The sequence below is a fragment of the Halobellus inordinatus genome, assembly GCF_024498335.1.
Taxonomy (GTDB): Archaea; Halobacteriota; Halobacteria; order Halobacteriales; family Haloferacaceae; genus Haloquadratum; species Haloquadratum inordinatus.
The window spans coordinates 2,408,641-2,519,391 of sequence record NZ_CP101825.1 but is presented as its reverse complement, the minus strand read 5'-3'; the positions used below and the strand labels follow the sequence as shown (position 1 = coordinate 2,519,391).

Genomic DNA, 110,751 nt, shown 5'->3' with positions numbered 1-110,751 from the left:
CTTCGATCTGGGACATCTTCGCCTGCTTCTTCTCTAGGGCCTGTCGAGCGAGGTCGTCGCGGCCCTGCCGGACGGCCTCGCGGGCCTGGTCGTTGTGCTTTTCGACGTTCTCTTCGAGCCGGCGCTTTTGAATCTCTAGGCGCTTCTTCTGGGTCGTCAGGTCGGCGATGCCTTGCTTTACGTCCTGCAGTTCGTCACGCATCTGCTCGTAGGAGTAATCGAGCGTTTCCGTCGGATCCTCTGCGCGGTTGAGGAGGGCGTTGAGCTTCGAGCGGACGACGTAGGACGCGCGTGAGAGGATTCCCATACGTCCCACGTTGGGCACGCTGGAGTTAAAACCTCACGTGCCGAACGCCGCACGTTCGATGAGCGAGACGATTCTGCTGCCCGGCGGCCGCGACGCTCGCGGGACGCTCGACGTCGCTGCAGACTCTGATGGCGCCGCCGCGGACACCGGGACCGACGACGCGGCGACTGCGGCCGACGCGTGCGTCGTCGCGTGCCCACCACACCCCCAACACGGCGGCCGCCGCGGTGACCAGCGCCTCCGGGCGGTGAGCGACGAACTCCGAGAGCGAGGGATCGACTGTCTGCGGTTCGACTACGGCCCCTGGGACGGCGGCCGGGGCGAACGAACCGACGCGCTGAACGCCGTCGCGTGGGCGAACGAGCGGTACGATCGCGTCGCGCTGTTCGGCTTCAGTTTCGGCGCGTCGGTCGCTCTCTCGGCCGCCGCCCACGGTGCTGACGTCGTCGCTGTCTCCGCCCTCGCGCCGGACGCGCGGCTCGGAGCGACACGAGCGGACCCCGAGACACCGGACGACGGCAGCATCGGCGGTATCGACGTCGTCGCGGACCTCCCGAAGATCCCGGAGCAGATCGGCGTACAAGTGCTGTACGGCACGCGCGACGACGTCGTCGACGTCGGGGCAGTCGTCGACGTCGCACGCACACGCGGTCACTCGATTGTCGAGTTCGCCGCGGATCACTTCTTCATCGGGCAAGCCGGAAAAGTCGCAACAGCCGTCGCGGAGTTCCTGGAGCCAGCGCTTCAGGCGGACGTCCCGCGGTAGCCCGCGGCGAAGGAGACGGCGACCGCGACGACGCCGGCGACGACCGCGAAGGTCCAGAAGCCGCCCCACGCGGCCGCGCCGAGATCCGTCGTGACCGCGTACGTGACCACGACGCCCGCGAGGCCGCTCCCCACCGGGACGAGAAACGCGAGGTCGCTCCACTGGCCGCCCGCGTTGGCGTACTCGACGGCGTAGCCCCAGAGGTTGCCGAGGGTGAACCGGAGGACGACGACCGCGAGGAGGCCGGAAACGATGGCCGTGACGAGCGCGAATAACGGGGGAGCGGTCTCGAATCCGGAACTGTTGCGCCAGAGCGATCCTCCGGCGCCGAATATGAACGCGGCGAGGTCGAGGAGGTACCACGGGCGGAGTCGGTCGCGGAAGCGTTGGTGGAGGGACATATCACGCCGTTCGGTGCCCGTTGGTAATGGTGTACCGTGCCGTGCAGAGGCGGAGCTGTCGCGGAGGCAGTGCGGATGCGGAGCTGTGGCGGATGCAGAGCTGTGGCGGATGCGGAGCTGTGGCGGAGGCGGTGCTGTAGCGGAGGCGGTGCTGTGGCGGATGCGGTACCTACGAGTAGTACCGCGAGGCGAGCGAACGCGAGCCTCGCGGCTTTTTCCCTCCAGGTTTTTGTGCGGTGGGTTCCCACAGCGGCGCGAAGCGCCGCGAGGAAACCCACCGTGGAAAAAGGTGGGTTAGTTGTACCCCCGCCACCGATGGCCGCACTCGGTGCACTTGAAGAACCGCGTCGGCGGTTCGTCGGCCGAGCCGGTCTGTTTGATCGTGTACCACGCCTCTTGATTGCCGCACTCGTCGCAGACCACGTCGGTGGCCGTCGGTTTGCCCTCGAAGTTCGCGTCTTCGGTGGTTTCGATCACGTCGTCGTCGGTCTGGGCCTCCGTCGAGACGAACTGCTCGGCCAACTCCTCGTCCTGTTCGGCCTGCGCGCCGCAGTCCTCGTTGGTGCAGACCATCGCGCCGTCCCGAGAGACCATCATCGAACCGCACTCGTCGCAGAACTGCATTTACCCCTCGTATCGGTCCCGGACACAAGTGTCTCTCGGGAAAATGTCGTCAGGCGTGTCCGCCGCGCATATGAGGAGCCCCCCGGCCTCATACTGTCGGACAGCAGTTCGTGAATGATGTCGGCACCCACGGGGTGCTGATAATCTTCACATCGTTCTGTCCGACAGTATCACTCCCGCTCGTCGGCCGCGGCGGTGCGCCCCCTGCCGTTCACTGTCTCGTGGATCCCGATCACGAGCGCCGGGACGACGAGCATAAACAGGTGTTCTTCGACCGGAATGCCAAGGAGTTCGACGCCGGTCCGCAGCGGAATCGCGAACACCCCGACTTCGAGCGTGTACCAGTCCCAGACGTACGCGAGTGGATAGAGCGACAGGATCGTCACCGCGGCGCGGCGGAGGGCGTCGGCGTACACCAGGAGGGCGAGCGCGAGTGTGCCGAAGGCGATTTCGGTCGCGAGATAGGTGTACGGGCCGAGCAGGCCGATATCCGGAAGCGGTACGCCCGCGAGCGGGCGATACCAAACGGCGACGACCAAGAGCGCGAGGAAGACGTACGCGCCGCGGACGAGCAGCATCGTCGCCACCGTCGCGTCTGCCCGGGTCGCGACGAGCGCGACCATTCCGAAGGCGACGGCAGCCAGCGGTGCGGACGCCGGGAACGGCCCGCCGACGGCGAACAGGACGACGAACACGAAGCCGAGATACAGCAGCGCGTACGCCAAGCGTCGCGCGCGTTCGAGGCCGAGCGCGACGGCGACCGTCCGCTTGCCGATGGAGCGGTCGTACTGGTAATCTGTGGAATCGTCGACGATCTTCACGCCGGCGAGCGTCGTGAGAAAGACGAGCGCGAATCCGAGCGGTTCAGCGCCGAACTGCCCTGCTTGGGCGTAGTGCCCGCCGACGATGGCGAGCGCGATGCCGAGTGGATATCCGAGCGTCGTCGTCACCGGGTTCGTGTCGAACTGCGGGGCGTGGAAGAATCCCAGCAGCCACATCGGGACCGTGACGGCGGCGGCGACGACGTCGACGCGCGTGCCGAGCAACACGGTGACGATGCCGAACCCGAGCGTCGCGCAGGCGAGCGCCCGTCGACAGCCCGCTTCGCTCATCGGGTGGTCGTCGTCCTCGCCGCGACGGTAGAAGTCCACGTAGCCGTCTTTGACGTGCGCCGTGTAGACCGCGAAGAACGTGGCCATCGCGTGGAGGACGAGCGGTGCGGGCGTCGCCGACCCGGCGAGGACGGCACCGAACCCACTCGCGGCGAGGGGCGGCAACATAAACACCGGGTGGACCTGCGAGAGGAGCGCACCGAGGTCGGTTCGCTCCTCGCTCCCCTGGCGAGCGAACGCCATATGGTACCGTTTGTCTATGTAAGCAAAAGCGTTCGGCAGGATTCTCGATCACCCGCGGACGGGTTCACTCGTCGACCATCGGACACTCTCGCACCCGGAAGTGATCGGCGTCGACGACAGCGACGATCTCCGTTCCGTCGTGAGCGCAGGCCAGCTCCGGCGGTTCAGTCAGGTACGGACACTTCTGGCAGTACTTCGTCTTCGAGACGACGTGTTCCGTAGCCCGCGACGACGTCCGCGTCGTCGTGCCTGCTTCGGAGACGCTGCTGGCGGTCTCACCGAGCCCGACCTGCTCGGCTGAATCGTCGCTTTCGAGCGACGACCAGAGCGTCTCCGCTTCGATATCGCCGACGGACATCTCCTCGAAGAGGTCGTCCGCGTCAACGCTCTCGCCACGACCTGTCCCGTGGTTCTCGCCTGCGGCGTCACCCTCGGCGTCCGGCTTGCTCGCATCGCTGCCGCGGACGCTGTCACTCTGCGTCGTCGACGCGGTCTCGGGGTCCCGTGCACCACGGCGCTCGGACACCCGACGCGCTAGATCCGACAGCGGAGCCCGTTCCTCCTCGGGGCTGGCTTCCGGTTCGGGAGTCCCGTCCCGCTCGTCCGCTGTTCCCGCAGAGCGTTCGTCGTCGTCGACCCAGTCGATGTCGGTCGCCTCATTCGCATCCCGCTCTGGCGAGGTCCCAGGGTCAGCCGAGCGATCGGCGTCAGGGTCTGTGTCTTCGTCGGTCACTTCTCGATCACTCGTTTACCTGCGCTGTGTTCGCAGTTCGGTCAGTGTCGCGCTCGGAGACGTCCTCTGCTGCGGCACTCTTTTCTTGCTCTTCTCCTGCGGTATCGTGAGACGTGGACCCATCCGCGCGCGCACCGGACGTATCTTCTGCACCCCGACTTTCGTCGTCGAAGAGGCCATCGCGTTCGGCGCCGGCGCTCGCGGATTCGGTCGGTGCCTCCAATGCCGGCCGCTGGCCCACCGTGAGCCGGTGTGAGCCGAAGAATCCGCGCTTGGGCTCGACGCCGTCGAAAGTCGATTCACAGTGCGGGCAGAACGGGCTGTCGAGCAGGCCGAGGTGGACCGACTCGCCGCAGGACTCACAGACGGCCTCGGCGACGCCCTGTCGGTTCGCCTCCCGACGGAGGTCGGCCGCCGCAGCGCGCTCGTTCGAGTCCCGTTCGAGGGTCGCGATGCGCCCTCTGAGGTCGACGATGGCGCTGGCGACAGTATCCAGTTTCGCGTCGTGGTCGTCGGTCGTCTCGGTGAGGTACTCTAAGATCTCCTCGTAGTTCTCGAAGCCCTGACGTAGCCGGCGTTCGATGTCGGGGTGGTCGTGGTCCTCGGGCGCTTTGGCGTCGGTTTCGCGCTTGACCTGGATGACGCGCTCGCGGACGTCGGTGATCTTCTCGTCGAGGTCGTCCTCCAGCGCGTTGATCCGCGCGACCATCTCGGCGACGTCGGCCGTGAGAGCGTCGACCTCCGCTGAAACCGCAGTATCGTCGTCGGAGTCCGGCGCGCTCCCGAGTAGTTCGGCGACGTCGATCGATTCGGGGTCCTCGAGAGCTTCCGGATGCTCGTCGAGCAGACGGTGGGCCGCGAGGAGCCGACGGAGGACGTCCGCTCGCGAGGTATCTGTGGCTGCGGCTCTGTCGGCCACCCACGAGTCGAGCTCTTCCGGCAGCCCGTCGACGCCCTCGCTCCCCATCTACCGCACCCTTTGGGATCCACATCTTAAGTATTCCCTTGGTCCCACAGAATATTCGCTGGCCTCACAGAAGCATCCAACTTCCGGGGCGACGAAAGCAACGTATGGACGTCACGGTGTACGGACCGCTTCGGAGCGCGACCGGCGACAAGCACGTACAGATCGAGTTCGAGGGTGGAACGGTTCGAGACGCGATCGAGGCACTGGTCGCCGCATATCCGCGGGCGAAAGCCCAGATGTATCGGAACGACGGCCGGGTCGCCCCGAGCGTTCGCATCTCGGTCGACGGCGACTCGGCAGACGTAGACGACCCGTGCCCGGCCGACGCGTCGCTCGCTGTGCACCCGGCAGTTCAGGGCGGGTGAGCGTCCGCGCGGTCGCCGGCCACCGTCTGCGCGCGACTCACCGTCCGCCGGCGCTCGGGGCTCACAGTCCGTCGTTCGCGGCTCACAACCCGTACTGATCGCGCACGAGGTGGTCCAGTCCGCGGTCCGCGAGCGTCTCCATCGGCGCGAGCATCGTCAGCTGGACGACGCCGGGGAGACGACCGATTTCGACGCCGCCGGTGAACGTACAGCGGGTCCGGACCTCGCCCTCGCTCATTCCCAGCAGGTCGCCGGCGCGATCGAAGGCGTTGTCGGTGGCGTCGTTGACCGTCGCTCCGGATCCGATCACCTGAATCGGCCCCATATCGGTTTCGACGTCGACGCCGTACTCCGCGCCGAGTTCGCGTCCACGCTCGATGTCCGATTCGCTGTACGGTTTGCTGATGTGCGGGAGGTCCTCCTCGTTGGGCAGAAGGAGCGGTCCACCGATGTCGAGACCTTTGATGACCTCGACCTCGAACTCGGTGTGGCCGCTGACGTCCGTCGTGTGGAGTGCGAGTTCGCCGTCGCCCTGATTGGCGTGCATATCGCCGACGTAGATGCCGCCGCCGTCGACTTTCACTGGACAGATCAGGACTGCGCCCTCGCGGACCGCGTTGATGTCCATATGCCCGTCCGTTCGGGCGTCCAGTTCCGATTCGTCTTCGAGGCCCCACTCGTGGCTGGCACCGATGAGGAACTGGCCGAAGTCGCCGGCGTTGTGCGAGTCCGGCAGTTCGACCGGCGGCGTCGTCCCGATGTTGCCGAGGAACGGCCGGAGATGTCCGAGCGTCCCCGGCATCTCCGATGGTTCGTACAGCAGAATCGGATGTTGTCTGGAGTTCTCCGGCAGCGCACTCGCCTCCGCGGCGCGCTCGGCGAGGTCGTGGGCGGCCGCCTCGTCGACGGTCAGGCCGACCTCGTAGTCGTCATCGAAGACCGTCGTGATGCCGTACTCGAACGCGAACGAGGAGGCGTTCGCACCGCACTCGGCACACCTGATGGCGTCCTCGCCGGTCCCCTCGACGACGCTTTCGGGCCACTCGGCACCGCACTCCGGACAGCGGTGATCCACGAAGGGGTCGTCGCCGAAGGCGTCCTCGCGTTCTGCCATCGACCCGGTGCTCGTGGCGACACTCGTCACTTCGATGTCCTTGATGTGAATCGCGATCGCGTCGCCGACCTCCGCACCGTCGACGGCGATCGGCTTCGTGACCTCGTGACCGCCCCGGAACTTCGGTGTGATCATCGGTCCCCAGCAGGCCGGCGGCGTGTGCGTCCGGACCGTACCGCCGTCGGCGACCGTCCCGGCCCACTCCTGATCGGGACCGACCAGCCCGAGCGTGTACTCGTCGACCTCGAGTTCGGTGACTACCTGTTGAGACATATACATTGTAAACGATCGTGAGAGAATCTATTAAGCGTTGGTGCGGAACGAACCGAACGCGAGATACAGTGGCTAAGAGCCGGTGAAACGGGCAGGTCTACTCCAGGTACTCCTCTTCGCGCTCCTCGTCGTCGCGGCCGGGTTCGTCGGTCCGGCGCGTGACGTCGACCTGGTAGTGCTCGAGGATGTCGCGACCGAGGAGCAGGGGGTAGTCCATGTGCGAGCGGTCCTCGACGCTCGCAGTGACTGTGTGCTGGGTGCCGCCGATCCCGATGACGAGGTCGACGACCGGGCGGGCCTTCCCCGACTTCAGCGAACCGGACTTCACGCGCGTCATACTCTTGATCGGCCCGGCACCGATCTCGGCGGCCAGCGAGGTGTCGATGCTCGTCCGCGTCGCCCCGGTGTCGGACTTGGCTTTCGCCTGCGTCGACCCGCTGGTACCGGAGACGACGACCTCCTCGATGTAGCCGATTGTCGGACGGTCGCCGACCGGGCCCGAACTGACGCGTGGCATCCCCGCGGGCCGGGAGTCGTCGAGCGTCGCCGACAGTTCCTCGACGCGCTCGTCGTCGACTTCGCCGCCGACACGCTCGATCGCGAGCTTTGCGATGTACGGCGCGGGACTGCGGCCGGTCGCTTTGTGCAGCCCTTTGAATCCGGCCGTCGGGTTGACTTCGAGGACGAACCAGCCGTCGTCACCTTCGATGAGGTCGACGCCGACGTAATCCAATTCCATCACTTCTGCGGCGTACAGCGCGGTCTCCCGCGCTTCCTGCGGCATATCGTCGGTCGCGTCGACGACGTCGCCGCCGAGTGCGACGTTCGTCCGCCACTCGCCTTCGGGCGCGTAGCGGTACATCGCGCCGACGACCTCGTCGTCGACGATGTAGACGCGGAGGTCGCGGTGTCGCGTCTCGTCGCGGTCGATGAGGTCCTGCAGGAACGCCTGACGGTTGCCGACCTTGGGGTTCACGGGTTCGGTGAGATCGACCTTCCAGGTGCCGCCGCCGTGCGTTCCGATGGCGGACTTGTAGACCCCGACCTCGCCGAACCGATCCCGACCCTGGTTCAGGCGGTTGTTCGAGAGCGCGAGCAGGGCGTCGGGGACCTTGATGTTCCAGTTCGCGAGCGTCGCCGCAGTCGCGAACTTGTGGATGGCGGTGAGGACCGACGCCGGCTCGTTCAGCATCGGACGGATCCGCTCGAACGTCGTCGCCAGCCCGAGTAGTTCGGCCGGCTCTTCGGTGTTCGAGAGCAGCAGGCGGTTGGCAACGACGTCGACTTCCGGTTCGATCGCGACGTCGCCGTCTTCGATGGAGATCGCGGAGTTCTCACGGCGTAACCAGATCCCGTCGTGGCCGAGATCGTCGACTGCGTTGAGAATAGCCTTCGTCTCCTTGCTGTTGTGTAACGAGAGGACGCCTACGCGAACTTGATCTCCGTCGGAAGACATATTGTTCCGTACTCAACCACACAATCAAAGAGGTGCCGATCCAGCACTCAGAACGGCTGGTGTGACCGTTTCACACTTCGCTGATGTGACCGTTTCACGCTTCGGGGGTCGACACGAGCGCGAGCGGAGTCGGTGCGAGCGTTTATCCCCCCGGCCCGTCCACGGCGAGTATGAGCACCGACGGGACCTTCACGTACAACGGCGGGAAGGTCGAACCCGGAGAGCGGCAGAATCTCCGCTACGGGATCAGCGAGACGTATCTCGGGGACCCGGTCCGCATTCCGGTCACCATCATCAACGGCGAGCAGGATGGGCCGACCGTGTTCCTGTCTGCAGCCGCGCACGGCGACGAGCTCAACGGCATCGAGGTCGTCCGCGAGGTCGCCCACGAATGGGACCTCTCGGACCTCGCCGGCACGCTCGTCTGTCTCCCGGTGCTGAACGTCCCCGGGTTCCTCGCCCAGCAGCGCTATCTCCCCATCTACGACCGCGACCTGAACCGATCGTTCCCCGGCCACGAGGACTCGACGAGCGCGAAGCGGATGGCCGCGCGCATCTTCGACAACTTCGTCGCCCCCTGTGATTTCGGGCTCGACTTCCACACGTCCACGCGCGGGCGGACGAATATGCTCCACGTCAGGGCCGATATGTCCGACGACGACGTCGCCCGGCTGGCCCGGTCGTTCGGCACGAACGTGATCATCGACTCCGAAGGGAGCGACGGCGTCCTCCGCACGGAGGCGACGCGGGTCGGCATTCCGACCGTCACGATCGAGATGGGCGAAGCCCACCGATTCCAGCGCGGGCTCATCGACGACGCGCTCGCGGGCGTCAAGAGCGTCTTCGCCGAGTACGAACTCCGGGAGGCCGGCTCAGTCCGCTGGCCCGGCTGGCGCACCGTCATCGACAGCGCGAGCGAGAAGACGTGGATCCGTGCCGACGCCGGTGGCATCGTCGATATGCACTACGACCGCGGCTCGCTGGTCCACGAGGGCGAACGCATCTGCACGCTCACCGATCCGTTCAAGAGTGACAACATCGCCGTCGAAGCCCCCTTCACCGGCCTGCTCGTCGGCGTGCTGGAGAACCCCGTGGTCTACCCCGGCAATCCGCTCTGTCACCTCGTCGAACTCGACGAGGACGTTCGCCGGGTCGTCGAACGGGAACAGTCGGCCGGTTCGCGGTAGCTTCGAGGCGGTCTCGACCCGCCAATTTCGCCGCTGAACACGCGCTGGCAAATAGTTCCAGCGAATGGCTCTCGACCCGTACACGTAAGTTCTATAGTGGGTCCGTCCTGAATCTCACAAGAGTATGAGTCAGTCTTACAATCGGGGCCTCATCGAGGACTTCGGCCGCTGGCGGGAGTTCTCAGCGGGAATGTGGGCCTGGGTGTTCCACAAGTTCACGGGTTGGGTGCTCGTGGGGTACCTATTTACCCACATCGCCGTCCTCTCGACGGCACTGCAGAGCCCGGATGCGTACACGACGACGATCCAGACGCTCGAGGGATTGCTGGTCGTCCGCATCCTGGAGGTCGGATTGCTCGCAGTGGCCGTCTTCCACATCCTCAACGGTCTCCGGCTACTGTTCGTCGACCTCGGCGTCGGCCTGGAATCTCAGGACAAGAGCTTCTACGCGTCGCTGCTCCTGACGGGTGCGATCGTCGTCGCGAGCGTTCCGACGTTCCTCGCGGGGGTGTTCGGCTGATGGCCGAGCGCTACTCCTCGTTCCAGGCCGGTGGACGCCGGTGGCTCTGGCAGCGCATCACGGCCGCGTTCCTCGTGGTCGTCCTCGCGTTCCACTTCTTCCTCCTGCACTTCGTCCACCACGCCGACGAAGTCACCTTCGCGATGTCGCAGGGTCGGATGCAGGAGCTGACGTACTTCTCGCTCATGATCTTGTTCCTCCTGACGGCGACGTTCCACGGCGTCAACGGCGTCTACAACGCCCTCATCAATCAGGGCCTCACCGGGACCCGCAAGACCGCCGCGAAACTGGTCCTCGGCGTCGCGAGCGCCGTCGTGATCGTGCAGGGCGTCCGAACCGCACTCGCGTGGGCCGGAGGCGTCCCACTCTAAGCGTCACAGTACAATGAGCACGCAACTTCCCGAACAGGTCGAAGAAGAATCGTCCGCCGCCGAGGCCGAACCGACGTCTGCAGCCCAGGAACGCCGGCTGGAGAAGAAGCGACAGCGCGCCGAAGAGAAAGAGCGCCAGCGCCAGGCCGAAGAGGCGGAGAAAGCGCTCGACGAAGAGGACACCTACCATCTGAAGGTGTTCCGCTACGATCCCGAGATCGCGGGCAAGAAAGAGCCGCGCTTCGACGACTTCCACGTCCCCTACCACAAGGGGATGACCGTCCTCGACGCGCTGATGTACGCGCGCGACACGTACGATTCGAGCCTCACGTTCCGGCACTCCTGCCGACAGGCGATCTGTGGTTCGGACGCGATGTTCGTCAACGGTTCCCAGCGTCTCTGCTGTAAGACGCAGCTCTCGGACCTCGAAGAGCCGGTCCGCATCGAACCGCTCCCGCACGCGGAGGTCGTCAAGGACCTCGTCGTAGATATGGAGCACTTTTACGACCAGATGGAGGCCGTCGAGCCGTACTTCCAGACGAACGAGCTTCCGGAGGGCGAACTCGAAGAGCAGCATCAGACGCGTGAGAACCGCGAGAAGGTGAAGATGTCCACGCGCTGTATCTGGTGTGGCGCGTGTATGTCCTCGTGTAACATCGCCGCGGGCGACAACCAGTATCTCGGCCCGGCAGCGCTCAACAAGGCGTATCGCTTCACGATGGACGAGCGCGAGGGCGAGGATATGAAGCAACAACGGCTCGAAATCCTCGAACAGGAACACGGCGTCTGGCGGTGTCAGACCCAGTTCTCCTGTACGGAGGTCTGTCCGAAGGACATCCCGCTGACCGAGCACATCCAGGAACTCAAGCGCGAAGCGGTCAAGAACAACCTCAAGTTCTGGTAGACCTGAGGAGTACGTAACCGCAATTCACGCGACGAACACGAGACCAACGCAATTCAGCAATCATACATTATGCACGAACACGACGTCATCGTGGTGGGCGCGGGAGGCGCGGGCCTTCGCGCGGCCATCGCGGCACAGGAAGAAGGGGCCGACGTGGCCATCGTCTCGAAACTGCACCCGGTTCGAAGCCACACCGGGGCCGCCGAGGGCGGCATCAACGCGGCGCTCCGCGAGGCCGACTCCTGGGAGGACCACGCCTACGACACGATGAAGGGGTCGGACTACCTCGGCGACGCGCCGGCGATCGAGACCCTTGCGCAGGACAGTCCCGAGGAGGTCATCCAACTCGAACACTGGGGGATGGCCTTCTCCCGAGAGGAGGACGGTCGCGTCTCCCAGCGTCCGTTCGGCGGCCTCTCGTTCCCGCGGACGACCTACGCCGGTGCGGAGACGGGACATCAGCTCCTGCACACGATGTACGAACAGCTCGTCAAGCGCGGCATCGAGGTCTACGACGAGTGGTACGTCCTCGATCTGGCCGTCAGCGACGAGGACGACCCCGAAGACCGGACCTGCCACGGCGTCGTCGGCTACGACATCCAGTCCGGAAACATCGAGGGCTTCCGCGCCCGCGACGGCGTCATCCTCGCGACCGGCGGTCTCGGCCAGGTATTCGATCACACCACCAATGCCGTCGCGAACACCGGCGACGGCGTCGCGATGGCCTACCGCGCCGGCGTCCCGATCGAGGACATGGAGTTCATCCAGTTCCACCCGACGAGTCTGCCCAGCACGGGCGTGCTCATCTCCGAGGGGGTTCGCGGCGAGGGTGGAATCCTCTACAACTCCGAGGGCGAGCGCTTCATGTTCGAGTACGGGTACGCCAGCAACGACGGCGAACTCGCCTCACGCGACGTCGTCGCTCGCGCCGAACTGAGCGAAGTGAACGCGGGGCGCGGCATCGAGGACGAGTACGTCCACCTCGATATGCGCCACCTCGGCGAGGAGCGTATCACCGACCGCCTCGAGAACATCCTCCACTTGGCCAAGGACTTCGAGGGCGTCGACGCGCTCGAAGAACCGATGCCAGTCAAGCCCGGCCAGCACTACGCGATGGGCGGCATCGAGACCGACGAGAACGGTGAGACGTGTATCGGGGGGCTCTACGCCGCCGGCGAGTGTGCGTGTGCGTCCGTCCACGGTTCGAACCGTCTGGGCGGGAACGCGCTGCCGGAACTCATCGTCTTCGGTGCGCGCGCGGGCCACCACGCCGCGGGTCGCGATCTCGGAGAGGCCGAGATCACCACCGGCAAGCGCGGTGAGTGGGAGTCCGGCGACGTCGAGACGCCAGTCGCTCCCGGCGAGGCTGGTATCTCCAGCGCCGACGCCGTCGCGGACGGCGGTGCGGCCGCCGAGGGCTCTGATCTCTCGCCTGACGAACTCGTCGCGCGCGCGACCGAGCGCACGGACCGGCGCGTCGACGCGCTCTTGGAGAACGACGGCCGCAACCACTCGGAGATCCGTTCGGACGTCCAGGAGTCGATGACCCAGCACGTCAACGTGTTCCGAGAGGAGGACGGCCTCAAGCAGGCGCTCCGCGACATCCGTGACGCTCGCGAAGCGTACCAGAACGTCGGCGTCGCGGACCAATCGCGGACGTTCAACACGGACCTGCTGCACACCATCGAGACGCGGAACATCATCGACATCGCCGAAGCCATCACGCTCGGCGCGCTGGCTCGCGACGAGTTCCGCGGGGCGCACTGGCGGAAGGAGTACCAGGAGCGCGACGACGAGAACTGGCTGAAGCACACGATGCTCTCGTGGAACGACGGGTCGCCTGAACTGTGGTACAAGCCGGTGATCCTCGAAGGCGAAGAGAAGCGCTACGAGCCGAAGATCCGGAGCTACTGAACGCCGTTCCACCGTCGTTTTTTCTGCTCGGACGGAGGTGCCGTCATCCATATACGACAGCGTCGCGTAGGTTTCGATCGGAAGGGTGGCTCAGTGGTAGAGCAATCCGGCAGTGACCGTCATACGGTCGCGCCGGCTTACGGCTTCGCGTGGTTCGACTCCCGCCCCTTCCACTGTATCGAGACGCGCCCCGGCCGCTCGGCCGCGTCGATATCGTCACCAGTCGAAAAAAACGGCGACGATCGCCGGCGAAAAAGAAATGAACATTCGTCCACATTTCGCAGAGCGGGTCTGAGAGGCGCTCTATCGCTATTTCTCAAATCGAGGTTGTTCGACAATCGTCGTGGATGGGTTTTATTATCGTCGAATCCAAGGAGTAGACAACAACGATGCAGGGCACGATGCACACACGACCGACAGCAGGGCTCGAAGCGCCGACGATTCCGTCCGAACTCGAATCGCCGCGCGCGAAACTCGTCTATCTATTCCTGTCGACGTATGGGGAAGCGACGATTTCCGAACTCGAATCCAGTCTGGAGATGAAGAAGATTTCGCTGTACAGTATTCTTTCGACGCTGTGTGAACGCGGCCTGATCGACCAGGACGCCGAGCGCTACCGCCTCTGTTAGATCCGCGAACTTGCCGTAGTCGCTGCTCGCCGATCGACCACGAGCGCTGCCGCCAGCAGTAACGCGAAGAAGAACCCGGAGAGTGGGGTCGAGGCTGCGACGACAGCCGACTGAGGCGGAGATCAGATTTCGTCGCCGGTACGGAACAGCGTCAGTTCCTCGGCTTCGTAGATGTTGATGAGTTCGGTGACGATTTCGTCGTAGTCTTCGTCTTCCTGACGGAGCGAGTCCAGTCGCGCAACCGTCTCCTCGTCGAGGTGCACCTGTGGCATACCCGGGACCACGCCGTGGGGAAACTTAAGCGCCCGGTCACTGTCCGGTCGTGTCCAACGTCTCACTCGTCAGCGACGGCGACAGGCCAGCTCACAGGCCGACGAGTAGGATCGAGGCCACGACAGCGGCGGCCGACCAGCCGACGCCGATCCAGGTCAGCACGGCGAACGCCTGTCGGGCCCCGCCCTGGTTCCACCCCGACTCGCCGCCGAGGTGATCCTGCACCGCCGCCATCGACTCGCCGAAGCCGACCGTTCCGGCCCACGTCGCGACCCCGAATCCGAGCACCAGCGTACCGAGTGCGAAGGAAGCGTCAGTCGCGGCTTTGGCTCCGACAACCGAGAGAAGCGCGGCCGCGACGACAGCGCCGACGAACGCGCCGACGCCGACCCACCGCGTGACCGCGCGACCGAACGGTCGGACGTCGATCTCAGTCAACGGTCTCTCGCATCCGCGGGTCGAGCGCGTCGCGCATCCCGTCGCCGAGGAGGTTGAACCCGAGCACCGTCAGCGCGAGCAGCAGGCCGGGGAAGAACGACCACCACCACGCCCCGGAGAACAGCCCGAATTCGACGCCGTTCGAGAGCATCATCCCCCAGGTCGGCTCGCCGGGACTGGCGCCGAAGCCGAGGAACGAGAGCGCGGCGATGTCGATGATGGCGAGGCCGTAGTTGAGCGTCGACTGGACGGTGATCGGCGCGAGGCAGTTCGGCAGAATGTGCCGGACGAGCAGTCGCGGGTCGGTCGCGCCGAGCGCCTTCGTCGCGTCCGTATACTCGTCTTCGAGTACTTTCAGCGCTGCGCCACGAACGACGCGGGCGAACCGGGGGGTGTAGACGAGCGTCAGCGCGCCGACTGCACGCCACAGGCCCAGCTCCTCGGGGAAGATCGTGACGAGCGCGAGCGCCAGCAGGAGCGACGGGAACGACAGTAGGACATCCATCGTCCGCATAATGACGTTGTCCGTGAGGTCGCCGTAGTACGCCGCGACGATGCCCAGGCCGACCCCGAGGAACGTTGAGGCTGCGACGGTGACGGTTCCGTAGAGGACGGCGTACCACGCGCCGTACAGCACCCGCGGGAAGATGTCACGAGCCTGTCCGTCCGTGCCGAACGGGTACTCGATACTGGGAGCGGCCTCCGAGGGGTTGGTGCCGAACTGCGTCGCCATCAGATTGCTGAGGTCGTAGGTGAACCGCGCGTAGATCGCGACCACGACGACGACGGCGATGATGACGAGCCCGGTGACTGCGAGCCGGTTCGAGACGAGTTGCGAGAGGAACGGACTCGCGCGCAGGCGCTCGACGATGCTTCGATCGACGGTTCCGGTCTGTGTTTCTGTGCTCATTGTTCGATGCGGGGATCGAGGACCGAGTACGTGATGTCGACCGCCAGGTTGACCAGCGTGTACAGCACGGCGAAGACTAAGACGGTGCCCTGCACGACGGGGTAGTCGCTGCGGCTGATCGCGTCCACCAGTAGCGTGCCGATGCCGTTGATCTCGAAGACGGTCTCGGTGAGGACGGCGCCGCCGAGGAGCGAGCCGAACTGGATCCCGATGACGGTGATAACGGGGATGAACGCGTTACGGAGGCCGTGTTTCATCACGGTGATCTTCGACCCTTGGCCCTTCGCCCGGGCAGTCCGTATGTAGTCTTGGCGGATCACCTCGACCATCGACGAGCGCATCATCCGCGAGAGCAGGGCCATCTGGTAGATCCCCAGCACAACCACCGGCAGGAGCAGGTGAACGACCGCAGACTGGAACGCCGGGACGTTCCCGGCTAACAGCGTGTCGACGAGGATCAACCCCGTGGCTGGTTCGATGAAGTACTCCGAGCCGATCCGGCCACTGGTCGGCAAGATCCCGAGGAACTGCGCGAAGAGCAGGATCAAAAGCGGGCCGCTCCAGTAGATCGGTACGCTGATCCCGCTGAGCGCGCCGACACGGGTGAGGTGGTCGGTCCAGGTGTCCTGCTTGACGGCGCTGAGGATGCCCAGCGGAAGTCCGAACAGGAGCCCCGCAAACTGCCCGAGCAGCGCGAGTTCGATCGTGATCGGAAGCCGGTCGACGAGGATCTGGCTCACCTGCGTGCCGCGGTTCACCTGGTAGGACTGACCGAAGTCGAACGTCGCGACGTCGCCGAGGAACCGGACGTACTGCTGCCACAGCGGGTCGTCGAGTCCGAGATCCGAGCGGATCTGCTCGACGAACTCCTGGCTCGCTCTGTCGCCGGCGATGACCACGGCCGGATCGCCGGGCGAGAGATGAAGGATGGCGAAGACGACGGTCGCGACCCCGAACAGCACGGGGAACAAGAGGAGCAGCCGTTTCAGGACGAATCGATTCGAGACCATTCTGGGGCGCAGTGAGTGAGATACTGAATGAGACGGTACTCGTTACTCGACTTCGACAACTTCGAGGAATGGCCCGCCGATCGCAGCGACGGTGTAGTTGCTCACGGTGTTAGCGACGCCGCGGACCTCGTCGGCGTAGTCGATGAACACCCAGGGGGCTTCGTCGTGTGCGAGTTGTGCGGCCTCGCGGTACAACTGTGCCCGCTCGTCCTGATTCGTGGTCCGCTGGGCCTGCTCGACGAGGTCCATATACTCGGTGTTCGCCCACGCGGCGTTGTTCGAGGTGTTGTAGCCCTCGGTGTCCCAAGAGACCCAGTCCTGTCCGTCGGGCACCTCGACTTGCGGGTGCAAGAGGACGTAACAGAAGTTGTCCGGGTCGGCGTTGTCGGTGTACCAGCCCGCGAGCGTCGCGTCGTGGCGCCCCTGACTGGTGTAGGTGAGGTAATCCGAGAACTGTCGGTCGTCGATCGACATCTCGATACCGATCTCCGCGAGGTTCGTTCTGATCGTCTGTGCGGTCGGGAGCGGTGCGGGGTTGTAGCCACGGGGGTTCTGGAAGGTCGTCAGCGTAAAGGAGAACCCGTCGCCGTAGCCGGCCTCGTCGAGGAGGCTCTGGGCCTGTTCGGGGTCGTGTTCGTAGGGGCTGATGTCGTCGTTGTGGCCGAACAGTGCGGGTGGGATCGGCTGGTCGGCCTGCGTGGCGATTCCCGAGTAGATGTTCTCGACGATCGCCTGCGTGTCGATCGCGTAACTGATCGCCCGGCGGACGCGCCGGTCGCGGAACGCCTCGACCCGCGAGAGGTTGAACGCCATATACCCGATGTTGATCCCGGTCGCCGTCCGGTTCTCGGCGGTGTCGGACCCTTCGACGATCTGCATACTGTCGGGGTCGAGACCGTCGATGATGTCGAGTTCCTGTTCGACGAGCGCCTGCGCCCGCGTGGAGTTCTGTCCGCGGGTCAGGAACAGAACCTCGTCGACGTTCGGACCGTCGCCCCAGTAGTCGTCGAAGGCAGTGAGGCGGATGCGGTTGTTGGCGTCGTCGAGCGTCTCCAACTGGAACGGTCCGGTGCCGACCATCTCCTCGCCGAGGTTGGTGTCGCCTTCGATCGCCTCCTGGGAGATGACGACGGCCGCGAACATCGCGAGGTTGCGGAGGAACGGCGCGTACGTCTGGGTCAGGGTGATCGAGAGTTCGTAGTCGCCCGCTGCTTCGACGCTCTCGATCCAGTTCCCCAGCGTGAACGGACCGTACACCGAGGCGTCCTCGAAGTAGTACTCGTAGTCCTCGTCGACGAACCGGCGGTACGTGGCGATGAAGTCGTCGGCGGTGAAGTCCGATCCGTCGTGGAACGTCACTCCCTCACGCAGCGTGAGCGTCACCGATTCGCCGTCCATCGACCAGTCGGTTGCGAGCCCCTCGGTGAGAGACGCCTCGCCGACCTGGAAACTGATCAGCCCATCGTAGGCCTGATTCGTCACCTTCGCGACCTCGCCGCTCGTGGTGTTCTGGGGGTCCAGGGTACTCGAGTGGGCACCGCGGCCATACCGGAGCCTGGTCGTCTCCTCACCCTCGCCATCGCCGGTGTCACCCTCTGTTTCGGTGTCGCCGTCGCCGGTGTCGCCATCGGCGTCCGTTTCGGTCTCGGTGTCGTCGTTCCCGCCGCCGCACCCGGCGAGCGTGGTGATCGACGCCGTTGCGACCGTCGCGCCGCCGGCCCGCTTCAGGAAATCCCGTCTCGAGGAGTCCTTGGTGTTTGAGGCCATACCTCAGGGAATATGTTGCTAGATTAATAATACTGGCGGAAAAACAGAAAATTACTCCGGTTCTTCGTCGTGCAAGTGACAGGCAGCCGGGTGGTCGCTCTCCCCGAGTTTCGGGTGTTTTCGTTCACAAACACTCTCGAAGGTGTCCCGGAGCGTCGCTTCGGCCTGCTCCCAGCGGTCGTTCTCGAGGTGCTCGAAGGACTCCGCGACCGCCGCTTCGGCCTCTCCCGAGAGCGGACCGTCGAAGAAGTACTCGAACAGGGCCGCGTGTGCACCACCGTCTGCGACGGCGGTGGGTGTCGTCTCGGCTTCGATGCGGACCTCCGACTCGATGGCGTCGAGGTCGACGTCGCCGGCTTCGAGCCGCTGCCGGTAGAACATCACTTCGCGATACCGCTCCTGCTCGATGTCTAAGTCGTCCGGCGGGATGATCGACGGACAACGGGTCCGGAACCGGCAGTTCGAGGGCGGGTTGATCGGCGAGGGGACGTCCCCCTTGAGGATCGTGCGATCGCCGGTGTCTGCGAGCGGATCCGGTTCCGGAATCGCCGACAACAGCGCCCTCGTGTAGGGGTGCTTCGGCGTCTCGAATAGGTCGTCCGTCTCGGCCACCTCGACGATCTCGCCGAGGTACATCACGGCCACTCGGTCGGAGATGTGCCTGACGACGCTCAGGTCGTGGGCGATGAACAGGTACGTGAGCCCGAACTCCTCTTGGAGATCTTCGAGGAGGTTGATGATCTGCGCCTGGACCGAGACGTCCAGGGCCGACACCGGCTCGTCGGCGACGATGAAGTCGGGATCGACAGCGAGCGCCCGCGCGATCCCGACCCGCTGGCGCTGGCCGCCGGAGAGTTCGTGCGGGTACCGTCCGTACTGTCCGCGTTCGAGTCCGACCGCCTCCATCAACTCGAACACCCGCTCGCGGCGGCGACCCTCGGCGAGGCCGTGGATCTTCAGCGGTTCCATAATCGTCTGGCCCGCCGTCATCCGCGGATCCAGACTCGACATCGGATCCTGGAACACCATCTGCATATCCTTCCGGCGCTTCCGGAGCTCGGACTTCGAGAGCGTCCCGAGGTCGTCGCCCGCGAACACGACGGTGCCGTCCGTCGGCGGGTCCAGGTAGAGGATCGCCCGCCCCGCAGTGGACTTTCCGCAGCCGGATTCGCCGACGAGTCCGAGGGTCTCCCGCTCGCGGACGTTCAGGTCGACGCCGTCGACCGCCTTGACGCTCGGGCCGCCGCTCCCCAACACGCGATCGAGGGGACTGTCCTCCTGTTCGTAGTACTTGCGCATTCCCGTCACCTCGACGAGCGTCTCGCCGATGTCGGACTCGGTCCCGGCCTCGACGCCCTCCGTTCCGTACGCTGCCTTGTCGAACGCCTCGTGGACGCACTTCGATCGGTGATCGACGTCGGCCGGCCCGTGCTGGAGATAGGGTATTTCGCCTTCGAGACACTGGTCTTCGGCCCACGGGCAGCGAGGCGCGAAGTGACAGCCTTCAGGCATATCGATCAGGTCGGGGACGTTCCCCTCGATCGGGGTCAGCCGCTCTTTTTCCTCGGTCGGGACGGACTCCAGCAGGGTGTAGGTGTAGGGATGGCTCGGATTGTGGAAGATTTCCTCGACGGGGCCCTCCTCGACGATCTCGCCGGCGTACATCACGGCGACGCGATCGCAGGTCTCGGCCACGACGCCGAGGTCGTGGGTGATCATCAGGACGGACATCCCGAAGTCCGTCTGGAGGTCGTCGATGAGATCGAGGATCTGCGCCTGGATCGTCACGTCAAGGGCGGTCGTGGGTTCGTCGGCGATGAGGAGGTTCGGCCGGCAGGCGAGCGCGATAGCGACGAGCACCCGCTGGCGCATCCCGCCGGAGAACTCGTGTGGATAGTCGTTCAGTCGCTGTTTCGCCTCCGGGATTCCGACCGCCTGGAGCATTCTGAGGACCTCCTCCATCACCTCGTTGTCGCCGTCACGCCCCCCGACCTTCGGGAGGATCTCGCGGATGCCGTTGAGCCAGGAGTCTCGCTTTTGGCCGCCGTACCGGTGGAGTCGTAGCGACTCGGCGATCTGCTCGCCGACGGGAATCGCCGGGTTCAGCGAGGTCATCGGGTCCTGGAAGATCATCCCCATCTCGCCGCCGCGGATGCGCCGGACGGCCGCCTCGGGGGCGGCCGTCACGTCGACGACGCCATCTGAGATTTCGACGTCGTTCGGGTCCGCGCCGTCGCGGATTCGGGCCCGGGCGTCGTCGTCGACGTAGACGAACCCGTCGGCGGCGTCGTCGAGCGCCGCGGCGAGTTCGTCACCGACGGCTTCGGCAGCGGTCCGGTCATCGAGCCGATCGGCGGCCGTTCGGAGGTCGGACGCGAGGTCCGCCGGGTCCGCTACGCCGGCGAGGTCGTCGGCTATCGCCCGGAGTTCTGCCGACGTGTCGCGGACGTGCGTGCCGGCGCGGAGGTCGCTACTGATGGCCGCGACCGCATCGATCAGTTCGGAGGGGTACGGGACGAGCGCGTTGCCGAACTCGTCGAGGAGCCTGGTGGCCAGGGCCGTATCGCGGAGGGTGATGCGACCGCCGACGATCTCGCCCGGGTCGTCGACGAGGTCCATCGCGGACAGGGCGGTGACGCTCTTGCCGGACCCTGACTCGCCGACGAGGCCGACGGTCTCGCCGGCCTCGATCGTGAGGTCGATCCCGTCGACGGCCTTGACCGCACCCCGTTCTGTTCTGAACTGGGTCCGGAGGTTCGAGAGCGAGAGGAGGTTTGTCACTTTCTCTCATAGTGCACTTCCAGGAGAAATATCTTGGGGAGCGGGGAACGATTTATGGCGCTACCGGAACGCGTGCCCGTATGACCGAACCGCCCGCAGACGACGCCCCTCCGAACGTACACGCACAGGAAGGCTGGCCGGCAGTGATCGAGGATATGGAGTCGACCGCGGCCGAATACCGGGACCGCGGGTGGACGACGCTCGAACTCCACCCCGGTGACTCGGTCCTCGTCGACTCCGAGCGCCGGACGGGCATCGACGTTCTCCTCTCTGGCCCCGAGTTCGAGGAACTCGAACGCCTCGTCGAACGCCAGTCGTTCCGTGACGTCGAGGTGTTCCGCGCTGCGGGCGACGGGCTGATGTATCTGCTCGTCGCCGAGCGAGACCCCGAAACCGAGACTGCCGTCTTCGTCCCCGCTTACTACGATCCGAGCGGGGCCACCGACACCGTCGAATCGATCCGGGAGACGGGGACGATGCGGCTCTTCTGCCGTCGGCTGAACGACGACACCGTGACGTTCGTCCACGACGACCCCGAGCCGTTCCTCCCGGAACCCGTCGGCTGATCGAATAGCGAACGAACAGGGCGTGACCTCGGAGCAGCGGCATCCGTACCGGCGCACAGCGACCGGATCAGGAGAACAGCTTCTTGATCCGTGCCAAGAGACCTTGCCCGCGGTCGCCACCGCGGCGACCCGAATCGTCCTCGGTGGCGTCGCTCGCTGTACCTGCCGTCGCTCCGTTCGCGCCGGCACCCGCATCCGACTCGCCCCCGCTGCCACCACCGACTTCGATGGTTCTGGTCTCGCCCGCCTCCACGAGGTCGACCGCGCGCTCGAAGAGGCCCTCGGGATCGTCGACGCCGTCTTTCACCGATGCCCCCACGAGCGGTTTGCCCTCGAAGCGGTCGCGACTGACTGCCGTGTCGGCGGCGATGATGACCGCGTCCGCGTCGTCGATCTCGGCGGCTGTGAGCTCGTTCTGTGTGCCAACCGCGCCCTGGACTTCGACTTTGATCTCGTGGCCGAGCCGCTCGCCCGTCCGTTCGAGGTTCTCGGCCGCCATCTGGCAGTGAGCGATCCCGGTCGGACAGGACGTGACTGCGACGACGTTCATCGTGTGGTCTCCGTTAGCAGACAGTCGACTTCACGTTTCGTGCTGGCCGCGAGCGCGCGCGCTGCGAGTTCGCGCGCGTCTGCGACGGTCGTCTCGCTCACGGCTCGCTTGACTTGTGGCACTGCGACCGCGCTCATACTCAGTTCGTCGAGCCCGAGGCCGACGAGCAGTTCCGTCACGTCGGGGTCGCCGGCCATCTCGCCGCACATCCCGACCCAGACGTCGGTCCCCTGGGCCGCCGCGACTGTCGTGTGGATCGCACGGAGCACCGCGGGCTGGCGGTAATCGCCCAGCGCTGCCACGCGGTCGTTGCCGCGCTCTGCGGCCATCACGTACTGCACGAGGTCGTTCGTGCCGATGCTGAAGAAGTCCACGTGATCGACGAATGCGTCGGCGAGAAACGCCGTCGCGGGCGTCTCGATCATCACGCCGAACTCCGGGAGCGCGCCGGAGACGCCCTCGGATTCGAGGTCGGCCGCGACTGACTCCATCGTCTCGCGCGCCTGGCGGACTTCGTCGACGGTGGCGACGAGCGGGAGCATCACCGAAAGCTCTCCGCCCGCCTCCTCGCCCGCCGCACGCAGGAGTGCGCGCAGTTGCGTCTCGAAGAGATCTGCGTCGGGACCGAGCGACCGTCGGATACCGCGCTCGCCGAGGAACGGGTTCTCCTCGTCGGGCAGATCCAGGTACGCGACGGGCTTGTCGCCGCCGATGTCGAGCGTCCGCACGACGACGCGTCCGTCGGGGAACGTCTCCAGCGCCTCACGGTAGGTCTCGTACTGCTCGTCTTCGCCCGGCGGCGAATCCCGGTCGAGAAAGAGGAACTCCGTTCGGAACAGCCCGATCCCGTCGGCGCCGCGCTTGACCGCCGAGGCCAGGTCCGCTTCCGTGCCGACATTCGCGGCGACCTCGATGGGCGCTCCGTCCGCCGTCTCGACAGTACCGTTGCGGACCTCGACGGCTTCCTCGCCCGCGGTCTCCCCGCGGGTCTCCTCGTCGGGGTCGACCAGGAGGGTGCCGTCGCGGCCGTCGACGACGACGTCGGCCCCGTCCGCGACGTTCCGTAGCGCTGTGCCGACGCCGACGATCGCCGGCAGGGCGAGCGAGCGCGCAAATATCGCGGCGTGGGACGTCCGCCCGCCGGTGACGGTGGCGAAGCCGGCGACGCGCTCGGGATCGAGCTGTGTGGTGTCGCTCGGCGTCAAGCGCTCTGCGAGTACGATGCTGCCCTCCGGCAGCGACCCGAGGTCGGAGCGTTCGCCGCCGCCGAGCGCGCGCACGAGCCGATCCCGGACGTCGCGGAGGTCGTCTGCGCGCTCGGCCATTCGCCCCTCCATCCCCTCGAACTGCTCGATGAACTGCTCGAAGGTACGATCGACCGCGTGCCCGGCCGGGAGTCCGTCGTCGATCGCGGCTTCGACGCCCTCGGTGATCTGCGGATCGTCGAGGAACTGAACGTGGGCGTCGAACACTTCGGCTTCCGCCTCGCCCAGGCGCGCTGCGGTGCGCTCGCGTTCGGCGCGGATCTCCTCGCGCGCCGCGTCGCGCGCCGTCTCGAACCGCTCGCGCTCGACGTCAGCGTCGATCGTCTCCGGGTCCGGCGGAGACCCGAGTTCGGCGTCGGGCGCGTACCAGACGGCGGTGCCGACGCCCGACAGCGGGGTGGCGCCGACGCCGGAGAGTCGACGCTCGGTCATCGACTCAGCCTTCGCCTTCCGGCGTCGAGAGGATGCGTTCGAGTTCGTCGAGCGCAGCCTCGGCCTCTTGGCCCTCCGCGACCAGTCGCACGTCCTCGCCCGCGGTGACGCCGAGTCCCGTGATTGCGAGCATACTCGCCGCGTTCACCAAGTCGCCGTCGACGTGACCCACCTGGATCTCGATATCGTACTCGCTCGCCGCCTCGACGAAGTTCGAGGCGGGCCGCGCGTGGAGGCCGTCTTCGGGCACGACGGTGACGACGCGCTCGGGCATCAGTCCATCGCCTCCCGAACGGTGTTCTGGACGGTCTCTGCGTCGTCGGCCCCGAACAGCGTCTCTCGAACGTCTTCGTGCATCAGTGCTCGCGAAAGGGAACTCAAGATGTGTAAGTGTTCCTCGGCTCCCACCTCGGGCACGAGGATCAGAAACAGCAAGCGCACGGGCTCGTCGTCCACCGCGTCGAAATCGAGGCCCGAGCGGGAGCGGGCGAACGCGACCGACGGCTCCGCGACGGCCGCCGTCCTGGCGTGTGGGATCCCGATTCCCATTCCGACGCCGGTTGGGGCCACATTCTCGCGCTCACACAACGCGTCGAACGCGGCCCCTCGGTCGGAGACGCGGTCGTTGGCCGCGAGGAGACCCAGAAGGAACTCGATCGCGGCCTGTTTACTCGCCGGCGGGTCCGAAAGCGCGATGTGCGCTCGCGGAAACAGCCGGTCGATGTCGTCTTCGAGCATACCTGAGCAGATGGGTGTTCGCGAAACTCACGAGAAAACGAAACGACGCGACAGCGCCGTTATTCGAGTCGATCGATGATCGCGTTCGTGACGTCTTCGGTCCCGGCGTCGCCGCCGAGGTCGGCCGTCCGCGGACCGTCTTCGAGCACGGATTCGACCGCGTTCCGGACGTTCGCGGCCTCGTCGTCGTAGCCGAGGTGTTCGAGCATCATCGCCGCCGAGAGGATCGCCGCCGACGGGTTGGCGACGCCCTCGCCCGCGATGTCCGGGGCGGTCCCGTGGACCGGTTCGAACAGCGCGTTGTCGGGGCCGACGTTCGCCGACGGCAGTAGCCCGAGGCCGCCGACGAGGCCGGCCGCGAGGTCCGAGAGGACGTCGCCCGCGAGGTTCGGACAGACGACCACGTCGAACTGCGTCGGGTCCAGACAGACGCGCGTCGCGAACGCGTCCATCAGCACTTCTTCGGTCTCGACGCCCTCGGACTCGGCGACGTCGACGACGGCGTCGCGGAACCGGCCGTCGGTCTCGCGCATCACGTTCGCCTTGTGGACGACCTGGAAACCGTCCTCCTCGCGTTCGTCGACGTACTCGCAGGCGAACTCGGCCAGTCGCTCGGACGCGGAGGTCGTGACGACGCGCGTCAGCGTCGAGAGATCCTCCGAGAGTTCGTCCTCGTGGCCCGCGTAGACGCCTTCGGTGTTCTCACGCAGGAAGACCAGATCGGTCTCCGGGCGCACCGCGTCGACGCCGGGGTACGCTCGCGCCGGGCGGATGTTGACGAACGATCCGACGGCCTCCCGAAGCGGGAGGATGACGTCGGCGGCCGTCTCGCCGGCCGCGCCGAACAGCGTCGCGTCGGCCTCGGCGACGGTGTCGTAGGTCTCCTGGGGGAGCGCCTCGCCGGTCGCTTCCTTGACGGCGTCGCCAGCCTCGGCCTCGACGAAGTCGAAGTCGCCGACGGCTTCGAGCACGGAGACGGCCGCGGGAACGACCTCTCCGCCGATGCCGTCGCCTTCGATGACGACGATCTCCTCAGACATCGACGTAGGGGAGTTCGGCGGCTTTCTCGGCGACTGCGTCGGCGTTGGACTTCATCAGCGCCGTCGTGTCCCAGACGCCCTCGGTGAGCGCCCGTCGCTGGGCGTCGTCGACCGTCGCTTCGATCGTCGTTTCTCCGTAGGTGACGGTCTCGGCTTCGACGTCGACGTCGATCTCGCCGTCGGGGTTCTCGTCGATCCACTCTTGCAGGGCGACGATCTCCTCGTGATCGGCCGTGACCGTCGGGATACCTAACGCGAGGCAGTTGCCGGCGAAGATCTCGGCGAAGGACTCGCCGACGATGGCGTCGATCCCCCAGCGCATCAGCGCCTGCGGCGCGTGCTCGCGAGAGGAGCCACAGCCGAAGTTGGCGTTGACGGCGAGCACCGAGGCGTCCTGGAACTGCGGTTCGTTGAAGGGGTGGTCCTTCGGGTTGTCGTCCTCGTCGAACCGGAGGTCGAAGAACGCGAACTCGCCGAGGCCGTCGAACGTGACGACCTTCATAAAGCGAGCCGGGATGATCTGGTCGGTGTCGATGTCGTTCCCGCGGATGGGGACGCCCGTCCCCGTCACGGAGTCGATTTCTGGGATTTCGTCGGTCATGCCAGCGTCACCTCCTTCAGTTTGCGCACGTCAGTTACCTCGCCTTTGATCGCCGCCGCGGCGACCATTCGCGGGTTCATCAGGACGGTACGGCCGTCTTTCGAGCCCTGCCGTCCGATGAAGTTCCGGTTCGAGGAGGAAGCGGACGCCTCGTCGCCCTCCAGTTGATCCTCGTTCATCCCGAGGCACATCGAACAGCCCGCGTTCCGCCACTCGAAGCCGGCGTCCTCGAAAATCTCGTCGAGGCCTTCGGCTTCGGCGGCAGCCTTCACGCGCTGGCTCCCGGGGACGACCATCGCGCGGACGTCCTCGTGGACCTGTCGGCCTTCGACGACGTTCGCGGCCCGACGGAGGTCGGGCAGGCGTGCGTTCGTACACGAGCCGAGGAAGGCGACGTCGATCTGATAGCCCTCCATCGTCTCACCAGGGGTGACACGCATATGCTCCTGTGCGCGTCGCGCGGTGTCCTGTTTGTCCTCCGGCAGCGACTCGGGCTCGGGGATCGGCTCGGAGATGCCGACGCCCTGCCCGGGCGTGGTACCCCACGTGACGACGGGTTCCAGTTCGGAGCCGTCGATCGTGACGACGTCGTCGTACTCGGCGTCGTCGTCGGAGCGGATCGACTCCCAGTAGGGCTTGAGTTCGTCGAACTTCTCGGGGTTCTCCTGGAAGTAGTCGGTGTTTTCGAGCCACTCGTAGGTGGTCTCGTCGGGGTTGACGTAGCCCGCGCGGGCGCCGCCCTCGATGGACATATTACAGATGCTCATCCGACCTTCCATATCGAGGTTCTCGATGGCTTCGCCGGCGTACTCGTAGACGTAGCCGACGCCGCCCTCGGTACCGAGACGACGGATCACTTCGAGGATGACGTCTTTCGCCTCGACGCCCGGGCCGAGTTCGCCCGTGACCTCGATCTTCCGGACGTCTTTCTTCTCCATCGCGACGGTCTGGGTCGCGAGTACGTCGCGGATCTGGCTCGTCCCGATCCCGAACGCCAACGCGCCGAACGCGCCGTGCGTCGAGGTGTGAGAGTCGCCGCAGACGATCGTCTTACCGGGCTGGGTGAGTCCCTGCTCGGGCCCGATGACGTGGACGATCCCCTGATCGCCCGAGTTCGGGTCCGAGAACTGGATGCCCGACTCGCGGACGTTCTGTTCGAGTTCGGACATCATCTCCTCGGCGGCGTCGTCGCGGTACGGACGCGACTGATCCGACGTCGGCACGATGTGATCGACCGTCGCGTGCGTCAGTTCGGGATAGGCGACTTCCAGATCGCGCTCCTGCAGCATCCCGAACGCCTGCGGACTCGTCACCTCGTGGATGAGGTGGAGGCCGACGAACAGTTGCGTCTGTCCGGTCGGCAGTTTGGAGACCGTGTGCTCCTCCCAGACTTTGTCGTACAGCGTTCCCTCACTCATCTACATCACCGCGGGTTGCCGTGTATACCTGTGTCACTGTCATTTCCGTCGTTCAGTCGTCAGCGGCCGCTTCGGCGGCTTCGGCTTCGTCGCCCTCGTCGGCCCACGAGAACAGGTCGCGCAGCGGTGCGCCGACCTCTTCGACCTCGTGGGTCTCCTCGGCGTGCTTCAGCTGGGTGTAGGACGGTCGGCCGGCCTGGTTCTCCGCGATCCACTCGCGGGCGAACGTGCCGTCCTGGACCTCTTCGAGGACCTCCTCCATCTGCTCGCGCGCGTGCTCGTCGATGATGCGGTCGCCACGCGTCAGGCCGCCGTACTCGGCGGTGTCGGAGACGGAGTCCCACATATTGGAGAGGCCGCCTTCGTACATCAGATCGACGATGAGCTTCAGTTCGTTCAGACACTCGAAGTAGGCCATCTCCGGGGAGTAGCCGGCGTCGACGAGCGTCTCGAATCCCTCGCGGACGAGCGCGGTCATCCCACCGCAGAGGACGGCCTGCTCCCCGAAGAGGTCGGTCTCGGTCTCCTCGCGGAACGTCGTCTCGATGACGCCGGCGCGAGTACAGCCGATCGCGTGCGCGTACGCGAACGCCTCGTCTCTCGCCTCGCCCGTCTCGTCCTGGTAGACGGCGACGAGACCGGGCGTGCCCTGACCGGCCTCGTAGTTCCGGCGGACGAGGTGGCCCGGCGACTTCGGCGCGACCATCGTCACGTCGACGTCTTCGGGCGGGCGGATCTGGTTGTAGTGGATGTTGAATCCGTGTGCGAACTGGAGCGTGTCGCCCGCGTCGAGTCCGTCCTTGATCTCCTCGAAGACAGCCGGCTGGACGGTGTCGGGGACGAGCACGGAGACGATGTCCGCCTCGGCGGCTGCGTCGGCGGGCGTCTCGACGCGCAGGCCGTCCGCTTCGGCGGCGGCGCGCGAGGAGGAGTCCTCGCGCAGGCCGACGATCACGTCGACGCCGCTGTCTGCGAGGTTCTGAGAGTGCGCGTGACCCTGGCTGCCGTATCCGAGTACGGCTACGGTCTTGTCGTCGATGTATGAGCGATCCGCGTCGTCGTCGTAGTATACTGTCGTGTTCAGGTCTGTCATTGTGCGTTTGTGGGTTGTGTGGGTTCGTCTGCTGTGCCTGGCTTCTCGCCCGGCACGGTCGCCTGATCGCCGCGCGCCAGCGCCGTGTATCCCGTTCGGGCGATCTCGATGATGCCGAACTGGCGGAACGCGTCGATCGCGTCGTCGATCTTCTGTTCGTCGCCGGTGAGTTGGACCGTGATGGTCCGCGGTCCGGCGTCGAGCGTCTGTCCGTCGTACATCTCCGTGACGGCGTGGACCTTGTCGGGGTCGTCGCCCTCGACTTTCAGGAGGACGAGCTCGGTCCGCACGGCGTCGGCGTCGAGTTCACCGACGGAGATGACGGGCTTGAGTTTGGCGAGTTGCTTCTCGATCTGGTCGATCCCCGGATCGGGCTCTTCGACGACCATCGTGATCCGCGAGTGGTTCTCGACGGTGGTCGGCCCGACGGTGAGGCTCTCGATGTTGAACTGCCGGCGGGAGAACAGCCCGGAGACGCGCGAGAGCACGCCCGGGTCGTCCTCGACGAGCGCCGAAATGACCGCACGCCGCGGTTCGTGTTCGGCTTCCGCCTCGGGGTCGATACGGATCCCCTGGGAGTTACGTCGCCCTTCGGGGTGCGGGCGCTCTTCGGGGGCCGGTCCTTGCAGTCCGTGCTTGGGCAGGTCGTCGTCAGAACTCATAGCTGATCATCCGTCAGAGCGAATTGTCCGTTCGCGCCGCCAGAGGGAACCATCGGGTAGACGTTCTCCGCCGGGTCGATGTGGAAGTCGATGACGGACGGACCGTCGTATTCGAGGGCCTCCTCGACGGTGTCTGCGACTTCGTCGTAGTCGTCGACGCGGAAACCGCGCGCGCCGAACGCCTCTGCGAGTTTGTCGAACTCGGGACACCAGTTGTACTCGGCGGCCATCCGACGCCCCTCGAAGAAGGCGTCCTGCCACTGGCGGACCATCCCGATGTACTCGTTGTTGAGCACTGCGACGGTGATGTCCAGTTCCTCGCGGACCGCGACCGAAAGCTCCTGAATCGTCATCAGGAACGAGCCGTCGCCGTCGACGCAGACGACTTCCTGGTCGTCGTCGGCCGCGATTCGTGCACCGATCGCCGCTGGCAGTCCGTAACCCATCGTCCCGAGCCCGTGGCTCGACACCCAGGTGCGCGGCTCGCGGTACGTCCAGTACTGGGCGGCCCACATCTGGTGCTGACCGACGCCGGTCGTGACGATGGCCTCGTCGGAGGTGGCCTCGTCGAGGACCTCGACGACGAACTGCGGCTTCAGCGGTTCGTCGTCGGGCGTCGCGTAGTCCATCGGGTACTCGTCTTTCCACGTCTGGACCTGTTCGCGCCACTCGTCGGCCTCGGGGGCCGTGTTGATGGCGTCGTCCAGTTGGTCGATGACGATCCCCGCGTCGCCGACGAGCGGGTAGTCCGCGTAGACGTTCTTCGAGATCTCCGCGGGGTCGATGTCGACGTGGATGACCTCCGCTTCCGGCGCGAACGTGTCGATGCCGCCGGTCAAGCGGTCGTCGAAGCGCGTCCCGACCGCGATGAGGAGATCGGTGTGGGTGATCGCCATATTGGCGTAGCCCGTGCCGTGCATCCCCGCCCACGAGAGACAGAGATCGTCGTCCTCGGGGAACGAGCCGATGCCCGGCATCGTCGTGACGACCGGGATCTCGTAGTCGCGTGCGAACGCGCGGGCCTCGTCGGTCGCGTCGGCCTTGATGACGCCGCCACCGAAGAGCAGCAGCGGCCGTTCGGCCGCCTCGATCGCGTCGGCCGCGGTCTGGACGTCGCCCTCGTCGGCGACGTACTGCGGGCGCGTCGTCTCCGGCGGCGCTGCCGGACCGGGCTCTGCGTCGGTCTCGCCAAGCGTGACGTCCTTCGGGAGGTCGACGAGCGTCGGCCCCGGACGGCCCTCGTCGGCCAGCGCGAGCGCTTCACCGACGGTGTCGCCGACGGTGTCGGCGTCGCTCGCGAAGTAGTTGTGCTTCGTGATCGGCGCGGTGACGCCTGTGGTGTCTGTCTCCTGGAACGCGTCGGAGCCGACCATATCCGAGGGAACCTGGCCGGTGAGCGCCAGCAGTCCGTCGGAGTCCATATTCGCGTCGGCGATGCCGGTGACGAGGTTGGTCGCTCCCGGCCCCGACGTCGCCAGGCAGACGCCTGGTTCGTTGCGGACGACGCTGAACGCGTCGGCGGCGTGGGCTGCACCCTGCTCGTGCGCCATCGTGACGTGGCGGATGTCGGAGTGATACAGCGCGTCGTAGACGGGCATAATCGCCCCGCCCTGGACGCCGAACGCGGCCTCGACGCCCTCGTTCTCCAAGGCGCGAATGACGGACTCGGAGCCGGTCGTCACGGGCGACTGCGTCGTCTCGGGCTCGTCTGCTTCCTCCGCGTCCGGTGGTGCCTGCTTACTCATCGTGCATCACCGCCGTCTGCGGGCGCGTTCGCGGGTGTCGTTCGTGGTCGATACGTCGATGGTCGTGTGGGTCGAGCGTGGTGCTCCATTGGCCTTGTGTAACGGTCGCTGGTGGGTTAGTTGGCGGGCGCGTACGGGAACCGAAAATCGAAAATTGGGTGTGAGGGGCTAGGCGGCCCCTACAATACGCACGTCGACGTCGAGCATCTCGACGTCGGCCGACTGGAGCACACGCGCGACCTGCGCCGCCGCTGCAGCGGCAGCCGTCGCGTCGGTGGTCCGTCGTCGCATCGTATCCCACAGATTCGTCTCGCCCGTAATGAACGTTTCGCGCCGCGGGTCCGTTTCGGGAGGTCGGTCGGCGGCGCACCCGTGGCTCGTCGATTCGAGCAAACGGGGCGCGCGCCATCAGGCGCGGACCTCCTCCTGTTCTTCGTCCTCGCCTTCCTCGGCGCGTTCGACGCCCGACTCGCGGGCGAAGCGCGTCAGCACGTCGACGGTGACGCGCTCTTTCTCGGCGCCGTAGTCTTTGACGCGGCGGGTGATGTCGCGCACTTCCGCGTCGGTCGGCGTGAAGCCCGACTCCTCCAGTCGCTTGCGGACGGAGTGAGTCCCGGTGTGCTTCCCGAGGACGAACTCGCGCTGGGCCCCGACCATATCGGGCGTCATCACACCCGGCTCGAACGTGTCCGTGTTCTCGATGACGCCCGCGGCGTGGATGCCGCTCTCGTGTGAGAAGGCGTTCCGTCCCACGACCGGCTTGTTGGCCGGAACCGGGATGTCGCTCGCCTCCTCGACCATCCGCGACAGTTCGGTGATTCGTGTGGTGTCGATCCCCGTGTCGACGTCGTACAGCGACTCCGCCGCCATCACGACCTCCTCGAAGGCGGCGTTGCCGGCGCGCTCGCCGATGCCGTTGACGGACACCTGCGCCTGCGCGGCCCCGGCCTCGAAGCCGGCCATCGCGTTCGCGGTGGCCAGCCCGAAGTCGTCGTGAGCGTGGACGTCGATCTGCGCTTCGGTGTGTTTTCTGATCTCGCGGATCAGACTCGCAAAGCGCGTCGGCGTCGCGACGCCGGTGGTGTCGGGGACGTTGACCCAGTCGACGCCCGCCTCGTCGACGGCGCTCAGGATCTCGGCTAAGAAGTCGACGTCGGTCCGGGTGGCGTCCATCGGCGAGAACATCGCCTGGGCACCTGCCTCTTTGACTCGTTCGACGCTCTCGACCGCGCGCTCGACGGCCTCCTCGCGGGAGGCGTGCATCGAGTCGGCCAGCTGGACGTCGCTCGTGCTGACGAAGACGTGGACCAACTCGACGCCGGAGTCGAGTGCGGCCTCTACGTCTTTGTCGACGACGCGAGCCAGCCCGCAGACGGTCGTGTCCGTCGCGGCGGCGATGTCGCTGACGGATTCGAACTCGGCTTCGGAGTTCACCGGGAATCCCGCCTCGATGACGTGCGTCCCCATCTCGTCCAGCGTCGCCGCGATGTCGCGCTTCTCGTCGTAGCTGAACGAAGTGCGTGGCGACTGTTCGCCGTCGCGGAGCGTCGTGTCGAAAATCCGTACGTTCTCGATCTCGGATTCAGTTATTTGGGCTAATGTGCCCTGGAAGAACTCGACCAGCCGGGGTGTCCGACTGAGCCTCCATGTCGTCGTTAGACATTGTGTCTGTTCACTACCCGGAAAGACATTAAAAGGTTTCGCTGTCAGGGATCTGATCCCGGGACAGCGCATCCGAGCATCGCCGATCTCTGAGTTGCCGAGCGGGCTCCGTACCTGCTTCTCGCGGTGGTTTCGCGGACAGACGCGGCTACAATCGAACGCGGCCGTCGTCCACGACCCGGACCGTGTGAGGAGTGGCCGTTTGGTGCAAATTCCGCCGCGAGTGCGGCCAATTGCCCACCTGAACTACTCGCGCGCGGCGTTGGGTGGACGAACGTTCAGGTGCGCGCGTTGCGGGAGGGCCGCTCGAACAGCCACGTCTGTGTGGCCCATCAGATGAGGGACGCCGAGACGAGAGAGAATAATAACTTTTCTTACAAACCCCGGGAGAACGCGTCCGAATCCTTTTCGTGCCGGTCTGCGTGGCCCCTGGTATGAGCGACTTCAACCTGAACCTCTCGGAGGCCGAAGAACACCTCGACGAAGAGGGAACCGGCAACGTCGTGCTCGGCGTCCTCGACGGCTCTACGGACCCTGACGAGTGGGTCCGGTCAGTCGAGGCGGGTAACGTCCTCGTTCTCGCCGTCGAGGGCGACCTCAACGAACTCGCGAAGGGCTTCGCCCGCCCGGTCAGAGACATGGACGGCACGCTCACGCACTTCCGGGATTTTCTGATCGTCTCCCCGTCTGGCGTCGACATCAACACCGACCGACTCTAATCGACGCTGAACGGTCTCGCCTTCGCGTCGGGTCTCACGATCCTACAATCACTCACCTGACTGCGGTGGCACGAACGTCAACACGTGCCCGTCGTCGTCGACGACGCGGACGCCCTCCTCGACGTCCGTCGGCCCGACCGCCCAGGGCGCGCCGGCTTCGACGGCGGCCGCTGCGTCTCCTGTCGTGAATGCGAGATCGACGTGGAGGCCGCCGCGAGCGTCCGCGATGCCGAGTTGTGGCTCCCAGAGTTCGAGGTCGACGGGTCCCGTCAGCCGGACGCGGCGTCGCGTCTCGCCGCGGTCGACGACCTCGAAGCCGAGCCGTCGGTAGCGTGCCTCCGCCCGCGACAGATCGGTCACTTCCAAGACGACCTCGAAGACGCCCGTGAGCGGCGGCACGTCGTCGGTGTCGTTCTCGACGGCCGCTGCCTCGGTGTTGTCCTCGGCGGCCGCTGTATCGTGAATGCCGCCGATCTCGACGCAGTGACCCGCGGGGTCGTAGACGTACAGCGAGTCGCTGGAGCCGAACGAGAACTCGACGGGGTCGAGATCGGCGAGTCGGCGTCGCCAGCGAGGATACGCCGCTCGCGTCGTGGCAAACGCGTAGTGCGTGTGAACCCCCCCGCGCGGCTGCGCTGTGGGTCGGCGGAGCACGAGGCTCGTGGGGTCGGCGTCGGCTCCCTCCACGGCCGCCCCGCTGGCAGACGCGCCCACGTCGTAGAGGACGTGCGACTCCGACGCGGATCCGGGCGCTGCCTGGAGACCCAGCCGGTCTTCGTAGAACGCGCGCGTCGCGTCGAGATCCTTCACTTCGAGGCCGAGTCGACGGAGGCCGCTGAGCATATCTGCCACTCGGGCGGCAACCGTGAAAGGGCTACTGTCGACCCGGGTAGACGGACGTTCGAGTTCACAGTCCGCACACGGCACGTAGCTTACACGCCTCGATGGCGTGCAAACATATTTGATCCTGGTGTCAGTACGCCAGTGTATGTCCGGGCCACCGAGCGAGTATCCGATCGGCGAGTCCCCGGAAGAAATTCGCATCCTCCACGTGGACGACGACTCCGAGTTCGTCGACCTCACCGCGTCGTTTCTGACCCGGCAGAACGACACGTTCTCCGTGTCCACCTCCACCAACCCCGACCGGGCGCTCGACCGCATCGAGGACGGCACCCTCGACTGCGTCGTCAGCGACTACGAGATGCCCGAGATGTCCGGACTCGAACTGCTCGAACGGGTCAGAGAGCGCGACTCCGAGGTGCCGTTCATCCTGTTCACCGGGAAGGGGAGCGAGGAGATCGCGAGCCGGGCGATCTCCGCCGGCGTTACCGACTACCTCCAGAAGGAGATGGGCACCGACCAGTACGCCGTCCTCGCGAACCGGATCGAAAACGCCGTCGAACAGACCCGGTCCCGGCAGGCGTTGGCCGCGAGTCAACGGCGGCTCTCCCGCTTTATCGAACAATCCCCGCTGGGGACGATCGAGTACGACGAGACGTTCACGATCGTCAAGACCAACGACGCCGCGACCGAGATCACTGGCTACGAGGACTCCGAGCTCGTCGGTGGCACGTGGTTCCCGATCGTCCCAGACGAGGAGAAGCGACACGTCGCCGAGATCGAACGGCAACTGCTCGACGATCGCGGCGGCTACCAGAGCGTCAACGAGATCGTGACGAAAGACGGTGAACGGCGGCTCTGTACGTGGTACAACCGAGTCGTCACCGACGAAGACGACAGCGTCATCACGATCTTCTCGCAGTTCGAGGACGTCACCGCAGAGCGCGCCCAGCGGCGGGGACTGGAGCGTGCGAACGCCGTCCTCTCGACGCTCTTCGAGACGCTTCCGATCGGCGTGCTCGCCGAGGACGCAGACAGAGAGGTGCTCACGGCCAACGACCGGCTGTTCGACCTGTTCGAGCTACCGGGATCGCCCGAAGACGTCGTCGGCGCGGACTGTGCGGCGTTCGCCGAGGACGTCAGCGAGATGTTCGTCGATCCCGACGGGTTCGTCTCCCGGATCGATACGCTCGTCGACGAGCGCGAACCGGCGTGGAACGACGAACTGCTCCTCGAAGACGGGCGAGCGCTGGAGCGGAGCTACCGGCCGATCGAACTGCCGGACGGCCAGGGCCACCTCTGGGTGTACTACGACGTCACCGACCGGAAGGTTCGCGAGCGACGGCTGGAAGCGCTGAACGAGACGGCGCGGGAGTTGATGACCGCGGCGAGTCGCGAGGAGGTCGCATCGATCGGCGTCGACGCGGCGGCAGAGGTACTCGATCTGGACGCGAGCGCGATCCACCTCTACGAGGAGGATGCCGGACTGGTTCCAGTCGCCTCCAGTGACGCCGCTCGCGAACTCGTCGGCTCGCCGCCGACGTTCACCGACGGCGACGGGATCGCCTGGCGGTCCTTCGCGCAGGGCGAGGTGTACTCGATCGACGACGTTCGCGAGGACCCCGACGTGTACAACCCGGAGACGCCGATTCGCAGCGAGATCCACCTGCCGCTCGGCCGCTATGGCCACTTCATCGCTGGCTCGCCGACCCCGGGGGCCTTCGACGACGAGGACGTCGTTCTCGGTGAACTCCTCGCCGTCAACATCGTCAGGGCGCTCGAACAGGTCCGGCGTAACGAGCGCCTCCACGAGCGCGAACGGGAACTCACGCGACAGAACGCCCGACTCGAAGAGTTCGCGAGCGTCGTCTCACACGACCTCCGCAATCCGCTCAACGTGGCCGAGGGTCGGCTCGAACTCGCGATGGAGTTCTGTGAGGACGAGCAGGCCAGAGACCAGTTGACGCAGGTCGCAGGCGCCCACGAGCGGATGGCGGATCTGATCGAGGACCTGCTGACGCTCGCTCGCGACCGCGAGACGACGCTCGATCCGACGCCCATCCAGTTTGAGCCCTTCGTCCGGGCGTCGTGGCGGAACGTCGACACCGGTGCGGCCGCGCTCGTCGTCGATGATGACGGCACGATCACCGGCGACGAGTCACAGTTGCGACAACTGTTCGAGAACCTGTTTCGGAACGCAGTCGAGCACGGCGGACCGGACGTCACCGTCCGCGTGGGCACCTGCAAGAACGGCTTCTACGTCGCCGACGACGGCGACGGTGTCCCCGAAGACGAGCGCGATCACGTCTTCGAGTACGGCTACTCGACGTCACAGAGCGGCACGGGATTCGGCCTCGCGATCGTCTCCGAGATCGTCGACGCGCACGGCTGGGAGATCCGCGCGACCGAGGGGACCGACGGCGGGGCTCGCTTCGAGATCAGCGGCGTCGACGCCGCACTCGATGGAGACGACGCCCCCGACGTCTGATAGTGATTACTCTCACTGTGTACCGCCGAGCGCCACTCCCGGTGGCGATGGCCGGCGGTAAGAGACGAGAGTAATCATTATACGCTGAACAGGCGCAATACCACGGCGTTCACGCCGTGGATACGCGCCGTCACTTGGGAGAGCATCAACGTTCGACAGCACTCTGAGTTTCGGAATAGTGATGTTCAAGTGACAGGAAACCGTGTTAATGGATAGGAATCGGTCGGAACGGAGCGGATTCCGAACCGTCCTTCGGAGGTGGCCTGTCCACCCATCTAATGAGACAGTATCCGAAAGAGCAGACGGTGAACGTCACATCCTCGAAGGGTGTGCCTATGTGCCGACTGCCCAAAGCGAGTCAGACGATACCCCCGAGTCTGCTGACGCCTGCTGGCGTCCCCGTGGCCAAAACAACACCGGGACGCCGAACACGGTCGAGGATAGGGGTACCGGCGGCTTGGCACCGCCAGCAGTCTACCAGTCCGATACTGTGGGACTACCCGCGCCCGAAAGGGCTGGTAGTCCGGTGATTGGGCTGCGAACCTGAAACTCCCACCGCTCGGGATTCCTCCGCGTTTACGCGGAGGAGGATGTCAAGACTGCTGTCGCTCTTCAGCCTCACCGGATCTTCCGCACGTCGCTCACGTCGAAGCCCCCCTCGTGAATCTCGGTTTCGAACCGGACGATGTCCTCGCTCTCGATCTGTGAGAGGACGCCGCGGAACTCCTGGACGACCATCGTCCGCGCACGCTTGGACCCGCCGGACTCCCACTCGAACTGAAGCGTCCCGTCGGCGGCGTCCATCAGGTGCCCGAGTTCGGTCCGTTCGAGCGTCTCCCGGCTCGCGTACGCGAGCACGAGGCCGCCCCAACGGTGTGCGGCCTTGCCGAGGCCGCGAATCAGCATCGCGATGTCGTTCCACGCCATCTCGTCGGAGATGGCCGCGACGAGATCGGTGATCGAGTCGATGATGACGAGGTTGTCCGCGGCGTTGTCGTTGAGGTACTGGCCGAGCGCCGTCAGCACGTCGGCGCGCTCCTCGCGACCGCCGAGGTCTTGCAGCGTCGTCGTCTCACCGAGGTACCACTCCCGCGGGACCGGACTCAGCTGGAAGTACTCCGGCGAGAAGTCGCGGACGTCGATGTGCTCTGTCGCCGCGCTCACGATGTCGTCGTCCAACACGTACGACATCTCGCGGCGCACGTTCGACTCGTCGGCGGTGAACGACAGATAGTGCACCTCCGGTGGGAGCGTGGCGTCGGCGTGGAGGTCGCCGTAGTGCAACTCGAATAAGTCCCGGTCGGTGTGAGCGACGGCGTTCATCGTCGCGCTCGTGTACATAAACTCCCGGGCGCCGGCCCCGGGTTCGCCGACGAGCAGGACGACCGTCCCAAGCGGCGCGCCGCCGTCGACGACGCGGTCGAAGCGAGACACCCCGAACGGGATGCGGTCCATACCCGTCCGTCTCGGGCGGTGCCGTTAATCGTTTCGGGCGACGGCGCGGCCGATGCGAGAGCGCGGTCGGCCTATCCACTCACGGAGCGACGCCTACGCGACGACGTCGTCGACGGTCTCGGTCTCTGCCCCATCGTTCCGCCCGGCCACGATTCGCACGTCGCCGTCGACACCGGCAGCGTCGAGCGCCTCGGCCCCGGCGTTCCGGGCCGCATCGGCGTGTGCAGCGTCGGTGACGCCGTAGACGCACGGCCCCCACGACGACTGGCCCGCCCCATAGCACGCCGGGTCGCTGTCCAGCGCGGTGACCAACTCGCCAACCGGAGGGCGGTAGACGCCGCCCTGCTCGTCGGCGTACCACGTCCCGTTCAATCGGCCGAGAGACTCGACCGCGCCCCCGAAACGCTTCGCGTCGCCCTCGGCGACCGCCGGGAGGAGCCGTCGCGTCACGACGCCGGCGATGCGGTCTGCGACGCCCGGATCGGCCCGTTCGACGACCGATCGCATACTCTCCTCTTCGGCGTCGCCGTTCCGCCCCGGTTCGACGTCCGGGAGGACGAGCAGGAACCGCCAGTCGTCGGGGACTGATCGCCGGACGGTGACCGAGGGCACAGTCCAGTCGCCGTCGGCCGGGCGTTCGGTCGTGAACTGGGCGGTCGGGTGGCCGCTGTCGACCACGAATCCGCCGTGCTCGAACGTCCCGACACCGACGCCGGAGCGACCGCCGCGGCCGAGCTCCGGTGCCAACGACCGGACGTCGGGGGCGCGGTCGTGTGCCCGTCCGACGGCTGTGAGGACGGCCAGCGCCAGTTGGGTCCCGCTTCCGAGCCCCGAGTGCCGTGGGAGTGCGGATTCGACGGTGACGGCTGCGCCGGGTACGTCGAGCAGGTCGACGGCGCGCTCGGCGTACTGGCAGGCGACGGGGTCGTCGCAGTCGACGCTCGCGGCCGGTTCGGCGGTCACGACTGTCTTCGGTTCGTCGACGGCGACGCCGATACCGCCGTACAGTCGATCGAGCGCCAGGCTGAGGTTCAAGAACCCGAAGTGAATGCGGGCGCTGGTCGCGACGCGAGCGCGTCTCATCGACTCCTACTACTGGGGGCACCTCGTTGTGGGTTTCGACGTGGGCAAGCCGGCCCGGTGTCGGAACTCCCGCGCCGACGCCGAGTCGCTCGTCGTCTTTCAGGGCATGGGGCAGAGACTCGCCGTAAAGACGGCGACGTCGTCGGTCTCGTTGCGTGCGCCGTGGACGGCACCGCGGTCGTGGCGCACGACGCCCGGCGCGTCGACGGTCTCCTCGTCACCGTCGCGAACGACTACCACGCTGCCTTCCAGAACGTGAAAGACGTTCGTGCTGTCGGGATGCTCGTGAGGGTCCAGTTCCGCACCCGGGCCGAGCGCGAACCCCTTCACGAGTACGTCGTCGGTGACGACCAGTTCCGTCGTCTCGATTTCGCCGTCGTCGGGGTCGAGCGCGGCTCGCGCTTCGTCGTACAGATCGAGTGAAGCCATCAGCATGGACTGCGTCGGGATCGCATATATACTATCGGTCGCCCGAACGCGATACGCCCGGTTCTCGGCGGCGCGCTATTCGGTTCGAATCTCGAACCGCGCGCCGCCCGCGTCCCCCTCGGTCGCGCGGATCTCCCAGTCGTGCGCGTCGACGATCTCGGAGACGATCGCGAGGCCGAACCCGGTCCCGTCGGCAGCCGTCGTGAACCCTGCGTCGAAGACGTCCTCGCGTTCGTCCTCGGGGATTCCGTCGCCGTCGTCCGCGACGTAGAACCCGTCCGCGATCGCGCCCACAGAGATGACGACGTCGTCGCCACCGTGTTCGATCGCGTTCCGAAACAGGTTCTCGACCAGTTGTTGCAGTCGTTCGGGGTCCGCAGAGACCGTACACTCCAGGTCGTCTTCGATTGAGAGCGTGGCCTGGTCGGCGGCGATCATCCGCCACGCCTGTTCTGCGAGTGCGGCGATGTCGACGCGCTCTGTGTCGTCGATCGACATTCCCTCACGCGCCAGTGTCAACATCTCCTCGATCAACTGCTCCATCCGTTCGTGGGCCCGGACGACGGGCTCGAGGTGGTCTATGTCTCCCGATTCCAGCGCGAGTTCCGTCCGTCCCTTCGCGACCTGAAGCGGGTTCCGGAGGTCGTGGGAGACGATGCTCGCGAACTGTTCGAGCTTCTCGTTCTTCGCTTCGAGTTCCTGCCGGTACTGCTCGCGCTCGGTCACGTCTGTCAGGACGACGGAGTGACCCATCTCTGCGCTCCCCATCGTGAACGGGTTCGACGTGACGTTGTAGTAGCGATTCGTTCCGTCGACCTCGACTTCGATGATCGGATCGGACTCCTCCATCGTGTCCGCGAGCGCCGGAACGGAGTCCGAGAGCGGTTTCCCGATGGCCCCCGAAAGCGACGGAAATAGGTCGCCCGCGCGAGTGTTGAAGTCCCTGATTTCTCTCCCGTCGTCGACGACGAGGATCGGGTCGGTGCTCTCGCCGGTGACGCGGACGTACTGGAACCGATCGAAGTACGTCGAGAACACGCCGACTGCGAAGACGGCGACGCCGATCGACGAGTAGGTGATATCCAGGATGCCGGGGGCGATGGCGCCCAGAACGTCGAAGACCACCGGGATTCCGGTGAGCGAGAGGAGCGCGAACAGCGGGCGGGTGTTGGAGTTGACCCGGATGAACAGCTCGAAGAGCATAAAGAAGCCAACGAACGCGAGCGCGTACGCCAGCCCCATCGCGATCCAGTGCAACGGGCGGTGGCTGACCTGCAGGTAGACGAACGGCGTGTTCGCTTCCTCGGCGACGAAGTACCAGTTGTGGATCGGGTTCGTCACCTTCACCGCGACGAACGCGAGAAAGACCACGAGCAGCCCCTTCCGCGCGGCCGAGTTATGGTGGACCTGTCGACCGGTGTACGCCGCACAGAAGTACAGCCACGGCCCGACGGAGGCTAAGCCGACGACGAGCCCGGTCAGGTAGAACACGTACTGGAGGTCGGGCGTCGGCATCGTGAGATACCCGACGTGGGCGGCCGCCCAGCCGCCGCTTGTGACGAGAAGCCAGAAGACCCCCCGGCGCGTGTCCTCGTGTTCGATCCGCCGCGTCCGGCGGAGCATCCCGAAACAGAGCACGGCGGCAGCGGCAAATGCGAACACGTATGCGCCGTATAACGCGCTCGAAGAGAGTGGCGGCAACATCTGAATCGGTTGTAATCCGGGATTAACGGGGAGCATCATCAACCCACCGACCACAGGGTGTGACGGTATCGGCCAGAAAGGGGTGTCGATCTTCCCGTCGGAGGCGAACCCTCCATTGGGGTGCCTCTGCATCGGTCGGTCGTCGGATGTCGGCGACGACCTGGAGATGCGCCAACTACGGGCGGGTGGTCACCCCGGCCGCAGCGGTGCCGACGCCGCCGTGACGGGAGGTCGGCGGCGTCGGTACGTGAATCCGACAGTCGCGTTCGCGACTGTAGCCAGCACCACTGTCAGCGCGGCGGGACGCGGGTGGGGGCAGCGTCCCGGAGTGCGGGCTGTGTCGTAGCGGCGTCCCCGTCCATCCAGCGGGGTGGCCGCACTGCGACGTCGAACTATCTGTACGACGTCGCAACCATCCCTTACTCGGGGACCCACTTCAACTGGGGCGACGGTCAACTCGGATTCGGGGCCACGCGCCGAATGAAATCCGGCTAAATTCGGCTAAACTGTCCTCGAAATAGTCGGCTTGAGGCGCTCAAATCGCTGTTTTCCACAACACCGTTGTTTTCGCCGTTCCAGCGTTCAGTCGATTTCGACACGTCTCACGGGTGAGGTCGTAGCGTGTGGCTAGCACCGAGAGGAGCCGTCGGCGGCCGACGCTTTTTGTACGATGCCGCGCAACCCGACGTATGGCGACGATCAAAGACAGCGTCCACGACCACATCGAGGTCGAAGGCGTTGCGGCGGCCCTCCTCGACACCGAGCCGGTGCAGCGGCTCCGCCACATCAAGCAGTTGGGGACGGTCCAGTTGGTCTATCCGTCGGCGAACCACACCCGGTTCGAGCACTCGCTCGGGGTCTATCACCTCGCCGACCGCGCGCTCGAGCACCTCGGCATCGACGGGATCCAGGCCGAGCGACTCCGCGCAGCGGCGCTCCTCCACGACGTCGGTCACGGCCCGTACAGTCACAACGTCGAAGACGTCACCCACCGTCACACGGGCAAGTACCACGACGACGTGCACGAACTCCTCGACGAGGGGACGGTGGGCGCGGTGCTCCGCGATCACGACCTCGATCCCGCGCACATCGCCGACCTCGTCGCCGGCGACGCCAAGTACGGACAGCTCGTCTCGGGCGAGCTGGACGTCGACCGAATGGACTACCTCGTGCGCGACGCCCACCACACGGGCGTCCCCTACGGCACGATCGACCACGAGCGCCTGATCCGGGAACTCACCTTCGTCGACGGCGAACTCGTCCTCGCGGAGGGGAACGTCCAGACCGCCGAGTCGCTGCTGCTCGCGCGCGCGTTGATGAATCCCACCGTCTACCAGCACCACGTCGCCCGCATCTCGAAGGCGATGCTCCGACGGGGCGCCGAACGGCTGCTCGAACAGCCGAACGTCACTCCCCGACGGCTTCGCCGGATGGACGACCACGACCTCCTGGTCGCGCTCCGGACGACGCCGGCGACGAGCGAGTTCGCCCGTCGGCTCCGGACTCGGGACCTGTACAAACGCGCGGTGTGGGCCGAACTGGAGGCCGTCCCCGAAAGCGTCGTCGACGCCGACTACGAGACGCTGCGCGACCTCGAAACGGAGATCGCAGACCGCGCCGGACTGCCGGCCGAGCAGGTCGTCGTCGACGTCCCGGAACGGCCGTCGATGACCGAATCGACGTCGCGGGTGATGGTGAGCGGCGAGATGCGTCGGCTGGGCAAACAGTCGCCCCTGGTGTCGGCGCTGCGGACCGCCCAGAAGCAACAGTGGCGGCTCGGCGTCTACGTTCCTGCCGACGAGACCGATCGTGCGGGGCGGCTCGCCGTGGAAACGCTCGGTCTCGACGTCGACGGCGCGCTCGTCTCGGACGTACGGCCGGGTGTGACGGCGACGCTGGACGAGTTCACGGAATCGTGATGGTATCTCTATTCGCCGCGCACGACGAGATCGTTCCGCTTCGGGAGTTTCAAGCCGCTGCGCTGGCGACACTCGCGCAATGATCGTCGAGGGGACCGTACTCAGAGGGCCCGAACTCGAACCCATCCGGGGCCGCGTCGTCGTCGAGGACGGCGTGATCACGGCCGTCGAGGAAGCCGACGTCTACGCCGACGACATCGTGCTCCCGGCGTTCGTCAACGCGCACACACACATCGGCGACTCGATCGCCAAGGAAGCGGGTGCGGGCCTCTCGCTGGACGAACTGGTCGCGCCGCCGGACGGACTGAAACACCAACTCCTCAGAGCGGCGAGCCGCGAGGAGACCGTCGACGCGATGCGTCGCTCGCTCCGGTTGATGAGCGAGACCGGGACGGCCGCCTGCATCGAGTTCCGCGAGGGCGGCGTCGAGGGCGTCGAATACATCCGTGATGCAGCCGCCAGTCTCCCGATCGACCCGGTCGTCCTCGGCCGCGAATCCGAGGACGCGATGCACGAATCCGACGGGTTCGGTGCCTCAGGCGCGCGCGACGCCGACTTCGACCGCTTGCGGAACGCCACCCGCGAGGCCGAGAAGTTGTTCGGGATCCACGCTGGCGAGCGCGACCCGCACGACATCAACACCGCGCTCGACCTCGATCCGGACTTTCTCGTCCATATGGTCCACCCCGAACCGCTCCACTACGAACGGCTGGCCGACAACGACATCCCGGTGGTCGTCTGTCCGCGGTCGAACCTCGTCACCGGCGTCGGCGTGCCGCCGATCCGCGAATTGACCGAACGGACTACGGTCGCGCTCGGCACCGACAACGTGATGTTGAACTCGCCGTCGATGTTCCGCGAGATGGAGTTCGCCGCCAAACTCGCGGACGTGTCGGCGAGCGAGGTGCTGCAGATGGCGACTGTCAACGGCGCGGCGATTGCAGGGTTGAACTACGGCGTCATCGAGCCCGGTCGCGAGGCGAAACTCCTCGTCCTCGACGGCGACTCCGACAACCTCGGGGGAGCGCAAGACGTAGTCCGTGCGGTCGTCCGCCGTGCGGGCGCAGCGGACGTGAAAGACGTCATCGTCTGAATCGCAAATCAGACGCCAACCGCCGGACGCCGAGTGGCCACCGTCCGGCAGTACCGTCGTGGCGAGGACTTTTCTGCGCTCCGAACGGTTCGGGCATATGCACCTTCCACGCCCGGCCCTCGGCCGCGTGACCCCGCGGATGCAGATTACGCGCCGCGGCACAGACGGCGACGATCTGCTTTTCGTCCTCGGCTGGGGGAACAAGCCGACGCACGAACACGTCGCGTGGCTCCTGACGCGGCTGATCGAAGCCGACTACCGCGTCCACGCGGTCACGATTCCGACGAACGTCTGGGACTTCGACGACCAGTACCTCGCGCCGCTCGGCGAGTACGTGCGCGAGCACGACTTCGACGTCGTCTTGAGTCACAGCACCGGCGGACTGATCGCCGAACACCTCGCGAGCAACCACGACGTTCGAAACGTCTTCCTCAGTCCGTGGTGGGGCGTCGAAACCGACGGCCTGCTCGATCGCGCAGTTCTCGCCGTCTTCGAGCGACTCCCGACCACGAGACGGCTCTACGATCCGGAACTGGACGTCGACGCGATCGGCGCGTTGAAGTCGCCCGCGGAGGCTGAGACCGGTCCGAGCGGGCTCTCGCCGGCGTTCCTGGCGACGATTCGGGACGCACAATCGCGACTTGGCCCCTTCGACGACGAAGACGCCGTGTTCTACACACCGGACGACCAGGTCGTCGACCCGGCGGCAATCGAAGCGCGCGCCCCGCCGCCGAACCGTCGCCAGTACGACGGCGGCCACGAGTTCTTCGCGTCACCGGGGCGCGAGCCGGTCCTCGAAGACGTGCTCGGGGCACTCGATTCGGGGCCGGAAGTGATCTGAGCGGACGCAATTATCTAATTGGACCAGTCGGTCGTCGCCGTCTCCGCCCCGGCCGGCTCGAGGCGGCTGACGTGCGCTTCAATATAAATCCTACTACCTGACAGGCAACCACACAGGAAAATCGCAGTACAGCGGAGGCGAGCGATTCACCCCCGGCTGCCACCGTCTAGTAACCTTTAACCGATTTAGACCAGTAGTTGGCGGCAAGATGGCGAGCAACAAGATCCTCGGTATCGACCTCGGCACCACGAACAGCGCGTTCGCGGTGATGGAAGGGGGCGACCCGGAGATCATCGTGAACTCCGAGGGCGACCGCACCACGCCCTCTGTGGTGGCGTTCACCGACGACGACGAGCGACTCGTGGGCAAGCCCGCGAAGAACCAAGCGATCCAGAACCCAGAGCACACGATCGGCTCGATCAAGCGGCATATGGGGGAGGACGACTACACCGTCGAGATCGACGACGACGAGTACACGCCCGAGCAGATCTCGGCGATGATCCTCCAGAAGATCAAGCGCGACGCCGAAGACTACCTCGGCGACGAGATCGAGAAGGCCGTCATTACGGTCCCGGCGTACTTCAACGACCGCCAGCGCCAGGCGACCAAGGACGCCGGCGAGATCGCCGGCTTCGAGGTCGAGCGCATCGTCAACGAACCGACTGCGGCGTCGATGGCGTACGGTCTCGACGACGACTCCGATCAGACGATTCTCGTCTACGACCTCGGTGGCGGGACGTTCGACGTGAGCGTGCTCGACCTCGGCGGCGGCGTCTACGAGGTCGTCGCGACGAACGGTGACAACGACCTCGGCGGCGACGACTGGGACGAGGCCATCATCGACTGGCTCGCCGAGCAGTTCAAAAACGAGCACAACATCGACCTCCGCGAGGACCGGCAGGCGCTCCAGCGACTGAAGGACGCCGCCGAGGAAGCGAAGATCGAACTCTCCTCGCGAAAGGAGACGACGATCAACCTCCCGTTCATCACGGCGACCGACACCGGCCCGGTCCACCTCGAAGAGACGCTCTCGCGCGCGAAGTTCGAGTCGCTCACCGAGGATCTGATCGAGCGCACCGTCGGCCCGACCGAACAGGCGCTCGCAGACGCCGGCTACGATAAGGGCGACATCGACGAAGTCATCCTCGTCGGCGGCTCCACCCGGATGCCGCAGGTCCACGAGAATGTCGAGGAGATGCTCGGCATCGAGCCGAAGAAGAACGTCAACCCCGACGAGGCCGTCGCGCTCGGCGCGGCGATCCAGGGTGGCGTCCTCGGCGGCGAGGTCGACGACATCGTCCTGCTCGACGTGACGCCGCTGAGCCTCGGTATCGAGGTCAAGGGCGGCCTCTTCGAGCGACTCATCGACAAGAACACGACGATCCCGACCGAGGAATCGAAGATCTTCACGACGGCCGCGGACAATCAGACGTCCGTGAACGTTCGGGTCTTCCAGGGAGAACGTGAGATCGCAGACGAAAACGAACTGCTCGGCGAGTTTCAGCTCACCGGCATCCCGCCGGCCCCGGCCGGAACGCCCCAGATCGAGGTCTCGTTCAACATCGACGAGAACGGAATCGTGAACGTCGAAGCCGAGGACAAAGGCTCCGGCAACGCCGAGTCCATCACCATCGAGGGCGGCGCTGGCCTCTCCGACGAGGAGATCGAGCGGATGCAGGACGAAGCCGAGGCGCACGCCGAAGAGGACGAACAGCGTCGCGAGCGCATCGAGGCCCGCAACGAGGCCGAGAGCACGGTCCAGCGCGCGGAGACGCTTCTCGAAGAGAACGAAGAGAACGTCGACGACGACCTCCGCGAGTCGATCGAAGCGAAGATCGAAGACGTCGAGGCGACCCTCGAAGACGAGGACGCGACGAAAGAGGACCTCGAAGAGGTCACCGAAGCGCTCACCACCGAACTGCAGGAGATCGGCAAGCAGATGTACGAAGCCCAGCAGGCGGCCGGTGCAGGCGGCGCCGGCGCGGGTGCCGCAGGAGCAGGTCCTGGCGGCGCTGCCGGTGCTGGCCCCGGCGGAATGGGTGATATGGGCGGCGCTGCCGGCGATGGTGACGAGTACGTCGACGCTGACTTCGAGGACGTCGACGAAGACGACGAGGAGTAGTTCGCGTCTACGCCCTCTGGGAGCTTTTTTGTAATCACGGCCGTCGACACGGTAGAACAGTGCGTCGACCTCACAGGCCCGCAGTGAGCGCCGGCCGGACCGAGTCCAATCTGGCAAAATACTTTTTCCGGTGCCGTTCGACCGGCGCGTATGCCTATCAGTGACGACGAGTGGGAGTCCGGTAAGCAGTGGACCGAAGTCGAACGTTCGGTCGCAGAGTTCCTCGACGCCGTCGAACCGCGAGCCTACACCGTCCCCGAACTCCACGACCTCCTCGCAGACGGTGGCACCGTCGTCACGCCCGAAACTGACACGTGGAGCGACTGCGAGGACGACGATGACGACGAGGTCGACGTCGCACCGATGGATGTGACTGAGCGCCAGGTCCGCGAAGCCGTGATAAACCTGCGCGACGCAGAGTACCTCGCGTCGAAACGGATCGAAACCGACGGGGGAACGACCACCTACTACCGACGATCGAACGGCGCCTTCCTCGGTTGATAACGGCCACCCGGGTATACACGTGTGTGTACATTCTGCCCCGGATTATCGGACGAAGGTAGCATATGGACGGGTTTTTAGCCCCCGGCATCCGTATCCTCGCATATGCCTGACGGGCGGGACCCTTCGAACCCCACTCCCGGACGCGAGACGACGAACGCGGGACCGACACACGGGACACCGACGAGCGCGGACCTCTCCGGTCCGACCGAGAAGTGCGGTGTCGTCGGTGTCGCGCTCGACGAGCGGGCGGCCGCACGTCCGCTGTACTACTCGCTGTATGCGCTCCAGCACCGCGGGCAGGAGTCCGCGGGAATCGTCACTCACGACGGCTTCCAACAGCACAGCCACGTCGAGATGGGCCTCGTCGGGGACGCCTTCGACGAGTCCGACCTCGACTCGCTGGCGGGACAGACTGGAATCGGTCACGTCCGCTACCCCACCTCGGGCGGCGTCAACGCCTCCTGTGCCCAGCCGTTTTCGGTCTCGTTCAAGTCCGGGTCGCTCGGGCTCTCACACAACGGCAATCTCGTCAACGCCGACGAGATCCGCGAGGAACTCGCCGATCTGGGCCACGCGTTCACGTCCGACGGCGACACGGAGGTCATCGCTCACGACCTCGCGCGGAATCTTCTGGAAGCCGACCTCGTCCGCGCCGTCAAGCGGACGATGGATCGAATTCACGGCTCGTACGCGCTGACGATTATGCACGACGAGACCGTCCTCGCCGTCCGCGACCCGCAGGGGAATCGTCCACTCTGCATCGGCGAACTGGAGGACGGCTACGTCGTCGCCTCCGAGTCCGCCGCGATCGACACGCTCGGCGGCGAACTCGTCCGGGACGTTCGACCGGGCGAACTCGTCGTCCTCGAACCGGACGGTTCCGGATACGACACCTATCAACTCGTCGAGAACGACGACACCGCCCACTGCTTCTTCGAACACGTCTACTTCGCCCGCCCGGACTCAGTCATCGACGACACGCTCGTCTACGAGGCCCGTCGCGACCTCGGGCGAAAGCTCTGGGAGGAGTCCGGCGTCGAGACGGACGTCGTGTTGCCCGTCCCAGACTCCGGCCGCGCGTTCGCTTCCGGCTACGCCGAGGCGGCCAACGAGACGACCGCCGACGGGACAGCGCGCGACGAAGGAGAAGACGCCGTCGAGTTCGCAGAGGGGCTGATGAAGAACCGCTACGTCGGCCGGACGTTCATTATGCCGACGCAGGACGAGCGCGAGCGCGCGGTCCGACTGAAGCTCAACCCCATCAAGAGCACCATCGAGGGACGCTCGGTCACGATTATCGACGACAGCATCGTCCGCGGAACGACGTCCCGACAGCTCGTCTCGCTGCTCCGGGACGCCGGCGCAGAGGAGGTCCACGTCCGCATCGGTGCGCCGCCGATCGTCGCGCCGTGTTATATGGGGATCGATATGGCTTCCCGTGAGGAACTCATCGCGGCCGATCGCTCGATCGAGGAGATCTGCGAGGAGATCGGCGCCGACAGTCTCGGCTACCTCTCGGTCGACTCCGTCGCCGACGTTCTCGGAGCGTCGAAACTCGATCTCTGTCTCGGCTGCGTCACCGGCGAGTATCCTTACGACATCGAGGGCGAGGAGACCGACCGCGACGTCCAGCGGCCGGTCATCGGCGAGGGTGAGCCCGCCCACGCCGACGACTAACGTTCTGCAGTCCCGTCGACGGCAACGTTCTGCGGTCCCCTTACAGTACTGTCAGACAGCGACGGGCTACAGACAGAAGAGGAACGGATAGACGAGCGCGACTCTGTCGCCGTCTTGTAGTTCCGTATCGAACCCGTCGAGATTCTCGTTGAACTGCCCGTTGATCAGGATTCGCGCGTAAGCGCGCGTTCGTTCGCCGTCCGGATTCTTTCGGAGATGCCCGGGGACGTCGGCCGCGTCGATGGGCGCCCAGCCCCGAGTGGTCGAGTCAGCCTCGGTTTCGGCGATCACGAGGTCGCGGACGTCGTACTCCGCGAAGAACTCCTCGACGAACTCGCGTAGCGTGTCGCCCTCGAAGGTGTACGTGAGCTGTGACTTACCGAGCGCGTCGCGGACGTGGCCCGTCGCGCGCACGTCGACGGTCGTCTCCGTCGTCGACCGAGCCTGAGGCTGCGCCATACTCTTTGTAGACCGCCGATCCATATGTCGATGCCGCCGAATATGTTCGGAGCCTCGTACTGCCGGATAGACGTTCGAGAAGTAGTGTGACACCCCGGGGGTGCCGACAATATTCACATCGTAGGTCCGACGGTATCAGTACACGACGTACAGCATCACGTAGACGACGTCGCCGAGGAAAAACGAGATCAGCCACAGTGAGGCGGCGATGCGACCGATTCGTCTGTGCGCGGAGTCGTAGATCTCGGGGATCGAACGTGTGACCGCGAGCAACAGCACGTAGTACAACAGCGGGATGCAGACGATCGCGAGCAGGATGTGGACCGCGAGCGTCGGCAGATAGACGAACTGGTAGACGGTCTCCGGTCCGGGAAAGTCGGCGGTGCCCACGAGAATGAGCCGGTAGAGGTAGAGCACGAGGAACGCGACGAACAGCCCGAGCGTCGTGAGCATCATCGCGCGGTGTCGACCGACATCGCCCTGCCGGATGAAGCGCACGCCGAGGAGGATCGTCACGATCGCGGCCGTGCTGAGTGCAGCGTTGATATGCGGAATCGCCTCGAGTAGCGTTGCAGGCGCCTCAGGGACGACAGACGGAGGGATCGCACCGAGCACGGCTCCGAACACCGCGGCGAGCGAAACCGCCGTGAGTGCCGTCGTGAGTTCGAGAACGTGATCGCGGGCACGCAGTTCCATACCTGATGGCCGGACGGAGCGGTAAAAACGGTGCCGGCTGCGAGAAGCGACTCCCGCCGTCGAAAGGAAACTCATTTAAATTACCCCGGACAACCAGTGATTGCACGATACGACACTGCGAGCGTGGGTAGCCAAGCTAGGCCAACGGCGCAGCGTTGAGGGCGCTGTCCCATAGGGGTCCGCCGGTTCAAATCCGGTCCCACGCATCGCACGGCGGACAAATCCGCCACTCGATGCAGGTGCTCATCCCTTCGGGGACACAGCACCCACGCACAATCCTTCCGAAGCTACACTCGATAGCCACGGCCGTCGCGCTCGGTTCCGAAAGTCGCCGACGGCTGTCAGCCCCGGCAACAGGCGGCGCAGGCGGCGCGGCGTCGACGGGGCTACGTTTTAAACTGTGGAGCCAGTACGGAGTGCTATGCCCAAATACTCCACCGGAAGCGGAAGCGGCGGTGGCGACGGCGACAGCTGCGAACTCTGCGGTCGCTCGACCGGCAATCTCCGCCGGGCCAACGTCGCCGGCGCGGAACTCCTCGTCTGTGAGGACTGTGCGCCACACGACGACTCGCAAAAGACGACCAGCGCGTCCTCGGGAGCGGACTCCGGGGCCGGCTACGACGACTCCGAGACGTCCCGCAGCAAGCGCGCGGCCCAGAAACAGGCGCGGATGTACGACCAGGCGAAAGGCGATGCGAGCCACTGGGAGAAAGAGGGGACCGACTACGAGCAGGACCGGCTCCCCTACCTCGTCACCGGCTACGGGGATCGCGTCGAAGCGGCACGACAGGACGCGGGACTGACGACCGAGGAGTTGGCGGCCGAACTCGACGTCGAAGAGGCCGATGTCGTCGCCGTCGAGCAGGGGCGTGCGACGCGTGCTGGCGTCGGCGGGTCACTCGTCCGAGCGCTCGAAGAGCGGCTCGGCGTCGAACTGGTCGACGAGTAGTCGGCCCTCGACGCGACGGCGCATCGGGCGGGTGAACTGCCACCATTTTTGTCTCCCGACACCCTCAGCGGCTCGTATGCGAACACGTGCCCCGGCAGATCCCGAGGTTCGCGAGTTCACCGCCGAGGTCGTCGCTCTCGACGACCGGACGGTGACGCTCGACACCACGTACTTCTACGCCGAGAGCGGCGGACAGCCTGCGGACAGAGGAACGATCGACGGCATCCGGGTCGTCGACGTACAAGACGACGGCGACGCCGTGCACCACACGCTTGCGTCCTCGCCCGACTTCGAGGTCGGCGACACAGTCTCCGGTGTGATCGACGACGACTTCCGCACCTACTGTATGCGCGCTCACACGGCGAGCCACGTGCTCTACGGGGCGGGACGTCGCCTCCTCGAGGATCTCGGCTACGGCGGCTTCGACATCGCCGAGGAGAAGGTTCGCGTGGACTTCACCACGCCGACCGACATCGACGACGAGACGCTCGTCGAGCTCGAACGATTGACCAACCGAGCTGTGTGGGACTCCCTGGACGTGAGCTGGGAGGAAGTCCCGACCGAGGAAGCGACGGCTCGCGAGGACGTCGCGTTCAACACCAAGACCGAAGAAGGTGTGATGGATGACGCCGACACGGTCCGAATCGTCGACATCGACGGCTGGGACGTCGCCGCCTGTGGAGGCACCCACGTCGGGAACACGCGAGAGATCGGCCCGGTCACGGTCCTCGATCGGTCGAATCCGGGCGAGGGACTCACTCGCGTCGAGTTCGCTGTCGGACCGGGTGGTATCGGCCGTAGCGCAGAGCGGCATCGCGCGCTCCGGCAGACCGCGGCGGCGCTCGAAACGAACGTCGACGACCTCGCGGAGACGGCAGTCGCGGTCCGGTCCGAGCGCGACGATCTCCAGGACCGCGTTCGCGAACTCGAACAGGCGGCCGTCGCTGACGCGATCGACGGCTTCGAAGCCGTCGAGAAGCAGGGTGCGACGTGGCGACTCGGCGTGCTCGACGGCGTCGATCCCAACGACGCTGGCGAGGCGGCGAAAGAAGCGGTCGACGACGCGGGCGTCGTCGGTGCTGTCGGTGGCGACGAGCGACCCTACGTCGTCGTCGCGGCCGGATCCGAGAGCGGTGTCCACGCCGGCGACGTCGTCGATGCCGTCACCGACGAGTATGGGGGCGGCGGCGGTGGCGGGCCGCCGTTCGCACAGGGTGGCGGTCTCGACGCCGACCCCGCAGACGTCCGTGACGCGCTTCGCGAGTGGGAATCGACGGAGTAGGCCTTCCGAAGCGTCAGGTCTTCCGAAGCGCCTTTTCACCTCGCGCTCCTACGACCACTAATGACGAACCACCCGATACAGGTGCCGCCACTCGAGGAGTTCGATGCCGTCGTCTGGGATCTGGACGGGACCCTCGTACACCTCCCTGTGGACTGGGAGATCGTCACCGGTGACGTCGCCACGGTGTTCGAAAACGCCGGGATCGACGCCGCCGGGATCGATCTCTGGGAACTCCTGGAGCTCGCCGACGAGTCAGGGCTCCGCGACGACGTTGAGACCGTCATCGCGAGTCACGAGCGCGACGGCGCACAGCGTTCCGAACGGCTTCCGCACGCTGACGCAGTCGGCCAGTTCCAAGCAGAGGGCGTCTGCTCGCTGAACTGCGAAGACGCCTGTCGGACCGCGCTCGACGTTCACGGACTCGATCCCCACGTCGACGCCGTCGTCGGACGCGACACCGTGGCGACGCGGAAACCCGATCCGGAGCCGCTGCTCGAAACGCTCCGTCAGATCGATGTGGACCCAGCGGACGCCGTGTTCGTCGGCGACTCCCAGCGAGACGAGGAGGCGGCCCGACGCGCGGGCGTCGCGTTCCGCTACGTCGACGAGCGGTCCGCTACATCGACCGTCTCAGAGTAGCTGGCGAACAGGCGGCACCCGCGTTCCGGCGAGACGCCGTGCCGCACTCCCGCGTCACGTCTCCCGGCCGTTGTCAACGCACGCGGTCGCTGGTCCCCCGATCGTATTTGAACTCTATGGTAGCATTTGCAACTGATTGCTCATCTGATCGCACGATAGCGTACGATCCGATGAGTGAGGACTTGCAAATGCCACTATAGGTATCCGATTTCGAGCGTTCGATGCGGCGTAAATCCCTGTCGGCGCGGGCGTTAAGTCCATTCGAGCCCGTTACCTGCGTAATGAGCTATCCGGTCACGTACTACTGTCCACACTGCGGTGCCGTCGTCGAACTGGAACGGGAGGGCTACCTCGCTGATAAGTCGGTCACACCCTACCCGCTCGCCGGGTGGGAGTATGTCGAGCCCGACGAGGATTTCGAGGCGACCGACGGCGTCCGCTTCGTCTGTGGCGAGGGTGGCGACGACGTCGACGCTCTGCGGTGGACGGGTGAACGGAGCGACGCGGACGACGTCGAAGATCCGACTGCGGAGAGTCCGTGCGGACGACCGTTTTACCTCTCGTTCGTCCGATTCGTGGACGGCGAAGAAGTCGAACCACGGCCGGAAGCCACTCACACGACGATCGCGGGTGGCGGACCGTCCCAACCACGGGGTACAGACGGCCCGAGCGGCCCGGGGGGACCGAGCGGTTTCGGTGGCTGAAAAGCGGGACGACGACGTCGTAACAGGGAGTCGCCCGCGGCCTACGGCAGGTCGACCTCGATCCCGGCCACGTCGCCTGCGGCCTTGACCGTGTTCCACAGGAGCATCGCGCGCGTCATCGGCCCGACGCCGCCCGGGACGGGCGTGATCGCGCTCGCCTTCTCTTTCGCACTCTCGTAGTCGACGTCACCGACGAGTTCGGAGCCCTCGTCGGTCTCGACGCGGTTGATTCCGACGTCGATCACGACGGTCCCCTCCGAGAGCATCTCGCCGGTGATCATCTCGGGGACGCCAGCCGCGGCGATGACGATGTCGGCCGCACGCGTCTTTTCGGCGAGGTCATCAGTTCGGGAGTGACAGACAGTGACGGTCGCGTTGCCGCCCTCGGCCTTCTGGATCAGGAGGTTCGCCATCGGTTTGCCGACGATGTTCGATCGACCGACGACGACGGCGTCTGCGCCCTCGGTTTCGACGTCCGCGGCGGCGAGGAGTTTCTGGACGCCGTGGGGCGTGCAGGGCTTGTATCGAGCGTTGCCGGCGACGAGCCGACCGACGTTTTCGGGGTGGAAACCGTCGACGTCCTTCGCGGGGTCGATACGCCGCAGGACCTCCCGCTCGTCGACGTGGTCCGGAAGCGGCATCTGGACGAGGATGCCGTGTACCTCGGGGTCGGCGTTCAGCTCGTCGACCGTCTCGAAGAGTTCGTCTGCGGGGGCTTCGGGGTCGATCTCGATATCACGCGTCGCGATTCCGACTTCCTCGCAGTCTTTGTGCTTCATCGAGACGTACGTCTGGCTCGCAGGGTCGTCGTTCATCAGGACGGTGGCGAGACAGGGCGTCGTCTCTGCGTCGGTCAGCGTCTCGATGCTGTCGAGGAGGCCGTTCCGGATGTCCTCGGCGACGGCGTTGCCGTCGATGATCTCGGTCATACGCTATAGGGATCGGTAGCACACTTCAAACGTGTGGGTTTCCGCGCTGAAAACGAGGCAGATGCGTCGAAAAAACGGCGTGTCGTATGTTTCGGAGCGTTACTCGTAGAGCGGGAACTCCTCGCAGAGTTCCTGTACGCGGTCTGCGACGTCTGCCACGACGTCCTCGTCGTCGTAGTTGTCGACCACGCGGACCACGAGTTCGCCGACCTCGCGGGTGGCCTCCTCGTCGAAGCCACGCGTCGTGAGCGCCGGCGTCCCGAGGCGGATCCCGCTCGGGTTGAACGCCGAGCGCGTCTCGCCGGGGACCGTATTCGCGTTCATCACGATCCCGGCCTCTTCGAGTGCCGACTCGACGTCTTTACCCGTCGTGTCGGGATGCGAGGATCGGAGGTCGACCAACACGAGGTGGTTGTCCGTGCCACCGGAGACAACTTCGAGACCGTGTTCGGTGAACGTCTCGGCGAGCGCTTTGGCGTTCGTGACCGTCTGTTCGGCGTAAGCGTCGAACTCCTCGGAGAGCGCTTCTTTGAACCCGACGGCCTTGCCCGCGATGTTGTGCATCAGGGGGCCGCCCTGAGCGCCGGGAAAGACCGCGTTGTCGATCGCATCGGCGTGTTCCTCGTCGCACATAATGATCCCGCCGCGACCTGCGCGGATCGTCTTGTGCGTCGAGCCAGTCACGAAGTCCGCGACGCCGACCGGCGACTCGTGGACGCCCGCAGCGACCAGGCCCGTGATGTGTGCGATGTCCGCGAGATGGTACGCGTCGGTGTCGTCTGCGACTTCCTGCACGCGCTCGAAGTCGACCTCGCGGGGGTACGCGGAGTACCCCGAAACGATGATGTCGGGGTCGAACTCCTCGGCGATATCGGCGAGACCCTCGTAGTCGACGTAGCCCGTCTCGGCGTCGACCTCGTACTGTTCGACCTCGTAGGTCTGCCCCGCGAAATTCGCCGGGTGACCGTGCGAGAGGTGTCCGCCGTGCGTGAGGTCAAGCGAGAGGATCTTATCGCCCGGCTCCAACATCGCGAGGTACACGCCCATATTCGCCTGCGTGCCGGAGTGGGGCTGGACGTTGACGTGCTCTGCGCCCCACAGTTCCTTCGCTCGCTCGATCGCCAGGTTCTCGACCTCGTCGGCGTACTCACAGCCCGCGTAGTACCGCTCGCCCGGGTACCCCTCGGCGTACTTGTTCGTGAGCGCACTCCCCTGCGCTTCGAGGACCGCCTCACTCGCGTGGTTCTCGCTCGCGATCATCGCCAGCGTGTCCCGCTGTCGCTGTACTTCGCCGGAGAGCGCGTCTGCGACGTCCGGGTCGACGTCGCGGACGTGGCTGTAGTCCATACGTCATAGGGGGCCCGTCCACCCAATAAGTGTGTTCACTTTGGATCCAACTGGCGGTGAAATCGTCACAAACGTGCATTAGAATGGCGGGACGGCTCTCTCACCCGCCCGTCTGTCTTCCGGCAAACGTTACTCCAGAACGTCGCGCGCGGCGGCCACGAGTTCGTCGGGATCCGCATCGTGGAGCCGGTCGTCGCCGAGTCGTAACCGCAGGCGCGGTCGACCGACGTCGATTGGTACCTTCTCCGTCTCGATCAGGCCCAGATCCTCCAGTTCGGTCTTCGTCCGCGAGAACGTCGCCTTGCTGGCGATGCCCACGTCCTCGCCCCACTTCGAGACGTCGTACAGGAGTACGTCGTTCTTCGCGGCGACGAGCAAACTGATCGTTACTTCGTCGAGTCCCGGTCCGTCGCTTCGGACCGTTTCGAGCAGCCCGAGAACCGCGTCGAAGTCCGAACGGACCGCTTCGCCGAGGTCCTCTTCGAGGGACGTGCGGACTGCCGAAATCGCGGGTGTTCGAAGTCTGAATTCCTCGGCTTCCTGGAACTGCTCACTGTAGGCGTCGTTTGCGCCCTCGACGAACGCCTCGTCGTCGGTTTGCAACCCGGCCACTTGGTCACCGGCGCTGACGACGGCGACGACCGACGAGTCGGTCACGAGCAGGGTGTTTTCGACCGGCTCCGCCGTAACGCGGAGTTCGAGGATTCCGGAAACAACGAGGTCGGCGGCGTTGCTCGCGACGAGGAAATCGTCCATCACGTCCTTCAACAACTGCTTGTCAGCGAGCACACGAATCGTGGGCGGGGACGCTGACTCGGCGGCGACCTCGACGAGCGATACTACGATCTCCGGAGTCGGATCGAGTACGTACACGACGTCCGAAGCCGACTGGAGGGCCGACGAAATGACGTGCTCGACGTCGGATTCGAGCACGTTCGATTCAGAGGACATACGTTGTATAATTTACCAGTGTGTATTTAATTTTAACGCAGTATAGTCTGTATATTCTCTGATCACGGTGGAGACGCCCCGAGCACGGGCCATCGAGTCAGACCCCGCTGCTTTTTCTTCGTCACGGCCGACGGCGGATCTGTGACATACGAGATCGAACTCGTCGGAAGCGGTCCCGCTGCAGCGGCCGCGGCGGCCGCCTTCGAGGACATCGACGCACGCGTAGTGGAGGCTGCCGACGACCCGGCACTGACGCTCGTCGTCGTCCCGGCGGGAAGCGACGTCGAGGACGCTGTCGGCCCACGCGAGCGTCTTGTCGTGGTCGAAATCGGCGGCGTCGGTGGGCACGTGGTCGGATCAGTCGACGCCAGCGTCTCCGTGTTCGGCGCCGCGGGAGTCAGTTTCGCCGACCTGCGTGCGCGTGTTGCTGCGACGACCGACTCCACCGGAACGCCGTCTGGGGAGCGCAGCGCGGTTCGACTCGCCGGTGCGATCGCTGGTCGACGGGCTATCGCACTTCTCACGGGCGATGACGACGTTTCCGGAACCGTCGTCGAAGTCTCCGGCACGGGGATAACCGCAGAGCGGCCGATTCTCCCGGTACCTGAGCCGACGTCGCGTGATCGCAGCGTTCGGCGGGAGTACCGAGCAGTCGACCTCGACGACTCACTGGCCCGCGCGGAACGGGCCCTCGACGAGCGGACGGGAATCGTCGCGCAGGTCGGCGAGCGCGAGTCGTTTCCGGTCCCGTACTACCTCGCACAGACGTCCGACACCGAAGGGTTCAGCGACGCTCGCGCGGCCGAGTTCGCGGCCGGCGTCGATTCCGACTGGGACGCCGCGTTTATGAAGGCACTCGGGGAGGCGCTGGAACGCTACTGCGCCGGCGTCTACCGCGGCTCGGAGTTCACCGTCGCTCCCGAGCGGACGCGGGCGCGTCCGGTTTCGCCGTCGCGCTTCGTCCGGCCCGACGACTATCAGGCCCCGGACCCCGAAACGCCGATTCCCTGGGTCTCGGGCGTCGACCTCGGAACCGACGAGACGGTGTCGCTGCCGGCGGAGTTCGTCCACTACCCGCCACCAGTCGAGCAGTACAAGCCGGCGATCACGACGGGATTGGGGCTCGGAAATTCGGGGGCCGAAGCCTTGCTCTCGGGCCTCTACGAGGTCGTCGAGCGAGACGCCACGATGCTCGCGTGGTACTCGACGTTCGAACCGCTGGAACTCAGAGTCTCGGACCCCGGCTACGGCGAACTCTGCAAGCGAGCGCGGGCGGAAGACCTGTCGGTGACGGCGCTGCTCGTGACCCAGGACGTCGACGTTCCGGTGGTGGCCGCGGCCGTCCACAGAGACGGGGAGTGGCCGCGGTTCGCCGTCGGGTCGGGGGCGTCGCTCGATCCCACCGACGCCGCGAGGTCGGCACTGGCGGAGGCGCTGCAGAACTGGATGGAACTGCGGTCGATGGGACCGAAGCAGGCTTCCGCAGAGGGCGGCGCGATCGGCGAGTACGCCGACTTCCCCGAGGCCGCTCGCGACTTCGTCGACGCCGACGCAAGCGTCCCGGCCGAACGCGTCGGCCCCGAGGAGCCCCCGAGTGGCACCACAGAACTCACAGCGGCGGTCGAGCGGGTCGCTGACGCCGGACTCGACGCCTACGCCGCGCGGACGACGACGGCCGACGTCGCCTCGCTCGGCTTCGAGGCTGTCCGGGTGCTCGTGCCCGAAGCCCAACCGCTGTTCCAGGGGAGCCCGTTCTTCGGAGAGCGCGCGCGGTCCGTCCCGTCAGACCTCGGATTCGAACCGGAGCCCGATCGGCCCTACCACCCGTTCCCGTGACTCGGTCTCCCTCGTGACGGCGTGAGCTGGCGTGCGGAGCTGACAGCCGACACCGACGGCGCGGCTCGCGCGACGGGGTGTCGGACTCCCGCAAATCGTCGCGCGGTACGCTAGTGAGTGATGCGGGCACTGGCCGCGTCTTAGTATAAAAGCGTCCGTCGCGAAGTTCTGTCCGGATACGAACAGTCGACCGCCTACACACCGAACGTCGCGCGGAGCATATCTCGGGTGCCCGGACCGAGCCCGACCGCGAGGACGGCCACGAGCAGCAACATCGTGTAGCGCGGACTCTCCTCGAATATTTCGTCTTCGAACACCCAGAGCACGAACGTCGCAGCGACGAGTTTCACGAGGAGGAACGGCCACGTGTCGCCGGTCACCGCCAGCACCGACGCCGGGAGGAGCGAGCCGGTGACGTCGACGACGAACTGATTGACCGGGTGTTTCGGGATCAGATTCGGCCCCGCTCCGAGCGCGGTCATCCAGTCGAGGCCGATGACGTTCGCGACGCCGTCGATGGCGTGCCCCCAGAGGATAACGAAGCCGATTCGCCCGGTCCCCTCGTTCACGGCCGGCGCAAACCGCTCGATGAGCCACCACGTCACGCCCGCGGTAATCGTCGCGCCGACGAGCACGGTCCCGAGGACCTGCGGATAGAACTCGACGCCCTCCGCGCCCGTGAGAAAGAGCGAGAAGAGGTAACCGAGCGTGACGACCAACACGACGGAGCCGACCCCGAACAGGAGGCGGTCGTACCGCTCGACGAGGCCGGCACGCGACGCCCAGATGGTGGCGACGACCGCGACGAGCGTGAGCGCGAAGACGGTGAAGTAGATGATCGGGCTGATAAACAGCGTGTTGAGCGGGTAGGTGATGAGGGCGTCCGCGGCGGGGACGGCGTCGTTGGCGTCCTCGACGACGCGGAGCGCCCCCCCGAAGAAGACGAACGGGAGCAGCGCGTAGAAGAACTCCCTGTCGGTGCCGAGGTCGAGTCGCCGCAGCAGGAAGACGACGCCGGTGAGCGCGACGAGCAGCGTCACCATATAGCCGACTTCCGAGACGAGTGTGTAGCCGGGGTACGCAACGGGCTCAGCCGCGCTCGCACACGCCTGTGAGCTGTACAGATACTCGACGGTGCTTCCGGGGCGGATAGCACAGACGGCGGAGTTCGCGTCCGCCTGCACGGGACCCCAGAAGTAGTGCCAGATGAAGCCGTCGTAGACGGTCTCGGGGAGGACGAGCGATCCGACCACGAGCGCGACGAGCGCGGTCGCCACGCCCCCGGCCCAGAGCCGCTCGGGATCGACGCCGACGCGTTCGGCGACTGTTGACATACGCGAAAAGCCGACGGCGGGCGTGTTGAGGATTCCGGTCTGTGGTGCGCCCTCCGCGTGACCGCGTGTAGATCGAGCGATCCCGGCTATCAGATCGGCAGCGGCCGCTCTTCGAGGTCAGTCGCGAGGATCACCATCGTCTGCGATCGGGAGAACCCCTCGACTTTCGCGATGTTGTCGAACATCAGTTCGCGGAGGCTGTCGGTGTCTTCGGCGTAGACGCGGAGCACGACGTCCCACTCGCCCGTCGTGAGATGAATTTCTTGGACCCCTTCGATCTCCCGTAGCCGTTCGAGCGCGTCGTTCTCGTTCCCCTGCTCGATTCGGAGACCGACGAGCGCCGACGTTCCGAGACCGATCGCCCGCGGATCGATCTTCGCGTGGTATCCCTCGATGACGCCGGCGTCCTCCATCCGACTCACACGATCGTGGACGGTCGCACTCGACATCTCGATCTGCCTTGCGACCTCGCTGAACGGCGTCCGCGCGTCAGACTGGAGGATCCGCAGAATCGCCCTGTCCGTCTCGTCCAGTTCCATAGTAACCGGTGATACCCCCAGCGACTTGCCGCTTTGGATGTGGTGGGGCTACATACGCCGAACGACGGAGGCGGCCGCCGAATACCGGTTCATTCGATCCGGCCGATCTCTCGGGCGGCGTCCAACATCGTCTCGTGGACGTGCCCGTTCGAGGCGACCAGGCCGACCGAATCGTGTCGCCAGCGCTCGCCATCGAGGTCGGTGACGGTCCCACCAGCCGCGCGAATCATCGCGACGCCGGCGACTGTGTCCCAGGGGTTGGCTCGCAGATTCGTCACGACGCCGTCGAGCGACCCGTCGGCGACGCTCGCGAGAGCGGCCTGCGCGCAACCGACGCGCCGGAGGTCACCGAAGCGGTCGACGATGGCCTGACAGGCCCGCCCGTACTGATCGCGGGCGTCGAAGTCCCACCACAGCGTCGGCGCGACGACGCCGGCCTCCGGGTCGTCGGTGGTCGAGGCGGTGACGGGATCACCGTTCCGGTACGTTTGCTCACCGTCCGTCCAGTAGACGTCGTCGAGCGCAGGGAAGTGCGTCGCGCCCGCCAGCGGCTCCTCGTCCCGGACCGAAGCGACCGCGGTCCCCCACACGCGAGTGCCGCGGACGTAGTTGTTCGTCCCATCGATTGGGTCGATCACCCACGCCGCGCCGGAGTCAGGGATCACTTTCAGTTCGTCCTCTTCCTCGCCGACGATCGCGTCTTCGGGGTACGATTCCCTGATGGCGTCGATGACGGCCACCTGCGCGTCGCGATCGGCCTGCGTCACGACGTCTGTCTTTCCCTCTTTCTGCTCGACGTCGATCTCGGTCCGAAAGCGCTCGACTGCGACGGCTGCGCCCGCCTCGGCCGCCTGCCGTGCGACCGCCGTCCGGTCTTCGTTCGCCATACTTGAGCACGATTCGCTGCCGTCCTAAACGTCTCGGGTTGGTGCGTGCCATATCAGAGCCGCGCCGTGTCTCGGAGGGTGAATAACCGAGAGACAGCGCCGCTACAGCACTATTAACTCGATTTCGAGTCTGAGTACATTTTAGTATCCAGATCCCGTTATAACAGGTATGAACCCGTCCGACGCGGCACGACAGCTTCGGTACGCAGTCGCTTCGAAGACCGACACCTACGACTACGAGATCAGCCACTGGGAAACGCACGCGTACGAGGACGTATTCGCCGAGGTTGCCCAAGAGGGCGACCTCTCCGACGTGATGGACGTCGTCGAGGAACTCGGCTCGCGCTTCGTCGACGGCACCCGCCCGTCACCGGCCGAAGCCCGCCAGATCGCCGACGGCGTTCTCACCGCCGGCGGCCGCCCGCTCACGGACGGCGGCGACGGGAACTGATACTGTCGTCTATCCGGCTGTGAAGGGTGTCGCGACTCCGGGGTCGCGAATCTCGTAGGCAGTCACACCAGACACCACGACGCTGTCTGCCGCGGACGCGGATCACGTTCGACTCGGTTTTTTCTGCAGGCCGCCGTTCGAAGATCGAGCGTTAGCTGGGCCGCAAGTGTTCGCAGTCGCCCGCGTGGACGACTTCCTCGCCGTCGTCAGTCTGTACGACGAGACTTCCGGGGAAGCGGATGTCGACAGCTTCCCCTTCGATCGTTCCACGCGGGGTTTCGACCCGGACCCGTCGGCCGAGCGTCGCGGCGTGCTCGCGCCAGGCATCGAGTACTGCGTCGAGATCGGCGTCTTCGGCCGTCAGGTCGTAAAACGTCTCCAGCATCCGCTGGAGGAACACGCGTCGATCCACGTCGCCGACTTCCGCGCGGAGGCTCGTCGCTCCCGGCGGGAGGTCCTCCCGGTCGATGTTCGCGTTCACGCCACAGCCCGCGACGAGCCACGAGACGCGGTCGGCCTCGCCCTCCATTTCGGTCAGAATCCCGGCGAGCTTTCGCTCCGTCTGCGTGGATTCGGCCGTCTCCCCGCTCCCGGCCACGAGCACGTCGTTTGGCCACTTGATCTGCGCGTCGACGCCGACCGCTCGCGCTGCACTGGCGATGGCGACGGCGGCCGCGAGCGTGTACATCGGGGCCTCGCTGGGCGGGCGTTGCGGGCGGACGAGCACGCTCGCCCAGATGCCGCCCGACGGCGCGGTCCACTCGCGCTCTAAGCGTCCGCGGCTCCCAGTCTGTTCGTCGGCGACGACGACGACGTCGGCTTCCCCCTCGTCGGCGAGTTCACGGGCGCGATGGTTCGTGTTCCCGATTTCGTCGTGATACTCGATCCGGTAGGGTGCCGCAAGTCCGAACTCGATCGCCGCGGCCCCGTACGCCGGAACGTCGACGATGCGATAGCCGTCGTCGCCGCTTTCGACCGCGAAGCCCTCCTCGCGGAGCGCCTCGACCTGCTTCCAGACGGCCGCTCGCGAGACGCCCAGTTGCTCGGCGAGCACCGGCCCCGAGACGGGGCCGTCGGCGAGTGCGGCCAAGAGCGCGCGTCGGGTCTCGTTCATCTGCTTTCTCCTACTCTAAGACGACGAGCACGTCGCCCATATCCGCGCTGTCGCCCTCCTCGACGAGGACCTGCGTGACGGTGCCGCCGCGTTCGGTGACGATGTCGTTCTCCATCTTCATAGCCTCCAGGACGCAGACGACGTCGCCGGCGGCGACCTCCTCGCCCTCCTCGACTTCGACAGAGAGGATCGTGCCCTGCATCTCGGCGGCGACCTGCTCGCCCTCGCCCTCGATGACGACTTCGTCGTCTTCCGACGTCGCTGCTTCGGGTCGCGAGCGCGTCGCCTGTGCGCCCTGGCCGCCAGCCCCGCCACCGTTGCTGATCGCTTCGACGTCCGGCATCGGAGGGGCACCGCGCTCTTCGAGGTTGACCTCGAAGCGCTTGCCGTTGACCTCGACGGTGAACTCGCGCTCGGTCACTTCTTCGGCGTCTGTCTCGTCGCTCTCGCCGTCCGCGTCGGCGGTGGCAACCGTGTCGGCCGACCCCCACTTCTCGACTGCCTGGTCGATCCGCTCGCGGTCCAGTTCCTCGTCGAGGTACTTCGTCGTGTGCTCGCCCGCGCGGAACGCCTCGTCGGTCAGCATCAGGCGGTGGAACGGAACGATCGTCTGGATCCCCTCGATCTCGAACTCCGAGAGCGCCCGTTCCGAGCGTGCGAGACACTCCTCGCGGTCGCCTGCGGAGACGATCAGTTTCGCGATCATCGAGTCGTAGTCGCCGCCGATCTCGTCGCCCTGCCGGACGGCGTCGTCGACGCGGACGCCGATGCCGCCCGGCGGATCGTACGTCTCCAGGGACCCTGTGGCGGGCGCGAAGTCGTTCGCGGCGTCCTCGGCGTTGATTCGGTACTCGATCGCGTGGCCGTCGATCTCGACGTCCTCCTGTGCGAAGTCGAGTTCGTCGCCGGCGGCGACGCGCAGTTGCCACTTCACCACGTCGATCCCGGTGACCTCCTCGGTGGCGGTGTGTTCGACCTGGATCCGCGTGTTGACCTCCATAAAGTAGAACTCCCCGTCCTCGACGAGGAACTCGACCGTCCCGGCGTTGGTGTAGTCGGCCTCGCGGACGCCGCGGCGGGCCGCCTCGCCGATCCGCTCGCGGAGGTCGGCGTCGAGCGCCGGCGACGGCGCTTCTTCGATCACCTTCTGGTGGCGTCGCTGGAGCGAGCAGTCGCGCTCGCCGAGGTGGCGGACGTTCCCGTGCTCGTCGGCGAGGATCTGCACCTCGACGTGCCGCGGCGCTTCGAGGTACTTCTCGACGTAGACGGAGGCGTTGTCGAAGTACGCCTCGCCCTCGCGCTGGGCCGTCTCGAACTGTTCTTCGACCTCGTCTTCGGAGCGGACGACCTTCAGCCCGCGCCCGCCGCCGCCGCCCTCGGCTTTGATCGCGACCGGATAGCCGTACTCCTCGGCGATCTGCTTTACTTCCTCGGCTGATTCGACCGGCTCTGTCGTCCCCGGGACGACCGGCACGTCCGCCTCCTGCATCAGCGCGCGGGCTTTCGTCTTCTCGCCGAGGCGCTCCATCGCGTCAGCGGACGGGCCGACCCAGGTCAGTTCGCTCTCCTCGACCTTTCGGGCGAACTCGGCGTTCTCCGCGAGGAAGCCGTAGCCCGGGTGGACCGCGTCAGCGCCCGCCTTGCGTCCGGCCTCGATGATGGCCTCGTGGTCGAGATACGAGTCCGCGGCGCGCGCGGGACCGACGTTGTACGCCTCGTCGGCGTACCGGACGTGCCCGGCGTGCTTGTCGGCGTCGCTGTAGACCGCGACGGTGCGGACACCGAGATCGCGGCACGCCCGCATCACTCGCAGGGCGATCTCTCCGCGATTGGCGACGAGAACCTTGCTGAACATTTGTCGAAACGTTCTGAAACGCGGCACGTCTATCTGTCGGTTCTGCACGAAGGGGTATTCGACGATCGTCGATATGTCCGCGGCCTGTCAGACTCGAAAAAAGCGCCGACATCGAGGGGCAGACGCAATTTTGGTGAAAAATCTGACTCAAGTGCCTCGGATACCGTATATTACTCAATTTCTCTCCCGATGTTAGCGACGTATCTGAACGTTCGTGAAATACGCGGGAAATCCAAACCGCCTTATGTGTGTGTCTCCCACGCCCACGGTAATGACAGTACGTGTCGGTATCCTCGGCGCAACGGGCGCAGTAGGACAGCGGTTCATCCAACTCCTCGACGACCACCCGACGTTCGAGCTCGCGGCGCTCACCGCCTCCGAAGACAGCGCGGGCAAGACCTACCGCGAGGCGGCGAAGTGGCGCGTGAATACCCCGATTCCGGACGACGTCGCAGAGATGACCGTCGGCGCGACGACGCCGGGAGACGTTCCGGACGACGTCGACCTGCTTTTCTCGTCGCTCCCGTCCGGCGTCGCGGCCGAAGTCGAACCCGAGTTCCTCGACGCGGGCTACGTGGTCTCTTCGAACTCCTCGAACGACCGGATGGCCCCGGACGTCCCGCTCACGATCCCCGAGATCAACGCCGAGCACCTCGACCTCATCGAGGTGCAGCGCGACGAACGCGGCTGGGACGGCGCGCTCGTGAAGAACCCGAACTGCTCGACGATCACGATGGTCCCGACGCTCGCGGCGCTCGATCAGTTCGGTCTCGAAGCGGTACAGGTCTCGACGCTGCAGGCGGTCTCCGGCGCGGGCTACTCCGGCGTCACGTCGATGGAGATCATCGACAACGCCATCCCGCACATCAACGGCGAGGACGAGAAGATGGAAACCGAGTCACGAAAGCTCCTCGGCGAGTTCGACGGCGCGGAGATCGACCTCCACGGGATGGAGGTCGCCGCCTCCTGTAACCGCATTCCGACGCTCGACGGCCACCTCGAAAACGTCTTCGCCGAAACGGCCGAGGACGTCTCGACCGAGGACGTCGCCGAAGCGATGCGGGAGTTCCCGAGCGTGGATCTCCCCTCTTCGCCCGACCCGCTCATTCACGTCTTCGAGGACTTCGATCGGCCCCAGCCCCGCCTCGACCGCGAGCGCGGCGACGGGATGCAGATCTCCGCCGGTGGGATCCAGACGACCGAGAACGGCGTGAAGTACAACTGCCTCGCGCACAACACGATCCGCGGCGCAGCGGGTGCCTCGCTGCTCAACGGCGAACTCCTCGTCGAAGAAGGCTGGGTCTAAGCGGCCCGGAGACTGCCAGAATCGTCTCTCATACTTCGGATAGAGCGACGTGAAAATTATCAGCACGTGTGGGTGCCAACACAATTCACGAACTTCTGTCCGACAGTGTTAGCTGGATAAAGGCGCTAAGCCCCCGTCCTCAACGAGCAACGCAGGGCGAAGCCCGAGTAGCACAGTAGGGCGGGGATACAGCGCCGTCATCGTTTTCCATACACTGTTCTGTTGCAGACTCACAGGCCTATGTCTACCGTAGCTATTACACGTGTGACGTGCACACCGTGTATTACGGTGAAACGGAAGACAATCACCATCCGGGAGGACCAAGATGAGTGGATTGAGGACCAACACCTCAATCTCTCCTCGTTCGTCCGTGAACAGTTGGACGAGTTAATCGAGAAACGAGAGTAACGGATGTACTACGCCTACAAGTACCGTCTCAAGCCGTCCGACGCCCACCGCGAGGAGTTGGACCGCCACCGAGACATTTGTAGGCAACTGTACAACCACACGCTCTACCGCCTCAACGAGTACCAAGACGAACACGGCGAACTGCCGTCTATGACCACGCTTCGGGCGGAGCTCCCCGACCTGAAAACGTGGTGGGACGACCTCTCTGACGTGTACTCGAAGGTTCTCCAAACCGTCGTCGAACGCCTGTTCGACAACCTCAAAGGCCTCTCCAAGCTCAAGGAGAACGGCTACGGCGTCGGCCAACTCAAGTGGAAGCCACCACGGGAGTTCCGCAGTTTCACGTACAGTCAGTCTGGCTTCAAGCTCGACAAGAAGGGCGGTCAGACTGTACTGTCACTCTCGAAACTTGCGGACGTACCGATTCGGCTTCACCGCGCCATCCCCGACGACGCGACGATTAAACAGGTCACGGTCAAGAAGGAACCGACGGGCGAATGGTTCGCCACCTTCGGCGTCCAAATGGACCACGAACCGCCCGGACCGCCCGAGAACCCCGAGAAGTGTGTTGGTATCGACGTAGGGATTCTCAAGTACGCACACGACACCGACGGAACCGCAGTGGGGTCGCTCGACCTCTCCGCCGAGCGGGAGCGACTGGAACGCGAGCAACGGAAGCTCTCGCGGAAGCAACACGGTTCTGCGAACTACGAGAAGCAACGGCGACGGGTCGCGGAGTGTCACGCCGATCTCCGACGGAAGCGCCGCGACTTCCTCCACAAGCTCTCGAACTACTACGCTCGGGAGTACGACCTCGTGGCGGTCGAAGACCTGAACGTGAAGGGGATGATGGAGTCGCCATCGAACAGCCGCAATACCGCCTCCGCCGCGTGGCGGACGTTCCTCTCGTTACTCGAATACAAGTGCGAGCGTGAAGGAACACACTTCGCCGCGGTCAACCCGAGAGGGACGACCAAGGAGTGCGCGTCCTGCGGGGTTTCGACCGACAAGCCGCTGTGGGTACGCGAACACTCTTGCCCGGCGTGTGGGTTCGAGGCGGATAGGGACGCGAATGCGGCGTGGAACATTCTTTCTCGCGGTCTCGGAGACGTAGGAGTGGGACACTCCGAATCAACGTCCCCAGAAATCGAAGATTTCTGGTGTGCGAACGAATCGCGCAGCGATTCGTTAACGCCTGTGGAGACTGCGCTCCCTACGGACACCACTCTGGTGTCTGCAAAGCGCGTCGTGGAAGCAGGAAGCCCTACCCTCAAGGAGCGAACGGCGTCAGCCGTGAGCGAGTAGGGTAGGGTAGTTCACCAGTTGGACACTACATTTTGGTCGCTCGCGTCCGATATGGTGAGTGACGATGTCACAGACCCCCACTATCGGCGACGACGCACCGACGTTCTCCGTAACCCAGGCTGACGGCGACGTGTCGGCGTTCTATCTGGACGACGTGATCGGTCACGGCCCCGTGGTTCTCGCGTTCTTCCCGGGCGCGTTCACGCCACCGTGTACGAACGAGATGGTCGCGCTGCAGGAACACAGCGAGGAGTTCGAGGCCGCCGGCGCGAGCGTGTACGGCGTGAGCGCCGACTCGGCGTTCTCCCAGAACGCCTTCCGCGAGGAACACGGCATCGAGTTCCCGCTACTCAGCGATATGGCACGGAGTGCCATCGACAAGTACGGTGTCGAGATCGACATCGACGACCTCGGCCTCTTCGGCGTCGCGAACCGCTCGGTGTTCATCATCGACGACGACGGCACGATCGCTTACGACTGGGTCGCCGAGGACCCGACGAACGAACCCGACTACGAGGAACTGCTCTCGGAAGTGCAGGACCTCTGAGTTCACCCCGAGTCGCCGGCGACGGTGAGTTGCAGTCGATCTGCCGGGATCGACTCCCCGTCGTCGTTCGTCGCGGTGGAGACGTTCAGAGAGAGTGCGTCCGGGTCCACGTCCGCACCGAACGTCAGCGTAAATAGCGTCCGCGTTTCCTCGAAAGACCCGACAGACTCCGAGAGATCCGCCGCTCGGACGACGACGGACGCGCTCTTGACGCCGCCGTTGACCACCTGAAACTCCTCCCCGCCCACGAGGACAGGTTTGACCTCGGTGATCGGCGCGTCGCCGTCCTGTTCGACCAGACACTGATACTTCTGCAGTCCGCTCGGCGCGCCGGCGAGGACGACGTCGACGGCTGAGCCGTCCGAGCCGGAGCCGCTCGAAAGCGCGCTCCCACAGCCCGCGAGACCAGCAGTGAGCCCCGCTGCTGCGGTACCGAGGAACCGCCGCCGTGTCCGTCCAGCGAGCAGATCTGAGGACGACGTCTCGGCGCTGTCGACCGTCGGCTCGTCTGCATCGGACGTCGAGGCGGCCGTCGCTCTCGCTGCGCCGTCCCTGTCGTCGGAGTCGTCCGCGTCGGACTGATCAGGAGCGGTACTGCGGCGGGCGTTCGCTGTGCGAGAGTCGTCAAACATCATTCGAAGGCGAGTGTGACTGCATCGTCCGTATCGAGATCGCCGTCCTCGTCGAAGTCGAGGGCGGTGACCTGCTCGCTGCGCAACTCCGTGGCCTGGACGAACGAGAGCGCGACCGCGTCGCCGAACGTGACGGCACCGTCACCGTCAATGTCCTCGAAGCGGCCGTCGTTGTCAGGGTCGGTCGGGGCTTTCTGGGCGTCTGCGCCCGGAAGCGGGTCCGTGAAGAGCGACCCGGCGCGAACCGAGACTGAGATGCGATCGCCCGAGACCGCGGATCCCTGATCGTTCAGGAGATTTTCGACCGAGATCTCGACGTCCTCGGCGTCGAGCGCCCGGTCGTATGTCAGCCGCGCGAGCGTCTGCTGTCCGTCGATAGCGTCGACGTTGCCGGCAAGGTCGACCGCCTGCACCGTCGTCGACTGCGGCCCGTCGGAGACGACACGCAGTTGGCTCTCGGAGACGAGTCCGGCCTGCGATTCAATCACGGACGCCTCGGCGCCCGTCCGAACGGTCACGCTCGCCTTCTCGAACCCCTTCGGGAGGTCCGAAACCGAGAGGACGACCATCGAGCTCCCGGACCCGCTTCCGCTGCCGTCCCCGCCTGATCCGACGGTGAGCGTCGTCGACTGCGCGGGGGCGACCTCGTAGGTGTTCCCCTGCTCGTCGCCGAGGTCGTCGGTCTCGACGGTTACCGGCGTCGTGCCGGCGGCGACGCCTTCGAGCGTCACGGTCGCGACGTGCGCCGTCCCGGCGTCGTTCGTGTCCATCATCGCGCCGCGGACGACGGCGACGGTCCCGTCGTTCCTCACTTCGGTCTGTGCGACCCCCGCGTCGCCGGCGAGTTCGACGCCGGCGATCTGCGCCGCGTCTCCGGAGCCGACCGAGATCCGGGCCTCGATGGCCCCGACACCGCCGTCGACGCCGGTCGCGACGACGCGGAGTTTCGATAGCCCACCGACGCCGACCGACGGGCTCGCGGATTCGAGCGTCACGCGAGGGCCGTCGCCGGGTGCCGGCGTCTCTGTCCCGTCGGGCGTGTCTGTCCCGTCGGACGTGTCCGTACTGCCGGACGTTTCGGTCTCCTCGGGCCCGACGTTCAGCGTCACCGAGTCGTTCTGGAAGGTCTCCTTCGCAGTCGACTCCTTCGAGGCGACGGCCGTCACGGTCTCGGCATCGCTCGCCATCGACTCGGTGATCTCTACCGTCGCGACGCCGTCGAGACCAGTCTCGTAGACCTCGCCGCCGAGGTGGACTGTCGCCGACACCAGCGCGTCGCTGTCGGCGCGTTTCACCTCGAAGTCGACCTCGTCGCCGGCTTCGACGGCCGACGCGTCGGCGGTGATCTCAAGGTCGACGGCATCGGCGGTCCCCGAGACGGTGAGCGAACCCCCCGGCGTCGTGCCGACGTCGTAGGGGTCGCCAGACTCGTCGCCGAGCGATTCGACCGACAGGTCGACGTCACTCGACCCCTCGCCGGTACCCTCGACTGTGACGGTCCCGATGGTCACCGTTCCGGTATCCTCTGTATCCATCAGCGCCGCGCGAACGAACACCTCGGAGCCGTCTGACTCGACGTCGATCGTCTCGGCACCCGGATCGCCTCGCAGTTCCATCTCGTCGATCGAGGCGACGTCCGCGTCACCGACGGAGATAGTCGCCGTCACGGCTCCGACGCCACCGTCGGCGTCGGAGACTACGAGATCGAACGTCTGCGTCCGGCTCTCGTTGATCGCTGCTGTCGTCGGCGACAGTCGAACCGACGTCGACCCGGCGGTTGCGGCCCGGACGTCGCTGTCGGCCGTTAGTGACGCGTCGTCGGCCTCGCTCTGCGGGGCGTCCACTGCGACGGCGCTGCCTGCGCCCGCGACGAGCCCGCCGGTGACGACGAGCGTCACGAGCAGGACGGCGAGTCGGGTGCCTCGAACGGCGTCCCTGCTCATCGTTCCCCTTTGAGGATCTTGAACAGCGCTTGCACGTCGGTGATGTCCACTTGTCCGTCGCCGTTGAAGTCGAACAGCTCGGGGTTCTCTTGGACGGCGTCGCTGTCGAGGTTCGCGAAGAGCGCCTGCACGTCGGTCGCGGTGAACGCCCCGTCGCCGTTGACATCCTCGTAACGACCGTCCCCGTCGAGGTCTCCCGCAGGGCTCCCGCTACCGGTGACGTCGGGCGCGGCGATGCCCGATCCCTCACCGAGTGCGTAGAGGATGCCGTCGGTGCTCGCCGCGTACACGCGGCCGTCGACGACGACCGGGGGTGCGACCACGGAGCCGCCGGTCTGGAAGCTCCAGAGTTCGGTTCCGTCGCTGGCGTCGAACGCGTAGACGTAGTTGTCCTGCGCACCCAGATACAGCACCCCGTCGGCGTACACCGGTGAGGTGGGCGTCCCGTTGATCGAGACCTGCCACTGTCGCGTCCCGATCGCCGGATCGAGCGCGTGGAGGGTGTTGTCGCCGGTCGATGCCACGTAGAGCGTTCCGTCAGCGAGCACAGGAATGGTCGACACCGACGCGATGTTTTCGAATTCCCAGTCGATGCTCCCCGACGCTGCGTCGATCGCGTAGACGATGCCCTCGTTAGTGCCGGCGTACAGCGTCCCGTCGGCATACGTGATCCCCCACGTCTTGCTGCCTCCGTTCGCTAACGTCTGCTGCCACTCCTGTGATCCGTCCGAAGCCGCGAGCGCGGTCGCGACTGCCTCGTCGTAGTAGTCGTCTTCGCGGTGGGTTACGTACACCGTCTCGCCATCGACGACTGGTGTACCGATGGGCCCGAGATACGTGAGGTCGGATTCCCATTCGACCGCTCCGTCGTTCGGATTGAGCCGGTACGCCTGCCGGAAGTCGTGTTCACCGCCGGCGACGAACAGATCCCCGCCGACGAGCGTCGGGCTCTTGACGTGCCGTGTCGGAACCGAAGACGCCCAGAGACCGTTACCCGTCGCCGCGCTGTATGCGAGCACACGTCCCCGAGGCGTCGGCTGGTACACCACGCCGTCCCCGACTGCGGGCGACGCTGGCAGCGACCCGTTCGTCCCGGCGGACCACACCTCACTCCCGTCGCTCGTCGAGATCGCGTAGAGTTCGCTGTCGTGACTCGCCTGGAACACCCGCCCGTTCGCCACGATCGGCTGGGCGGTCAGTTTGCCACCGGTTTCGAACGTCCAGATGTCGTCGACGTCCTCTTTCGGTCCGCTCGCGGGTGCGACGCCGCTGTTGTGGGCGTCGTATCTAAACATCGGTACAGTGCTCGAATCGGCGGTCTGTCCGCTGACGTTCTCGCCCGTTCCAGCGAACGCGAACGTCCCCCCAACGACCGCCGCGAGTCGGATCGCATCCCGTCGCGACAGATTATGAATCATTGGTCCCCACTGTCACGTTTATCTGATGTGTCCCCGTACAAGTATGTTTGCGCTTAGTCACTAGTTGCGCGGCTGTGGCAGTTCCCGGACACAGCGACACGGGTGTGCGAAGAGGGAAACCCTGAAGTGTAAAATAAAAGAGACCGAACTACGTTGGAGTTATTACCGCTTCGCGCCGGGGTTCGTCACCGCGCCGTTCGCGGCCGAGCCGAAGTCGTTGCCGTACTTCGCGAGCACGCCGGTCGTGTACTGCGGATCCTTGGGCTCCCACTCCTCGCGGCGCTCGTCCAGTTCGTCTTCCGAGAGGTCGACGGAGAGTTCGCGCTCGGGAATGTCGACGGTGACCTCGTCGCCGTCCTCTAGCAGCGCGATCGGGCCGCCGACCGCGGCTTCGGGGGCGACGTGGCCGACCATCGGGCCGCGGGTCGCGCCGGAGAAGCGACCGTCGGTCAGGAGTGCGACGTCGTCCTCGTGGCCCTGACCGACGACGGCGGCAGTGACGCCGAGCATCTCGCGCATTCCGGGGCCGCCCTGCGGACCCTCGTTACGGATGACGATGACGTCGCCGGACTCGATGTGGCCCTCCTGGACGTAGCGCATCGCCTCCTCCTCGCTCTCGAAGAGGCGGGCGGGGCCGGAGTGGTGGAACTTGTCGTCGCCGGTGACCTTCAGAACCGCGCCGTCGGGCGCGAGGTTCCCGGTGAGGATCTTGATCGCACCTTCCTCCTGGTAGGGGTCGTCGACGGTGTAGATGAACTCGTCTGAGATCTCCTCTTCGTCGGGGAGGTCCATCTCCTCGAGTTCCTCGGCGATCGTCCGCCCGGTGACGGTCATCGCGTCGCCGTGGAACAGGCCGGCGTCGAGGAGACGACGGATCACGACCGGGACGCCGCCCTCCTCGTGGAGGTCGTTCATCGTCTTCGTGCCGCCGGGCTGGAGGTTCGCGATCTTCGGCGTCCGCTTCGAGATCTCGTCGAACTCCTCGATCGTGAGGTCGATGCCAGCCTCCGCGGCGAGTGCGAGCAGGTGCAGCACGGCGTTGGTCGAACCGCCGATCGCGACCTGCAGGGCGATGGCGTTCTCGAAGGACTTCTTCGAGAGGATGTCGGAGGGACGAAGGTCTTCCTCGACGGCCTGCAGGACCGCTTCGCCGGAGCGTCGCGCGACGTCGTAGCGCTCGTCGGATTCGGCCGGCGCGTCGGCCGTGCCGAGCGGAGCCATTCCGAGCGCCTCGGAGATCGACGCCATCGTGTTCGCGGTGAACATCCCGCCGCAGGAGCCCGCGCCGGGGCAGGCGTGCCGTTCGAGGTCGTCGAGTTCCTCGGCGCTCATATCGCCCTGCGCGTAGGTGCCGACGCCCTCGAAGACGTTCTGGACGGTCACGTCGCGGCCCTCGTGCTGGCCGGGCATAATCGACCCACCGTAGAGGAAGACCGAGGGCAGGTCCGTCCGGATCGAGGCCATCATCATTCCGGGGAGGTTCTTGTCACAGCCCGCGACCGTGACGAGTGCGTCCATCCGCTCGCCGAAAGCGACGAGCTCGACGGAGTCGGCGATGACCTCTCGGGAGATCAGCGACGCCTTCATTCCCTCGGTACCCATCGAGATGGCGTCCGAGATGGTGATCGTGCCGAACTCGATCGGCATCCCGCCGGCGTCCTCGATGCCCTTGATCGCCGCGTCGGCGACGTCGTCGAGGTGAACGTTACACGGGGTGATGTCCGCGGCCGGGTTCGCGACGCCGACCATCGGGGAGCCGAGGTCCTCGTCGTCGAAGCCCATCGCGCGGAACATCGCCCGGTGTGGGGCCTTGTCCGGCCCCTCAGTGACGTCCGTGCTGGGGAGGTCGGGGTCCTTCCCACTGGAGAACGGTTCGCCGTCCTCCTCGCGTTCGGGGGGTTCCTGCTTGCTCATACACGAGTCGTTGTCGCAGTGGCATTAAAAGGCCACGCATACCCTCTCGCTCGCCGGTTACGCGTCGTTGCGGCCGCCCCCTTGCCGGTACCGTTCTCGGAGCCTCACGAGGCGTCTTGTGCGTCCTCGTCTTCGTCCGTTGCTTCGGTTTCGTCTTCCTGCTCCGCTTCTTCCTGCTCTGCTTCCTCCTCCTCTTCCTCGCGCGTCGCCAACCCCGCGAGGTGGGGTGCCTCGGGGACGATGATCTCCTCGCTGCCGAGGCGGGCCGCGTTCTCGCTGCCGGGCAGACAGAACACCGGCACGCCCTGGACGATTCCCGCCGTCGCACGGGTCCCGACGACGCGCGTGCCGATCTCGGACTCCGAGCGCCGACGGAACAATTCGCCGAAGCCCGGGAGGTCCTTCTGGAATAGGTCGCCGACGGCTTCGACGGTCACGTCGTCGGGCGTGACGCCCGTGCCGCCCGTCGTCACCAGTACGTCGACGTCGTCGCGATCGACGAGGCGATCGACGGTCGACTGCACACCGTCGAAATCGTCGGCGACGACGTCTCGGACGGTGACGTCGTGGCCGCTATCGTCGAACGCAGCAGCGATCGCGTCGCCCGCCGCGTCGTCGTCGATCGTTCGCGACGTGGAGACCGTGACGACGGCCGCAGACAGCGACGCGACGTCGTGGGCGTGGTGGTGGTCGTGATGGTGGTCGTCGTCGCCGTGATGGTGATGTCCGTGGTCGTCGTCGCCGTGCTCGTGGCCGCGATCCTCGTGCTGGTGGTCGGTATCGTGCGTGTCCGCTCCAGAGTGGGACTGCTCGTCGTGGGTCACACCACGCGGTTTGGCGCCCCGTGACAAAATGTCACCCGATACCGGGCGCTCGCGGGTGTCGAGTTCGAGAGCCCCCTGTCGGTCGTCCGACGGCGACTCGGGAGAACGTAGCGAGAAGAGACGTAGTGTCAGACCGCCAGTTCAGTTGTCGCCGGCCTTCGACGTCCACTCGTAGTCGCGACGTTTCGCCGATTTGCCGAAGCCACAGGACGAGCAGACCTTCTTTTTGACGTGGTAGGACTTCTCGCCGCAGCGGCGGCACTTGACGTGCGTCGTCTTGTTCTTCTTTCCTTGGCTAGGGGTTCCAGCACCCGTCATGTTTGTATCGTGACGACGTTGTCGCCGCGTATAATCGTTGTGTCTTCGACCGCCGTGACGTCCAGTTCCCCGAGGACGGTCGCGTCCGCGTCCGTCGCCGGTTCGAGAACGGCGTTCATGTGTTGGTCGTACCCGGCGAGAGTTCCGTAGTACGCGGTGCCGTCCTTCAGAGTGACCGTGACGACGTCTTCGAGTGCGGCTTCGAGAACGTCGAGGGGTCGTCCGCTCATACCCCAAGCGCCTCCCGTTTCGGTATTAAATGTGCCGGACCACCGCCGAATCGTCGGCGTACGGCGGCGAACGTTCTCACTGGGCGACATACGTGGCGGTTCCGAACCTCTGCGTGTGCATCCCCCGACGCTGTGCGTCCCTGAGGGCTGTCGTACAGGGGAAGACCGCCGCTGCTGCGTCTGTTCGGCGTGCGTTGCCGCACTCGCGCGCAGAGATTCGCCGCGCGTATCCAACCCGGATAGTTTTTAGTACCCGGCCGAGAACCATCTTCGTACCAAGACTCCCGCGGGTAAGTGCTTCGGCCGTTCCGGGGCACGCGGGACCGACGACCGACGCGCTGTAAGACGCCGGGGCCGATCGGTCCCGAGACGCGTCGCTCACGAGTTGTGGGCGGCCGTCGAACACGACGGGACGTTTGAGTGAGCACCCTCGCCACGTCAGTGGCTTTCGATGCTCGGATTCAACTATGGAAATCGAAATCGCGACAATTGGCGGATACGAAGAGGTCGGTCGACAGATGACGGCCGTTCGCGCGGGCGACGACGTCGTCATCTTCGACATGGGCCTGAACCTCAGTCAGGTCCTCATCCACGACAACGTGGAGACCGAAAAGATGCACAGCCTCGATCTGATCGATATGGGCGCCATCCCGGACGACCGGGTGATGTCCGACCTCGAGGGCGACGTGCAGGCCATCGTGCCCACGCACGGTCACCTCGACCACATCGGCGCAATCTCGAAGCTCGCCCACCGGTACAACGCGCCGGTCGTGGCCTCGCCGTTCACCATCGAACTGGTGAAACAGCAGGTCGAAGGCGAGACCAAGTTCAGCGAGAGTTTCGACAACGACCTCGTCAAGATGCAGGCCGGCGAGACGATGTCGATCGGCGACTCCGGCAACGTCGAACTCGAGTTCGTCCACGTCACGCACTCGATCATCGACGCGATCAACCCGGTCGTGCACACGCCCGAGGGCGCGATCGTCTACGGCCTCGACAAGCGGATGGACCACTCGCCGGTGCTGGAAGATCCGATCGATATGCAGCGCTTCCGTGAGATCGGCCGCGAGGGCAACGGCGTCCTCTGTTACATCGAAGACTGTACGAACGCGGGCCGCAAGGGCCGGACGCCCTCGGAGTCGCACGCCCGTTCGCACCTCGAAGACACGATCCGATCGATCGAAGACTACGACGGCGGAATCGTCGCCACGACGTTCTCCTCGCACGTCTCGCGTGTCTCCTCGATCGTCGAGTTCGCGAAGGACATCGGTCGCCAGCCCGTCCTGCTCGGCCGCTCGATGGAGAAATACTCCGGCACCGCAGAACGCCTCGGCTTCGTCGACTTCCCCGACGACGTCGGGATGTACGGCCACCGGAAGTCCGTCGACCGGACGTTCAAGCGGATTATGAAGGAAGGCAAGGAGAAGTACCTCCCCATCGTGACGGGGCACCAGGGCGAACCGCGCGCGATGCTCACCCGGATGGGCCGCGGCGAGACTCCCTACGAAATCGAGGACGGCGACAAGGTCATCTTCTCGGCACGGGTCATCCCCGAGCCGACGAACGAGGGCCAGCGCTACCAGTCCGAGCGCCTCCTGCGGATGCAGGGCGCGCGCATCTACGACGAGATCCACGTCTCGGGCCACCTGCGCGAGGAGGGCCACTACCAGATGCTCGATGCGCTCCAGCCGCAGCACGTCATCCCCGCCCACCAGGACCTCGAAGGCTTCGCGCCGTACGTCGACCTCGCGGAGTCGCAGGGCTACGCGATGGGCCGGGATCTGCACGTCACGCGGAACGGGAATATGATCCAGCTGGTGGAGTGAGATGAGTTCGGAAGCGGCGGAGGAACGGGTACTCGAAGCGGTCACGAAGCGACGCGAACTCGTCAACGAGGCGCTCGACGAGGACGTCCCGATGAAGTCCCCCGAGCGGCTTTACGAGGCGACCCGCTACCTGCTGAAGGCCGGCGGCAAGCGGCTTCGGCCGACGGTGTCGCTCCTGACCGCGGAAGCGCTCGCGGACGTCGAACCGCTCTCGGTCGACTACCACGCGTTCCCGGCGCTCGACGGCTCGGAGATCGACGTGATGTCGGCGGCGACGAGCATCGAGGTCATCCAGTCGTTCACGCTGATCCACGACGACATTATGGACGACGACGACCTCCGTCGCGGCGTCCCCGCGGTCCACAAAGAGTACGACACCGAGACGGCGATCCTCGCGGGCGACACGCTCTACGCGAAGGCCTTCGAGCTGCTGTCTGAAACCGGCGCAGACCCCGCGAACGGTCTCGAAGCCGTCCGGCGGCTCGCGACGACCTGCACGCAGATCTGTGAGGGGCAGGCGCTGGACGTCGAGTTCGAGCACCGCACCGAGGTCCTCCCCGAGGAGTATCTCGAGATGATCGAACTCAAGACCGCCGTGCTGTACGGCGCGGCGGCGGCGACGGCGGCGACCCTGATGGACGCCGACGACGAGACCGTCGAGGCGCTCTATCGGTACGGGATCGACTCCGGACGCGCATTCCAGATCCAAGACGACGTCCTCGATCTGACAGTTCCCTCGGAGAAACTCGGCAAACAGCGCGGTTCGGACCTCGTCGAGAACAAGGAGACGCTCATCACGCTGCACGCACGGCAGCAGGGCGTCGACGTCGACGACCTCGTCGATGCCAACGACGTCGAGTCCGTCTCCGAAGCCGAGATCGATCAGGCGGTCGCCGAACTCGACGCCGCCGGGTCGATCGAGTACGCGGAGCAGAAGGCCCAAGAGCTCACGGCGAACGCGAAGGACCACCTCGACGTCCTCCCGGACAACGAGGCGCGCGCGCTGCTGTGTGACATCGCCGACTACCTGATCTCGCGCGGATACTAGCGTCCGCCGATCAGCGGTCGGCTCGCGTGGACAGCTGCGCCGTCCACCCACCCAATCCGGGTCTGTTTTTACCGGGGAGGACGCACTGCCGCGTAATGGACGACGATCTACGCGAGCAGGTCGAGCGCGAAGCCGAGAAGCACGCGCTGCTCAACGCAGTCAAGTACGAGAGCGACGCCGACGTCGGCGCGGTGATGGGGCCGTTGATGGGCGAGAATCCCGACTTCCGCCCGCACGGCGACGAGATCCCCGGCGTCGTCGGCGGCGTCGTCGCCCGCGTAAACGACCTGTCGACCGAGGAGAAGCGCGAACGTCTGGAGACGCTCGCACCCGAGGAACTCGAGGAGATCGAAGCCGAAGACGAGGGCGACGAACACGACCTCCCGGACCTCCCGAACGCCGAGGCGTACGACGAGGTGCGGATGCGCGCCGCGCCGAACCCGAACGGCCCCTGGCACATCGGCCACGCCCGGATGCCCGCCGTCATCGGCTCCTACAAGGAGCGCTACGACGGGTCGTTCATCGTCCGTTTCGACGACACCGACCCCGAGACCAAGCGCCCGGATCTCGACGCCTACGACGCCATCCTCGACGACATCGACTACCTCGGGTTCGAGCCCGACGACGTCATCATCGCGTCGGACCGACTGGAGACCTACTACGAGCACGCCCGGAACCTCATCGACGCCGGCGGCGCGTACACCTGCTCGTGCTCGGGCGAGACCTTCTCCGACCTGAAGAACAGCGGCGAGGCCTGTCCGCACCGCGACAAGGACGTCGAGACCACGATGGAGGAGTTCGAGGCGATGATCGACGGCGAGTACAGCGCCGGCGAGATGGTCCTCCGCGTGCGGACCGACATCGAGCACAAGAACCCCGCGCTCCGCGACTGGGTCGCCTTCCGGATGATCGATACGCCGCACCCGCGCGATGAAGCCGCAGCGTATCGGTGCTGGCCGATGCTCGACTTCCAGTCCGGCGTCGACGACCATCTCACGGGCGTCACGCACATCATCCGCGGCATCGACCTCCAGGACTCCGCGAAGCGCCAGCAGTTCGTCTACGACTACTTCGACTGGGAGTACCCCGAAGTGATTCACTGGGGTCACGTCCAGGTCGACGCCTACGACGTGAAACTCTCGACCTCGACGCTGAAGGAGAAGATCGAGGCCGGCGAACTCGACGGCTGGGACGACCCGCGCGCGCCGACTCTGAAGAGTCTCCGCCGGCGCGGCATCCGCGGCGAGGCCGTCGTCGAGGCGCTGACCGCGCTCGGCACGTCGACCTCGAACGTCGACCTCTCGATGAGTTCGATCTACGCCGAGAACCGCGAGCTCGTCGACGACGAGGCCGAGCGCTACTTCCTCGTCCGCGACGGCGAGCGCTTCGAGGTCGCGGGCGGTCCGGACGCGGGCCACCCGCCGCTGCATCCCGATCACGAGGAGCGCGGCGAGCGGACCATCCCCGCGACCGACGGCGTCGTGCTCGAAGCCGGCGACGTGCCCTCGGAGGGCGAGCGCGTCTGGCTGAAGGGCTACGCCTGCGTCCGCCGCGAGGGCGACGACCTCGTCGCAACCGACGATGGTATCGACGTGGTTCGTTCTGGTGACGTCGACGTCGTCCACTGGGCTCCCGCAGAGGACGTCGTCGACGTCCGGATGCGTTCACCCGACGGCGACGTGACGGGCGTCGCCGAACCCGACTTCGCCGACACTGCGGTCGACGACGTGGTCCAGTTCGAACGCATCGGCTTCGCCCGCGTCGACGAACACGGCGCCGAGGAGTCGGTCGTCTACTGGACGCACCCCTGAGGACGCATTCGTGAGGACGCACCCGTGAACGACCAGTCGGACTCGGAACCCGCGGCGGACGGCAGTCTGATCGACCTCACGCGCGCTGTCGAGTCGGGAATGCCGACGTACCCCGGCGATCCCGAGGTGCGAATCGGGCCGCACGCGACGCACGAATCCGACGGCTACCGCGTCTCCAGAGTTGCACTCGGATCGCACACCGGCACACACGTCGACGCGCCCGCGCACACCGTACCGGACGGGGCAACGCTCGGCGCGTTCGACCCCGATGACCTCCGGTTCGACGCCCGCGTCGTCGACTGCCGGGACGTCGAGGCCGGTGAGGCGATCGCTCCCGGCGTGCTGGAACGCGACGGGACGAACGCCGGTCTCGACGACGTGTCCGCGCTCGTCTTCCGCACCGGGTGGGCCGACGCGTGGGGGTCCGACCGGATGCTCGCGCACCCATATCTGGCGCCCGAAACCGCGCGCCGATGCGCCGAGGCCGACGTCGCCGTCGTGACCGACGCGCTCAGTCCCGATCCATCGGACGGAGCGCCAGATTCCGACAGCGCGTCTCACGCCGGTTCCGGTCACGACCTCCCCGCCCATCGCGCGCTCTTGGGCGCGGGACTCCCCATCGTCGAGAACGTCTGCAACCTCGGTGCGCTCCCTGAAACAGGGGTCTTCGAGTTGACCGTCTGCCCGTTGAAGATCGACGCCGACGGCGCACCGGCGCGCGTTCTCGCGCGAGTCTGATAGGGATTATCGTAACTGTTCGGAGATTCTCGCCGTACTGTCCGGCGAGAAATCTATGCGGACTTACGATAATTCCTATGAGCTTTCGGGACACATTTTTACCACTCTGCGCTCTCGCTGGCCGCGGCGTCGAGACCGACTCCAATCCCGCCAAATCCGAGTAAAACGTCGCGCAAAACGGATGGAAACGCGATTGACGGACGGCCCGTTTAACGTCAGTGCAGCTATTGGCTCCGGATGAGGATCGACGATGAAACGAACGACGCTACTCGCCGTCGCGCTCGCCGCACTCCTCGCGGTGACGGGTGCGGCGGCCGCGACGCCCGGCAGCACAGCCCCGGCAGACACTGGCAGCGGGCCAGCGGCGACCGACGCAACCGACTGTTCGGGTGCGGCCGGACAGGCCGGGCCGCCGGACGACCTCCCCGGTCCCGTTCCGGACTTCGTCTCGAATATCCACGGACTGGTCCAGCAGTTCCTCGACGGGACGCTCGACTCGCTCGGCCCCGAGGTGAGCGAGGCCGCCGGTAACGGCGACGAGGCCGACGCGGCCGGAACCGCAGGAGAGTCGACGCCGGACGCGTGACGCCACCGGCGCACTCACCTGTCAGCACAGATATCGATACCCATATCCGAGTGCTCGAAGACAGATCCGATATTCGAAGGCAGCCGGTGAGGTCTCGGATTCGCCTACGCGTTTCGGGGTCGAAACCGGCTGCACGGCAACTCACTACCACACGCACACACGAGCTATGAGAGGAAAACCGATCATCGTCATCGCACTTGTCATCGCACTCGGGGCCGGCCTCGTCATCACGGGCACGGACGTTCTGCCCGGCAACGACGACGGTGCGGCCGACCCGTTCCCGACGGAGACGGCTGCACCGTCGGCACAGGAGACGACGCAGGTCGCCAGTGGCTCGGATGGGGAGACGGCCACCCCGACGGCCACACCGACCCCACCGTTCGGTTTCACGATCGAGAACATCGAGGAGTGTGGCCAGACCTGCCGTGACGTCACGTCGACGCTGACGAATCAGCAGGACACGACGGCCGAAGACGTCGTCGTCTACACCCGCATTTTCGCCGGTCAGGGGACCGACGGCGACGTCGTCTGGCGCGGCGACGCCGGCGTCGGTACGCTCGGTCCCGGACAGTCCTACACGACGACGCGGCGCGTCGAACTTGGATTCCAGGATGCGCTGGCGGTGCAGAACGCCGACGGGTGGATCACCGTTCAGACGACCGTCGAGACCGCCGACCAGACCGTCACGTTCACCGACGAACGACAGGTCGCCTGATCAGCGGCAGGCCCGTTCGATCGACCACGAGACCGTGGTCTGCGGTCGCATATCCGGAACGTCCTTACCCGCCCGCGTCGAATCGCGCCGTATGAAGCTGGAAGTTCGGGCTATTTCTGACCTCTCGCCCGACGAGCGAGCGGCGTTCTTCGATCGCGACGCCGGCGTGAGCGACGTCCGGGCCGACGTCAGCGAGATCGTCGGTCGCGTGCGCCAGGAGGGCGACGTCGCCGTCCGCGAGTTCTGCCGCGAGTTCGACGGCGTCGAGGTCGGGAACCTGGATATCACCGACGACGCCGAGCGCGCCTACGAGGCGATCGACGACGACGTGCGCGAGGCAATCGAGACCGCCGCGGAAAACATCAGAGAGTTCCACGAGCGTCAGGTCCCCGACGACTGGCGGGCATCGTTCAGTTCCGGGTCCGACGGCGGCGAGCCCGGCAGCGGGCGCCGAGAACTCGGCCGGCGCTTCCGGCCGCTCGAACGGGTCGGCGTCTACGCGCCCGGCGGCACTGCGGCGTACCCATCGAGCGTCCTGATGGGCGTCGTGCCCGCGAAGGTCGCGGGGGTCGAGCACGTCGCGCTCGCGACGCCACCGGCGGAGGAACTCAATCCCGTCACGCTCGCGGCCGCACACGTCGCCGGCGCGGACCGAATCTACAGCGTCGGCGGCGCGCAGGCCATCGGTGCGCTCGCGTACGGGACCGAGAGCGTCACCGCCGTCCAGAAGGTCGTCGGCCCCGGAAACAAGTGGGTCACCGCGGCGAAAGCCGAAGTCAGAGGCGACGTCGACATCGACTTCCTCGCCGGCCCCTCGGAGGTGCTCGTCCTCGCCGACGACACCGCCGACCCCGAGTTAGTCGCGTCCGACCTCGTCGCGCAGGCCGAACACGACCCCAACGCGTCCGTCGTGGCCGTCACCGACGACGAGAGCCTCGCCGAGGACGTCGTCGCCGCGGCCGAGGCGCAGGTCGACGACCGCGAGCGCGCGGACGTGATCCGCGCGGCGCTCGAAAACGACGCCTCGGGCGTCCTCCACGCGCGGTCGATGTCCGAGGCCGTCCTGTTCGCCGAGGAGTACGCCGCCGAGCACCTCTCGATCCAGGCCGACGATGACGAGGCGCTGCTCGATCGGGTCACGAACGCCGGCAGCGTCTTCCTCGGCCCGTACACGCCCGTCGCGGCCGGCGATTACGCCTCCGGGACGAACCACGTCCTCCCCACCTCCGGCGGAGCAAAGCGCTACGGCGGGCTCTCGGTCGACACGTTCCTCCGATCGACGACCGTCCAGCGACTCGACCGCGACGGCCTCGCGGCGCTCTCCGAGACGGTGACGACGCTCGCGGAGGCCGAAGGGCTCGAAGCGCACGCCGAGAGCGTCCGCACGCGGTTCGAGGGCGCGGACACCGACGGCGCGGGCACGGAACCGACGGACGCGGAGTGATCCGGGATGTCGGACCGCGGTCGCCGTCCCCCGACCTTCGCGGACGCCTGTGAGGCCGTGCTCTCGAACCCGGGAGACGACCACGGTGCCGAGACGACGCTCGCTCCCGTGCACGCGCGGTCGATTCCCGACGGGTGGGGCGAGCGCCGGAAGCGACTCGTCGCCTCGCGTTTCTCTGCGGACGTCGACCGCGTGCTCGAACTGGGGTGCGGCGTGGGGGCGCTCCTCCGCGAACTGGGAACGGAGTACGACGTCGTCGGCGTCGACTCCAGGCGCGAGTACCTTCGGTTCCCCGCGGCGCGCGGCGCGGCCGTCGTCCGTGGCGACCCGACTCGGCCCCCCGTCCGACCGGTATTCGACGGCGTCTGCGCCGTCGAGGACGTGGCGAGCAACGTGCCGTCGGTCGACCTCTGCGTCGCGGCCTACGGGGCGCTCCGCCCGGGTGGAATCTTCGTCGTCGCCACGCCGACCGACCCGACCGCTGTCCTCGACTCCGGCGTCGAGACCTACAGCGGGTCGCGTTACCTGCTCGAACGTGCGGTCGACGTAGCGGCCGACGGCGTCGCCACGATCGACTATCGGATCTCCGACCGCCGGACGGGCAAGACCGCGGTCACGACCGAAAAGCGGGCGGTCCACACGACGTCCGCCGATGGACTCACCGCGGCGCTCCGAACGGCGGGGTTCGAGAACGTCCTCGTCGCCGGCGAGAGCGACGTGCCGGGTATCGTCGTCGGGGCCGGCGTTCGCCCCGTCGATACCGGCGGTCCCGCAGACGTGGGGACCGCCGGCCCTCCGGTGCTCGACGAGTAGCCGTTCTCGACGCGTAGCAGTGCTCGACGAGTCGAGGCACTGGGTTACGTCTCCTAGCAGCTCACTCTGACTCCTCGCGGACGGTCAACACCGGAATAGACGACAGTCTGACGATTCGCTCGGTCGTGCTGCCGAGGAGGTATCGATCGAGGCCCGAGCGGCCGTGCGTTCCCATCACGATGACGTCGGCGCCGACCATTTCGCCGTAATCAAGAATCGTCTCTACTGGGTCGCCCGTCTCGACGGTGTCGACGATTTCGACGTCGCTGTCGAGTCGCTCTCTCGTCTCCGAGGTGACCCGTTCGCCCTCGGCTTCGAGCGCGTCGACGACCCGGCCGCCGACCGTCGTGACGCTGTCGCGGTTCGTATCGGCGACGTAGAGGAGATGAATCGTCGCGTCATTTTCCCGGGCGAGCGAGACGGCGTGGTCGAGTGCGGCGTCCGCTTGGTCGCTGCCGTCGGTCGGAACGAGGATCGTCTCGTACATACGCGGCGGTTCGAAACCCCCGGACAAATATCTCCCGTCGTGAGGACTGGGCCAGAGCGCATCGCCGGCAGCGTCAACATTAACACGCTGCGCTTGCTATAATATAGCAATATGAGTACCGAAACGGCCGACAGCAGTGGCGATCCGGCGGTGACCGTCACGCAGGAGGCCGCATCGGAAGCGCTCGAACTCATCGAGTCCGAAGGGCTCGACACCGACGTGGCGGGGCTCCGACTGTTCGTCCAACAGGGCGGGTGCGCGGGGCTCTCCTACGGGATGCGCTTCGACCACGAACCCGAAACGGACGACGCGATCGTCGAACAGCACGGCCTGCGGGTGTTCGTCGACCCCGCGAGCCAGAACTACGTCGGCGGCTCGACGCTGCGCTACGAAGGCGGTCTCCAGGGCGCCGGCTTCCACGTCGAGAACCCCAACGTCGTCAGCGAGTGCGGCTGCGGCGAGTCGTTCCGGACGTAGCGACGTCGGCTGTTTTCGGGACTCATCGTTTCCGGTCTGAGACGGCTCCGCGATCTATCGGCGACCCGACCGAGCGTGAGGTCTATACCGACACCCCGTCAATCGCGGGTATGGCTGTCGAACTCGATCCCGTCGAGACGCCCGACGGAGAGACCGTCTACGTCGACCGGACGGAAACGCTCCGGGGTGCGAAGGGACCGTTCTTCGTCGTGTACACGACACCCGACCACGACCAACGGTGGGGTTACTACTGTTCGAACTGCGAGTCGACGGACAACGCGATGGACACGATGGGACGCATCGAGTGCAACGTCTGCGGTAACATCCGAAAGCCCGACGAGTGGGACGCAGCACACGAGTGACTCCTCGGTCTGCGTGAGCAGGGCCGGCCTCACCGAGGGCGACGGCGGTCGCGGACGGCGGCGACCGCGGTCGGCCACTCGCGTTCGAGCGCGTCGAGCGCGCGGTCGACCGCCGAGGCGTGTTTCGCGATCCAGGCCTCCTCTTTGTCCATCTCCCGCACCCACTCGGCGGGAGAGTCGATACCGAAGTCGGCGGCGGTGTACGACGTTTCACCGACAGTCACAGCTTCGTGCGGATCGCCGCAGTCGGCGCACCTGAGCGCGGAGACGACGAAGTAGCGTTCCAGTCGGTCGCGGACCGCGCTGTCGCCGCCTGCAACCGCTGTTGGGTCCACGCCCGCTTGCACACAAGCGAAGCAGAGCACCGACCGGTACCGACGCGACGTGCCGCAGGATGGGCAGTTCATCCGGGCGAACTGATTCCCAATGGGAGATAAACGTCCGCGACCATCCGTGTGTCATATCGTAACAAGATTTATGCTGTCGGGTGCAGTACTCTCAGGTACATGCCCCCTGTCAGCATGCCTCCCTCGGAGGACGCCCGGGCGATCTTCAGTCGGCTGGGCTACAGTGTCTCGGGCGACGGACCGGACTTCGTCGCCGAGCGAAAGTGGCGCACCGTTCGCGTCACGGCGCTTTCGGACGGCGAAGATCTACGTGGACGCCGCGTGCTCGCGGACGGCGGCGAGCCGTCTAACGACTATCGATTCCGATGCTTTGTCGCACCGAAAGATGCCACAGGGGACGTACAGAATCGACTCGCGAGCGTCGATCCGAGCTACGAGTGGGCCGTGATCGGCGTCGACGACGACGGCGACTACGACGTCCACCTTCCGGACGCGAGCTAGCGCCGTATCCGATCTGCGGCCGCAGCGATTCGACCGCGGCCGCACGAACCGTTTTGTACCCAGAGCCGCCTACCCGACGGTATGCCGAACTCCGGCCTGTCGACTGTCGTCGAGAGTCGGCGGCTCAACGCCGCTTTGGCCGCTTCGATCCTCCTGTTTTTAGCCGTCGCCGCGGTCGCACAGCTCGTCGACGGCGATCACGAGTGGGCCGGGTTCACGATTGCCGTCCTCGCCGTCGCGCTCGTGCCACCCATCGCCCGTCGGAGCCCGACCGCGATGCTCCCCTGGGAGGTCGTGCTTCTCGCGGCCCTCCCAATCGTCTCGCGAGCGCTCGTCGCCGGCGAGACCGTCGGCGGGATGACGTTCTCCGGCCGGATCGTCACGTACGTCGCCGTCGCTGCGGTGGCGCTCCTGATCGCAGTCGAACTCGACGTGTTCACCGAGGTGAAGATGAGCCACCGCTTCGCGGTCGTGTTCGTCGTCGTGACCACGATGGCCGCCGCGGGCATCTGGGCGGTCGTCCGCTGGCTCTCCGACGTCCTGCTCGGGACGCGATTCCTCTACGACGGCCGCCCCGAGGCCGTCATCGAGGAGGCGCTGATGTGGGACTTCGTGGCCGCGACGTTCGCTGGGATCTTCGCGGGTGTCCTCTTCGAGTATTACTTCCGGCGTCACGCCCGTCTCGTCCGGCGCATACCCGAGAGCGACCCGGGTGCACGGCCGGATGAGGACGCGGGGAAGCGGCCCCCAGGCGAGGTCGGAGTCTCCACAGAGGAGGCCGATGACCGATGAGGATCCGCGACGTCCTCCACATCACCGACCGCCGCCAGCGACAGGCCGCCCGCGGGATGCAGGCGTTTCTATTGCTGATGCTCCTCGCGGGCTTACTGCTCCGAAGTGGCGGCGTCGTCGTCAACGCCCTCATCGGGCTCGTCGTGACGTTTCTCCCTGGCATCCTCGAGCGCGACGCCGGGATTCCGATGGACGCCGGGCTGACGCTTTGGATCTCTGCGGCGGTGTTTCTCCACGCAGTCGGCACGCTCACGATCCCCGTGATCGGGAAACCCTACGCGAACGTCTGGTGGTGGGACCACCTCACGCACGCCCTCTCGGCCAGTCTCGTCGCCGCCGTCGGCTACGCGACGACCCGCGCGGTCGATATCCACTCCGATTCGGTCTCGTTTCCGCCGCGGTTTCACTTCGTCTTCATCCTGCTCTTCGTCCTGGCCTTCGGCGTCTTCTGGGAGGTGATCGAGTTCGGGATCGGCCTCGCCGCATCGCACACCGGAACAAAGGGCGTCCTCACGCAGTACGGGCTGGAAGACTCGATGCTGGATCTCGTCTTCGACACCGTCGGGGCGATCCTCGTCGCCATCTTCGGCAGCAGACAGCTCGGGGAGGTGATCGACGCGCTGACGGCTCGGCTCGAAGAGCGGCGGGCCGGGTAGCGAGTCGGTAGCGTCGGCCGGACGAATACTGAGTCGGGAGCGAAGTGCAACGCGGTCGCCGTACGGCCCCGAGACTTATCGTGCTCCGTGTTGTATCCCCGCACGGCGATGGTCTTCAAAAAAGTAACACTAATCGGACGGAGCGGAGAGAGTTTCGACGGTGCGGTCGACGACGCGATCGACCGTGCAGAGGAGACGCTCGACAACGTACACTGGATCGAAGTGGACGAACTCGGCGTCGAGGTCGCCTCGGTAGAAGGACGGGAGTACCAGGCGGAAGTCACCGTCGCGTTCCAACTCCGCGAGGGCGCGGAGTAGCGTACGAGTTCGTCGCACCCTGCGCGGCGGTACGACCCCGCTGTGGCGACACAGACGACACACCGACGACTTCTTTTCTGTCGCCCCACCAGAGAGCGTGAATGCCGCGTCTCCTCCACTACTCCGACGTCGAGAACGTCTACGATGACCCGGCCCGCGTGGGGCGCCTCGCCGGCGCGCTCCGCTCTCTGGCCGGCGACGATGCGCTCGTCTGTGGAAGCGGCGACAACACCGCACCGGGCGTGCTCTCGCTGATCGAACGGGGCCGACAGGCGTTGGATCTCTTTCGCGCCGTCGACGCCGACGTCGAGACCTTCGGCAATCACGACTTCGACTACGGCCCGGAGGCGACGCGGTCGCTCGTCGCCGCTGCGCCCCAGACGTGGGTGTCGGCGAACGTCTACGAGAGCGACGGGGAGCGCTTCGCGGCCGACGACGTCGTTCCGCATACGACCGAGACGGTCGACGGCGTCCGGATCGGCTTCGTCGGCGTCACCGACCCCGCGACGCCCTCGCTCAACCCGATGGCCGGGGAACTGCGGTTCAGCGATCCCTACGAGGCCGCCGAGACGGCCGTCGCCGAACTGCGTGCGGCGGGCGTCGACCGCGTCGTGGCGCTCTCACATCTCGGCGGCGGTGACGACGACCTCGCGCGCCGCGTCGACGTCGACGTGATCCTCGGCGGGCACGTCCACGCGGAGCGGCGCGAGTGGGTCGACGAGACGCTGTTGCTCCGTCCGGGCGCGAACGGCCGCGTCGTCTTCGAGGTAACGCTCAAGGAGTCAGGGTCGATCGACGTCGAACGCCACGAGACCGCTGACGCCCCCGTTGCCGACGACGTCGTGTCCGCACTCCAGGGGCGCGTCGACGCCGCCGGACTCGACGAGGTCGTCGCCCACGTCGACCAGCCGATCGACCGCAGCGAACCGACGGTGTTCGGCGGCGAGGCCCGAATCGGCAACTTCGTCGCCGACGCCTACCGGTGGTCCCTGGAAGCCGACGTCGGCCTCCAGAACAGCGGCGGGATCCGTGACGGTCCGCCACTCTCGGGCGACGTCACCGTCGCCGACCTCGTGAGTGTCATTCCCTTCGAGGAACGCGTCGTCCGCGCGGAACTCACCGGCGCAGAACTCCGGGAGGTCTTCCGCGAGTCGGCGGCGGCGGTCGTCGACTTCGGCGAACCCGAGTGGTGGCACGGCCACGTCTCCGGGGCGGAACTCCGGTGGGACGACGACGCGACGGAACTCCTCGAAGCGCGGGTCGGCGGCGAGCCGATCGACCCAGAGGAGCGCTATACGATCGCGACCTCCGCGTATCTCTTGCATACCGACCACGAGTTCCCGACGCTCGAAGAACGGCACCGCGCCGGCGAGGGCGACATCCAGTTCGAGGTGCTCGCCGCGTACGCTCGTGAGTTCGGCATCGACGGGACGGTCGACGGGCGGATCGAGCGCGTTTCGGACGGTCGAACGACGCCCACAGGAACGGGCGAATGACGGTCGCGACCGAGGGACTGCGTCGGCGCTTTCGAGACGGTCGCGGCCGCGAAACCCTCCGGAGTGAAAACGTTCAGGAGCCGTGGGGGCGTCAGATCCGACGATGACGCGCGTCGTGGTTCCCGTCCGGTATCCGCTGTCGAAGCACTCGCGAGCGACGCTCTCGGAGGCTATTCGGATCGCCAAGGACCGGGAGGCCGAGTTGACGGTCCTCCACGTCGACCTCTATCAGGAGAACCGCGGCGTGACCCGCGCCGAACTGAAGCGCGCCGTCGAAGCGTCGTTCGGGCCGCTCGAACGCACGCGCTACGTCGTTCGCCGTGGCTTTCTCGTCGAGGAGACGATCCTCGAAGAGATCGCGGCCGACGAGGCGGACGTCGTGGTCCTCGGCTCGAAGCAGGCGAGTCGGTGGCGGAAGATGCTCCGCCGGTTCCTCGACGACCCCGACATCGAGTCGTATCTCCGCGAGAAACTCGACTGCACGGTGATCACCGTCCGCGCCGACGAGTAGCGGACGTGTTCGGACCGCCCGACGCGTCTCCTATGCGTCGTCGGCTGACGACTCGTCTGCGTCGTCGGTCGCGTCCGTCTCGGTGGGTGGTTCGTCAACCGTCCCGCGCTCGACTGCGGCGTGCTCGACTGTGCCCTGTTCGTCGCTACCGCTTGCTTCTCCACCAGTCACCTCCCCGCCGCGTGCGACTCTGCCGCCTGCTTCGCGTCCGTCCAGCGGCCCGCGTTGCCCGCTCACTCGCGCGTCGAGCGTCCCGCTGGTGTCGTCGAAGACCAGGTGCCGGTGCGGATAGGCGAACTCGATGTCGGCGTCGGCCTCGTGGAAAGTGTCCCAGATCCGGTCGCGGACCCGCGACTCGATAGTCGGGATCTTGTAGGGCTTCTGCGCCCAGTAGCGGAGCGTGAGGACGACCCCGTCGTCGCCGAAGGCCGACCGGAGGACCGTCGGACGGGCGGGATACCGAGCACTCCCGATCCGGATGTCCGGCCCGCCCTCGACGACCTCGTCGTCTCTGGCGGCGGCGCGCCGCATCAACTTCCGGGCGTGTTTGGTATCGGATTCGTAGGTGACGACGACGTCGAGACTGAGCCGGACGCGTTCGTCTTCCGCGGAGTAGTTCGTCACGAAGTGATCCCGGATCGCGGAGTTCGGAATGACGAGAAACGTGTTGTCGAGGGTAAACAGCTTCGTGTAGCGGATCGTGATCTCGTCGACGAAGGCGCGCCGCCCGTCGTCCAGTTCGATCAGATCCCCGATCTCGTACGGCTGGTCGGCGAGGATGAACAGCCCGTTGATGATGCTCCCGACGATCGGCGCGAGCACGATACCGAGGACGGCCGAGAAAACCGTCACCGAGAGGACGAGATCACCGATCTCCAGCCCGAGGACGCTGGCGGCGACGCCGAGCGTGATGATGACCACCCCAACCCGGATCAGCCGCAAGACCATCTGCGCGACGCTCTGTCGGCGGAACTGTCTCGCGACGGAGCGCCCGACGAGTCGGACGACGTATCGTGAGAGGAGGATCCCGAATCCGAGGATCAGCGCGGCCAACACCCACCGCCAGCCGGGGAACTGAAGCCACTGGGGGACGACGCCTCCGAGCGATTCGCCGACGGACGGCGTAGGGGTCGGTACCGGCGTTCCCGTGGACGTCGTCGCCGACTGCATATCTGCGTCCACGACGGGGGCGAAGCATAAGCGTTCTTCCCGAGGGCGGCGCAGGCGTCGTCTGCGAGAAAATCATAAGAGGTATGTTACCGTCACACTCAGTATGGCCGATCCCCCGCCACTACAGCCGGATTTCACGATCACTCACGACTCCGAGCCGAGCGAAACGCTCCTCGCGGGCTTTTCGTCGTTCGGCCTCGCGGGGTTGACCGCCGTCGACTACCTCGTCGACCACCTCGAACTGAACGAGCAGGGGCACCTCTCCGCGGAGGGCCTGCCGACGGTGACGCCGTTCGAGGAGGGGCGTCCACGACACCACACGCGGCTGTTCTCCCGTGACGACATCGAGGTGAGCGTTCTGGTCGGAGAACTGTTCGTCCCCGTGGGGGCCGGCCGGACGTTCGCCGACGTGATCCTCGATTGGACCGAAGCGAACGGCGTCCGCGAGGTGGCTATCCTCTCGGGCGTCCCCATCCCACACGGCCCGAACGAACACCGAACGTACTACATCGCGACCGACGACTATCGCGAGCGTCGACTCGCCGACGGGTCGATACCGCCGATGGGGCAGGGTTTTCTCGACGGGACCAACGCTGCGCTCATCGAACGCGGCCTCGACTCGCCACTCGGAGTCTGTACGTTCGTCACGCCCGTCCACGCGCAGGTCCCGGACGTCGAGGCCGCGATCCGCCTGGTCGAGACGGTCGGGGACGTGTACGGCATCGACATCGATTCCGAGCCGCTCGAAGCGTTCGCGGCCGAAGTCGAGCAGTACTACGCCGAACTCGTAGATCGAATGCAGACGCGTGACGACGATCTCCCCGAAGACAGGATGTATATGTGACCGATCTGCCTGGCACGCAGTGGTCGACCGGTTGGGGGGACGCGACCGACTCAGCCGCGCGCGGCCGGATGCAACCCTGTTCCGAAACACTGTGCTACTCGAACAATAGTAAATGGTAAGTGAACGGGGCGAGAGGCCCACGTATGGCAGACGAACTCCGCACGACGCTGGAGCGGGTCGGAGAGCGCTTCAACCTCGGCGAATACGAGATCGAGGCGTATCTGGCCGTGCTCGAACACGGCGAGCTGACCGCCTCCGAGATCGCCGACCGGACCGAGATCCCGCAGCCGAGAGTGTACGACACCGTCCGTAGTCTTTCGGACCGCGGCCTCGTCGAACTTCGTGAGTCGCGGCCGATGAAGATCGTCGCGGTCGCGCCCGACGACGCCTTCGGCAACGTCCAGCAGTCGCTCGACGACCTCGTCTCCGAACTGGAGGCCCGCTATACGGCCCCGGCGCGAGACACCGAAGCCGTCTCGCTCGTCAAGTCGCGCTCGACGATCCTGCGCTACTTCGAGGAGATCATCGAGGACGCCGAGTACGAACTGGTGCTCTCTCTCACTCCCGATCTGCTCCGCCGCTTCCGCGACGACCTCGCCGCCGCCCTCGACGACGGCGTGAGCATCGACCTGCTCGTGACGCCGGCCTCGCGCGCACCGGACCCCTCGGAGTTCGACTACCAGGAAGTCGCGACGGTCGCCCGCGCCCGCCGCGGCATCACCTCGCCGGTACTCGCCGTCGCCGACGGTAACTACTCGATCTATGCGACTCAGGACGCGCTTCGCGACGACCGCGACCGCTACGGCGTCATCTTCAACCGCTCGGCGCTCGGATTCCTCGTCTCGGGCTTCTTCGGGACCGTCCTCTGGTCGACCGCGGAGACCCTCGTCACCGACGGCAAGCGCCGCCCGTTCCCCCGCCGCTACGCGTCGATCCGCCGCGCCGTGAAGGACGTCCGCGAACTCGACGGTCCGTTCTACGCGTCGATCACGGGCCGCGACATCGAGACGGGCGATCCGGTGATCATCGAAGGAGAAGTCGAGACGACGACGTTCGAGGAGACCGAAGAAGTCGCATCGCTTCGCCTCAAGACGGACGACGGCGTTCTCGAAGTCGGCGGACTCGTCGCCGCGCTCGAAGACGTCGAAGCTCAAGAGATCATCCTCGGTCGCGACGGCGTCCCCGACCGCGAGCAGTTCTGATACTGTCGGACAGCAGTTCGTGAATCATTTTGGCACCCACCAGGTGCCGATACTTTTCACATCGTTCTGTCCGACAGTATGAACCGTCCCGCGTCCCGCCCGGCGCGTCACGAGTCCCGTGCCGCCGTCGGCGAGACGCAACCGCTTTAGGAGTCCCTGTGTTATCGCCATCGACCGATGGAGGCGCGCACGCGGACCTATCTCGAAGGCCGATTCGGCGATTACTACCGCCGTAGCGACGTCTCACTCCCGCCCGCCGCCGAGCGCCGCGAGTGGGGCCACATCCCCTGGAGCGCCGGGGCGACGACGATGATCCGCCACCAGTCGCTGCTCGACGTGGGCGATCTGGGCGATTTCCTCCACCGCACGGCTCCGCGCCACGTCTACTTCTCGTCGGCCCGGTTTTCGGACCCCGGCGCGAGTTCGATGGACGAGAAGGGCTGGCAGTCTGCGGACCTCGTCTTCGACCTCGACGCCGACCACCTCCCGGGCGTCGACCCCGAGGAGACCTCCTACGCGGAGATGCTCGCGGCCTGCAAGGACGAACTGCTGAACCTCCTGTCGTTCATCGACGACGACTTCGACTTCGAGGAGACCGAAGTCGTCTTCTCCGGCGGCCGCGGCTACCACGTCCACGTCCGCGACCCGTCCGTCAGAGGCCTCGACAGCGAGGCGCGTCGCGAAATCGTCGATTACGTCCGCGCGATCGACCTGGACGTCGATGGCCTCATCGACACCGAATCCAACCGCGGCACGACCCGCCGCGTGCTCCGCCGTCGCGGTGGCTGGGGCGCGCGCGTCCACTCCCGCCTCGTCGACCTGGCGGAATCGCTCCGCGAGATGGACGAGGCGGACGCGCTCGACCGACTCCAGGAACTCGACGGCATCGGCGAGGGCCGAGCACAGACGATCCTGGGGCAGATCCAGCACAACTTCGAGGCGATCCGCGAGGGCAACGTCGAGGCCGGCGGTCCGGGGACTCGCATTCTCGTCGACGCGCTCACGACAGAGGCCGTCGAATCGGAGACGGCACCGATCGACGAGCCGGTGACGACCGACACGAAGCGGCTCATCCGTCTCCCGGGGAGTCTCCACGGTGGCTCGGGGCTGACTGTGATGCCGCTGGATCGCGCGGAACTCGACGATTTCAGGCCGCTGGAAGACGCGATTCCCGACCGTTTCCGCGGGCGGGAAATCAAGGTGAACGTCACCGACCCCGGCCCGACGACGTTCGACGGCGACACGTTTACTATCGAGGAGGGAGAGCAATCCCTCGAAGAGTGCCTCGGGATCTTCTTGATGACCCGAGGGCGCGCGGAGAAAATTAAAGAATGAATTTAGACGAGTTGCGGAGCGTCCGACGCACAGAGCGCCAAAAGGACAGCCTCCAGCACCTCCGCGACTCGTTTTACGAAGACGTCGCCGCCTACATCGCAGAGCGCAAGGCTGAGCGACAGCGCGCGGCCGAGCAAGCCGCGGACCCCTTTGCAGATCCCGAGGTCGGACAGCTCACCGACGAGATCGAGACGGCCGAAGACGTCGTCGAGTCGATCTACGAGCGCCGCGTCGGCAAAGTGGTCAAGCTCGCGTCGTTCGCGGCCGCCGATATGAGCGCCGACACAAACGGCCTCACCGCCGAGGAGAAAGCGCTGTTCGACGATCTCGTCGCTCGGATCAAACAGAGCCGCGGAACCGTCCTCGACGTCCTCTCGGGCGAAGGCGAGGGTGCGACGCCGGACGACACCCAAGCCGTGACCGGGGACGCGCCCGCCCCTGCGTCGTCGTCCCAGGAGCCGGCACCGGGGGAGCCTTCCGACCCAACGCCGTCTGCCCCTTCCAATCTCTCACCGTCTGAGGCGAATACCGCCGAGACGCCCGAGACGTCGGCGTCGACCACTGACCCGTCGAATCCCCCGTCTCACGAGAGCGGGGCGGACGTGGATGCACCCACCCCGTCGGGGGCCACAGCGCCCGACGACGTCCTCGCGGAGGCGATGGGGTCGACAGACGCCGATTCCGCCGGCGCCGACGCGTCGGACGACGATTCCACTGGGAGGGAGTCGTCTGGGCCGTCGCCGGACGTGCCCCCGGACGCGCCGCCGGACGCCGCAGCGCAAGATGCGCCCGTCGTCGAGAACGTCGGTGACGGTCGCAACGGCAACGATCACGACAGGGACGGCCGGGAACCCGACGGCGGCGTCGCCGGCGCCGCCCCGCTGCCGGAGCACACAGACGCTGCACCGGAATCTGCGGCCACGCAGAGCGCCCACGCTGATCCGTCGGATAGTTCCGAAGCCGACGACGCCGACCGCGTCACGCTCCGCATCACCGAAGACGTTGGGCAGATATTCGGCGTCGACGAGCGCGAGTACGACCTCGCATCGGAAGACGTCGTGACGCTCCCGTCGACCAACGCGGGCCCGCTGTTGGACCGCGACGCGGCCGAACGCCTCGACTGACTGCACCGCCGAGCGGTACGTTGAAGCGCCTCTCTGCGAAACTGCCGGTGATGCTCGACACCGGAGAGACCGCCCCAGACTTCGAGTTGCCCGATCAGGACGGCGAGACCGCCTCGCTGTCGGCACACCGCGGAGAGTACGTCGTCGTCTACTTCTACCCGCGTGCGGACACCCCTGGATGTACGACGGAGGCGTGCGGGTTTCGCGACAATTTCGAGGCGTTCGAGGCCCGCGACGTGACCGTCTTCGGGATCAGCGACGACCCCGTCGACGACCTGGCGTCGTTCGCCGAGAAGTACGACCTCCCGTTCCGACTCCTCTCGGATCCGGACGGGGACGTCGCGAGCGCGTACGACTCCTACGGGGAGAAGAATATGTTCGGCAACACCTTCGACGGCGTCTTCCGGAACACCTACGTCGTCGGTCCCGACGGCGACGTCGTCCTCGCGTACGAGGGCGTCTCCCCAGACGGACACGCCGAAGCGATCCTCGACGACCTCGCGGAACGCGACGCCGCGTAAGGAGTAGCGAGGTCGCATCTGAAACACCGTGGTCGAATCTATAGGTGGCTAGATAGCGTCCTGGTCGACCGGAGCGAACACCAGATTTCCGCTGGAATAAACTCTAAACTGGTTGTATTCTGTAGCTATCGAGAAGAACGTACTACTACATACTCCACAGTCCGGATAAAAACTCGTCGATCGGTCGAACGTGAGGCGGTTCGAGCGGGCACGTCCTGGCGGATCAATCGAGTCAGATCGCGGTCACCGTCGGTTCTCGATCCTCGATCAGCCACGGAAAATCGTGGCTACCTGTGGGTCTTTGGCGGTCCGGCCCCGAGAGGTGGATATGTCGGACACAGCGGGAGAGCGATCGAATCGGTGGGGTCGCCCCTGGCCACCCCTCGGCGTCGGCGTGGCGGCCGCCCTCACGAGCCTCTACGGACTCGTGTTCGTCGTGGGTGGCGCCACCGCCAGGAGCGTTCTCGGCGTCGGCTACGGTCTCGTGCTCGTCGCAGTCGCGGCGCTCCTCTGGACGCGCCATCGATGGGGCTGGTGGGGTGCGATGGTCGTCTACGGACTGGGCGCGCTGTTCGCGATGAGCAACATTCTCGCGGGCGACTCACAGTTCGCCGTCGCGGTCGTCGTCTCGCTGCTCGTACTCCTGTATCTCTTGACTCACTACGAGTACTTCTTCCCGAATGCCGGGGTCACACAGTCCAACAGCGGTGACGCCGACAGCGACGACTCGTCGGCGTGAAACGAATCGATAAAAACGAAACAGTTCGGCGGGCGTCCCTTACTGGAACGTCCGACTGAACTCGGCGTCGGGTTCGCGCTCGACCTCGCTGGTCTGGAAGCGCTGTTCGATCTCCTCGTAGCGCTCGCGCGTCTCCTGGGTCACGCTGGGGCCGACCTCCTCGAGCGCCTGCTCGAAGTGCGCCATCGTCACGCGGACGTTGCCGACGGATTCGGCGACTTCCTCGCGCGAGACGCTGTTGATGAACTCGCGGCTCGCAGCCATCGAGGCCTCGCGGCAGACCGCTTCGATGTCCGCGCCGACGTAGCCGTCGGTCCGCGCGGCCAGTTCGTCGAGGTCGACGTCGTCGGCCAGCGGCTTGTGCTCGGAGTGGACCTCGAAGATCGCCCGGCGCGCTTCCTCGTCGGGGACGGGCACGTGGACGTGGCGGTCCAGCCGGCCCGGGCGGAGGAGCGCCGAGTCGATGAGGTCAGGCCGGTTCGTCGTCGCGACGACGACGACGTCCTCGAGCGATTCGAGGCCGTCGAGCTCGGTCAGCAGCTGTGAGACGACGCGCTCTGAGACGCCCGAATCGCCCGTGTTGCGGCCACGCTCGGTGGCGATAGAGTCGATCTCGTCGAAGAAGACCACGGTGGGTGCGTTCTCGCGGGCCTTCTTGAAGATCTCGCGGACGCCCTTCTCGGACTCGCCGACGTACTTATCGAGGAGTTCCGGCCCCTTCACCGAGATGAAGTTGGACTCGGACTCGTTGGCGACGGCCTTCGCCAGGAGGGTCTTCCCGGTCCCGGGCGGCCCGTACATCAGGACGCCCTTCGCGGACTGCATATCCATCGCGTCGAAGACCTCTGGGTACTCCAGCGGCCACTGGATCGTCTCGCGGAGCCGCTCTTTGGTGTCTTCGAGCCCGCCGACGTTCTCCCAGGTCACGTCGGGGACTTCGACGAACACTTCGCGGAGCGCCGAGGGTTCGATACCCTTGATCGCCTCCTTGAAGTCGTTCGTCGTCACCGACAGCGATTCGAGCACCTGGGCGTCGATCTCATCGGATTCGAGGTCGAGTTTGGGGCGGATGCGCCGGAGGGCGTTCATCGCGGCCTCCTTCGCGAGGCTCTCGATGTCGGCCCCGACGAAGCCGTGGGTGTTGTCGGCGTACTCGTCGAGGTCGACGCCGTCTCCGAGCGGCATATTCCGCGTGTGGACCTGGAGGATCTCCTTTCGGCCCTCGCGGTCCGGCACGCCGATCTCGATCTCGCGGTCGAAGCGACCGCCACGGCGCAGCGCCGGGTCGATCGCATCCACTCTGTTCGTCGCGCCGATGACGACGACCTCACCGCGTTCGTCGAGGCCGTCCATCAGTGAGAGCAACTGGGCGACGACCCGGCGTTCGACGTCGCCGCCGGCCTCACCGCGCTTGGGGGCGATCGAGTCGATCTCGTCGACGAAGACGATCGCGGGGGCTTCCTCCTCGGCTTCCTCGAAGATCTCACGGAGCTGCTCTTCGGACTCCCCGTAGTACTTCGACATAATCTCGGGGCCCGAGATGGTGTGGAAGGAGGCGTCGATCTCGTTGGCGACGGCCTTCGCGATCAGGGTCTTCCCCGTGCCCGGCGGGCCGTGGAGTAAGACGCCCTTCGGCGGCTCGATACCGAGCCGCTGGAACAGCTCGGGGTGTCGCATCGGGAGCTCGATCATCTCGCGGACCTGTTCGAGTTCCCGGTCGAGGCCGCCGATGTCCTCGTAGGTCACCGAGGGCGTCTCGCTCTCGGCTTCCTCTGCGGACTGGATCTCCTCGGCGGGCGTCTGGCTGATCGACACCTCGGTCGAGTCCGTAACGACGACCGTGCCGCTCGGCTCGGTCGAAGCGATCTTCAGGGGGATCGGCTGATTCGAGGAGGTCATAAAGCCGAACCCGAACGGCACGCGGATGTTCTGCCCCTGCGTGACGGGCTGGCCGGCGAGCTTGTCGCGGAGGTGCGCGCCGATGTTGCCGCTGATCCGGAGGTTCTGCGGGAGGGCCACAGAGACGTGTTTGGCGGGCTTGATGTCCGCTTTCTCGACTTCGACGCGGTCGTCGATGCCGACGTTCGCCTGCTGGCGGAGTCGGCCGTCGATGCGGATCACGCCGGTGCCGCTGTCCTCGGGATAGCCGGGCCAGACGCGAGCGATGGCGGTGCCGCCGTTGCCGTCGATGCGAATGTAGTCACCGCCTTCGAGGCCGAGCTCCTCGGCCGCCTCGCGGTCGATCGCCGCGAGGCCGCGTCCGGCGTCCTTCTGCTTGAGCGGTTTGACCGTGAGATTCATTTTTCGACCGTGATCGTGAGCACGCCGTTGTTCGTCGCGACCGATGCCTCCTCACCGGGGAGTTCGAACTCCGTCTCGGAGATCTGCTCGCCCGTGTCGGCCACGACGATCGCGGTCGTACCGACGATGTCGACGTCGATGTCCTCGGAGGCGAGGCCGACGTCCGCGGCGAGAACCCAGCAGTCGTCGTACTCGTACCGGCGGACGATCCGCTCGCTTTCACCGGCTAATTGATTGCTACTCATTGGTATTCCTAACTCCAAGTTAGTCGCGTAGATATTTAAATCTGTCGCGCATAAATCGCATCACTGCGGAGGGTATACCGAAATAGCGGTTGAATTGCGATTCGGGGTGTGCGTCGGCTCCCGGTGACGCCGTCGGTTCGCTACACGACCGCGCTGAGGGTTTATATCGCCGCCAGCCCAACGAAACGGTATGCAAACCGTGACACATCACGGCCGAGAGACGGCCTACCGGACGTTCGATCGGGGGGCGAACGGGCCGACGATCCTCGCCGTCCACGGCAGCGGCGGCACGCACCGGGTCTGGACCCCGCAGTCGAAACTCGCAACCGAGTTCCAGTTCGTCGCGCTCGATTTGAGCGGTCACGGCGAAAGCGAGGACGTCTCGGCCGAACCAGGGTACGAAGCCCTCTCCGCGTACGTAGACGACGTCGTCGCGGTCGCCGAGGCCGTCGACGCCGACGTCCTCCTCGGGAACTCGCTCGGTGGGGCAGTCGTGCTCACGACGCTCTTGGAGCGTGACCTCGACGTCTCGGAAACGATCCTCGCAGGGGCCGGCGCGCGACTGCCGGTCCTCGACGACCTCCTTCGGTGGGTTTCAGCGGACTTCGAGCGCGTCCTCGAGTTCTTCCAGGAGCCCGATCACCTCTTTCACGACGCCGACGACGCCACGCTCGAACTGTCGCAGGCGGCGCTTCGCGAGACGGGGAGTGACATCCTCGAACGGGACTTTCGGACGACCCACGCCTTCGACGTTCGCGGCGAACTCGCGGTGATCGACGTGCCGACGCTCGCGCTCGTCGGCGAGTACGACCGCCTCACGCCACCGTACTACCACGAACAACTCTGCGCCGAACTGCCGGACTGCGAAGTGGCCGTCCTCGACGACGCCGCACACCTCGCGATGTTAGAGGTTCCAGAACAGTTCAACGACGCCGTCAGCGGGTTCCTGACGGAGTGACAACGGGGTTCGTCCCGGCTCTCATCGACTGTCTGCCGATTCAGCCGACTCCCGGATGTGTTCTCCGCTTAGCTGTCTTCGCTGGGCGGGAATTCACCTGACGCGACCGCGTCGCGGTACGCTTCGACGGCGTCGGACATCTCCTCGCGGAGCGATCCGAACCGGCGCGCGAACGGCGGCGAGCGCTCGCTCAGCCCCAGGACGTCGTCGACGACGAGCACTTGCCCGTCACAGTCGGGGCCGGCTCCGATGCCGATCGTCGGAATGTCGAGAGCTGCCGTGATGCGTGCCGCCAGCGACGCGGGCACGTGTTCGAGGACCACAGAGAAAGCACCGGCCTCGGCGTGGCGCTTCGCGAGGTCGTGAATCCGATCGGCGTCTTCGGCACCCGTGCCCTGCTTCTCGTAGCCGAGTTCCTTGACCCGCTGCGGCGTCAGCCCCACGTGCGCCATCACCGGAATCCCCAACTGGACGAGTCGCTCGGTGAGTTCGACGGTGTGCTCGCCGGACTCGATCTTCACCGCGTCGGCGCCGGCCTCCTTCAGCAACCGTCCGCAGTTGCGGACGCTCTCGCTCTCGTCGACGCCCACCGAGAGAAACGGCAGGTCGGCGACGACGAGCGCTTCGTCGGTCGCGCGGGCGACCGCGGCGCTCCGGGAGGCGATCTCGTCGTAGGTCACCGGCAGCGTCGAGTCGTAACCCAGCGCCGTGTCGCCGACGCTGTCGCCGACGAGGATCACGTCGATGCCCGCTTCCTCGACGACGGCGGCTGTCGTCGCATCGTACGCCGTCAGCATCGTGATGGGCTGTGCATCGGAATCGGCTCGCTCGCGGATGTCGCGTACCGTCGTCACAGGCTGAGGTCGTCGTCAGCCCGATTAAACCGTTCGTTGCCGGCGAGCCGGCGAGCGGCTGTTGGATCGTCCCACGAGCCGACGAAAACCGGCACCGCTTTTGCGCGGCCGACGAAGGCTCGAACGTGCAACCAGTCGAGACGTCCGACCCCGAGGGTGTCGACTACGGGTGGGTGATGCAGACCACGTTCGTGCTCACCATCGTCGTTGGCGCGCCGGTCGTCGCCGCGCTCTCGATCCAGACGACCCTGCCGACCTGGGGTGCGCGCGTCGAGTTCGCGATCCGAGTGGGCGCGGTGGTCTGGATCGTCGTCGCCCTCGCGGTCTTCCTCTACGCGCGGCGGTTCGACGCCGGCGACGGCGGTCGCGACCCCGACGAGATCCCCGACAGCGACGACTGACCCGGGGCGCGCTCGCTCGAGGCCGACGGCACTAACACCGCTGCTTCCGGCGCCCCGTCGGAAGGCCTTTCACCCGAGTCACCGACTCTCGGATATGATCGACGAGACCATAGCGGAGATCCGAGAGATGCAGACGCACAGTTCGTCGGTCGTCGCCGTGAAGGCGACGCGGGCGCTCTCGGAACTCACAGAGCGCGATCACGCCACCGTCGAGGAGTTCGAGCGCGACCTCGAACGCAACGTGAGCGCGCTCAAGCGCGCGAACCCCTCGCACGCGTCACTGTTCAACGCGATGCAGACAGTCCTCGTCAACGTCGTCGATCGGGAAGACACCGTCGCGGAGGCGAAGTCGCTCCTCGAAGACGTGATCGACCGAGTCGTCGAAGACGTCCAGCAGGGGAAATCCCGCGCCGCGCAAAACGCCGTTTCGATCTTCGAGGACGGCGAAACGTTCCTCACGCACGACTTCTCGTCGACGGTCCTCGAAGCGGTCGAGACGGCCGCAGCAGACGGCAACAACCTCACGGCGTACGTCACAGAGGCGCGGCCGCGTTACCTCGGCCGGAAGGCCGCGCGTCGGCTCGCCGAGATCGACCGCGTGGACACGCATCTGATGGTCGACGGCGCGGCCGGGACCTTCCTCGAAGACTGCGACCGCGTCGTCGTCGGGATGGACTGCATCGTCGAGGACACGCTGTACAACCGCGTCGGCACGTACCCGATCGTCGCGACCGCGAACCACCTCGACGTCCCCGTGACGGTCGTCGGCTCGGCGGCGAAGATCGTCGACGACGGCTTCGTGTTCGAGAACGAGTTCCGCTCGCCCGCGGAGGTCTCGCTCGAACCGATCGAGGACGTCGTAATCGAGAATCCCGCCTACGACGCGACGCCCGTGGAACTGGTCGACGAAGTGATCACGGACAACGGCGTCGAGAACCTCTAGTCGCGCGGAGACGACTCATACTGTCGGACAGAACGATGTGAAAAGTATCGGCACCCCGTGGTGGCAACATCATTCACGAACTGCTGTCCGACAGTGTCACTCGCCGACGACGGACCGACGGAAGAAGTCGGCGAACTTCTCGCGAAGCGAGGAGCCGTCGCCGAGGCGGAGGTAGTACGCGTCGCCGCCGTCCTCGTAGTAGCCGGTGATCCGCCGCTGGATCTCGAAGCCGAGGTGGTCGTAAAACGAGAGTGCGGACTCGTTGGTCGCCCGGGCGTGACAGGAGATCGAATCGTGCTCTTGGAGCGCGGCGGCGACGAGCCGCTTGCCGTAGCCTTCGCCGCGATATTCCGGCGAGACCGCGAGAAACAGAATGTAGCCGTCCCGGCGAACCGACGCGAAGCCGACGAGTTCTTCCTCCTCGTAGAGCAGGTGATCGCGCGCGCGCCGGTAGGCGTCGACGAAGAACGTCCGGCGCTGTTTGAGTACCCCCTCGCGCGTTCGGATGCGCTCTTTCAGGTCCCACGCGTCTTCGGCGTACTCCGCGGAACCTGGGGCGTCCACCCGCATCTCGACGTTGACGCTCACGCGCTTGAATAGAACCACGACCGATATAATTCCTCCGTCGACTCCTAATGCTGCCGGCCGGCCCGAAGTCGTCGTAGCGCGCAACTCAAAGCAAGACGACGAGCGCGAGCGCGACGAAGACCGCGCCGGTCAACGCGACCTGCACGACGGTCGAGGCGAGCACGCCGACGGTCGAGTACAGCGCCACGCGGAGTCCCGCCTCGGCGTCGGCGTGCTGGGCGAACTCGACGGCGAAGACGGTCGCTGCGAGCCCGAGCACGAACCCGATCGGGCCGGCGACGAGGAGGAGTACGAGGCCGACGAGCACCGCCGCCGCCGTCGTGAGAGCCGAAGCCCCGCCGGCCCGCGCGGCGATCGCCCCGCCGAAGTAGTCGACGAGCATCGTGAGCAGACCGACGCCGACCAGGACGGCCACGAGGAGGACTGACGGCTCCGCGTAGCCGGTCGACCACCAGTAGACGAGGACGCCGACGACGGAGAGCAATCCGCCGGGAACGAGCGGCAGCACGGCGCCGAGGACGCCGAGGGCGACGAGGCCGAGCGCGAGCCAAGTGAGCGGCTCCATACGGAGACGTCGTCGCCGACGGTGATGAACGCGGCGGATCGAGCGGGAACGCTAGTCCTCGAACCGCGCGCGCTCGGCCTCGACGACGTCGATGCCAGCCCCGTATCGATCCACGAGCGCCTCACAGGCCGCGCCGAACGCCCGCATACACTGACGCGTCGAGACGTATTCGAGCTCGTCGGCGACGACTTCCCAGGGCTGGGCCTGCAACACTTTCCGGACGAGCAGGCGCTCTTCTCGGGAGGTCAGCGTTCGAGCCGCCTGTCCGCCGTCGTCGTCGGCCACTCCACCGACGAGTGCGTGAAGCGCGAGCCGACGGAACGCCCCCGGTGCAGTGGCGTACTGTCCGGGCCCCGACGCGGCCCCGACGACGACGCGCCACTCGCGATCCGAGAGATCGGGTGTGCCTCGGCCGACTTCCTCGTCCACCGAGCAGGCCGCGAGCGTCCCCCGGACGACGTCGGGGTCGGCATCACGGAGTTGGTCGACGAGCACGTCGGGCACCCGATCGCGGAACCACCTCGCGTGACGGTCACAGAGCGCGCTGCCCGCGTCCGAAAGCGGGTCGAGCATCAGCGCGGAGTACTCTCCGCTGGACGTGTTTCGCGTCGTCGAGAGGTGAACCGTCTCGTAGCCGTTCTCGGCCCAAAAGGAGAGCAGCTCCGGTGTCGCGCCGTAGCCGACGCCCAGGTAGTCCGCCGCACTCTCGAACTCGGCGCGGATCTCCGCCAGCAGCGTCGAGCCGAGTCCCCGCGAGCGCGCGGCGTGGTGAGTCGCGATCCGAACGACGCGGTGGCCGACGGCCACGCCGGCGTCCTCGTCGCGGAGTTGGCTCGTGAACACGTCCGGCAGCATATTCCCGCGGACGCGCTCGCCCTCGTACATCGCACGGCGCGTCTCCGCATCGAGGCCGCCCTCCCGCGCGAGCAGCGCGACGCTGACGACGTGTCCCGCGTGTTCGAGGACGCGAACCCGGAGGTTCGGCGCGTCCAGGAGGCGCGCGAGGTCGTCCGGCTCGGTCCGGTAGTGTGCGAGCACGAGCAGCCCGAACACTTCCCGAAGCAGGTGCTCGTCGGCGGCGAGTTCGTCCGCCGTGAGTGTCCGATAAGTGACCGACGAGGGCGACGCGTCGGCGACGAGCCCGTCGACCGGCGGGCGGGCGTCCAAGAGCAGCGCGCGGAACGCCCACGTCTCGAGGGGATCGTTCGGCGCGTATCGGATCGGCTCACCGAGTGACACGTCGACGACGTCGTGGTCGGCCGCGGTCAACTGCTCGCGGAACCGCACCGAGAAGCCCCGACCGGCCCCTTCGTATCCGTGGACGGTCGTGAAGAACGCCACCGAGGGCGCGTCGAGGAACGCCGAGAGAAGCCTGACGGGGATCGCGGCGGCCTCGTCGACGAGGACGACGTCGGGATCGTCCGGGAGCGTCGCCGCCTCAGCCGGCGAGCGGAAGCGAACGCGACCGCCGTTCGTCGTTCGGAGATCCCAGTCGTCCTCGGACGCGAGCAGATCGAGATCTGCGAACAGTTCTCGCGCCCGCGCGAACACGTCGGCGGCGTTCCGCCGGTCCGGCGCCGTGACGAGGACGTCGCGTCCGGCCGCCGCGAGCGACGCCCCCGCGAGGCCCGCCGCGCTCGATTTCCCACGACCGCGGTCGGCTTCGACGACGACGGCCTGCTTCTCGTCTGTTTCACGCCGCGCTAATGCCTCCAGCGCGTGGAGTGCGCGTGACTGGTCTGTGGTCACACAGGCCTCGTAGGCCGCCGGCGGGAATACGCGGGTCCCGGCCCGCGGCGGCGTCGGAGACGAGCGGATCGGCGCGTCGTCGTCGGCCGCGCCGCGGCGTTCGATCGTTCCGGCGTCGACGTCGACGATCGCGACCCCCGGGTGATCGCGGAGCGTCGCGACGAGACGTTCGCGGAATCGTCCGCCGACGTCGTCGACGTCGTACGGTGGCACTGCGAGCGACGACTCGAACGAGCCCGGCCGCGCTGGCCAGGCGTCGAGCGGCGGCGCGAGGAGGATAAAGAGGCCGCCGCCGTCGACAGTGCCGACGAGCCGTCCGAGGACGTTCGGCGAGAACGACTCGTGGGCGTCACAGACGACGGCCGTCCGCGTCGTCCCGAGGAGTTCACGCGCCTGCTTCGGGTCCACGCGGTCGAATTTGAACCCCTCCCGCGCTGTGACGATGGTCGTCTCCGACGGAGGGATCTCGGCCCCCTCGACGGCGTCGTAGGCGGCGTCGATGCCGGCGTCCCGATCGCCCGCGAGGACGAGGAGGCGTCGGTGGCCGGTCCGACGCGCTGCCGCGCGGAGGTCCGCGGCGAGGGCGGCAACGTTCATATCCCGGAATTGGGACGCGTGAGTAAGGGAATTGCGCTCGGTCGCGGCGGGACGAGTCGCATCGAGTCGAACGGGCTCTCGCCAATCGGGGGACCGCGTGTGGCGGCGTGCCACGGCAGGACGCCATTGAAAGCGCTTTTATGGCATCCCGAGTTATCCAGGTGTACAGCCTGCCCGGGGTTGATGATGCTCCTCGCCGTCAGGGAAATCCGCTTTCGAGGACCGTTGTCCTCGGCACTCGCCGGCGGGGCAGTCGAGCCCGCGAGCAGGAGAGGTGAACAACCAATGCCAGTTTACGTAGAATTCGACGTCCCAGCCGACCTCGCAGAGGACGCCCTCGAGGCCCTCGAGGTCGCCCGAGATACCGGTACAGTAAAGAAAGGAACCAACGAGACGACCAAAGCCGTCGAGCGCGGCACCGCCGAGCTCGTCTTCGTCGCCGAGGACGTCTCGCCCGAAGAGATCGTGATGCACCTGCCCGAACTCGCAGACGAGAAGGGCATCCCCTACGTCTTCATCGAGACGCAGGATGAAGTCGGTCAGGCCGCCGGCCTCGAAGTCGGCTCGGCCGCCGCCGCCATCGTCGACGCGGGCGAGTCCCAGAGTCAGGTCGAAGACATCGCCGCGAAGGTCGAGGAACTGCGGTAAGCGACGATGAGCGCAGAAGAGACCGCCAGCGACTCGACGTCCGCGGAGGTCATCGAGATCGTTGGCAAGACAGGGATGCACGGCGAGGCCATGCAGGTCAAGTGCCGCATCCGCGAGGGCTCGAACCAGGGCCGCATCATCACCCGAAACGTCCTGGGTCCCGTCCGAGAGGGCGACATCCTGCAGCTCCGCGAGACGCAGCGCGACGCCGACTCCATCGGAGGTCGATAACCAATGGTCGAAACCCGTACGTGTGATTACACCGGCGAGGAGATCGAACCCGGCACGGGCACGATGCTCGTGAAAAACGACGGAACGATCCTCCACTTCGTGGACTCGAAGGCCGAGAAGAACTACCGTCTCGGTCGCGAGCCCCGCGATCTGGAGTGGACCGAAGCAGGTAGCGCCGCCGAGGGCGAACAGTGAGCAACGACGAGCGCACCTTCGTGATGGTCAAGCCCGACGGCGTCCAGCGCGGGCTGATCGGGGAGATCGTCTCCCGCTTCGAAGAGCGCGGTCTGAAGCTCGTCGGCGGGAAGTTCATCCAGATCGACCAGGACCTCGCACACGACCACTACGGTGAACACGAGGACAAGCCGTTCTTCGACGACCTCGTCGAGTTCATCACCTCCGGTCCGGTCTTCGCGATGGTCTGGGAAGGCGCGGACGCGACCCGTCAGGTCCGATCGATGGTCGGCGAGACCGACCCCGCCGAGTCCGACCCCGGTACGATCCGCGGCGACTTCGGCCTCGACCTCGGTCGCAACGTCATCCACGCCTCGGACCACGAGGACGAGGGTGCGAACGAACGCGAGATCGACCTCTTCTTCGACGAGGACGAACTGCTCGACTACGAGCGGATCGACGCGGCCTGGCTGTACGAATAACGCGGCCACACGCGTCTTTCTCTCTCGCTCTCGCTTTCTGCGCTCGCCAGCGGCGCGTCGCGATCGGCCCCGCCCGACAGCCCCGCGCGGCTCTCACCGACTGGGAGCGACCGCGTCCCTCTTTTTTCACCAGTTCCTAGCCGCGGATATGCGTAGTACGTGTACGAAACTGATGGCGGCATCGACGATGATCTTCGGCCTCGTGGGGGCGCTGTTCCCGCGCCGCGTCCTCGACCTCGCCGAGCGGTTCGTCCTCGTGGGCTACGAGAACCCCGAAGATCTCGAACCCTCCGAGTGGTACGTCTCGGCGACGCGCGCACAGTCGGCGCTCTCGGCGCTCGCCGGCGGCGTCGTCCTCGCGCTCGAATACGGCTCTACGTGCGGTAGCGATAGCGACGAGGACGCCGCGGACGCCGAAGACGCCGAGTAACGCCGTCCCAGCGCTATCGCGAGTTTGTATCGTCTCGAAGCCGGCACTCCGGGCAATCAGTAGACGCGCTGTGGCAAGAAAAACGTCGAACAGAGCCGCTGTGATTACGCCTGCGGCGCGGTCACGTCGATTTCGCCGGCGTCGAGTTCGGCCTCGACTTCGCGGGCGGCCTGGACCATATTCTCGATCTTCTGGTAGGCGACCTCACGCGGCAGGAGCTTCACGCCGCAGTCCGGCGAGATGGTGAGTCGCTCCGGCGGGACGACCTTCAGTCCCTGTTTGATGTTGCGCTTGATCTCCTCGACGGACTCGACCTCCGCGTCGTGAACGTCGACGACGCCGAGTGCGAGATCCGGCTCGAACGCCGGCTCCTGGAACACGTCGATCTGCTCGTAGCCGTCGTTACAGAGTTCGACGTCGAACTCGTCGATCGGGAAGTCGTTGATCTCGGGGTAGATCCGCGAGTAGTCGCCGTAGCAGACGTGCAGCCCGATTCGGACGTCCTCGGAGATGCCGTCGACGATGCGTTCGAGCGACTCGCCGACGATCGCGTGGTCGTCCGGCGTCGTCGCCAGCGCGGGTTCGTCGATCTGGATGTAGCGCGCGCCGGCGTCGACCAGTTGTTCGATCTCCTCGTTGACGAGGTCCGCGAGGTCGTACGCGAGCGCTTCCTCGTCCTCGTAGGCCTCGTTGAACGACCAGCGGGCGAGCGTGTACGGCCCCGTGATCGGAACCTTCACCGGCTTCGTGGCGACGTTCGAGGTGAACTCGAACTCGTCGACGAGCCACGGTTCGTCGTACTCGACCGCCGAGACGACCGAGGGTTTGTCGAAGTAGTTGTGGCCCCACACCTTCACCGGGCCGTTGAACTCGTAGCCGGGGATCCGGTGGGCGAAGTACTCGACCATCTCCTCGCGGCGCATCTCGCCGTCGACGACGGTGTCGAGGCCAGCTCGTTCGTGTTCCTCGGTGATGAGGCGGGCCGCGTCGTCGTGCGCTTCGTCGAGGTCCTCCGCGTCGAACTTCGATTCGGGGTCCTCAGAGAGTTCGCGCACGCGGTTGAGCCACTTCGGTTTGGGGTAGCTCCCGACGACAGTCGTCAGGAGGAAGTGATCGGCGTCGTGGTCGTCCGGGCGGAACTGCTCGCGGTTGTCGGCGTGACGCGTCATTCCGCAGTCACCTCCGCGTCGAGGT

114 protein-coding genes, 2 tRNA genes and 1 pseudogene (2 of these 117 cut by a window edge) are annotated in these 110,751 nt (G+C 66.1%); 58 read left to right on the top strand and 59 right to left on the bottom strand.

The window, feature by feature from the left end; all coding sequences use genetic code 11:
- A protein-coding gene (locus tag NO362_RS12860) for a PspA/IM30 family protein (protein ID WP_256288966.1) crosses the window boundary here: on the bottom strand, positions 1 to 307 show its 5' portion. The gene continues 524 nt to the left of window position 1, outside the view; the window shows 307 of its 831 coding nt (coding positions 1–307); it begins with the start codon at positions 305 to 307; its stop codon lies off the left edge, out of view.
- A 58-nt stretch (positions 308 to 365) separates the two neighbouring features.
- Here NO362_RS12860 and NO362_RS12855 point away from each other — a divergent pair, with 58 nt between their 5' ends.
- Positions 366 to 1,073 (top strand): alpha/beta hydrolase, encoded by a 708-nt coding sequence (locus NO362_RS12855; RefSeq protein ID WP_256545579.1) that lies wholly within the window; start codon positions 366 to 368, stop codon positions 1,071 to 1,073.
- On the opposite strand, the gene NO362_RS12850 is transcribed toward NO362_RS12855, so the two are convergent.
- The 5 genes from NO362_RS12850 to NO362_RS12830 form a co-directional block, all read right to left on the bottom strand.
- Positions 1,052 to 1,474 (bottom strand): hypothetical protein, encoded by a 423-nt coding sequence (locus NO362_RS12850; RefSeq protein ID WP_256545578.1) that lies wholly within the window; start codon positions 1,472 to 1,474, stop codon positions 1,052 to 1,054. The genes NO362_RS12855 and NO362_RS12850 overlap by 22 nt on opposite strands.
- 294 nt (positions 1,475 to 1,768) lie before the next feature.
- Positions 1,769 to 2,098, bottom strand: coding sequence for a transcription factor S (locus NO362_RS12845; protein WP_121569483.1), 330 nt, complete (start codon positions 2,096 to 2,098; stop codon positions 1,769 to 1,771).
- A 170-nt stretch (positions 2,099 to 2,268) separates the two neighbouring features.
- Positions 2,269 to 3,453, bottom strand: a complete 1,185-nt coding sequence (locus NO362_RS12840) for a lycopene cyclase (RefSeq protein ID WP_256545577.1) — start codon at positions 3,451 to 3,453, stop codon at positions 2,269 to 2,271.
- 64 nt (positions 3,454 to 3,517) lie between these two features.
- Positions 3,518 to 4,186 carry a DUF8135 domain-containing protein gene (locus tag NO362_RS12835; protein ID WP_256545576.1) on the bottom strand — a complete coding sequence of 223 codons (669 nt, stop codon included), beginning with the start codon at positions 4,184 to 4,186 and terminating at the stop codon, positions 3,518 to 3,520.
- Between the two features lie 7 nt (positions 4,187 to 4,193).
- A complete protein-coding gene (locus tag NO362_RS12830; protein ID WP_256545575.1) occupies positions 4,194 to 5,153 on the bottom strand; it encodes a CopG family transcriptional regulator in 960 nt (319 codons plus the stop codon).
- 104 nt (positions 5,154 to 5,257) lie between these two features.
- Between NO362_RS12830 and NO362_RS12825 the strand changes: the two genes are divergently transcribed.
- Positions 5,258 to 5,518, top strand: a complete 261-nt coding sequence (locus NO362_RS12825; RefSeq protein WP_256545574.1) for a ubiquitin-like small modifier protein 1 — start codon at positions 5,258 to 5,260, stop codon at positions 5,516 to 5,518.
- A gap of 82 nt (positions 5,519 to 5,600) precedes the next feature.
- On the opposite strand, the gene NO362_RS12820 is transcribed toward NO362_RS12825, so the two are convergent.
- Positions 5,601 to 6,905, bottom strand: coding sequence for an acetamidase/formamidase family protein (locus NO362_RS12820; protein ID WP_256545573.1), 1,305 nt, complete (start codon positions 6,903 to 6,905; stop codon positions 5,601 to 5,603).
- Between the two features lie 97 nt (positions 6,906 to 7,002).
- On the bottom strand, positions 7,003 to 8,361 hold the full coding sequence (locus NO362_RS12815; RefSeq protein WP_256545572.1) for a putative ATP-dependent zinc protease: 1,359 nt from the start codon (positions 8,359 to 8,361) through the stop codon (positions 7,003 to 7,005).
- A 170-nt stretch (positions 8,362 to 8,531) separates the two neighbouring features.
- On the opposite strand from NO362_RS12815, the gene NO362_RS12810 reads away from it, so the two are divergent.
- The 7 genes from NO362_RS12810 to NO362_RS12780 all read left to right on the top strand — a co-directional run bounded on the left by NO362_RS12810 (position 8,532) and on the right by NO362_RS12780 (position 13,886).
- On the top strand, positions 8,532 to 9,548 hold the full coding sequence (locus NO362_RS12810) for a succinylglutamate desuccinylase/aspartoacylase family protein (RefSeq protein WP_256545571.1): 1,017 nt from the start codon (positions 8,532 to 8,534) through the stop codon (positions 9,546 to 9,548).
- 124 nt (positions 9,549 to 9,672) lie between these two features.
- Complete coding sequence (sdhC, locus tag NO362_RS12805) at positions 9,673 to 10,068, top strand: succinate dehydrogenase, cytochrome b556 subunit (protein ID WP_121569476.1); 396 nt, start codon at positions 9,673 to 9,675, stop codon at positions 10,066 to 10,068.
- Complete coding sequence (locus tag NO362_RS12800; protein ID WP_121569475.1) at positions 10,068 to 10,439, top strand: succinate dehydrogenase/fumarate reductase transmembrane subunit; 372 nt, start codon at positions 10,068 to 10,070, stop codon at positions 10,437 to 10,439. The genes sdhC and NO362_RS12800 overlap by 1 nt, the downstream gene beginning before the upstream one ends.
- A gap of 13 nt (positions 10,440 to 10,452) precedes the next feature.
- Entirely contained in the window at positions 10,453 to 11,343 is an 891-nt protein-coding gene (locus NO362_RS12795; protein WP_256288955.1) for a succinate dehydrogenase/fumarate reductase iron-sulfur subunit, read from the top strand.
- Between the two features lie 69 nt (positions 11,344 to 11,412).
- Positions 11,413 to 13,257 (top strand): FAD-binding protein, encoded by a 1,845-nt coding sequence (locus tag NO362_RS12790; protein ID WP_256545570.1) that lies wholly within the window; start codon positions 11,413 to 11,415, stop codon positions 13,255 to 13,257.
- Positions 13,258 to 13,336: 79 nt separating this feature from the next.
- A tRNA-Met gene (locus tag NO362_RS12785) sits at positions 13,337 to 13,430 on the top strand.
- A gap of 216 nt (positions 13,431 to 13,646) precedes the next feature.
- On the top strand, positions 13,647 to 13,886 hold the full coding sequence (locus NO362_RS12780; protein ID WP_121569472.1) for a helix-turn-helix domain-containing protein: 240 nt from the start codon (positions 13,647 to 13,649) through the stop codon (positions 13,884 to 13,886).
- Positions 13,887 to 14,008: 122 nt separating this feature from the next.
- Here NO362_RS12780 and NO362_RS12775 read toward each other — a convergent pair whose 3' ends face one another.
- The 6 genes from NO362_RS12775 to NO362_RS12750 form a co-directional block, all read right to left on the bottom strand.
- Entirely contained in the window at positions 14,009 to 14,158 is a 150-nt protein-coding gene (locus tag NO362_RS12775) for a DUF7557 family protein (RefSeq protein WP_256288953.1), read from the bottom strand.
- Positions 14,159 to 14,249: 91 nt separating this feature from the next.
- Positions 14,250 to 14,597, bottom strand: a complete 348-nt coding sequence (locus tag NO362_RS12770) for a DUF7268 family protein (protein ID WP_256545569.1) — start codon at positions 14,595 to 14,597, stop codon at positions 14,250 to 14,252.
- On the bottom strand, positions 14,590 to 15,507 hold the full coding sequence (locus NO362_RS12765) for an ABC transporter permease (RefSeq protein ID WP_256545568.1): 918 nt from the start codon (positions 15,505 to 15,507) through the stop codon (positions 14,590 to 14,592). Before NO362_RS12765 ends, NO362_RS12770 begins: the two co-directional genes overlap by 8 nt.
- The gene (locus NO362_RS12760; RefSeq protein ID WP_256288950.1) at positions 15,504 to 16,517 is read right to left on the bottom strand and encodes an ABC transporter permease; all 1,014 of its coding nucleotides are present in this window, start codon (positions 16,515 to 16,517) and stop codon (positions 15,504 to 15,506) included. Before NO362_RS12760 ends, NO362_RS12765 begins: the two co-directional genes overlap by 4 nt.
- 42 nt (positions 16,518 to 16,559) lie before the next feature.
- Positions 16,560 to 18,284: an ABC transporter substrate-binding protein gene (locus NO362_RS12755; RefSeq protein WP_256545567.1), complete on the bottom strand. Its 1,725-nt coding sequence runs from the start codon at positions 18,282 to 18,284 to the stop codon at positions 16,560 to 16,562.
- 51 nt (positions 18,285 to 18,335) lie between these two features.
- Positions 18,336 to 21,065, bottom strand: coding sequence for an ABC transporter ATP-binding protein (locus NO362_RS12750; protein WP_256545566.1), 2,730 nt, complete (start codon positions 21,063 to 21,065; stop codon positions 18,336 to 18,338).
- Between the two features lie 80 nt (positions 21,066 to 21,145).
- On the opposite strand from NO362_RS12750, the gene NO362_RS12745 reads away from it, so the two are divergent.
- Positions 21,146 to 21,631 (top strand): DUF7529 family protein, encoded by a 486-nt coding sequence (locus NO362_RS12745; protein WP_256545565.1) that lies wholly within the window; start codon positions 21,146 to 21,148, stop codon positions 21,629 to 21,631.
- A 67-nt stretch (positions 21,632 to 21,698) separates the two neighbouring features.
- On the opposite strand, the gene NO362_RS12740 is transcribed toward NO362_RS12745, so the two are convergent.
- The 12 genes from NO362_RS12740 to NO362_RS12685 all read right to left on the bottom strand — a co-directional run bounded on the left by NO362_RS12740 (position 21,699) and on the right by NO362_RS12685 (position 32,909).
- Positions 21,699 to 22,181: a PTS fructose transporter subunit IIB gene (locus tag NO362_RS12740; protein ID WP_256545564.1), complete on the bottom strand. Its 483-nt coding sequence runs from the start codon at positions 22,179 to 22,181 to the stop codon at positions 21,699 to 21,701.
- Entirely contained in the window at positions 22,178 to 23,878 is a 1,701-nt protein-coding gene (gene ptsP / locus NO362_RS12735; RefSeq protein ID WP_256545563.1) for a phosphoenolpyruvate--protein phosphotransferase, read from the bottom strand. Before ptsP ends, NO362_RS12740 begins: the two co-directional genes overlap by 4 nt.
- Positions 23,879 to 23,882: 4 nt before the next feature.
- Positions 23,883 to 24,152, bottom strand: coding sequence for an HPr family phosphocarrier protein (locus NO362_RS12730; RefSeq protein WP_256288944.1), 270 nt, complete (start codon positions 24,150 to 24,152; stop codon positions 23,883 to 23,885).
- A complete protein-coding gene (locus NO362_RS12725; protein ID WP_439331174.1) occupies positions 24,152 to 24,628 on the bottom strand; it encodes a PTS sugar transporter subunit IIA in 477 nt (158 codons plus the stop codon). Before NO362_RS12725 ends, NO362_RS12730 begins: the two co-directional genes overlap by 1 nt.
- A 47-nt stretch (positions 24,629 to 24,675) precedes the next feature.
- A complete protein-coding gene (gene leuB / locus NO362_RS12720; RefSeq protein ID WP_121569461.1) occupies positions 24,676 to 25,656 on the bottom strand; it encodes a 3-isopropylmalate dehydrogenase in 981 nt (326 codons plus the stop codon).
- Positions 25,649 to 26,257: a 3-isopropylmalate dehydratase small subunit gene (gene leuD / locus NO362_RS12715; RefSeq protein ID WP_256545561.1), complete on the bottom strand. Its 609-nt coding sequence runs from the start codon at positions 26,255 to 26,257 to the stop codon at positions 25,649 to 25,651. Before leuD ends, leuB begins: the two co-directional genes overlap by 8 nt.
- Entirely contained in the window at positions 26,254 to 27,675 is a 1,422-nt protein-coding gene (leuC, locus tag NO362_RS12710) for a 3-isopropylmalate dehydratase large subunit (RefSeq protein ID WP_121569459.1), read from the bottom strand. Before leuC ends, leuD begins: the two co-directional genes overlap by 4 nt.
- 52 nt (positions 27,676 to 27,727) lie before the next feature.
- Complete coding sequence (gene ilvC, locus NO362_RS12705; RefSeq protein WP_256288940.1) at positions 27,728 to 28,768, bottom strand: ketol-acid reductoisomerase; 1,041 nt, start codon at positions 28,766 to 28,768, stop codon at positions 27,728 to 27,730.
- Positions 28,765 to 29,430 (bottom strand): acetolactate synthase small subunit, encoded by a 666-nt coding sequence (gene ilvN, locus NO362_RS12700; protein WP_121569457.1) that lies wholly within the window; start codon positions 29,428 to 29,430, stop codon positions 28,765 to 28,767. Before ilvN ends, ilvC begins: the two co-directional genes overlap by 4 nt.
- Positions 29,427 to 31,175 (bottom strand): biosynthetic-type acetolactate synthase large subunit, encoded by a 1,749-nt coding sequence (gene ilvB, locus NO362_RS12695; RefSeq protein WP_256545560.1) that lies wholly within the window; start codon positions 31,173 to 31,175, stop codon positions 29,427 to 29,429. Before ilvB ends, ilvN begins: the two co-directional genes overlap by 4 nt.
- A gap of 168 nt (positions 31,176 to 31,343) precedes the next feature.
- Complete coding sequence (locus NO362_RS12690) at positions 31,344 to 31,466, bottom strand: hypothetical protein (protein WP_256545559.1); 123 nt, start codon at positions 31,464 to 31,466, stop codon at positions 31,344 to 31,346.
- Positions 31,467 to 31,583: 117 nt separating this feature from the next.
- A complete protein-coding gene (locus NO362_RS12685; protein WP_256288937.1) occupies positions 31,584 to 32,909 on the bottom strand; it encodes a LeuA family protein in 1,326 nt (441 codons plus the stop codon).
- A gap of 362 nt (positions 32,910 to 33,271) precedes the next feature.
- Here NO362_RS12685 and NO362_RS12680 point away from each other — a divergent pair, with 362 nt between their 5' ends.
- Positions 33,272 to 33,556 carry a DUF5779 family protein gene (locus tag NO362_RS12680; RefSeq protein WP_121569453.1) on the top strand — a complete coding sequence of 95 codons (285 nt, stop codon included), beginning with the start codon at positions 33,272 to 33,274 and terminating at the stop codon, positions 33,554 to 33,556.
- 48 nt (positions 33,557 to 33,604) lie between these two features.
- Here NO362_RS12680 and NO362_RS12675 read toward each other — a convergent pair whose 3' ends face one another.
- Positions 33,605 to 34,399: a VOC family protein gene (locus NO362_RS12675; RefSeq protein ID WP_256545558.1), complete on the bottom strand. Its 795-nt coding sequence runs from the start codon at positions 34,397 to 34,399 to the stop codon at positions 33,605 to 33,607.
- Between the two features lie 145 nt (positions 34,400 to 34,544).
- Here NO362_RS12675 and NO362_RS12670 point away from each other — a divergent pair, with 145 nt between their 5' ends.
- Positions 34,545 to 36,884, top strand: a complete 2,340-nt coding sequence (locus NO362_RS12670) for a hybrid sensor histidine kinase/response regulator (RefSeq protein ID WP_256545557.1) — start codon at positions 34,545 to 34,547, stop codon at positions 36,882 to 36,884.
- A 618-nt stretch (positions 36,885 to 37,502) separates the two neighbouring features.
- Here NO362_RS12670 and NO362_RS12665 read toward each other — a convergent pair.
- The 4 genes from NO362_RS12665 to NO362_RS12650 form a co-directional block, all read right to left on the bottom strand.
- A complete protein-coding gene (locus tag NO362_RS12665) occupies positions 37,503 to 38,339 on the bottom strand; it encodes an RAD55 family ATPase (protein ID WP_256288933.1) in 837 nt (278 codons plus the stop codon).
- A gap of 93 nt (positions 38,340 to 38,432) precedes the next feature.
- Complete coding sequence (locus tag NO362_RS12660) at positions 38,433 to 39,422, bottom strand: beta-ribofuranosylaminobenzene 5'-phosphate synthase family protein (protein ID WP_256545556.1); 990 nt, start codon at positions 39,420 to 39,422, stop codon at positions 38,433 to 38,435.
- Between the two features lie 99 nt (positions 39,423 to 39,521).
- Positions 39,522 to 39,857, bottom strand: a complete 336-nt coding sequence (locus tag NO362_RS12655) for a cupin domain-containing protein (RefSeq protein WP_369335093.1) — start codon at positions 39,855 to 39,857, stop codon at positions 39,522 to 39,524.
- A 69-nt stretch (positions 39,858 to 39,926) separates the two neighbouring features.
- Complete coding sequence (locus tag NO362_RS12650; protein WP_256545554.1) at positions 39,927 to 41,513, bottom strand: ATP-binding protein; 1,587 nt, start codon at positions 41,511 to 41,513, stop codon at positions 39,927 to 39,929.
- A gap of 731 nt (positions 41,514 to 42,244) precedes the next feature.
- Between NO362_RS12650 and NO362_RS12645 the strand changes: the two genes are divergently transcribed.
- The 6 genes from NO362_RS12645 to purF all read left to right on the top strand — a co-directional run bounded on the left by NO362_RS12645 (position 42,245) and on the right by purF (position 49,711).
- Positions 42,245 to 43,474, top strand: a complete 1,230-nt coding sequence (locus NO362_RS12645) for an HD domain-containing protein (protein WP_256545553.1) — start codon at positions 42,245 to 42,247, stop codon at positions 43,472 to 43,474.
- 79 nt (positions 43,475 to 43,553) lie between these two features.
- Complete coding sequence (locus tag NO362_RS12640; protein ID WP_256545552.1) at positions 43,554 to 44,567, top strand: amidohydrolase family protein; 1,014 nt, start codon at positions 43,554 to 43,556, stop codon at positions 44,565 to 44,567.
- A gap of 97 nt (positions 44,568 to 44,664) precedes the next feature.
- Positions 44,665 to 45,408: an alpha/beta fold hydrolase gene (locus NO362_RS12635; protein WP_256545551.1), complete on the top strand. Its 744-nt coding sequence runs from the start codon at positions 44,665 to 44,667 to the stop codon at positions 45,406 to 45,408.
- A 208-nt stretch (positions 45,409 to 45,616) separates the two neighbouring features.
- Positions 45,617 to 47,530, top strand: a complete 1,914-nt coding sequence (dnaK, locus tag NO362_RS12630) for a molecular chaperone DnaK (protein ID WP_256545550.1) — start codon at positions 45,617 to 45,619, stop codon at positions 47,528 to 47,530.
- Between the two features lie 150 nt (positions 47,531 to 47,680).
- Positions 47,681 to 48,031 carry a hypothetical protein gene (locus NO362_RS12625; RefSeq protein ID WP_256545549.1) on the top strand — a complete coding sequence of 117 codons (351 nt, stop codon included), beginning with the start codon at positions 47,681 to 47,683 and terminating at the stop codon, positions 48,029 to 48,031.
- A gap of 105 nt (positions 48,032 to 48,136) precedes the next feature.
- Positions 48,137 to 49,711, top strand: coding sequence for an amidophosphoribosyltransferase (gene purF / locus NO362_RS12620; protein WP_256545548.1), 1,575 nt, complete (start codon positions 48,137 to 48,139; stop codon positions 49,709 to 49,711).
- Between the two features lie 66 nt (positions 49,712 to 49,777).
- Here purF and NO362_RS12615 read toward each other — a convergent pair whose 3' ends face one another.
- A complete protein-coding gene (locus NO362_RS12615) occupies positions 49,778 to 50,170 on the bottom strand; it encodes a MoaD/ThiS family protein (protein ID WP_256545547.1) in 393 nt (130 codons plus the stop codon).
- A gap of 135 nt (positions 50,171 to 50,305) precedes the next feature.
- The gene (locus tag NO362_RS12610; protein ID WP_256545546.1) at positions 50,306 to 50,866 is read right to left on the bottom strand and encodes a DUF420 domain-containing protein; all 561 of its coding nucleotides are present in this window, start codon (positions 50,864 to 50,866) and stop codon (positions 50,306 to 50,308) included.
- A 121-nt stretch (positions 50,867 to 50,987) separates the two neighbouring features.
- On the opposite strand from NO362_RS12610, the gene NO362_RS12605 reads away from it, so the two are divergent.
- The 5 genes from NO362_RS12605 to NO362_RS12585 all read left to right on the top strand — a co-directional run bounded on the left by NO362_RS12605 (position 50,988) and on the right by NO362_RS12585 (position 54,440).
- Positions 50,988 to 51,072: transfer RNA gene (locus NO362_RS12605), tRNA-Leu, on the top strand.
- A gap of 215 nt (positions 51,073 to 51,287) precedes the next feature.
- Entirely contained in the window at positions 51,288 to 51,815 is a 528-nt protein-coding gene (locus NO362_RS12600) for a helix-turn-helix domain-containing protein (protein ID WP_256545545.1), read from the top strand.
- Between the two features lie 76 nt (positions 51,816 to 51,891).
- Complete coding sequence (locus NO362_RS12595; RefSeq protein ID WP_256545544.1) at positions 51,892 to 53,097, top strand: alanyl-tRNA editing protein; 1,206 nt, start codon at positions 51,892 to 51,894, stop codon at positions 53,095 to 53,097.
- A 75-nt stretch (positions 53,098 to 53,172) separates the two neighbouring features.
- Positions 53,173 to 53,736: an HAD family hydrolase gene (locus tag NO362_RS12590; protein ID WP_256546641.1), complete on the top strand. Its 564-nt coding sequence runs from the start codon at positions 53,173 to 53,175 to the stop codon at positions 53,734 to 53,736.
- A 281-nt stretch (positions 53,737 to 54,017) separates the two neighbouring features.
- The gene (locus tag NO362_RS12585) at positions 54,018 to 54,440 is read left to right on the top strand and encodes a DUF7969 family protein (protein ID WP_256545543.1); all 423 of its coding nucleotides are present in this window, start codon (positions 54,018 to 54,020) and stop codon (positions 54,438 to 54,440) included.
- A 41-nt stretch (positions 54,441 to 54,481) separates the two neighbouring features.
- On the opposite strand, the gene NO362_RS12580 is transcribed toward NO362_RS12585, so the two are convergent.
- The 3 genes from NO362_RS12580 to tbsP all read right to left on the bottom strand — a co-directional run bounded on the left by NO362_RS12580 (position 54,482) and on the right by tbsP (position 57,667).
- The gene (locus tag NO362_RS12580; RefSeq protein WP_256545542.1) at positions 54,482 to 55,369 is read right to left on the bottom strand and encodes a bifunctional methylenetetrahydrofolate dehydrogenase/methenyltetrahydrofolate cyclohydrolase; all 888 of its coding nucleotides are present in this window, start codon (positions 55,367 to 55,369) and stop codon (positions 54,482 to 54,484) included.
- A gap of 99 nt (positions 55,370 to 55,468) precedes the next feature.
- Positions 55,469 to 56,716: a serine hydroxymethyltransferase gene (gene glyA, locus NO362_RS12575; protein ID WP_256545541.1), complete on the bottom strand. Its 1,248-nt coding sequence runs from the start codon at positions 56,714 to 56,716 to the stop codon at positions 55,469 to 55,471.
- A gap of 129 nt (positions 56,717 to 56,845) precedes the next feature.
- Positions 56,846 to 57,667: a transcriptional regulator TbsP gene (tbsP, locus tag NO362_RS12570; protein WP_256545540.1), complete on the bottom strand. Its 822-nt coding sequence runs from the start codon at positions 57,665 to 57,667 to the stop codon at positions 56,846 to 56,848.
- Between the two features lie 141 nt (positions 57,668 to 57,808).
- On the opposite strand from tbsP, the gene NO362_RS12565 reads away from it, so the two are divergent.
- Entirely contained in the window at positions 57,809 to 59,503 is a 1,695-nt protein-coding gene (locus NO362_RS12565) for a YcaO-like family protein (RefSeq protein WP_256545539.1), read from the top strand.
- A gap of 194 nt (positions 59,504 to 59,697) precedes the next feature.
- Here NO362_RS12565 and NO362_RS12560 read toward each other — a convergent pair whose 3' ends face one another.
- The 3 genes from NO362_RS12560 to NO362_RS12550 form a co-directional block, all read right to left on the bottom strand.
- Positions 59,698 to 60,837, bottom strand: coding sequence for a DUF63 family protein (locus NO362_RS12560; protein WP_256289731.1), 1,140 nt, complete (start codon positions 60,835 to 60,837; stop codon positions 59,698 to 59,700).
- Between the two features lie 89 nt (positions 60,838 to 60,926).
- Positions 60,927 to 61,376: an Lrp/AsnC family transcriptional regulator gene (locus NO362_RS12555; RefSeq protein ID WP_256289730.1), complete on the bottom strand. Its 450-nt coding sequence runs from the start codon at positions 61,374 to 61,376 to the stop codon at positions 60,927 to 60,929.
- A gap of 89 nt (positions 61,377 to 61,465) precedes the next feature.
- Positions 61,466 to 62,263 (bottom strand): inositol monophosphatase family protein, encoded by a 798-nt coding sequence (locus NO362_RS12550; protein WP_256545538.1) that lies wholly within the window; start codon positions 62,261 to 62,263, stop codon positions 61,466 to 61,468.
- 169 nt (positions 62,264 to 62,432) lie between these two features.
- On the opposite strand from NO362_RS12550, the gene NO362_RS12545 reads away from it, so the two are divergent.
- The gene (locus NO362_RS12545; RefSeq protein ID WP_256289728.1) at positions 62,433 to 62,714 is read left to right on the top strand and encodes a hypothetical protein; all 282 of its coding nucleotides are present in this window, start codon (positions 62,433 to 62,435) and stop codon (positions 62,712 to 62,714) included.
- 151 nt (positions 62,715 to 62,865) lie between these two features.
- On the opposite strand, the gene NO362_RS12540 is transcribed toward NO362_RS12545, so the two are convergent.
- Together NO362_RS12540 and NO362_RS12535 are read right to left on the bottom strand one after the other, a co-directional pair.
- A complete protein-coding gene (locus NO362_RS12540; protein WP_256545537.1) occupies positions 62,866 to 63,828 on the bottom strand; it encodes a biotin--[acetyl-CoA-carboxylase] ligase in 963 nt (320 codons plus the stop codon).
- A gap of 10 nt (positions 63,829 to 63,838) precedes the next feature.
- A complete protein-coding gene (locus tag NO362_RS12535; protein WP_256545536.1) occupies positions 63,839 to 65,683 on the bottom strand; it encodes an acetyl-CoA carboxylase biotin carboxylase subunit in 1,845 nt (614 codons plus the stop codon).
- A 271-nt stretch (positions 65,684 to 65,954) separates the two neighbouring features.
- Between NO362_RS12535 and asd the strand changes: the two genes are divergently transcribed.
- The 3 genes from asd to NO362_RS12520 all read left to right on the top strand — a co-directional run bounded on the left by asd (position 65,955) and on the right by NO362_RS12520 (position 69,249).
- Complete coding sequence (asd, locus tag NO362_RS12530) at positions 65,955 to 66,989, top strand: aspartate-semialdehyde dehydrogenase (RefSeq protein WP_256289725.1); 1,035 nt, start codon at positions 65,955 to 65,957, stop codon at positions 66,987 to 66,989.
- 411 nt (positions 66,990 to 67,400) lie between these two features.
- The gene (locus NO362_RS12525) at positions 67,401 to 68,702 is read left to right on the top strand and encodes an RNA-guided endonuclease InsQ/TnpB family protein (RefSeq protein WP_256545535.1); all 1,302 of its coding nucleotides are present in this window, start codon (positions 67,401 to 67,403) and stop codon (positions 68,700 to 68,702) included.
- Between the two features lie 64 nt (positions 68,703 to 68,766).
- Positions 68,767 to 69,249: a redoxin domain-containing protein gene (locus NO362_RS12520; RefSeq protein ID WP_256289724.1), complete on the top strand. Its 483-nt coding sequence runs from the start codon at positions 68,767 to 68,769 to the stop codon at positions 69,247 to 69,249.
- A gap of 2 nt (positions 69,250 to 69,251) precedes the next feature.
- Here the strand turns inward: NO362_RS12520 and NO362_RS12515 are convergent, their stop codons facing one another.
- The 7 genes from NO362_RS12515 to NO362_RS12485 form a co-directional block, all read right to left on the bottom strand.
- Positions 69,252 to 69,881, bottom strand: a complete 630-nt coding sequence (locus NO362_RS12515) for a hypothetical protein (protein ID WP_256545534.1) — start codon at positions 69,879 to 69,881, stop codon at positions 69,252 to 69,254.
- Entirely contained in the window at positions 69,881 to 71,824 is a 1,944-nt protein-coding gene (locus NO362_RS12510; protein ID WP_256545533.1) for an autotransporter outer membrane beta-barrel domain-containing protein, read from the bottom strand. Before NO362_RS12510 ends, NO362_RS12515 begins: the two co-directional genes overlap by 1 nt.
- Complete coding sequence (locus NO362_RS12505) at positions 71,821 to 73,242, bottom strand: outer membrane protein assembly factor BamB family protein (protein ID WP_256545532.1); 1,422 nt, start codon at positions 73,240 to 73,242, stop codon at positions 71,821 to 71,823. The genes NO362_RS12510 and NO362_RS12505 overlap by 4 nt, the downstream gene beginning before the upstream one ends.
- 162 nt (positions 73,243 to 73,404) lie before the next feature.
- Positions 73,405 to 75,156: a dihydroxy-acid dehydratase gene (ilvD, locus tag NO362_RS12500; protein ID WP_256545531.1), complete on the bottom strand. Its 1,752-nt coding sequence runs from the start codon at positions 75,154 to 75,156 to the stop codon at positions 73,405 to 73,407.
- A gap of 104 nt (positions 75,157 to 75,260) precedes the next feature.
- Positions 75,261 to 75,980, bottom strand: coding sequence for a MogA/MoaB family molybdenum cofactor biosynthesis protein (locus tag NO362_RS12495; RefSeq protein WP_256545530.1), 720 nt, complete (start codon positions 75,978 to 75,980; stop codon positions 75,261 to 75,263).
- A gap of 141 nt (positions 75,981 to 76,121) precedes the next feature.
- Positions 76,122 to 76,298 (bottom strand): 50S ribosomal protein L37e, encoded by a 177-nt coding sequence (locus NO362_RS12490; RefSeq protein WP_121569422.1) that lies wholly within the window; start codon positions 76,296 to 76,298, stop codon positions 76,122 to 76,124.
- Positions 76,295 to 76,528 (bottom strand): LSM domain-containing protein, encoded by a 234-nt coding sequence (locus tag NO362_RS12485; RefSeq protein WP_121569421.1) that lies wholly within the window; start codon positions 76,526 to 76,528, stop codon positions 76,295 to 76,297. The genes NO362_RS12490 and NO362_RS12485 overlap by 4 nt, the downstream gene beginning before the upstream one ends.
- A 467-nt stretch (positions 76,529 to 76,995) precedes the next feature.
- Here NO362_RS12485 and NO362_RS12480 point away from each other — a divergent pair, with 467 nt between their 5' ends.
- From NO362_RS12480 to NO362_RS12445, 8 genes are all read left to right on the top strand, one after another.
- Positions 76,996 to 78,354: a ribonuclease J gene (locus tag NO362_RS12480; protein ID WP_256289718.1), complete on the top strand. Its 1,359-nt coding sequence runs from the start codon at positions 76,996 to 76,998 to the stop codon at positions 78,352 to 78,354.
- 1 nt (position 78,355) lies between these two features.
- A complete protein-coding gene (idsA3, locus tag NO362_RS12475; protein ID WP_256545529.1) occupies positions 78,356 to 79,402 on the top strand; it encodes a geranylfarnesyl diphosphate synthase in 1,047 nt (348 codons plus the stop codon).
- A 95-nt stretch (positions 79,403 to 79,497) separates the two neighbouring features.
- Positions 79,498 to 81,213 carry a glutamate--tRNA ligase gene (locus tag NO362_RS12470; protein ID WP_256545528.1) on the top strand — a complete coding sequence of 572 codons (1,716 nt, stop codon included), beginning with the start codon at positions 79,498 to 79,500 and terminating at the stop codon, positions 81,211 to 81,213.
- 24 nt (positions 81,214 to 81,237) lie between these two features.
- Positions 81,238 to 81,951: a cyclase family protein gene (locus tag NO362_RS12465; protein WP_256545527.1), complete on the top strand. Its 714-nt coding sequence runs from the start codon at positions 81,238 to 81,240 to the stop codon at positions 81,949 to 81,951.
- Positions 81,952 to 82,201: 250 nt separating this feature from the next.
- Entirely contained in the window at positions 82,202 to 82,537 is a 336-nt protein-coding gene (locus tag NO362_RS12460) for a hypothetical protein (protein WP_256545526.1), read from the top strand.
- Between the two features lie 166 nt (positions 82,538 to 82,703).
- On the top strand, positions 82,704 to 83,252 hold the full coding sequence (locus NO362_RS12455; RefSeq protein WP_256545525.1) for a hypothetical protein: 549 nt from the start codon (positions 82,704 to 82,706) through the stop codon (positions 83,250 to 83,252).
- Between the two features lie 91 nt (positions 83,253 to 83,343).
- On the top strand, positions 83,344 to 84,696 hold the full coding sequence (gene hisD, locus NO362_RS12450) for a histidinol dehydrogenase (protein ID WP_256545524.1): 1,353 nt from the start codon (positions 83,344 to 83,346) through the stop codon (positions 84,694 to 84,696).
- Between the two features lie 6 nt (positions 84,697 to 84,702).
- Entirely contained in the window at positions 84,703 to 85,509 is an 807-nt protein-coding gene (locus NO362_RS12445; RefSeq protein WP_256545523.1) for a class I SAM-dependent methyltransferase, read from the top strand.
- A gap of 61 nt (positions 85,510 to 85,570) precedes the next feature.
- On the opposite strand, the gene NO362_RS12440 is transcribed toward NO362_RS12445, so the two are convergent.
- Entirely contained in the window at positions 85,571 to 85,996 is a 426-nt protein-coding gene (locus NO362_RS12440; protein WP_256289710.1) for a universal stress protein, read from the bottom strand.
- A 111-nt stretch (positions 85,997 to 86,107) separates the two neighbouring features.
- Here NO362_RS12440 and NO362_RS12435 point away from each other — a divergent pair, with 111 nt between their 5' ends.
- Together NO362_RS12435 and NO362_RS12430 are read left to right on the top strand one after the other, a co-directional pair.
- A complete protein-coding gene (locus tag NO362_RS12435; RefSeq protein ID WP_256545522.1) occupies positions 86,108 to 86,473 on the top strand; it encodes a HesB/IscA family protein in 366 nt (121 codons plus the stop codon).
- Positions 86,474 to 86,583: 110 nt separating this feature from the next.
- Positions 86,584 to 86,835 (top strand): DUF5816 domain-containing protein, encoded by a 252-nt coding sequence (locus tag NO362_RS12430; protein WP_256289708.1) that lies wholly within the window; start codon positions 86,584 to 86,586, stop codon positions 86,833 to 86,835.
- 29 nt (positions 86,836 to 86,864) lie between these two features.
- On the opposite strand, the gene NO362_RS12425 is transcribed toward NO362_RS12430, so the two are convergent.
- Positions 86,865 to 87,242, bottom strand: a complete 378-nt coding sequence (locus NO362_RS12425) for a hypothetical protein (protein ID WP_256545521.1) — start codon at positions 87,240 to 87,242, stop codon at positions 86,865 to 86,867.
- A gap of 99 nt (positions 87,243 to 87,341) precedes the next feature.
- Between NO362_RS12425 and NO362_RS12420 the strand changes: the two genes are divergently transcribed.
- From NO362_RS12420 to NO362_RS12395, 6 genes are all read left to right on the top strand, one after another.
- Positions 87,342 to 87,683 carry a DUF7116 family protein gene (locus NO362_RS12420; RefSeq protein WP_121569411.1) on the top strand — a complete coding sequence of 114 codons (342 nt, stop codon included), beginning with the start codon at positions 87,342 to 87,344 and terminating at the stop codon, positions 87,681 to 87,683.
- A gap of 81 nt (positions 87,684 to 87,764) precedes the next feature.
- Complete coding sequence (locus NO362_RS12415; protein ID WP_256545520.1) at positions 87,765 to 88,475, top strand: hypothetical protein; 711 nt, start codon at positions 87,765 to 87,767, stop codon at positions 88,473 to 88,475.
- The gene (locus NO362_RS12410; RefSeq protein ID WP_256545519.1) at positions 88,472 to 89,131 is read left to right on the top strand and encodes a DUF2238 domain-containing protein; all 660 of its coding nucleotides are present in this window, start codon (positions 88,472 to 88,474) and stop codon (positions 89,129 to 89,131) included. The genes NO362_RS12415 and NO362_RS12410 overlap by 4 nt, the downstream gene beginning before the upstream one ends.
- Before the next feature lie 108 nt (positions 89,132 to 89,239).
- Positions 89,240 to 89,449: a dodecin gene (locus tag NO362_RS12405; RefSeq protein WP_256289703.1), complete on the top strand. Its 210-nt coding sequence runs from the start codon at positions 89,240 to 89,242 to the stop codon at positions 89,447 to 89,449.
- A 101-nt stretch (positions 89,450 to 89,550) separates the two neighbouring features.
- Complete coding sequence (locus tag NO362_RS12400; RefSeq protein WP_256545518.1) at positions 89,551 to 90,945, top strand: bifunctional metallophosphatase/5'-nucleotidase; 1,395 nt, start codon at positions 89,551 to 89,553, stop codon at positions 90,943 to 90,945.
- A 103-nt stretch (positions 90,946 to 91,048) separates the two neighbouring features.
- On the top strand, positions 91,049 to 91,456 hold the full coding sequence (locus NO362_RS12395) for a universal stress protein (RefSeq protein WP_256545517.1): 408 nt from the start codon (positions 91,049 to 91,051) through the stop codon (positions 91,454 to 91,456).
- 30 nt (positions 91,457 to 91,486) lie between these two features.
- Here NO362_RS12395 and NO362_RS12390 read toward each other — a convergent pair whose 3' ends face one another.
- Positions 91,487 to 92,626 (bottom strand): mechanosensitive ion channel family protein, encoded by a 1,140-nt coding sequence (locus NO362_RS12390; RefSeq protein ID WP_256545516.1) that lies wholly within the window; start codon positions 92,624 to 92,626, stop codon positions 91,487 to 91,489.
- 103 nt (positions 92,627 to 92,729) lie between these two features.
- On the opposite strand from NO362_RS12390, the gene NO362_RS12385 reads away from it, so the two are divergent.
- The 6 genes from NO362_RS12385 (at position 92,730) to NO362_RS12360 (ending at position 98,391) form a co-directional block, all read left to right on the top strand.
- A complete protein-coding gene (locus NO362_RS12385) occupies positions 92,730 to 93,470 on the top strand; it encodes a proteasome assembly chaperone family protein (RefSeq protein ID WP_256545515.1) in 741 nt (246 codons plus the stop codon).
- Positions 93,471 to 93,613: 143 nt separating this feature from the next.
- Positions 93,614 to 94,672 carry an HTH-type sugar sensing transcriptional regulator TrmB gene (gene trmB, locus NO362_RS12380; protein ID WP_256545514.1) on the top strand — a complete coding sequence of 353 codons (1,059 nt, stop codon included), beginning with the start codon at positions 93,614 to 93,616 and terminating at the stop codon, positions 94,670 to 94,672.
- A 177-nt stretch (positions 94,673 to 94,849) separates the two neighbouring features.
- Positions 94,850 to 96,007: a DNA primase small subunit PriS gene (gene priS, locus NO362_RS12375; protein ID WP_256545513.1), complete on the top strand. Its 1,158-nt coding sequence runs from the start codon at positions 94,850 to 94,852 to the stop codon at positions 96,005 to 96,007.
- Positions 96,004 to 97,131 (top strand): hypothetical protein, encoded by a 1,128-nt coding sequence (locus tag NO362_RS12370; RefSeq protein WP_256545512.1) that lies wholly within the window; start codon positions 96,004 to 96,006, stop codon positions 97,129 to 97,131. The genes priS and NO362_RS12370 overlap by 4 nt, the downstream gene beginning before the upstream one ends.
- Before the next feature lie 50 nt (positions 97,132 to 97,181).
- The gene (gene bcp, locus NO362_RS12365; RefSeq protein WP_256545511.1) at positions 97,182 to 97,652 is read left to right on the top strand and encodes a thioredoxin-dependent thiol peroxidase; all 471 of its coding nucleotides are present in this window, start codon (positions 97,182 to 97,184) and stop codon (positions 97,650 to 97,652) included.
- Between the two features lie 328 nt (positions 97,653 to 97,980).
- The gene (locus NO362_RS12360) at positions 97,981 to 98,391 is read left to right on the top strand and encodes a hypothetical protein (protein ID WP_256545510.1); all 411 of its coding nucleotides are present in this window, start codon (positions 97,981 to 97,983) and stop codon (positions 98,389 to 98,391) included.
- A 39-nt stretch (positions 98,392 to 98,430) separates the two neighbouring features.
- On the opposite strand, the gene NO362_RS12355 is transcribed toward NO362_RS12360, so the two are convergent.
- Both NO362_RS12355 and NO362_RS12350 read right to left on the bottom strand, forming a co-directional pair.
- Positions 98,431 to 100,692: a CDC48 family AAA ATPase gene (locus tag NO362_RS12355; protein WP_256545509.1), complete on the bottom strand. Its 2,262-nt coding sequence runs from the start codon at positions 100,690 to 100,692 to the stop codon at positions 98,431 to 98,433.
- A complete protein-coding gene (locus NO362_RS12350) occupies positions 100,689 to 100,937 on the bottom strand; it encodes an Hsp20/alpha crystallin family protein (protein WP_256545508.1) in 249 nt (82 codons plus the stop codon). Before NO362_RS12350 ends, NO362_RS12355 begins: the two co-directional genes overlap by 4 nt.
- 190 nt (positions 100,938 to 101,127) lie before the next feature.
- Between NO362_RS12350 and NO362_RS12345 the strand changes: the two genes are divergently transcribed.
- Complete coding sequence (locus NO362_RS12345; protein WP_256545507.1) at positions 101,128 to 101,895, top strand: alpha/beta fold hydrolase; 768 nt, start codon at positions 101,128 to 101,130, stop codon at positions 101,893 to 101,895.
- A 68-nt stretch (positions 101,896 to 101,963) separates the two neighbouring features.
- Here NO362_RS12345 and panB read toward each other — a convergent pair whose 3' ends face one another.
- Positions 101,964 to 102,749 carry a 3-methyl-2-oxobutanoate hydroxymethyltransferase gene (gene panB, locus NO362_RS12340; RefSeq protein WP_256545506.1) on the bottom strand — a complete coding sequence of 262 codons (786 nt, stop codon included), beginning with the start codon at positions 102,747 to 102,749 and terminating at the stop codon, positions 101,964 to 101,966.
- Positions 102,750 to 102,874: 125 nt separating this feature from the next.
- On the opposite strand from panB, the gene NO362_RS12335 reads away from it, so the two are divergent.
- The gene (locus NO362_RS12335; RefSeq protein WP_121569533.1) at positions 102,875 to 103,150 is read left to right on the top strand and encodes a DUF5822 domain-containing protein; all 276 of its coding nucleotides are present in this window, start codon (positions 102,875 to 102,877) and stop codon (positions 103,148 to 103,150) included.
- 94 nt (positions 103,151 to 103,244) lie between these two features.
- Positions 103,245 to 104,093 carry an eIF2B alpha/beta/delta subunit family protein gene (locus NO362_RS12330; protein ID WP_256545505.1) on the top strand — a complete coding sequence of 283 codons (849 nt, stop codon included), beginning with the start codon at positions 103,245 to 103,247 and terminating at the stop codon, positions 104,091 to 104,093.
- Positions 104,094 to 104,189: 96 nt separating this feature from the next.
- Here NO362_RS12330 and NO362_RS12325 read toward each other — a convergent pair whose 3' ends face one another.
- From NO362_RS12325 to tmcA, 3 genes are all read right to left on the bottom strand, one after another.
- The gene (locus tag NO362_RS12325) at positions 104,190 to 104,681 is read right to left on the bottom strand and encodes a GNAT family N-acetyltransferase (RefSeq protein WP_256545504.1); all 492 of its coding nucleotides are present in this window, start codon (positions 104,679 to 104,681) and stop codon (positions 104,190 to 104,192) included.
- 85 nt (positions 104,682 to 104,766) lie between these two features.
- Positions 104,767 to 105,246, bottom strand: a complete 480-nt coding sequence (locus tag NO362_RS12320; RefSeq protein WP_256545503.1) for a DUF456 family protein — start codon at positions 105,244 to 105,246, stop codon at positions 104,767 to 104,769.
- Between the two features lie 51 nt (positions 105,247 to 105,297).
- Positions 105,298 to 107,592 carry a tRNA(Met) cytidine acetyltransferase TmcA gene (tmcA, locus tag NO362_RS12315; protein WP_256545502.1) on the bottom strand — a complete coding sequence of 765 codons (2,295 nt, stop codon included), beginning with the start codon at positions 107,590 to 107,592 and terminating at the stop codon, positions 105,298 to 105,300.
- A gap of 285 nt (positions 107,593 to 107,877) precedes the next feature.
- Between tmcA and rpl7ae the strand changes: the two genes are divergently transcribed.
- From rpl7ae to NO362_RS12290, 5 genes and pseudogenes are all read left to right on the top strand, one after another.
- Positions 107,878 to 108,240: a 50S ribosomal protein L7Ae gene (rpl7ae, locus tag NO362_RS12310; protein ID WP_121559418.1), complete on the top strand. Its 363-nt coding sequence runs from the start codon at positions 107,878 to 107,880 to the stop codon at positions 108,238 to 108,240.
- 6 nt (positions 108,241 to 108,246) lie between these two features.
- Positions 108,247 to 108,471, top strand: coding sequence for a 30S ribosomal protein S28e (locus NO362_RS12305; RefSeq protein ID WP_049986948.1), 225 nt, complete (start codon positions 108,247 to 108,249; stop codon positions 108,469 to 108,471).
- Positions 108,472 to 108,474: 3 nt separating this feature from the next.
- A pseudogene (locus NO362_RS12300) lies at positions 108,475 to 108,657 on the top strand (50S ribosomal protein L24e); the annotation flags it as partial.
- 5 nt (positions 108,658 to 108,662) lie between these two features.
- The gene (gene ndk, locus NO362_RS12295) at positions 108,663 to 109,127 is read left to right on the top strand and encodes a nucleoside-diphosphate kinase (protein WP_121569390.1); all 465 of its coding nucleotides are present in this window, start codon (positions 108,663 to 108,665) and stop codon (positions 109,125 to 109,127) included.
- 148 nt (positions 109,128 to 109,275) lie between these two features.
- Positions 109,276 to 109,557, top strand: a complete 282-nt coding sequence (locus NO362_RS12290; protein ID WP_256545501.1) for a DUF6199 family natural product biosynthesis protein — start codon at positions 109,276 to 109,278, stop codon at positions 109,555 to 109,557.
- 104 nt (positions 109,558 to 109,661) lie between these two features.
- Here NO362_RS12290 and NO362_RS12285 read toward each other — a convergent pair whose 3' ends face one another.
- Positions 109,662 to 110,726 carry a methionine synthase gene (locus tag NO362_RS12285; protein ID WP_256545500.1) on the bottom strand — a complete coding sequence of 355 codons (1,065 nt, stop codon included), beginning with the start codon at positions 110,724 to 110,726 and terminating at the stop codon, positions 109,662 to 109,664.
- A protein-coding gene (locus NO362_RS12280) for a 5-methyltetrahydropteroyltriglutamate--homocysteine methyltransferase (RefSeq protein ID WP_256545499.1) crosses the window boundary here: on the bottom strand, positions 110,723 to 110,751 show its final stretch. Its footprint extends 985 nt past the window's final position; the window shows 29 of its 1,014 coding nt (coding positions 986–1,014); its start codon lies off the right edge, out of view; its stop codon occupies positions 110,723 to 110,725. Before NO362_RS12280 ends, NO362_RS12285 begins: the two co-directional genes overlap by 4 nt.

Excerpts from the sequence above, each read along its gene's own strand:
- NO362_RS12350 (WP_256545508.1), bottom strand. The coding sequence starts at position 100,937 with ATGAGTAGCAATCAATTAGCCGGTGAAAGCGAGCGGATCGTCCGCCGG.
- NO362_RS12790 (WP_256545570.1), top strand. The coding sequence starts at position 11,413 with ATGCACGAACACGACGTCATCGTGGTGGGCGCGGGAGGCGCGGGCCTT.
- NO362_RS12445 (WP_256545523.1), top strand. The coding sequence starts at position 84,703 with ATGTCGGACCGCGGTCGCCGTCCCCCGACCTTCGCGGACGCCTGTGAG.
- ilvB (WP_256545560.1), bottom strand. The coding sequence starts at position 31,175 with ATGAGTAAGCAGGCACCACCGGACGCGGAGGAAGCAGACGAGCCCGAG.
- NO362_RS12410 (WP_256545519.1), top strand. The coding sequence starts at position 88,472 with ATGAGGATCCGCGACGTCCTCCACATCACCGACCGCCGCCAGCGACAG.
- dnaK (WP_256545550.1), top strand. The coding sequence starts at position 45,617 with ATGGCGAGCAACAAGATCCTCGGTATCGACCTCGGCACCACGAACAGC.
- NO362_RS12755 (WP_256545567.1), bottom strand. The coding sequence starts at position 18,284 with ATGGCCTCAAACACCAAGGACTCCTCGAGACGGGATTTCCTGAAGCGG.
- NO362_RS12640 (WP_256545552.1), top strand. The coding sequence starts at position 43,554 with ATGATCGTCGAGGGGACCGTACTCAGAGGGCCCGAACTCGAACCCATC.
- ilvN (WP_121569457.1), bottom strand. The coding sequence starts at position 29,430 with ATGAGTTCTGACGACGACCTGCCCAAGCACGGACTGCAAGGACCGGCC.
- NO362_RS12600 (WP_256545545.1), top strand. The coding sequence starts at position 51,288 with ATGCCCAAATACTCCACCGGAAGCGGAAGCGGCGGTGGCGACGGCGAC.
- NO362_RS12400 (WP_256545518.1), top strand. The coding sequence starts at position 89,551 with ATGCCGCGTCTCCTCCACTACTCCGACGTCGAGAACGTCTACGATGAC.
- bcp (WP_256545511.1), top strand. The coding sequence starts at position 97,182 with ATGCTCGACACCGGAGAGACCGCCCCAGACTTCGAGTTGCCCGATCAG.
- NO362_RS12370 (WP_256545512.1), top strand. The coding sequence starts at position 96,004 with ATGAATTTAGACGAGTTGCGGAGCGTCCGACGCACAGAGCGCCAAAAG.
- NO362_RS12555 (WP_256289730.1), bottom strand. The coding sequence starts at position 61,376 with ATGGAACTGGACGAGACGGACAGGGCGATTCTGCGGATCCTCCAGTCT.
- NO362_RS12550 (WP_256545538.1), bottom strand. The coding sequence starts at position 62,263 with ATGGCGAACGAAGACCGGACGGCGGTCGCACGGCAGGCGGCCGAGGCG.
- leuB (WP_121569461.1), bottom strand. The coding sequence starts at position 25,656 with ATGTCTGAGGAGATCGTCGTCATCGAAGGCGACGGCATCGGCGGAGAG.
- leuD (WP_256545561.1), bottom strand. The coding sequence starts at position 26,257 with ATGACCGACGAAATCCCAGAAATCGACTCCGTGACGGGGACGGGCGTC.
- NO362_RS12830 (WP_256545575.1), bottom strand. The coding sequence starts at position 5,153 with ATGGGGAGCGAGGGCGTCGACGGGCTGCCGGAAGAGCTCGACTCGTGG.
- NO362_RS12730 (WP_256288944.1), bottom strand. The coding sequence starts at position 24,152 with ATGCCCGAGCGCGTCGTCACCGTCGTGCCCGAAGACGGCCTCCACGCG.
- asd (WP_256289725.1), top strand. The coding sequence starts at position 65,955 with ATGACAGTACGTGTCGGTATCCTCGGCGCAACGGGCGCAGTAGGACAG.
- NO362_RS12440 (WP_256289710.1), bottom strand. The coding sequence starts at position 85,996 with ATGTACGAGACGATCCTCGTTCCGACCGACGGCAGCGACCAAGCGGAC.
- NO362_RS12560 (WP_256289731.1), bottom strand. The coding sequence starts at position 60,837 with ATGTCAACAGTCGCCGAACGCGTCGGCGTCGATCCCGAGCGGCTCTGG.
- NO362_RS12625 (WP_256545549.1), top strand. The coding sequence starts at position 47,681 with ATGCCTATCAGTGACGACGAGTGGGAGTCCGGTAAGCAGTGGACCGAA.
- NO362_RS12360 (WP_256545510.1), top strand. The coding sequence starts at position 97,981 with ATGTCGGACACAGCGGGAGAGCGATCGAATCGGTGGGGTCGCCCCTGG.
- NO362_RS12820 (WP_256545573.1), bottom strand. The coding sequence starts at position 6,905 with ATGTCTCAACAGGTAGTCACCGAACTCGAGGTCGACGAGTACACGCTC.
- NO362_RS12845 (WP_121569483.1), bottom strand. The coding sequence starts at position 2,098 with ATGCAGTTCTGCGACGAGTGCGGTTCGATGATGGTCTCTCGGGACGGC.
- NO362_RS12850 (WP_256545578.1), bottom strand. The coding sequence starts at position 1,474 with ATGTCCCTCCACCAACGCTTCCGCGACCGACTCCGCCCGTGGTACCTC.
- NO362_RS12665 (WP_256288933.1), bottom strand. The coding sequence starts at position 38,339 with ATGGACCGCATCCCGTTCGGGGTGTCTCGCTTCGACCGCGTCGTCGAC.
- NO362_RS12660 (WP_256545556.1), bottom strand. The coding sequence starts at position 39,422 with ATGAGACGCGCTCGCGTCGCGACCAGCGCCCGCATTCACTTCGGGTTC.
- purF (WP_256545548.1), top strand. The coding sequence starts at position 48,137 with ATGCCTGACGGGCGGGACCCTTCGAACCCCACTCCCGGACGCGAGACG.
- NO362_RS12545 (WP_256289728.1), top strand. The coding sequence starts at position 62,433 with ATGAACCCGTCCGACGCGGCACGACAGCTTCGGTACGCAGTCGCTTCG.
- NO362_RS12470 (WP_256545528.1), top strand. The coding sequence starts at position 79,498 with ATGGACGACGATCTACGCGAGCAGGTCGAGCGCGAAGCCGAGAAGCAC.
- ilvD (WP_256545531.1), bottom strand. The coding sequence starts at position 75,156 with ATGAGCAAGCAGGAACCCCCCGAACGCGAGGAGGACGGCGAACCGTTC.
- NO362_RS12510 (WP_256545533.1), bottom strand. The coding sequence starts at position 71,824 with ATGAGCAGGGACGCCGTTCGAGGCACCCGACTCGCCGTCCTGCTCGTG.
- NO362_RS12515 (WP_256545534.1), bottom strand. The coding sequence starts at position 69,881 with ATGTTTGACGACTCTCGCACAGCGAACGCCCGCCGCAGTACCGCTCCT.
- NO362_RS12690 (WP_256545559.1), bottom strand. The coding sequence starts at position 31,466 with ATGCGACGACGGACCACCGACGCGACGGCTGCCGCTGCAGCGGCGGCG.
- hisD (WP_256545524.1), top strand. The coding sequence starts at position 83,344 with ATGAAGCTGGAAGTTCGGGCTATTTCTGACCTCTCGCCCGACGAGCGA.
- NO362_RS12395 (WP_256545517.1), top strand. The coding sequence starts at position 91,049 with ATGACGCGCGTCGTGGTTCCCGTCCGGTATCCGCTGTCGAAGCACTCG.
- NO362_RS12345 (WP_256545507.1), top strand. The coding sequence starts at position 101,128 with ATGCAAACCGTGACACATCACGGCCGAGAGACGGCCTACCGGACGTTC.
- NO362_RS12485 (WP_121569421.1), bottom strand. The coding sequence starts at position 76,528 with ATGAGCGGACGACCCCTCGACGTTCTCGAAGCCGCACTCGAAGACGTC.
- NO362_RS12420 (WP_121569411.1), top strand. The coding sequence starts at position 87,342 with ATGCCCCCTGTCAGCATGCCTCCCTCGGAGGACGCCCGGGCGATCTTC.
- NO362_RS12585 (WP_256545543.1), top strand. The coding sequence starts at position 54,018 with ATGAGCTATCCGGTCACGTACTACTGTCCACACTGCGGTGCCGTCGTC.
- NO362_RS12595 (WP_256545544.1), top strand. The coding sequence starts at position 51,892 with ATGCGAACACGTGCCCCGGCAGATCCCGAGGTTCGCGAGTTCACCGCC.
- NO362_RS12675 (WP_256545558.1), bottom strand. The coding sequence starts at position 34,399 with ATGCTCAGCGGCCTCCGTCGACTCGGCCTCGAAGTGAAGGATCTCGAC.
- NO362_RS12635 (WP_256545551.1), top strand. The coding sequence starts at position 44,665 with ATGCACCTTCCACGCCCGGCCCTCGGCCGCGTGACCCCGCGGATGCAG.
- NO362_RS12815 (WP_256545572.1), bottom strand. The coding sequence starts at position 8,361 with ATGTCTTCCGACGGAGATCAAGTTCGCGTAGGCGTCCTCTCGTTACAC.
- NO362_RS12460 (WP_256545526.1), top strand. The coding sequence starts at position 82,202 with ATGAAACGAACGACGCTACTCGCCGTCGCGCTCGCCGCACTCCTCGCG.
- NO362_RS12540 (WP_256545537.1), bottom strand. The coding sequence starts at position 63,828 with ATGAACGAGACCCGACGCGCGCTCTTGGCCGCACTCGCCGACGGCCCC.
- leuC (WP_121569459.1), bottom strand. The coding sequence starts at position 27,675 with ATGAGTGAGGGAACGCTGTACGACAAAGTCTGGGAGGAGCACACGGTC.
- NO362_RS12355 (WP_256545509.1), bottom strand. The coding sequence starts at position 100,692 with ATGAATCTCACGGTCAAACCGCTCAAGCAGAAGGACGCCGGACGCGGC.
- NO362_RS12525 (WP_256545535.1), top strand. The coding sequence starts at position 67,401 with ATGTACTACGCCTACAAGTACCGTCTCAAGCCGTCCGACGCCCACCGC.
- NO362_RS12840 (WP_256545577.1), bottom strand. The coding sequence starts at position 3,453 with ATGGCGTTCGCTCGCCAGGGGAGCGAGGAGCGAACCGACCTCGGTGCG.
- NO362_RS12610 (WP_256545546.1), bottom strand. The coding sequence starts at position 50,866 with ATGGAACTGCGTGCCCGCGATCACGTTCTCGAACTCACGACGGCACTC.
- NO362_RS12285 (WP_256545500.1), bottom strand. The coding sequence starts at position 110,726 with ATGACGCGTCACGCCGACAACCGCGAGCAGTTCCGCCCGGACGACCAC.
- trmB (WP_256545514.1), top strand. The coding sequence starts at position 93,614 with ATGGCAGACGAACTCCGCACGACGCTGGAGCGGGTCGGAGAGCGCTTC.
- NO362_RS12615 (WP_256545547.1), bottom strand. The coding sequence starts at position 50,170 with ATGGCGCAGCCTCAGGCTCGGTCGACGACGGAGACGACCGTCGACGTG.
- ptsP (WP_256545563.1), bottom strand. The coding sequence starts at position 23,878 with ATGACCGAGCGTCGACTCTCCGGCGTCGGCGCCACCCCGCTGTCGGGC.
- NO362_RS12810 (WP_256545571.1), top strand. The coding sequence starts at position 8,532 with ATGAGCACCGACGGGACCTTCACGTACAACGGCGGGAAGGTCGAACCC.
- NO362_RS12670 (WP_256545557.1), top strand. The coding sequence starts at position 34,545 with ATGTCCGGGCCACCGAGCGAGTATCCGATCGGCGAGTCCCCGGAAGAA.
- NO362_RS12655 (WP_369335093.1), bottom strand. The coding sequence starts at position 39,857 with ATGCTGATGGCTTCACTCGATCTGTACGACGAAGCGCGAGCCGCGCTC.
- NO362_RS12290 (WP_256545501.1), top strand. The coding sequence starts at position 109,276 with ATGCGTAGTACGTGTACGAAACTGATGGCGGCATCGACGATGATCTTC.
- NO362_RS12385 (WP_256545515.1), top strand. The coding sequence starts at position 92,730 with ATGGCCGATCCCCCGCCACTACAGCCGGATTTCACGATCACTCACGAC.
- NO362_RS12455 (WP_256545525.1), top strand. The coding sequence starts at position 82,704 with ATGAGAGGAAAACCGATCATCGTCATCGCACTTGTCATCGCACTCGGG.
- NO362_RS12425 (WP_256545521.1), bottom strand. The coding sequence starts at position 87,242 with ATGAACTGCCCATCCTGCGGCACGTCGCGTCGGTACCGGTCGGTGCTC.
- NO362_RS12685 (WP_256288937.1), bottom strand. The coding sequence starts at position 32,909 with ATGCGCTGTCCCGGGATCAGATCCCTGACAGCGAAACCTTTTAATGTC.
- NO362_RS12825 (WP_256545574.1), top strand. The coding sequence starts at position 5,258 with ATGGACGTCACGGTGTACGGACCGCTTCGGAGCGCGACCGGCGACAAG.
- rpl7ae (WP_121559418.1), top strand. The coding sequence starts at position 107,878 with ATGCCAGTTTACGTAGAATTCGACGTCCCAGCCGACCTCGCAGAGGAC.
- NO362_RS12330 (WP_256545505.1), top strand. The coding sequence starts at position 103,245 with ATGATCGACGAGACCATAGCGGAGATCCGAGAGATGCAGACGCACAGT.
- NO362_RS12535 (WP_256545536.1), bottom strand. The coding sequence starts at position 65,683 with ATGTTCAGCAAGGTTCTCGTCGCCAATCGCGGAGAGATCGCCCTGCGA.
- NO362_RS12760 (WP_256288950.1), bottom strand. The coding sequence starts at position 16,517 with ATGGTCTCGAATCGATTCGTCCTGAAACGGCTGCTCCTCTTGTTCCCC.
- NO362_RS12680 (WP_121569453.1), top strand. The coding sequence starts at position 33,272 with ATGAGCGACTTCAACCTGAACCTCTCGGAGGCCGAAGAACACCTCGAC.
- NO362_RS12800 (WP_121569475.1), top strand. The coding sequence starts at position 10,068 with ATGGCCGAGCGCTACTCCTCGTTCCAGGCCGGTGGACGCCGGTGGCTC.
- NO362_RS12855 (WP_256545579.1), top strand. The coding sequence starts at position 366 with ATGAGCGAGACGATTCTGCTGCCCGGCGGCCGCGACGCTCGCGGGACG.
- ilvC (WP_256288940.1), bottom strand. The coding sequence starts at position 28,768 with ATGACAGACCTGAACACGACAGTATACTACGACGACGACGCGGATCGC.
- glyA (WP_256545541.1), bottom strand. The coding sequence starts at position 56,716 with ATGGACTACAGCCACGTCCGCGACGTCGACCCGGACGTCGCAGACGCG.
- idsA3 (WP_256545529.1), top strand. The coding sequence starts at position 78,356 with ATGAGTTCGGAAGCGGCGGAGGAACGGGTACTCGAAGCGGTCACGAAG.
- tmcA (WP_256545502.1), bottom strand. The coding sequence starts at position 107,592 with ATGAACGTTGCCGCCCTCGCCGCGGACCTCCGCGCGGCAGCGCGTCGG.
- NO362_RS12415 (WP_256545520.1), top strand. The coding sequence starts at position 87,765 with ATGCCGAACTCCGGCCTGTCGACTGTCGTCGAGAGTCGGCGGCTCAAC.
- NO362_RS12305 (WP_049986948.1), top strand. The coding sequence starts at position 108,247 with ATGAGCGCAGAAGAGACCGCCAGCGACTCGACGTCCGCGGAGGTCATC.
- priS (WP_256545513.1), top strand. The coding sequence starts at position 94,850 with ATGGAGGCGCGCACGCGGACCTATCTCGAAGGCCGATTCGGCGATTAC.
- NO362_RS12580 (WP_256545542.1), bottom strand. The coding sequence starts at position 55,369 with ATGACCGAGATCATCGACGGCAACGCCGTCGCCGAGGACATCCGGAAC.
- NO362_RS12505 (WP_256545532.1), bottom strand. The coding sequence starts at position 73,242 with ATGATTCATAATCTGTCGCGACGGGATGCGATCCGACTCGCGGCGGTC.
- NO362_RS12490 (WP_121569422.1), bottom strand. The coding sequence starts at position 76,298 with ATGACGGGTGCTGGAACCCCTAGCCAAGGAAAGAAGAACAAGACGACG.
- NO362_RS12390 (WP_256545516.1), bottom strand. The coding sequence starts at position 92,626 with ATGCAGTCGGCGACGACGTCCACGGGAACGCCGGTACCGACCCCTACG.
- NO362_RS12480 (WP_256289718.1), top strand. The coding sequence starts at position 76,996 with ATGGAAATCGAAATCGCGACAATTGGCGGATACGAAGAGGTCGGTCGA.
- NO362_RS12405 (WP_256289703.1), top strand. The coding sequence starts at position 89,240 with ATGGTCTTCAAAAAAGTAACACTAATCGGACGGAGCGGAGAGAGTTTC.
- NO362_RS12745 (WP_256545565.1), top strand. The coding sequence starts at position 21,146 with ATGACCGAACCGCCCGCAGACGACGCCCCTCCGAACGTACACGCACAG.
- NO362_RS12775 (WP_256288953.1), bottom strand. The coding sequence starts at position 14,158 with ATGCCACAGGTGCACCTCGACGAGGAGACGGTTGCGCGACTGGACTCG.
- NO362_RS12795 (WP_256288955.1), top strand. The coding sequence starts at position 10,453 with ATGAGCACGCAACTTCCCGAACAGGTCGAAGAAGAATCGTCCGCCGCC.
- NO362_RS12780 (WP_121569472.1), top strand. The coding sequence starts at position 13,647 with ATGCAGGGCACGATGCACACACGACCGACAGCAGGGCTCGAAGCGCCG.
- NO362_RS12645 (WP_256545553.1), top strand. The coding sequence starts at position 42,245 with ATGGCGACGATCAAAGACAGCGTCCACGACCACATCGAGGTCGAAGGC.
- tbsP (WP_256545540.1), bottom strand. The coding sequence starts at position 57,667 with ATGTCCTCTGAATCGAACGTGCTCGAATCCGACGTCGAGCACGTCATT.
- NO362_RS12740 (WP_256545564.1), bottom strand. The coding sequence starts at position 22,181 with ATGAACGTCGTCGCAGTCACGTCCTGTCCGACCGGGATCGCTCACTGC.
- NO362_RS12520 (WP_256289724.1), top strand. The coding sequence starts at position 68,767 with ATGTCACAGACCCCCACTATCGGCGACGACGCACCGACGTTCTCCGTA.
- NO362_RS12320 (WP_256545503.1), bottom strand. The coding sequence starts at position 105,246 with ATGGAGCCGCTCACTTGGCTCGCGCTCGGCCTCGTCGCCCTCGGCGTC.
- sdhC (WP_121569476.1), top strand. The coding sequence starts at position 9,673 with ATGAGTCAGTCTTACAATCGGGGCCTCATCGAGGACTTCGGCCGCTGG.
- NO362_RS12765 (WP_256545568.1), bottom strand. The coding sequence starts at position 15,507 with ATGAGCACAGAAACACAGACCGGAACCGTCGATCGAAGCATCGTCGAG.
- NO362_RS12435 (WP_256545522.1), top strand. The coding sequence starts at position 86,108 with ATGAGTACCGAAACGGCCGACAGCAGTGGCGATCCGGCGGTGACCGTC.
- NO362_RS12430 (WP_256289708.1), top strand. The coding sequence starts at position 86,584 with ATGGCTGTCGAACTCGATCCCGTCGAGACGCCCGACGGAGAGACCGTC.